Here is a 106,694-nt window from a genome sequence, read left to right as displayed (position 1 = left end):
GCCGCCGCCCTGGGACGACGACTACGATCCGGAAGGTCTGCCCAGCCCGGATGCCGGCGGCGCCGCGACACGAGCGGCAGCGCCATCCGCGCGCCCTGCGGCGGCAGTCGCGCCGGCCCCCGGCGACGCGCCTGCGGTTCCCGCTCCCGCCGTTCCACGGACCGCTGCTCTGGCGACGCCCGCGCCCGCTGCCGCACCGGCCCCGCTGCCGTCGGCCGCCTCCGCCATGCTGACCGAGGTGCCTGAGACGCCGTCGTCGCCCCTGGGCGACCGCTGGCATGCCCTGGTGCTGCAGATGATCGAGCGTGAGTTGGTCGCGGCGTTGGTGCGCGAGCTGGCGATGCAGAGCGAATGCCTGGCGAGCGAAGCGGCGGACGGCCTGTGGCGGCTGCGGGTGGAGCGCAACACGCTGGCGTCGGACGCCAACCGCGGCAAGCTCGAGGCGGCGCTGGCCGAAGTGCTGGGCCAGCCGGTGCGCCTCGCGCTCGAAGTGGCGCCCACCCAGGACACGCCCGCCCGCCGCGAGGCGGCCAAGCGGGCGCTGCGCCAGCGCCAGGCCGAAGAGGCGATCCAGAACGACCCGCTGGTCGTGACGCTGATGCAGCAGTTCAGCACGGCACGCATCGTGCCGGGCTCCATCCGACCCGTCTGAACCTGTGCCGCCCGGCGGGTCCGGGCGGCTTTTCCCCATACCGAAGACCGCGACCCCGAAAGGAAAGACATGCTCAAAGGACAGATCGCGGGCCTGATGAAACAGGCCCAGCAGATGCAGGACAACCTCAAGCGCGCCCAGGAAGAGCTGGCCCAGATCGAGGTCGAAGGCCAGTCGGGGGCCGGCCTCGTCAAAGTGCAGATGACCTGCAAGCATGACGTCAAGCGCATCACCATCGACCCCAGTCTGCTGGCCGACGACAAGGACATGCTCGAGGACCTGGTCGCCGCCGCCTTCAACGACGCGGTGCGCCGCGCCGAGGAAGTGAGCCAGGAGAAGATGGGCAAGCTGACGGCCGGCATGCCGCTGCCGCCGGGGATGAAGTTCCCGTTCTGATCCCCGAAGCCGGCGGGCGCTGCTGGCGGCGCCCGCCACCGGTCCTTGGACCGCCACGCCGTACTGCAGCACAACGATGTCGTCTTTCGATGCCCTGGTCCTGGCCTTGCGCCGCCTGCCCGGCGTGGGGCCGAAGTCGGCGACCCGCATGGCGTTTCACCTGCTGCAGCACGACCGCGAGGGCGCCGAGCTGATCGCCCGGGCGCTCGGCGCGGCGGTCCGCGACGTGCGCCATTGCGCGCGTTGCAACACCTTCACCGAGGCCGAGATCTGCCTGACCTGCCTGGATCCGGAACGCGATGCGGCGCAGCTCTGCGTCGTGGAAACGCCGGCCGACCAGGCGGCGGTCGAGCGCACCGGCAGCTACAAGGGCCTCTATTTCGTGCTGATGGGCCGGCTCAGCCCGCTCGACGGCATCGGCCCGAGCGACATCGGCCTGGAGCGCCTGTTCGACCGGGCCGGCGACGGCGAGGTGCGTGAGGTGATCGTCGCGACCAACTTCACGGCCGAGGGCGAGGCCACCGCGCACGTGCTGGCCGAGGGACTCAAGTCGCGAGGCCTGAAAGTGACGCGCCTGGCGCGCGGCGTCCCGGTGGGTAGCGAGTTGGAACATGTCGACCTGGGCACCATCGCGCATGCTCTGGTCGACCGTCGCTGAGGCGACCTTGCCGGAGACTGAAGCCATGAACATTGCCCTCTGGAGCGTGCTGGCGGCCGCGCTGCTGCCCATCGTCTGTGTTTTCCTCGCGAAGGCGGCTGGCATCGGTCGCCGACGCAGCGAAGGCGGCTACGACAACCACGACCCGCGCAGCTGGCTGGCCCGCCAGCAGGGCTGGCGCCAGCGCGCCAACGCGGCCCAGGCCAACAGCTTCGAGGCGCTGCCGTTTTTCATCGGTGCGGTGGCGATCGCCTTCGCCACCGGGGCGCCGGCCGAGCGCGTCGACCTGCTCGCAGCGGCCTTCGTCGGCTTGCGCATCGTCTACATCGGCCTCTACATCGCCGATTTGGCCACCCTGCGCAGCCTGGTCTGGACGCTCGCGCTGGCTGTCAACATCGCGCTGCTGTTTTCCGGGTCGCCAGCACGGGTGTGACCGCCAGTTTCGACTGCGCTGGGAGTTTCCCTGCCCGGATCGTTCCCGATAGGCCGGGCCCCGGGCGATCATTAAGCTGGGGGCCATGGTCAAAGAGCCTCGCCTCACCTCTGCTGCCGCCGCGGCGCCGGGTTCCTTCCGGCCGGGGCGGCGCGACTGCCTGTGGGTGGCCGGCGCAGCCGCAGTGCTGCTCGGGACCGGCCTGCCACGGCTACGGGCGCAGCCGGAGGTGGCGCGTCTGAGGGTCGTGATGGGCCGCGAGGAGTCGCTCTGCCACCTGCCGCTCACGGTGGCGCAGCAGCTCGGCTACTTCCGTGCCGAGGGCCTGGATGTCCGGCTGCTCGAAGTGGCCGAGCCCGCCAGTGCGGCTGCCGCCGTGCAGGCTGGCGAGGCCGAGCTGGGCTCGGGCGCCTACCTGGGCCTGGTGCAGCGCCAGTTGCAGGGGCAGACGCTGCAGACGGTGGTGCTGGAAGGCCGCACGCCCAAGGTCTCGCTGGGCGTGTGCACGCGGCTGATGGGCTCGTGGCGCGGCATGGCCGACCTGCGCGGCAAGCGCATCGGCGTCGCGACCTCGGGCAGCCTGTCGCAGACGCTGGCGCAGGTCTGTCTGGCCCGGGCCGGCCTCAAGCAGGCCGATGTGCAGTGGGTCAGCTTCGGCTCCATGGCTGAAGGTGTGCAGGCGCTGCGGTGGGGCGGCATCGACGCGCTGAGCCATCTCGATCCCGGCATGACGCAGCTGGAGCAGAAGGGCGAGGTGAGGGTGGTCGCCGACCCGCGCACACCCAAGGGCGCCCACGAGGTGTTCGGCGGCCCGATGCCGGGCACCTGCGTCTATGCGCAGCCGGCCTTCGTGAGCCGCCATCCCCAGACCTGCCAGGCGTTTGTCTATGCGGTCGCACGCAGCCTGCGCTGGCTGCAGACGGCACAGCCGCAGGACATCATCAAGACGGTGCCCGAGGCGCAGGTGATGGGCGACCGGGCCCTCTATCTGGCGTCCTTCTACAAGGTGCGCGAGTCCTATTCGCCGGACGGCGAGCTGGGCGAGGAGGCGCTGCAGATCGCCTGGAAGGTCGCCGGCGCGGCCGTCGGCGAAACGCGCCACCAGGACCTGCAGGCCTTGCTGGAGCGCAGCCACACCAACGAGTTCGTGCTGCGGGCGCGGGCCCGGCTCAAGGCCTGACCCGCGCCCGGCCTCAGCACGGGCCGGCGTTGCGCAGGCGGTCGTTATCCGAACAGCCATTGCAGAAAGGTCACCAGCGCCTGGATGGGGTTGACCGGACGACTGTAGTCCGAGACCTGGTCGGTCTCGACATGGCGCATCGGCGGGGTGTCGCGCACCAGCGTGTTCTCCACCACCGGCTTGACATCCGCGATGCCGCGTTCCTCGATGCCGGTGCCCGAAAAGTCCACGATCGTCAGGCAGTGGGCGTCGGCCAGCGCACGCCAGAAGGGGATGTGGTAGCCGACGTTGGCATGCGTGTCGAGCTGGGGCAGCCACTGCGAGATGTCCTGGCGCCAGCGCTGGTTGATCAGCGTGCGACGGGTGGCCTCGTCCGGCGCGTTCTGGATGTCGGGGTAGAACTTCGCATAGCTGAAGGCCGAGTAGACGCCGTCTTTCTGGAACAGACCATAGGAGAAGCGGTCCTCGGGATAGCTCAGTGCCAGGGCGCTCGTGACGCTGCCCAGGTTGTCCGGATCCAGCCCGGGCCGGCCGGCGTAGAGCGACAGCAGCGCGCCCGGCCGGTCCAGCCCCCAGGCCTCGCGGATGCGGTTGTGCAGCGGCAGCGAGGGCGCCTGTTCCGGCGTCGCGTTGCGCGGCGCCGGGAACAGCGGCCCCGAGTCGGCCAGCAGCGAGGAGCGTTGTGGCTGCAAGGTGTCGCGCAGCACCGGGTAGGTGCCCGTGCCACCGGCCCCACCGGCCGAGAACCCCGTGACCAGCAGCTCGGCCGGCCGGCCGATGTGCTCCCGCAGCCAGCGGGCCGCGCCGGTTGCGTTGGCCTGCCCGCGGTGGTACTGAACGCGCGGCTGTGCCGGGTCGCGGTCGCTGTAGACCTGCACCGCGTGGCCGGTGTGCACGTCGCCGGTGCAGTAGGGCAGGTAGACGATGTTCCAGTCCTGCGTGCTGATGCGGTCGAAGGGGTGCAGACGGGCCGTGAAGGGCGTGACGAGCCCGAACGCCGCCGTGTTGAGGCGCTGCAGGTAGTCGGCCGGCACGCCGTCGGGATTGGTGGCGGACAGCGGGCCTTCGCCGAGGCAGGAGGCCTGGTCCCAGCAGGCACCACCGCCCTCGAAGACGATCACGGTCTTGCTGGTAAAGGGGGTGCGGTTGACGAAAAAGCGGTAGGGCGTTCCGTTGCCGCAGGACGCGCCGCTGGCGGCCGGCAGCTCAACGGTGTCCCACTGGAAGTAGCCGGCGCTGGCCCAGGGGGCCAGCAGCGGCAAGCCGAGGGCGGCGAGCCACCGGGCCGCGCGACGCGCGCGGCGTGAGCGAGGGCGAAGCTTCATGTTGCGTTCCCTGTGAAGTTGGGGTGTCCGGCGCCGGTCGCGCCTCGATGCGAGGCGCGGCTAGCGCTCCTGCCCGAACACCGACTGGCGCAGCCTGTCGAGCTGCGCCTGCAGTTCCTGCGGGTCGCGCTGCGCCGGGGGCAAGGCCTGCCAGGCCAGCACCAGCGCGGTCTCCTGTCGACGGAAAGTCTCGGCACGCGGGTCGGCGGCGGCAGGCGGTGGCGCCTGCTGTTCGATCCAGAGCGCCAGTGCCGCCTCGCGCTGCTTCGCATCCGGTTGCAGCACTTGCAGCAGCGCGGCCTTGAGCAGCCGGGCCTCGCCCAGCGACAGTTCGCCGCGCGCCAGACGCTGGTCGAGGCCCGCATCCAGCCGCCGTGCCAGGGGCCTCAGCGCCCCGGCCGGGGCCGCTTCGCTGCGGGCGAGGCGGAAGCGCTCCATCGTGTGGACGTAGGCGAGGTAGTCGGTGAGCCGGGCGATCTCGCGCTCACGCTCCGGATGGTCGCGCAGGCGGTCCTGCAACTGCTGCCACTGCTCTGGGCTGACGCCCGGCGGCGCACTGTCGGGGGCGCCGTGCTGCGCCGTTTCCGCGGGGGGAGCCGGAGCCCTCTGGGAAGTCCCGCCCGCTGCCGCCGACGGGCCGCCGAAGGGTGACGCGCCCCAGGCCTGTTGTGCAGCAGGCGGCTGCGTCGCCGGGCCGTTCGCGGCGGGACCGGGTTGGCTGCGCAGCCACCACACCAGGCCCACGGCGGCCATCACGCCCGCGGCCGCGGCTCGTAGCCGCCGGCTCATCGTGCACCTCGCATCTTGTGTCTCCTCAGCCACCGGCACGGTGCGCGGGGACTGCGGTGCGCCTCGGGGTGGTGCGAAAAGTCTCTCAGCCGGGCGAGCGAGGAGGGCGGGAATTGGTCAGCAAATGGCCCGGTCCTTTGCCAGGTGTTGCAGGGCCCAAAAAAAGCCGCGCAGGGTGCGCGGCCGGGGTGACGCGGGCGACGGATCGCCTCAGTTTTTCGCCATTTTGACGCGGCTCTTGCCCTGCACGCGCACGGCGGTCTTGCCGCCCTTGGCGACACGGCTCGCCTTGCCGGCCGGCTTGCGCCCGGCCACCTCACGCTGGTCCTTCTTCGCGACGGCGCGCGCCGCGGTCTTGCGGGCGCCGGGCCGATCGGCCGCCGCGGCGCGCACGGCACGCTTGGCGGGCGTGTAGACGACCACCTGCTGGCCGCGCTTGAGACGCTGGGAGCTGCCGAACTTGTTCCAGCTCACCAGTTGTGCCGGGCTGACGCCATAACGGCGCGCCAGCGAGCCGACCGTGTCGCGCGCACCGGCACGCACCACCGTGCGGCGCAGCGGCGGCGTGTCGGGGGCCAGCGACATGATGGCGTTGTCGGCCACCTCGGCGGAGACGTCCTGGTGATGTTTCAGCGAGTGGCGCTCGACCAGCAGGGTGGAGCCGGCCTTGATCAGCATGCGCGGCGGGATCTTGTTGATCTCGCGCAGCTCGGCCTCGCTCATGCCGGCCTGCTTGGCGGCCTCGGCCGGGCGCATCGTGCGGGGCACCACCCAGGCGGTCCAGCTGGCCAGCGGGCCGCGGTGTTCCGTGAGGTTGCGCATGAACCGGCGGGCGTTGTCGTAGGGCAGCAGGATCTGCGACGTTCCGGCGGCCAGGATCACTGGCTGGTTCATCTGCGGGTTGAGGGCGCGGAACTCGTCGCGCTCCAGGCCGGCGAGCCGGATCGCGAGGGCCACGTCCATGTCGCGCTGGATCGCGACCGTCAGGAAATAGGGGTGGTTCTCGATCGGGGCCAGCGCAACGCCGAAGGACTCGGGCCGGTGGATGATGTTCTTGATCGCCTGCAGCTTGGGCACGTAGTAGCGCGTTTCGACCGGCATGCGGAGGCTCTGGTAGTCGGTCGGCAGGCCCGCCTTGCGGTTGCGCGCGATGGCCCGCTGCACGCTGCCTTCACCCCAGTTGTAGGCCGCCAGCGCCAGGTGCCAGTCGCCGAACATCGCGTGCAGCTTGCCGAGGTAGTCGAGCGCCGCGCGGGTGGAGGCGAGCACGTCGCGGCGCTCGTCCCGGAACAGGTTCTGCGTCAGCGAGAAGTCGCGCCCGGTGGAGGGAATGAACTGCCACATGCCCGAGGCCTTGGCGACCGACATGGCCTGCGGGTTGAAGGCGCTCTCGACAAAGGGCAGCAGCGCCAGCTCGGTGGGCATGCCGCGCGATTCGACCTCCTCGACGATGTGGAAGAGATAGCGGCTGGCGCGCTCGGTCATGCGCTGCATGTAGTCCGGCCGTGCCACGTAGTACTGCTCGCGGTCGCGCACCAGGTCGCCGTCCAGGTCGGGCATCGAAAAGCCCTGGCGGATGCGTACCCACAGGTCGGAGACGACGATGTCGGGCGAGGTGGGCGAGGGCTCCGAATGGGCCGTGGTGCCGGTCGGGTTGGCTTCCGGGTCGGGCACGATCACGGCCGCATCGCGGCCGTCCTCGCCGGCGGGAGGTGTCGGCTCCAAGGCCTTCAGGGCGGTTTCACTCGGCTTGGCCGTCAGGACCGGTGCCGGCTCGGCCACCGGCTGGGAGGCCGGTGCCGCGGGCGGGGCTGCCGCTTGGGTGCGCGGTGCGGGCGCGGTCGCGCAGCCCGAGGCCAGCGCGCCGCCCGCCAGGGCCAGCAGCCAGCCGGCGCGGGTCAGGAGAGGCTTCATCGAAATTCGTTTTTCCATTGTCTGAGTGCGGCCAGCACGCTCACCGGGTCGTCGCCGACCGCGCCACGGGCACGGGCCTGGTCCTTGACGGCCGGCTGGCCGCAGCGCAAGAAGGGATTGATCTTGAGCTCCTGCGCCAGCAAGCTGGGCAGGGTGGGCCGCCCTTCGGCCCGCAAAACCTCGCATTGTGCGGTGTAAGCGGCGATGTCCGGGTTGCCGGGCTCGACCGCGGCCGCAAAACGCAGGTTGCTCAGCGTGTATTCGTGCGCACAGCACACTCGCGTGTCGCCCGGCAGCGCCGCCAGCTGCGCCAGCGACGCCGACATCTGGGCCGGCGTGCCTTCGAAAAGCCGGCCGCAGCCGGCGGAAAACAACGTGTCGCCGCAGAACAGCAGCGGGCCGCCCTCGAAATCGGCGCTCCAGTAAGCAATGTGCCCGGCGGTATGGCCGGGCACGTCGAAAACCTGGAAGCGGTGGTCGCGCCACGACGCCTGGTCACCCTGTCGCAGCGGACGGCAGGGCAGCGGGATGGACTCGCCGGCCGGCCCGTAGACCGGGCCTTCCAGCCGGCTCGCCAGCTCACGCAGACCGCCGACGTGGTCGGCATGGTGATGCGTCACTAGAATGCCCGTCAGCCGGAGCCCGCGGGCCTGCAGTGCATCGACCACCGGCGTCGCTTGGCCTGGATCGACGACGAGGGCCTCGCGGCCTTCGGAGATCATCCAGATGTAGTTGTCGGCAAAGGCGGGTAAGGCAACCAGTTCCATGACGCAAAACGGTCGGATTATAAGTTTGGATGAGTGGTTGCTCACGCCGACGGGTCGGTATTTATTGGCGTGGGAGCAACAACAGTTGGATCGAACTGTAGGAGATCTTTTTGGTTTCCACGCGGTCCAGTTGGGCCTGCCCCAGTTGGAAGCCCTGGCGCAGAACCGCATGCCGCACCGCTGGGTGGCGCTGGACCGTGCTGCGGCGCCGCTGCCCGAGCCGCCCGGGGCTGCGCCCGACGCCCGCGTGCCGCGCGCGGTGCTGACGGATTTCGAAGCCTTGCCCTTCGAGACCCACAGCCTGGACCTGGTCGTGCTGCCCCACACGCTGGAGCTCTCGCGCGACCCGCACCAGACCCTGCGCGAGGTCGAGCGGGTGCTGGTGCCGGAGGGCAAGGTGGTGGTGCTGGGGCTCAACCCGGCCAGCCTGTGGGGGGTGCAGCAGCGCAGTGCCTCGCTGTGCTCGCGTCTGGGCCTGGGGACCGACGTGCTGCCGCCGGCGCGCGACATGATCGGCTACTGGCGCCTGCGCGACTGGCTGCGGCTGCTCAGCTTCGACATCGAGGGCGGGCGCTTCGGCTGCTGGCGTCCGGCGCTGCGCTCGGAATTGTGGTTGGAGCGTTTCGGCTGGATGGAGCGCTCCGGCGAACGCTGGTGGCCGGTGCTGGGCGCGGCCTACTTTCTGGTCGCCACCAAGCGGGTGCGCGGCATGCGGCTGATCAACCCGGCCTGGAAGGGCCGGCAGGCGACGCAACGGGCGCCGGCCGTGGCGGCCTCGCGGCGGCAGCCGCTGGGGCGCCGCGAGGGCGGCGGCTCCTGAACTTCTTTTTTCAACTTTTCAGTCTTGTTCATGAGCACAGGCATATCGCGACCCAAGGTGGTGATCTATACCGACGGCGCCTGCAAGGGCAACCCCGGCCGGGGCGGCTGGGGCGCCTGGCTGCAGTCCAATGGCCACGAGAAGGAGCTGTTCGGCGGCGAAGCCGTCACCACCAACAACCGCATGGAACTGACGGCGGTCATCGAAGCCCTCGCCAGTCTCAAGCGCACCTGCGATGTGGCGCTCTACACCGACAGCGAATACGTGCGCAAGGGCATCACCGAGTGGATCCACGGCTGGAAGCAGCGCGGCTGGAAAACCGCCGACAAGAAGCCGGTCAAGAACGCCGAGCTGTGGCAGCGCCTGGAGGCGCTGGCCTCGCTGCACCATGTGCAGTGGCACTGGGTGCGCGGCCATGCCGGCGACCCCGGCAACGAACGCGCCGACGCCCTCGCCAACCGAGGGGCGGCACTGGCGGGCTGAGGGCGCGAGCTGCCTCTTCGGCGGGCCCACCCGGTCGCACCGAGTGTGAAGAAGTGTGAACGGAGGCGCGCCACTTGCCATTACAGTGGCAGGGCCCCCAGTTCTCCCCCTCTCCCCACCCGATGAAGAAGTTGCACGTCACTGTTGCCGTGATCGGTCTCGTCCTGGCCAGCGCCGGTGCGTACTGGTATCAGCACCGCAGCCCGGCGACCGCCCTCGCGGCCGGTGAGGGCGCGCCGCGCAAGGGCGCAGCCGCGGCGGCACCCGCTGGCGGCGGCAATGGCCCGACGGGCGGCCCGGTCGCCGTCGAGGTGGCGCAAGCCCGCTCGGCCACGCTCAGCGAGGAGGCCCAGGCGGTCGGCACCTTGCGATCGCGCCAGGGGGTGGTGTTGCGGCCGGAGGTGGCGGGGCGTATCGCCGCGCTCGGTTTCAAGGACGGCGAGAGGGTGCGCCGCGGCCAGTTGCTGGTGCAGCTGGACGCCACCCTGGTGGCCGCGCAGGTGCGCCAGGCGGAGGCCCAGCTCAGCATTGCGCGTGCCAACGACAAGCGCAACCGCGAGCTGCTGGCCGAGAACTTCGTCAGCCAGGCCTCGGTGGACCAGACGGCCGCCAACCTGCAGGTGGCCGAGGCCCAGCTCGCCCTGGCGCGCGCGCAGCTGGCGCGCACCCGCATCCTCGCCCCCTTCGACGGCACCGTCGGCCTGCGCCTGGTCAACGTGGGCGACTACGTGAACGCGGGCGCCGACCTGGTCAATGTCGAGGACCTGCGCACCATCCATGTCGACTTCCGCCTGCCCGAGCGCTACCTGCCGCAGCTCCAACAGGGGCAGGCCGCGGCGGTGACGCTGGATGCGCTGCCGGGTCGCCGCTTCCAGGCCCGCATCGAGGCCCTCGATCCGCAGATCGACGCCGACGGGCGCTCGGTGCTGGCACGCGCCAGCATCGCCAACGCGGAAGGCGTCTTGCGCCCCGGCATGTTCGCGCGCGTGGACATCGAGCTCTCGACCCGCCAGGGGGTCGTGGTGGTGCCCGAGGAGGCGCTGCTGCCGCAGGGCGGCAAGCAGTACGTGATCAAGGCGGTCCAGGGCCGCACGACGCAGGGTCAGGCGGCCCGGGTCGCGCAGCGTGTCGAAGTGACCACCGGTGCGCGCCGCAAGGGGCAGGTCGAGATCGTGAGCGGCGTGGCCGCCGACGAGACCGTCGTGACTGCCGGCCACCAGCGCCTGCAGCGCGACGGTGCGCCGCTGCGCATCGTGCAGCTCGGCGCCGAGGCCCACCGCCCGCCGGCCTCCGGCGGCGAGCCCGCGCCGGCCTCGGGCAATGCCGGCGGCGCAGAGGGCGGGGCGGGGGCCGACGCCAGCACGCCGCGGGTCAGCCTTGCGCCCGCGCCGGTGGCGGCACGCTGAGTGCCGGTCCTTGTAGCCCTGATCCTGCTGGCCGATCCTCGCTACTGAGCCACCGAGCCCCTGAGAGCGACTCATGCAATTCGCCGAAGTCTCCGTCCGCCGCCCGGTTTTCGCGACCGTGCTGTCCCTGCTGCTGGTGCTCATCGGCCTGGTGTCCTTCACCCGCCTGCAGGTGCGCGAGTACCCGCGCATCGACGAGCCGGTGGTCACGGTGCGCACCCAGCTGACCGGCGCCTCCTCGGAGGTGATCGAGTCCACCGTCACCAAGCCGCTGGAAGACTCCATTGCCGGCATTGACGGGGTGGACATCATCACCTCGATCTCGCGCCAGGAAGAGAGCCAGATCTCGGTGCGCTTCAAGCTCGAGAAGGACCCCGACAACGCCGCCGCCGACGTGCGCGACCGCGTGTCGCGGGTGCGCGGGCGCCTGCCCGACGCGGTGGAGGAGCCGGTCATCTCCAAGGTCGAGGCCGACGCCTCGCCCACCATCTGGCTGGCCTTCACCACTGAAGCGCTGTCGCCGCTGCAGGTGACCGAGCTGGCCAACCGGGTCGTCAAGCCGCGCCTGCAGACCGTGCCTGGGGTGGCCGACGTGACCGTGCGCGGCGAGCGCACGCAATCCATGCGGGTCTGGCTGGACCCGGACAAGCTGGCCGCCTACGGCGCGACCGTGCAGGACGTCGAGGACGCGCTGCGCAAGCAGAACCTGGAAGTGCCGGCCGGCCGCATCGAAGGCCAGCAGCGCGAGTTCAGCGTGACGGCCCAGACCGATCTGCGCACGCCCGCGCAGTTCGGCGAGGTCTCGCTGCGCCAGGTCAACGGCTATACCGTGCGCTTGCGCGACGTCGCGCGCATCGAGCAGGGCGCCGCCAGCGAGCGCTCCAGCGTGCGGCTCAATGGTCGCGCGGCGGTCTCGCTCGGTGTGGTGCGCCAGGCCACCGCCAACCCGCTCGAAGTGGCGGCCGGGGTGCGCGAGCTGCTGCCGCGCCTCACCGACGACCTGCCCGAGGGCGTGGAGGTGCAGGTCGCCAACGACAATACCATCTTCATCGACCGCTCGGTCAAGGCCGTCTACAGCACCATCGCCGAGGCCGTCGTGCTGGTGGCGCTGGTGGTGTTCGTGTTCCTGCGCACCTTGCGTGCCTCCATCATCCCGCTGGTGACCATCCCGGTCAGCCTGATCGGCGCTTTCGCGTTGATGGCGCTGGCCGGCTTCTCGATCAACACACTGACCCTGCTGGCGCTGGTGCTCGCGATCGGCCTCGTGGTGGACGACGCCATCGTCGTGCTGGAGAACATCTTCCGCCACATCGAGGAGGGCATGGACCCCTTCGCGGCGGCCATCCGGGGCGGCCGGGAGATCGGCTTCGCGGTGATCGCGATGACCTTGACCCTGGCGGCGGTCTATGCGCCGCTGGCCTTCACGCCCGGGCGCACCGGGCGCTTGTTCGTCGAGTTCGCGCTGACCCTGGCCGGCGCGGTGGTGGTGTCGGGTTTCGTCGCGCTGACCTTGTCGCCGATGATGTGCTCCAAGCTGCTGCGCCACAACCCCTCGCCCTCGCGCTTCGACCGCTGGATGGAGCGTTGCCTGGACCGTGTCACCGACGGCTACGAGGCCGCGCTCGGCTGGACCCTGGCGCGCCGTTGGCTGGTGGTGCTGCTGATGGCGCTGTGCGCCGGCGCCAGCTGGTGGCTGTTCAAGACCACCCAGAGCGAGCTGGCGCCGATGGAAGACCGCGGCACGGTGCTGGTGAACGTCAATGCCCCCGACGGCTCGACCCTGGCCTACACCGAGAAGTACATGCGCGAGATCGAGCGCATCGGCAGCGCGCATCCCGAGTTCGACCGCATCTTCATCGTCTCGGGCAACCCCAGCGTGTCGCAGGGCGTGTCCTTCCTGCGCACGGTGGACTGGGAGGAGCGCGAGCGCTCGGCGATGGACCTGGCCCGCGAACTGCAGCCCCAGTTCTCGAGCCTGCCGGGCGTCAACGCCTTCCCGATCACGCCGCCTTCGCTGGGTCAAGGCTTCCGCGAGCGCGCCGTCAACTTCGTGATCGTCACCTCCGACAGCTACGACAACCTGAACCGGGTGGCGCAGGAGTTTCTCGCGGAGATGAACAAGAACCCCGGGCTGGTCCAGCCCGACAGCGACCTGCGTCTGAACAAGCCCGAGATCTTCATCGACGTGGACCGCGAGCGCGCCGCCGACGCCGGTGTCGCCGTGGACCAGATCGCCCGCACCATCGAGACCATGCTGGGCGGCCGCAACGTGACGCGCTACAAGGACGAGGCCGAGCAGTACGACGTGATCGTGCAGACCGAGGCGAGCGGCCGCACCCGGCCCGACGACATCGAGCGCCTGTTCGCGCGCGGCCGCGACGGCCACATGATCCCGCTGTCCTCGCTGGTGAAGGTGCAGGAGGCGGTGGCGCCGCGCGAGCTGAACCACTTCAACCAGCGCCGCTCGGTGGCCCTGACCGCCAACCTGGCGCCTGGCTACTCCCTCGGCGAGGCGCTCGCCTTCATGGACCAGACCGCGGCACATGTGCTGGAGCCTGGTTATGCGACCGAGCTCAACGGCGTCTCGCGCGAGTTCCGCTCGTCCAGCGGCGCCCTGGCGCTGGTGTTCGTGCTGGCCCTGCTGTTCATCTTCCTGGTGCTGGCGGCGCAGTTCGAGAGTTTCGTCGATCCCTTCGTGATCCTGCTGTCGGTGCCGCTGTCCATGGTGGGCGCCTTGCTGGCCCTGAAGCTGACCGGCGGCACGCTCAACGTCTATTCGCAGATCGGCCTGATCACGCTGGTGGGCCTGATCACCAAACACGGCATCCTGATCGTCGAGTTCGCCAACCAGCAGCGCCAGCTGGGCGAGGGCGTGCTGAAGGCGGTGCAGCACGCGGCCGCGATGCGGCTGCGGCCCATCCTGATGACCACCGGCGCGATGGTGCTGGGCGCCGTGCCGCTGGCACTGGCCAGCGGCGCCGGCGCCGAGAGCCGGCAGCAGATTGGCTGGGTCATCGTCGGCGGCATGTCGCTGGGCACGCTGCTGACCATCTTCGTGGTGCCGACGATGTACACCTTGTTCGCCCGCAAGAGCACGCCGGGGCCGATCCTGACGCCGGTGGCCGCCGAGTCGGCCGATGCGGCGCAGGCTGCCGGGCACTGAGGCGCCGGCCGGTTCAGAGCAGGCCGTCGAAAGGCAGCACCGGCACCCAGTCGCCGGCGGCCACCGGGCCACGCTCGTGCTCGAGCACGATCAGCACGTCGGCCTGCGACATCGAGCTGAGGATGCCCGAGCCCTGGGCGCCGGTGAGGTGCACCATCGGCTCGCCCCGGTCCAGGCCCAGGAGGCCGCGCGGGTACTCGGTGCGCCCGGCGCGCTTGGGGATGGGCTGCGCGGCGCGCGCCCGCAGCATCGTGCGCTGCGGGGCCGCCGCCCCGCTCATCACCAGCAGTGCATCCCGCACGAACACCAGGAAGGCCACCATGCTGGCGACCGGATTGCCGGGCAGGCCGAACAGCAGCACCTCGCGCCCGGCGCCGGCCAGCCGCCCGAAGGCCAGCGGCCGGCCGGGGCGCATCGCCAGGCTCAAGAAGTCGACCTGGCCGAGCCGGGCCATCAGCGCCCGTGTGTGATCGGCGTCACCGGCCGAGACGCCACCCGAGGTGAGGATCACGTCCGAGCGCGCCGCTGCCTCGAGGAAGGTGGCCTCCAGCGCGGCTGGCCGGTCGGGCACGATGCCGAGGTCCAGCACCTCCACCCCCAGGCGCTCCAGCAGGCCGAGCAGCGCATAACGGTTGCTGTCGTGGATGCAGCCCTCCTCCAGCGGTTCACCGGCGTCGCGCAACTCGTCGCCGGTGGAGAACAGTGCGACACGCAGGCGCCGCCACACCGCCACCTCGGCCTGGCCCAGCGAGGCCAGCAGCCCGAGGTCGGCCGGCTTCAGGCGTTGTCCGGCGGGCAGGGCGCACTGGCCACGCGCCAGGTCTTCGCCGTGCAGGCGGCAGTGATCGCGCGGGCGCACGCTGCCGGCAGCGATCTGCACGCGCTCGCCCGGCGTCCCTGCATCCAGGACCTGCACCTGCTCCAGCGGCACCACGGTGTCGAGGCCGGCCGGCATCGGCGCGCCGGTCATGATGCGCACCGCCGCACCGGCCGGCGGCATGCCGTCGAAGGGGCGGCCGGCCAAAGCCTGACCGGCCACCGGCAGGACCGCCTGGCCGGTGGCCGGCAGCTCGGCGCCGCGCAGCGCATAACCGTCCATCGCCGAGTTGTCGTGCGCCGGCACGTCGATCGGAGAGATGACATCGGCTGCCAGCACCCGGCCGAGTGCCTGCCGCAGCGCGACGCGCTCGGTCTCTTGCACGCGGGGCAGGGCGGCGGCGATACGCTCTCGCGCTTCGGCGACCGTCAGGCCGCCGGGAGCCGGGCGGGCTGCGGCGCTCACAGCTCGAGCAGCATGTAGGCCTTGTCGAAGTACTGCGTGCGCGTGCCGGTCTCGACCCGGATCGCGCGCGGCAGCAGCCCGTACATGCGAAAGCCGGCGCGCTCGTACATGCGCACGGTGCGCTCGCTGGCCGCGGTCACGGTGAGGGTGAGGATCTCCAGTCCCTCGGCCTGCCGCGCCAGCTCGATGCCGGCGGCCAGCAGCTGGCGGCCGATGCCGCGGCGGGTGTGCTTCTCGCGCACGTACATGCCGACGATGCTGGCGCGGTGGCGGACCTTGGGCATCAGCTCGCGTTCGCAGGCCACCGTGCCGGCCAGCTCATCGCCCAGCCAGGCGCCGAGCAGGAAGGTGCCGCCCATCGGTTCCGACCAGCCCAGCCGGCCGAGGTAACTCTCGGGCGAGCGCACCCTCTCGGTCCTCGGGTCGGAGGTAAAGGACTCCGGGTGACGCTCCAGGCCTTCGTCCCGCAAGGTCTTGTAGGCCGACAGATGCTCGGGCTGCAGGCGGCGGATCTGGACCGGGGCAGACTCAAACACAGGCTCTCTCGAGCTCTTGGAGTTCTTCCAGGGTGTTGGCATTGGAAAAGGCCGCTTTCTCGTCGAAGGGGACTTCAACACAACCGTGCTCGAAGCACCACTGTTCAATTCTGCGCCCGCCGCCCTCGAGGAAGCCCATCAGGCTGTCCAGCGTGCGGGTCTTCATCAGGCAGAACACCGGCTGGCGCCGCTCGCCGCAGGAGGCGATGGCGAGATCGGCGTCGCCGGGTTCCAGGGCCCGCGCCAGCCGGGCCACCAGGTCGGCGGGAAAGCCGGGACTGTCGCAAGGCACGGTGGCGAGATAGGGCGTGCGGCAGTGCCGCAGCCCGCTGAGGAAACCGGCGAGGGGTCCGGCATGGCCGGGCAGGCTGTCCTCGTGCACCGGGACCCCGAAGCCGCGGTAGCGCTCCAGGTGCCGGTTCGCGCTGATCATCAGGGCGCCGGTCTGCGGCGCCAGCCGGCGCAGCGCATGCCGCACCAGCGGCTCGCCGCGGAACGGCTGCAGACCCTTGTCGACCCCGCCCATGCGCCGGCCCTGGCCGCCGGCCAGCACCAGGCCGGTGACGTCCTCGCGCCGGATCACACCCTGGGCCGGCGGCGGCTCGTTGGTCCGCGGCAAGGGGGAAGACCGGCGCTCCTGCATCTCAGCCTCCGATGTAGTGCATCTCGACCCGCGGGCCCGGCGGCAGCTCGGCATCGGCCTGGGCGCCGCGCAGCTCGGAGTAGCGGTCGTCGCGGCCTTGCCAGATCTGGCCGATCGCGCCGGCGATCTGGGCATCGCTGCAGCCGCCGCGCAGCAGGGCGCGCAGGTCGTGTCCCTGGTGGGCGAACAGGCACAGGAACAGCTTGCCCTCGGTGGACAGCCGGGCCCGGTTGCAGTCGCTGCAGAAGGCCTGGGTGACGCTGGAGATGACACCGATCTCGCCGCTGCCGTCGCGCCAGCGCCAGCGCTGCGCGGTCTCGCCCGGGCGGGCGGCCTCCAGCGGCTCGAGGCCGAAGGCCTGGTCCAGGCGCCGGACCACCTCGGCTGACGGCAGCACCTCGTCCATGCGCCAGCCGTTGGAGGCGCCGACGTCCATGTACTCGATGAAACGCAGCACCACGCCGCTGCCCCGGAAATGGCGCGCCATCGGCAGGATCTCCTGCTCGTTGGTGCCCCGCTTGACGACCATGTTGACCTTGATCGGTCCCAGCCCGACACGCTGCGCTGCCTCGATGCCGCGCAGCACGTCGGCGACCGGGAAGTCGGCGTCGTTCATGCGCCGGAAGACCGTATCGTCCAGCGCGTCGAGGCTGACCGTGATGCGTTGCAGCCCCGCGTGCTTCAGCGCCTGCGCCTTGCGCTCCAGCAGCGAGCCGTTGGTGGTCAGGGTCAGGTCCAGCGCCTGGCCGTCCGGGGTGCGCAGCTCGGCCAGCATGCCGACCAGGCGCTCCAGGTCCTTCCGGAGCAACGGCTCACCGCCGGTGAGGCGGATTTTCTCGACGCCGTGCGCGACGAACAGGCGCGCCAGGCGCGTCAGCTCCTCGAAGCTGAGCAGGGAACTGTGCGGCAGGAAGCTGTAGTGCTTGTCGAAGATCTCCTTCGGCATGCAGTAGCTGCAGCGGAAGTTGCAGCGGTCGGTGACCGAGATGCGCAGGTCGCGCAGCGGGCGGCCGCGTCGGTCGGACAGCAGGCCCACCGGCGCCTCGGGCCGTGACGGCACCTGCGGCGCCGCGGCGCGGTAGCGGTGGTCGGCCAGCGGAATGACTTTTTCGCCCATGCGGGCATTGTGCCGTCAACCGCGACCGACGGGGTAAGTCCATCTGCACAAACCCTGAGCCCCGAGGCGCCTCGGCGCCCGCGACCGGCTTCAGGGCTGGCGCATTTCGGGGTAGGGCGCCATCGCGGCGCCGGTCGGCAGCGTGGCGCCGGCGGCCTGCGCGGCGCTCGGGTCGAGCGCGCTGGGGCGGCGTGCGCCGGTGAAGCGCTTGGTCCAGTAGGCGATGCGCATGTCCTCGATGCGCACCGTCGCGCCGCTGCGCGGCGAGTGGATGAACTTGCCTTCGCCGATGTAGATGCCGACGTGCGAGAAGGTGGCGCGCAGCGTGTTGAAAAACACCAGGTCGCCGGGTTTCAGGTCCTCGCGCGAGATCTTGATCAGGCCGGGCGCCCTGGCCTGGTCGTCGGCGCGGCGCGGCAGCACCAGGCCCAGGCTGCGTTCGAAGATGTGGCGCGTGAAGCCGCTGCAGTCGAAACCTTCCTCGGCCGACTCGCCACCCCGGCGGTAGGGCACGCCGAGGAAGTTCATCGCGGTCAGCACCATGCCGGACGCGGTGTCGCGCACCTGGGCCATCAGGCCCTTCTTGTCTTCGTCGGAGACGGGCGCGCCGGGCGCCCCAGCGTGGCTGGCCTGCACCAGGCCTTTTTCGTGGAGGAAGTGGCTGACCGGGTCGGCCGCCTCGGGGCTGGCCAGCACCGGCGCGCTGACGAGCGCGAGGACTGAAACGGCCCAGCGGGTGCGGCGGAGGCAGGTCAAAAACAGCATGGCCGCGACCTTAAGTCACAGAAAGTCGAGAGTCAACCAAAATGTTCCGCAAATACAAGGAGTTAGCACAGATATTTCAACAGCTTAAGAATTTGCCTGGGTCCATAGTCAGCGGAATCGGGGTTGTCCCGCATCCGAGGCACCTTCGTGCAGGGGACGCTCGAGAGGGTGGTGTTCAAAGGATCCTGTCATTGCTGAATGCGCGACGAGCGGCGCCCTTGCCGGGGTTCAGCGGTCGGCCGAGAGCGAACGAAGCGCTGGCCGGGCAGAGAGCTCGGCCGCATCGGCCCTCCCGACATCCGCCGTGCGGCGGCCTTGCCCGTCGGGCGGATCGGACCGAGCAGGCGGCGCCCGCGTAGACCCCGATTCCTGTCCTGCCCGCACGGCCGCGCCCTGCGGCATGTGGGGGATCAACAGCACCGCACGCGGCCAAAAGGCCCAATCGTCGCTGTCCGGCAGGGTGGCCGTGGCCGTGACCTCGCCGAGGTTGTTGATCGCATCGGCCGCCCGCAGCTGGATTCTCTGTCTCAGCGGGTCGGCCGGGTCAACCAGGTCGATGAGCTTTTGCAGGCCGCTGCTGCGTGACCACAAGACAGCCTCGTCGTTGACGCTTCCAGCCACCACACCCGCATTGTTGATGTCGTTGGCGGCGCTCATTGCGTCGCGGGGGCCACCCAGGCGCAGCAGTCCATCTTGTTCACTCCATACGAAGGCTTGGCTCCGTCCATCGCCTGAGTAGCTTGTCCCTACCACTTGACCCCGCTCGTTGATCGCGTTGGCATAACTGCTCATGTTCGGCGGCCCCAGCCGAGCGCCGAGATCCTGCATGCCGGTGGCCTCACTCCAGAAGAATGCGTGAGCCACCGTCCCCTCAGGAAGTGCCATCGCTTCTGCGAAGCCCACCACTTGCCTGGCGTTGTTGATGGCACTCGCCTGGCCCCAGCCCTGCGGGTAGGTCGGCAAGGAGCCCAGGTCACGCACGCCGCCCCTGTGGTCCAGAAGCGCTGCCCTGCCGCGGCTCGACCCGACCACATCGCCATGGTCGTTGATGGCATAAGCCTCCCCGAGACCCCGCAACACTTTGACGCCTCCGCCAACCGTCCAAAGGACGCAGCTGCGCCCTGTCGGGTACTCCTCGCGATTGGCGCGATACGTCTCGTCAAAGCCAACGATCTGGCCTCGCTGGTTGATGCCGAAGGCCCGTTGTTCCCAGCCGGGAAAGGGCAGATGTGGAAGCGCTTGCGCCCGACCGTCGCGACCCCATGAAACAGCAGTGGAGCCGTCGGGAACCTCCACGGTATAGCCCACAACCTGCCCGTGATCGTTGAGATCCACGGCGCGGACGATGTCGTCGAAAGGGGACGGCACAAGATCGAGCACAACGATGCGGTAGTTGGGCTCGGCTTGCGCGTTCAGTGCGAGGAGCGCCGCGACGACGGCAACGAGATATCGGCGCACAGCCTGCTGACGTGGTCTGGTCATGGCGGAATCCTTTGATGGGAGATGGCCCTCATCAAAGCTACTCATCCGACGCGCCGGTTTCTAACGCCGGATCTGCCTCCCGCCTGGCCGATCGGGCTCGATATCGCCCCGCGGGTCGCCAGGTCGACCAGCTCGGATCCCTCTGGCGAGGGACCGTGATGCCCCGTGTGACGGTAGAAGTTGGGGGGTGGACATCAATAACAAGGGGCAGGTTCTCATCGGTTCATTCGTGTGGAACCGCTACGAATGCGCGGAACAGTACCAGGCGGTGCTTTGGGAGAACGGCAGGTTGCGGGAGGTTTTTCGACCGCCTTCTCCTGCGCGGGACGGCTGAGCCGTTAGCTCGGCTTCCCTTTCCCCGATCCAGGAACTGGCTGCTGACCGGAATCAACGCGGCAGCTGCGGTCACCGGGAGTTTCTCGCTCTACGTGGGCCCCTCCGATCTCGGCGCGCGAGCTGTCCTGTGGCCGCCGACGCCGGCAGCCGCGCCGGCGCGGTGCTGCCCTACAAGCCGCTGCTCGACGAGGCCTTGAGACTGGCGCATCACCAGCCCGAGGGGTGCTGCTGGTGGACCGCGGCCTGGCGCCGATGGAGCGCGTGACCGGGCGCGACCTCGACCACGCACCGCTGCGCGAGCGGCACTCGCAGACCCGGGTGCCGTGCGAGTGGGTCGAGGCCACCCATCCGAGTTACACGCTCTACACCGGCGGCACCACCGGCAAGCCCAAGGGCGTGCAGCGGGACACCGGCGGCTACGCGGTCGCGCTGGCCGCCAGCATGCAGCACATCTTCTGCGGCCCTGCCGGCGAAACCTTTTTCTCGGCCAGCGATCCGCGCCTCGCTGGAGTCGGCTTAAGTTTTGGTTACAGCGGCCGAAACCCTGAGAGCCGGACCCCTTCGATGGTCGGCCCCCGGGAATAATGAAAGACAAGAAACCCTCGTTAGCACTGATAGACGTCCAGCAGCTCCAGGTCGGCATGCATGTGCATCTCGATGTGGGCTGGATGGCGCACCCCTTCGCACGCAGCAACTTCCGCATCGTGTCGGCCGAGCAGATCGAGCAGATCGCTGCGCTGGGGCTGAACCGGGTGCGCTGGAACCCCGAGCGCAGCGACCCGGGCGTGGCCGTGCCGGGCCGGGTGCTGCCCGGCTCTGCCGACCCCGCCGGCGTGGCGCCGCTGCCCGACCCGGCCGCCGAAGCCGACCTCGAGGCACGCCGCCAGCGCCGCGAACTGCTGAGCGCCCAGCAGGCCAGCCTGGCTGCCTGCGAGCGGGAGTTCGCGCAGGCCGGTCGGGCGCACCGCCAGGTGGTCGAGCAGGTGTTGAGCGACCCGGACGGGGCACGCCGCGCCTCCGAGCAGCTGATCGAGGGTTTCGTGGAACACGTGGGCGGCGCGCAGGACAGCTGCATCCGCCTGCTCGGCGAGAGCGCGGGCGACCGCGCGGCCTGCCATTCGATCAACGTCACGGTCATCTCCGTGCTGCTCGGCAAGGCCTGCGGCCTCCAGGCCGCGGAGCTGACCGAGCTGGGCTTGGGTGCGCTGCTGCACGATATCGGCAAGATCGAGCTGCCGGAGCGGGTGCGCACCCGGCATGAGCACCTGACCCTGGCCGAGCTGCAGTTCTACCAGGAGCACGTCGCCCACGGCGTCGATCTGGCCCGGCGCATGCAGCTCGGGCTGGGCGCCGCGCTGGTGATCGCGCAACATCACGAACACGCCGACGGCAGCGGTTTCCCGCAGCGCCTGAACGGAGCGCGCATCTCGCGCGCCGCATCCATCGTGGCGCTGGTCAACCGCTACGACAACCTCTGCAACCCGAGCAATGCCGCCAAGGCCTTGACGCCCCACGAAGCCCTGTCGCTGATGTTCTCGCAGATGAAGGCGCGCTTCGACGCCGGCATCCTCGGCAGTTTCATCAAGATGATGGGCGTGTACCCGCCCGGCTCGGTGGTGCAGCTCAACGATGACCGCTATGCCCTGGTGGCCTCGGTCAGCCCGGCCCGGCCGCTCAAGCCCTGCGTGATCGTGCACGAGCCGTCGATTCCCCGCGAGGAGGCCCTGGTGCTGAACCTGGAAGACCAGCCGGCGCTCGGCATCCGCCGCAGCCTCAAGCCCTCGCAACTGACCGCGGCCGCCTTCGACTACCTGGCGCCGCGCCAGCGGGTGAGCTACTTCTTCGAACGCAGCAGCCTGATCCGCGCGATCAACGGCGACGGGATGGCAGCATGAGACACGCTGTGCCGACTCCCCGGGCCGCCGCGCCGGGCCGCCCCAAGCAAGGCCCGACCCTCTCGGAGGGTCGCTGGCCGTACCCGGACAGCGGGGTGCAGACAGGCCCCCGGGCCGCCGCGCCGGGCCGCCCCAAGCAAGGCCCGACCCTCTCGGAGGGTCGCTGGCCGTACCCGGACAGCGGGGTGCGGTCATGACCCCCGGGCAGGTGCAACCGCTGATCGACGCGATGCTGGAAGCCGCGTGGCTGATCGACCCGATCCAGCTGCGTGTGGTCGCGGCCAACCCCGCGGCCGACCGCCTGCTCGGCGTGCCGGCTGGCTGGTTGCTGGGCCGCGCCGTCGTGGAACTCGCCACGACCCCCGAGGATCTGGCCTTCTGGGAGGACGTGGCGGCCGGCTTGTCCGACCGCATCCTCTCCGAGACCTTGCTGCTGCGTCCCGACGGTCGCAGCGTGCCGGTGGAGCGGCGCGTCAGCCGGGTGCGTTTTGCCGACGGCAGCTCGGTGTTCCTGCTGTGCCTGCGCGACCGCAGCGAACAGCAGCGCGCCGAGGCCGAGCTGGAGAAGCGTGTCGCGGAGCTGCGCGCCACGCTGGAGTCGACCGCCGACGGCGTGCTGGCGCTCAACCTGGACGGCTCGATCAGCGGCTACAACCGGCGCTTCGCGGAGCTGTGGAACCTGCCGGTGGGCCTGCTGTCGCGGCGCGACGACCAGGCGGTGCTGGCCTGGATGCTGCACCAGGCCGCCGACCCCGTTGCCTATGCCGAGCATCTCAGCCAGATCGAGCGCTCGCCGCTGCTGGAGGCCAGCGACACCCTCGTGCTGCGCTGCGGCAAGGTGGTCGAGCGGGTCACGCTGCCGCAGTACAGCCGCGGCCAGCCCATCGGGCGGGTCTACTCCTTCCGCGACATCACCCACCGCCTGGCGGCCGAATCGCGCCAGCAGCTCGCGGCCAAGGTCTTCGAGGCCAGCCTGGACGCCATCTTCGTCACCGACGCGAAGCACCAGGTCATTGCGGTCAATCCGAGCTGCGAGCGCCTCACCGGGCTGAGCCGCGAAGAACTGCTGGGCCGCGACACCTGCGAGCTGGTGCACCAGCCGGGCGACGGGGCCGAGATGGACCGGCTGCGCCTGCACCTGGACGGCGAGGGCTACTGGGAGGGTGAGCTCATCCACCGCCATCGCGACGGCGATGCGCACGGCGGGCCTTGCCAGGTCAGCCTGGTGCGCCTGCCCGATGAGCAGGGCCACACGCTGCACTACATCGGCTTCATCAAGGACCTGAGGGACAAGCTCGCGGCCAAGCGTCGCATCGAGGAGCTGGCCTACACCGACGTGCTCACCGGCCTGCCCAACCGGCTGGTGCTGACCGAGCGCGTGGAATTCGAGATCGCCCTGGCGCGGCGCGACCAGCATGCCTTCGCGGTGCTGTTCGTCGACCTGGACCGCTTCAAGCACATCAACGATTCGCTGGGCCACCTGTTCGGCGACCGCGTGCTGGTCGAGGTGGCCGAGCGCATCAAGGGCTGCGTGCGCGAGGTCGACACCCTGGCGCGGCTGGGCGGCGACGAGTTCGTGCTGCTGGTGCACCAGGCCGACGGCCGCGGTGCCGAGGCCGCGGCGCGGCGTGTGCTGGAAGCCTTGTCGCGGCCGCTGACCCTGGACGACCACAGCTTCACGGTGACGGCCAGCATTGGTATCGCCCTCTATCCCAACGACGGCGGCACGCTCAACGACCTGATCAAGAACGCCGACGCGGCGATGTTCCGCGTCAAGGAGCGCGGCCGCGCCAGCTTCCGCTTCTACCAGCCGCAGATGAACGTCGACCTGCTGTCGCGCATGAAGATCGACCATGCGATGCGGCAGGCGCTGGTGCGCGGCGACTTCCGGCTGCACTACCAGCCGCAGCTGGACCTGGGCGACGGCCGCATCGTGGGCGCCGAGGCCTTGATCCGCTGGCACGACGAGGAGCTCGGCACGGTCTCGCCGGCGCAGTTCATCCCGGTGGCCGAGGAGAGCGGTTTTATCGTCGTGCTGGGCGACTGGGTGCTCAACGAAGCGGTGCGCCAGGCTGCGGTCTGGCGGGCCGCGGGGCGCGAGCTGGTGGTCTCGGTCAATGTCTCGGCCTTGCAGTTCCAGCAGGCCGACTTCGTCGAGCGCGTCGCCGCGGCCATCGCGGCCCGGGGACTGCCGCCCCAGGCCCTGGAGCTGGAGCTGACCGAGTCCATCCTGATCCAGGATGCCGAGGAGGCGATGCTCAGGATGAGCGCCTTGTCCTCGCTCGGCGTGCGGTTGTCGATCGACGACTTCGGCACCGGCTATTCCAGCCTCGGTTACCTCAAGCGTTTCTCGATCGAGAAGCTCAAGATCGACCGCTCCTTCATCAAGGGCCTGCCCGGCGACGAGAGCGACGTGGGCATCGTCACGGCCATCGTCGAACTCGCCAAGGCCTTGCACCTGACGGTCATTGCCGAGGGGGTGGAGACGCCGGCCCAGCGTGACTTCCTGATCGCGGCGGGCTGCGACGAGTTCCAGGGTTTCCTGTTCTCGCCCGCGGTGCCCAGCGATGCCTTGGAGCGCCTGCTCGAGGCGCCCGGTGCGGCCGAGGCTGCCTGAGGCCGCGGCCCTGGCCAAAGGGGAGCGGCCCCGGGCTACGCGGGCCAACCGATTTGGCGCTATCGTTGCGGCCGTTCCAACCCCGGCCCTCGGGCCGTTCGACAGAGGTTTTATTTCGATGCCAGATCGCAGGCAGATCCTGCAAGGCGGCACCGGCACCCTGGTGCTGGGCCTGGCCGCTTCGGCCGGCTTGCTGCCGGCGCCCGCCCAGGCCGCCTGGAACCAGGCGGCCTTCAAGTCCCGCAGCCTGACCGACGTCGCCCGCGCCCTGGGCGGCGCGGCGCCCCAGCCCAGCACCGAGGTGCTGCTGAGTGTTCCGGAGATCGCCGAGAACGGCAGCCTGGTACGCGTCACCGCGGCCAGCCGTCTGCCGGGCACCACCCAGCTGGCCCTGCTGGTCGAGAAGAACCCCAACGCGCTGGCCGCGGTCTTCGAGCTGCCGGAAGGCACCGAGGCGAGCTTCGCGATCAACCTCAAGCTCAGCGAAACCTCGATGGTCTATGCGCTCGTGAAGGCCGGCGGCGGCTACCACTACGCCGGGCGCGAGGTCAAGGTGACGCTGGGCGGCTGCGGCAGCTGAGGCAGGAGGGCGACCATGAGCGAAGCGACCCGCATCCGCGCCCAGCTGCAGGGCGACAAGACCACCGTGCGCGTGCTGATGGCGCACGAGATGGAAAGCGGCCAGCGCAAGGACGCGGCCGGCAAGCCGGTGCCGGCCTGGTTCATCCAGGACGTCACCGTGCAGCACAGCGGCAGGACCGTGCTGGCGGCCCAGTGGGGCCCGGCGGTCTCGAAAAACCCGTATCTGCAGTTCAGCTTTCGCGGCGGCAAGGTGGGCGACAAGATCGCGGTCACCTGGGTCGACAACCGGGGCGAGCGGCGCAGCGACGAGGCGGCCATCGCCTGAGCGGCGCCGTCCGCCGCCTCAGCAATCGGGGCAGGGCTCGATCAGCGCTTCGCCGCTGTCCGCGTCATCGCCCTGATCCACCACGCCGTGGCCGCGGCAGGTCATGCAGTGCTCCGACGGCGCCTCCAGCAGGCCGCGCCAGGGCGCCTGCTGGCAGGGGCTGGAGGAGAGCTGGCGAGCCGCCGCATGCGGGGTGAGCGCGTCGTTGCGCCAGGCGGTTCCATCCCAGCAGCTGTACGGGCCGCCGGGATACTGGCGTTGATAGACCCCCGGGTGGTGCGGCAACTCGCCGCTCGGAAACCAGGGCGTGACGGCGGTGCCGTGAGACGTGGGCTGGCTGGAAGGCATGGGGCCGATTTTATTCACGACGCCTCCCCGAGGAAAACCAGCCGCAGCCCGGCGATGCTCGCGGTGTTGACCGGCCCTGCGCTGCCGCCGTTGCCCGCGTAGCTGGCGTTGCTCGCCAGATAACTCATGTTGAAGTAGTCGTGCAGCTCCAGCCGGTAGCGGCCGGCCGGCAGCTGCGCGGTCACCAGCGTCGAGGACACCAGCGGGTGTTCGCCCTGGTGCTCCTCGACATTCGGCATCTGCACACCCCCCGGGCGACTTCCCGGCCGTCGGCCGACAGCACCCGCAGCAGCTTCACGGCATTGGTGATGCCGGAGTTGATGGCGTGCTGGTGGTTGTTGTACTTCAGCTCCACGCCCCAGAGGCCGGCGCGCCCGATCTGCACATCGCGCACCGCCAGCGTGTCGCCCGGGTCGCCCCACTCGCGCAGGGTGGTTTCGGGCAGGCCGTCGGAGGGCGGCGTGAGCGGCCGGTTGCTCGACACCCGGGCATCGGTGACGGCGATGTTCAGCGCGGCGTCCTCGTCCCAGCAGACCGGCTCGCTGTGCTGGGAGCGGTGGCCGCTGCCTTCGAACCGGGCCTCCACCGCATAGCAGGTGCGGCGCCCGGGCACCAGCGGTGTCGGGTCGGTCCAGCTGCGGGCCGTCAAGCCGCTGGCGGCGAGCGAGCCGTCGCGCCAGATGTGGTAGCGCAGCGCCTGGCCGGCCCCTTCGTTGGCGCTGTCAGAGTAGCGCAGGGTCAGGTGGCCGCCGCCGGCGCCCAGGCTGTCGATCACCGGCGCCTCGGGCGAAAACACGCGCGGGTCGGTGCGGCTGTCGCTCGGCACCTCGGGCACGCGCGCGATGCGGGCGTCACCGGTCTTCAGCGGCGTGAAGTCGACCTCCACGGTGTTGGCCGACTCCGACAGCTGCGTGCGGGTAAGGGGGCCGAGGACCGGCTGGCCGTTGAGCCGCACCGAGGCCGCCTCGTGATAGCCGTTCTCGGCGACGGCCGCGGGCAGGTGCAGCAGGATCTTCAGCGGCCGCCCCTGGTAGCGCAGCCCGTCCAGCACCGCGGTCTCGCCCGCACCCATCGCGCGCCGCGCGGACGCGGTCAGGAACGGCCGGATGTGCAGACCTTCGGCATCCGCTTCATAGCCGAACATCACCTCGGTGACCATACCCAGGTAGCCCGCCACCGACCAGAGCTGGCGGCGCGAGTTGATGGCCGGCCCGTCGTCGTACCAGGGCTTGCCGGTCAGCCACTCGAGGTTTTCCATGTTCGAGAGGTTGAGCGCCGCCCCGCGCATCAGCGAGTCGACCGCATGCGCCGCCACCGCCGGGTTGCGCACCCGCGCCGCCGCGCGCAGCGCATAGGCCGTGACGAAGGGCCAGAGCGAGCGGTTGTGATAGACCGACACCCGGGGCTGCTGCGGCTCGTAGACCGGCGGGCCGAAGGGGGCGTGCGGGTAACGCGCCAGCGCCTCGCGCGCCTGTGCCTCGCTGGCGATGCCCGAGAGCACCGCCAGTGCGGTGCCCAGCATGTCGAACTTGTACACCGCCGCCGGATCGTCGCCGGTGCTCGTCAGGCTCGCGTAGCGCTTGACGTCGTCCAGCCAGAAGCTTGTGTTGATGGCCTGCTTCAGCGCCTCGGCCCAGCCGTCGTAGCGCGCCGCGACCGCGCTCTCGCCGCGCTCGGTCGCCAGCCGCGCCGCCAGCCGCAGGGCCTGGTAGTGGCCGATGTTGGTCGACAGCGCCTTGCTGCTGGACATGCGGGCCAGGTTGTTGACGATCCAGGGGGCATAGGTCTGGGTGCGCCAGTCCAGATAGGACTGCTCGCCGCCGTAGAGGCCCTGCCGGGTGTCGAAGGCCGCTTCGCGGTCGGCCTCCAAAGTGCCGCGCAGCGCCGCATAGGCCTGCTCGACGAAGGCGCTGCGTGCCGCGCCGGTGAGCTGGTGCAGCACACTGTCGGCCGCCCAGGCCCAGGTGACGCGGTCGGTGCTGACGGGCCAGCTGCCGCCCGAGCCGGTGTCCTGCACGATCTGCGTGCTGCCGCTCGGCAGCCCGGCCGGCGCCGCGACCCCTTCGCGCCAGGCGCTGGTCTTGAACAGCAGCGAGTTGACCACCCGCTGCGGGTCGAAGGCGGCGAGCCCCAGGTGGGCTGCATAGGCGAGGTCGCGGGTCCAGACATAGGCCCATTTCTCGCCGGTCTGGAAGCAGTCGCAGGCGACCGGGCTGCCGCCGTTGTAGCTGCTGTCCTGGATGGCCTGCACGCTGTTGAGCCGGGCCTCGTCGACCGCCATCGCGAACAGGCCGTCGAACAGCAGGCTGCCGGTACGCAGGGTGGGACCTGCCGCGTTTTCCTCGACCACCCGGAAGCCCGGGTTGTCGTCGCGTTGCGGCGCGGTGCTGCTGAGGGTGTAGCGGCGCAGGGCGGCCGAGCGGTCGGCCACCGAGACCCGCACCGTGGCACTCTCGCCGCCTGGCTCGGCGGCATAGGCCGGGTAGACCTGCTGCTCGGGTTCGCCGTCGGCGTCGAAGTGCGGCGCCGCTTCTCGGGCTTCGTCCTGGCTCAGCCGGCGCAGCGACAGCGAGACCGCCTCGCCCTCGCGCGCGTCCAGCTTCACCTCGTAGTAAAAGCCGTCGTCGGCGTTCAAGGTGGTGTGGCAGGCGCCGCTGCATTCGCTCAGCGCGGCGGCGGGCTGCCCGGCGCTGGCCTGGCCTTGCCAGCGCCGGCCGTGCAGGTCCTGGATCACGGCCTGGTTGGCGCCGGCCTCCAGCCGCAGCGTGCCGACGTAGCGGCCGTCGCCGCGGTAAGTGAGGGTGGCGGCCTTGCCGTCGCCGCCGCCGACGGCGACCGACAGGGTGGGGGTGAGGGTGGGCTGGTCTTTCACGATGGTGAGCCGGACATCGGGAGTGGCGCCGGGGCCCAGCACCTCGACCTCCAGGTCGAGCAGCACCTTGCCGGAGGGGTCGCCGGCGTCGCTGTCGAGCGGCAGGTAGAGGTTTTTGCTGTCGGCATGGTGCGAGAGTAACGTGACCGACCGGTCCCCTTCGAAACGCAGGGTGGACTGCGCCACCGAGGTGCCTGCGCCGTTGGGCCCCAGGCCGAACTGGTGGGTCCAGCCTGCGCTGCTGATCTTGATGCTGCGGCCGCCGTCGGCCAGGGCCGGGCCGGCACGCAGGTTGTCGAGCCGGTAGACCCCGCGCGCGGCATCGAAGCGGAAACGGTTGGCGTCGGTATGGGTCCAGCCGGTCGGCGTGCCGGGCAGGTAGATGTCGTAGGGCAATTGCAGCCCGGCGGGCGGGTCGGCGCTCGCGTTGTCACCGCCGCTGCCTCCGCCGCAGCCGGCCAGCAGCGCGGCCAAGCCGAGCGCGACGCTCGATGCAGCGGCGCTGCGGCCCCACGCCAGGGCGGGCCTGTCGAAGTTCGATGCCATCGGCTGTCTCCTCGTGGGCGGTGCACTGCAGTGCAGCGGGGCGGCGCCATCAGCGCCAAAGCGGCGGCCATGTAAACACCCCGTCCGGCGACCACAGGTATCCAGACGCAGCAAGGTGTAAAGAGCGTCGCTGCGCCGGTCGCCCCGCGCCCGCATGGCGCCGGTGCGCTGTCCGTGGCGTCGCGACGGCGCGCCGGCCCGGCCTGACGGACAGGCCACTACTTACACAACGCAGGTTCCGGGAATGGCGCCTGCTCAAAAGCTGATGCCGCGGCGACGCCGGCACAATGCCTCGGTCGCCACGACCGCTCCCGCATGACCGAATCCGACGCCCGCCTTCTGTTGTTGACCCGTGCCTTCGAGGATCCTCCCGCGGCGCCCTGGACCGAGGCCGACGCGGCCTCGGCCAGCGCCGAAACCTTGCGGCTCGAAGGCGAAAGCGCGCCCTGGCCGCGGCTGCTGCTGAGGCGCGCGGCGCTGGTGAGGACCGCGCTGGCCGAGCGGCGGGCCCTGCCCGAGGGCGACGAACGGGACGGCGCCTCAGCGGGGGCATGGGCCGCGGCGGCCGTGCTGCTCGCCTTCGTGCTCGGGCTGGCCGGCACCGCCGTGGGCCCGGGGCGGCATATCAACCTGCTCGCGCCGCCGCTGCTCGGCTTGCTGGCGTGGAACCTGGCGGTCTATCTCGGCCTGTTGCTGTCAGCCGCCTTGCCCTGCGGCCGCGGGGCCGGTCCGTTGCGTCGCTGGCTGGCCTCGCTCGCAGCCTGGGTCGGGCCGCTCGCGCGCCGATTGCGGCGCCCCGACAGCTCGCCCGCGCGGGAGCCCTTGCGGCGTTTCGCGACCGACTGGTTGCAGGCCGGCGCTGCGCTGCGCACGGCACGCCTGGGGGCGGGCTTGCACGCGGCGGCCGCCGCCCTGGCGTGCGGCGCCATCGCCTCGCTGTACCTGCGCGGGCTGGTGTTCGAGTACCGCGCGGCCTGGGAGAGCACCTTCCTGTCGGTCGATGCGGTCCACGCCCTGCTGAGCTGGGTGCTGGGCCCGGCCGCGCGCTTGAGCGGCATCGCGCTGCCCGACGTCGCCGAGCTGGCCGGGCTGCGCGCCTCGCTGGGGGGCGGCGAGAACGCAGCGCGCTGGATCCACCTGCAGGCCCTGACCCTGGTGCTCGCGGTGGTGTTGCCGCGCTGCCTGCTGGCGGCGGCTGCGGCCTGGCGTGCCGCGCGGCTCGTGCGGGACTTTCCGCTGTCGCTCGACAGCCCCTATTTCCAGCGGCTGCGCCAGGCGCTGTCGGGCGAGGTGAATCCGGTGCAGGTGCTGCCCTACAGCTACGAGTTGCCCGCAGCACTGCAGGCCGGGCTGCAGCGTTGCCTGGGCCCGGGAGCGGCGGTGCAGCTGCTGCCCGGCGTGCCTCTGGGCGGCGAGGACGACCTGCCGCGCCGGCTCGCCGCGGCGCCGGGCGCGTCCCCGACAGTGCGTCGGGTCGCGCTGTTCGCGCTGACGGCGACGCCCGAGCGCGAGAATCACGGCGCCTTCGTGCGCGCACTGATGCGCGCGCAGGCGAACGGTGGCGAGCTGCAGGTGCTGGTCGACGAATCGGGCTTCCGGCAGCGTTTCGGCGCCGACGAACGACGCCTTGCGCAACGCCGCACTGCGTGGCGCGAGATGCTGCAGGAGCAGGGGCAAAGCCCGCTCTTCGTGGACCTCTCGACGCCCGCGGCCGACGTCGGCGGAAGGAGCGCGGCATGACGGGTATCGCGGCGGATGCGGCCTCCACAACGCTCGCGCTCAGCCTGGTCTCGCACACCAACGTCGGCAAGACCACGCTGGCCCGCACGCTGCTCAGGCGCGACATCGGCGAGGTGCGCGACGCGGCGCACGTCACGCGCCGGGCCGAGCCCTACCTGCTGGCCGAATCGGCGGCCGGCGACCGGCTGCAGTTGTGGGACACACCGGGCTTCGGCGACAGCGTGCGGCTGGCACGCCGGCTGGCGCAGGCCGGCAATCCGGTGGGCTGGTTCCTCACCGAGGTCTGGGACCGCTTCCGCGACCGCGCCTTCTGGTCGGCCCAGCATGCCGTGCGCAATGTGCTGGAGCAGGCGGACGTCGTGCTCTACCTGGTGAATGCGTCCGAGGCCCCTGGGGACGCCGGCTACCTGGACGCGGAGCTGCAGGTGCTGACGCTGGTCGGCAAGCCGGTGCTGGTGCTGCTCAATCAGCTGGGCCGGCCACAGCCGGCGGCCGGCGAGGCGGCCGAGATCGAGCGCTGGCGCGAACGCTGCGCCGGGTCGCCCTGCGTGCGCGAGGTGCTGGCGCTGGATGCCTTCGCCCGCTGCTGGGTGCAGGAAGACGCGCTGCTGGAGGCGGTCGGCCGGCTGCTGCCTGAGGCCAAGCAGGCGGCATCGGCGCGCCTGCGCCAGGCTTGGCAGGCGCGCGGCCGGGCGACCTGGCAGGCGGCGATGCTGCTGCTGGCCGAGCGCCTGGCGCGCGCCGCGGTCGACCGCGAAGTGCTGCCGCCGGCGGGCCTGGGCGGCCGCCTGCGGGAGGTCGGGGCGGCCCTCGGGCTGCGCCACGAAGGCATCGCGACGCCACGGGAGCAGGCCATGCAGGCGCTGGCCGAGCGGCTCGATGCCGAGCTCCGCGCCGGCACCGACCGCCTGATCGCCCTGCACGGGCTGGAAGGCCGTGCGGCCGCTGCCGTGCTGGCGCGCCTGGCGGAGCACTACACGGTGCAGGAGCCGCTGAATGAAGGCAAGGCCGCGGTCTGGGGCGGCGCGCTCACCGGCGCGCTGGCCGGGCTGAAGGCGGACCTGCTCAGCGGTGGGCTGACGCTGGGCGGCGGCCTGCTGGCCGGCGGCGTGCTGGGTGCGCTCGGCGCGGCCGGCCTCGCGCGCGGCTACAACCTGGTGCGCGGCGTCGAGGCGCCGTCGCTGGCATGGTCCCGCGAGGTGCTCGACGAGCTGGTGCACTCCGCCCTGCTCGAATACCTCGCGGTGGCCCATTACGGGCGCGGGCGCGGCGACTGGGCCGAGGCCGAGCACCCGGCGCACTGGCAGGACAGCGTGAAGGCGGTGGTGGCCGAGCGGCAGGCCGGCCTGCAGGAGATCTGGCAGAGCGCGGCGGCGCCCTTGCCGGCCGGCGGGCCGGCCTTGGCGGCGCGGCTGGTGCCGCCTTTGCAGACCTGGCTGGAGGACGCCAGCCGGGACCTGCTGCGGCGCCTTTATCCGCAGACGCCGGAGCGTCTCTTCGAGGGCGACGGCGTGGGATGCGTCACGTAGTGCGTCATTCGCCGAGCAGGTGCAGCGCGACCTCGCGGCGGTGCGCGCGCAGCCGGTGCTCCCAGAGGTAGATCCCCTGCCAGGTGCCGAGCGCGAGCCGGCCCTCCATCAGCGGCACGTTGAGCTGGACCTGGGTGAGCGCGCTGCGCACGTGGGCCGGCATGTCGTCCGGGCCCTCCTCGGTGTGGCGGAACCGCGCGTCGCCGTCGGGGACGAGGCGCGCGAAGAAGCGCTCCAGGTCGGCCTGCACCTGTGGATCGGCGTTTTCCTGCACCAGCAGGCTGGCCGAGGTGTGGCGCACGAACAGCGTCAGCAGGCCGTCGCGCAGGCCGCGCCCGGCGACCCAGGCGCGCACCGGCTCGGTGATCTCGTGCAGCCCGCGGCCGCGGGTGCGGAATTCCAGCGTGGTGAGATGTTGCGACAGCATGGTGAGGGGGGGCGAATCCGGCGGGGCTGCGGCGATTGCTGCAGTGCAGCGAGCGGGCCCGTGCCTTGCCTGTGTTCAGCTCAGAACCAACCAGCTCGGAGCTTATACACATGTCTACGCTGTTCTCCCATCCTGCCAGCGTCGCGAAGGTCGTCGCGGCAGCGGCAGTCGCTGCTGCAGGCACACGCAGGGGGCGTATCGCCATCGCCGCGCTCGCCGGGCTCGTGACCAGCGCCCTCGTGGTGCGCCGGCTGTCCCGGGCCGCCGAGCGCCGCCATCCGCCGTCCGGGTCCTTCATCGAGGTCGACGGCGTGCGATTGCATTACCGCGAACAGGGGCAGGGTGAGCCGCTGGTGCTGCTGCACGGCAATGGCAGCCTGGCCGAGGATTTCGAGATCAGCGGGCTGGTGCAGCGGGCCGCGGCCCGCTACCGCGTGATCGTCTTCGACCGGCCCGGCTACGGCTACAGCGAGCGGCCGGCTGGCCGCCTGTGGGGACCGCAGGCCCAGGCGGAGTTGCTGCTGCAGGCCTTGGCCGCGCTGGACGTGCAGCGTCCCATCGTGCTGGGCCACTCCTGGGGCAGCCAGGTGGCGCTGCAGATGGGCCTGCTGCAGCCGGAGGCGCTGCGCAGCCTGGTGCTGATGTCGGGCTACTACTTCCCGACCCCGCGCCTGGACGTGCCCGTCCTGGCGACGCCGGCGATCCCGCTGCTGGGCACGCTGCTGCGCCACACCGTCTCGCCGCTGCTGTCGCGCCTGCTGTGGCCGGCGATGACACGACGCATGTTCGCGCCCGGGTCGGTGACGCCGGCCTTCCGCGCGCGTTTCCCGAGAGGCCTGGCGCTGCGCCCCGGGGCGCTGCAGGCCAGCGCGGCGGAGAGCGCGATGATGATCCCGGCCGCCGCGCTCTCGCGCGGCCGGCACCGTGAGCTGCAGGTGCCCAGCGTGCTCGTCGCCGGCCTGGACGACCGGCACGTCAACTCGCGCTGCCAGTCGGCGCGGCTGCACGAGGAGCTGCCGCTCAGCCGGCTGCACCTGGCGCCCGGCGCGGGGCATATGGTGCACCACGTCGCGACCGACGAGGTGCTGGCGGCGATCGACGAGGCTGCAGCGCTGGCGGCGCGGCCCGCTTCTCAGCGGGAAGGGAGCGCCCCGAGGGGCCTGCAGGCTGCTAGCGCTTCCTGAGGTCCGCACGCGGGGGCGAGCCCGCATGTTTCAAGGACGTCGAGACGCTTCTCCGGCAACGAGGGGCGGGGAGCGCCGTGCTCGGAAGGCGCCGTCACGTCTGTACCGGCCTTCGGTAGGGCGCGAATGACGGCGGCACAGGCCGCCGACACAGGCAGCGGCTTACGCGAACGGTACTTCCACACGGGGGTCGGCGCTTTGCAGCGCCGAGGGCGCAAGCGGATGTTACTGCTGTCGCAAAGCCGGGTATCCCCAACCCGAGATGTCCATGAAACCGATCGCCTCGCTCGCGCTCCTCGTCCTGCCCGCCCTGGTCCTGACGGCCTGCGGCGGTGGGGGCGGCGGCGGCGCGGATGCTTCCCCGTCCCCCGCACAAAGCGTCACGGCCCCGGTCACCGGGCAGCCGGTTGCCACCACCTCCAGCCCTTCGCTGCAGCTGACCGCGATGCCGGCGTCGACCACGCCGCTGCCGACGGCGCTCGCGCCGCTCGCGGGACTGACCGAGCTGCAGGTCGCCGCCGCCGCGCCGGCGGTCGTCGCGCCGCTCGTGGTAGCCCGCTCCACCTTCGAGGAGGCTTTCTCTTCGCGGGCCCCAGGCTGGACCGTCAACGCCTACAACGGCGCGACCTGGAGCGCCGCCAAGAGCAACGATGCCGCGACCGGCACCGGCGCCCAGTCCTTCACGCTGCTGGGCAAGGGCACCGGCGACGCCACCCTGTACCGGCCCTATCTGCTGAAGCAGGGCCGCGTCTATGAGGTGCGCGTGAAGTACAAGCTGCCGGCCGGCGTGAAAGCCACGCTGATGCTGCGCCACGACGTCCAACCCTGGGATTCGCTGGCGCAGCAGACCGTGGTCGGCACTGGCGCGTGGCAGCCGCTGACGCTCAAGGCGGCCTTCCCCTACGCCGACCAGAGCGGCAGCTTCCGTGTCGCGCACCACGAGCTGAACACGCCCATCCTGATCGACGATTTCGAGATGATCGAGTCGCGTCCCCACCTGCTGGCGCAGGCCAAGGGCCAGCCGGTCTCGCCGCTGTTCAGTGGCATGCACGTCAACAAGCTGGGCCAGCACAACAGCTGGCCCGCGCTGGGCGTGGAGGTGCTGCGCCTGCACGACACCGGCACCACCTGGCGCCTGCTGCAGCCCGAGGATGCACCCATCGACTGGGTCAACAACGGCAGCGCGCGGCGGCTGGACTACTACGTCTTCAACTCGGCGCGTTTCGGCTCCGAGCTGGTCTACACCTTCTCCGGCACCCCGACCTGGGCCGCCAGCGACCCCACCCTCAGCGGCGTGGCCGGTCCCGACGGCGCCGTCTCGGGCCTGAAGGACGTCGAGGCCTTCCGCCGCTTCGTGCGCGAGCTCGGCCAACGCTACAAGGGCCGCATCCGCTACTGGGAGGTGTGGAACGAAGCCAACTACAACGGCTTCTGGCGCGGCGGCACCCGGCAGCTCGCCGAGATGACCGCCATCGCGGCCGAGGAGCTGAAGGCCATCGACCCGGCCAACAAGATCATCGCGGCCAACATCAGCTGGATCGGTCAGCACTGGCTGGAGAACTACCTTGACGACGGCGCGGCCCAGCACGTCGACATCCTGTCCTACCACTACTACGGCAGCGCGGACGCCGAGGTCGCGGCCTCCTTCCAGTACAACATGCGCTCGCTGGCCGAACGCCACGGCCTGGGCCACCTGCCGATCTGGAACACCGAGGGCGATTCGACCTGCACAGCGGGTGCCGTCGTGTGCCCGGGCCTGGACCCGCAAGTGGAGCACGCCCGCCTCAACGCCCGTGCGCTGCTGACGATGGCCGCGGCCGGTGTCGGCAACTACAACTACTACACCATGGAAGGCCGGCTGCCCGAAAAGGCGCTGCTGTCGAACGAGGACTGGGTCACGATGACGCCGGTGGGCCTGGCCTATGCCGAGGTGAGCCGCTGGCTGCGCGGCGCGACGCTGCAGGACGGCTGGTGCGAAGCGGCTTACTGCGCGGTCCTCCTGCAGGGTCGCGGCTGGGCGGTGTGGCCTTTGCGCGACAACGTGAACGCCACCTTGCCCTTCGTTCCGGCGGCTGCGCGCCTGCTGGACGGGCAGCGTGTGACGCTGTCCGGCAGCAACCGCTTCCTGCTGCAAGGACCGGTGCTGTTCGAGCTGCCCGGCGCTGCAGCCTTCTGAGAGTAGGCCGGGGCGCATGGCGCGCCCCGGCAACGCAGCCGCCCCGAAGGGCGGCCCGAGTCCCCGTTGTTGCAGTGTGAGCCGAGCTGCTTGACGGCCGTGTGAAGGCCGAGCGTCTTGGCGGTGATTTCCGAGCTGTCATGTCCGCTTTGCGGTCCACCGGCCCAATGCCGCCGTCGGCGCCAAGGCCGCCCGTCGTGGCGGCGCTGGCGCATGGACATCTCCGGTATCACACACCAAGCATCACCGAGGACTCATGAAAAACACCATCCTGCTGACCACGCTCGCCGTCTTGTCCGCTGCCCCCGCGCTGGCGCAAACCCAGTCCAATGTCACGCTCTACGGGCGTGTCGACCTCGGCCTGGCACGCAACATCGGCGACGACACGTGGAAGATGCAGCAGGGCTCGGGCAGCCGCCTGGGCCTGCGCGGCAGCGAGGACCTGGGTGGCGGCCTGAAGGCCATCTTCAACATCGAGCACCGCTTCTCGGCGGACGACGGTACGGTCTCTTCGTCCAACCCCTTCTGGCATGGCCGCTCGGTGCTTGGCCTGCAGGGTGGTTTCGGCACCGTGACGCTCGGTCGCGAATACACGCCCGTGCGCAACGTCTCGAACCCGCTCGACCCATGGGGCGGCGACACCGTGGCAGCACACGAGGGCAACCTGCTGGGCACGGTCGCGCCGCAGCGCAAGAACAACGCCATCACCTACTCGACGCCCGAGCTGGGCGGCTTCAAGGCCCAGGCCCAGGTCAGTGCCGATGAAGTGGCCGGCAACGACACCAAGGCCACCTATGGCCTGAACCTCGCTTATGCCGCCGGCCCCCTGTCGGTGAGCTATGGCTTCGACAAGTCGGCCAAGGAAGACGCGACCTGGCACCTGGTGGGCGGCTCCTACGACTTGGGGCCGGCCAAGCTGCTCGGCGCCTTCGGCTCGGGCAAGAACACCGACGGCGACAAGCGCCGCTCCTTCCTGGTCGGTGCCACCGCCCCGCTGGGCGGCGGCGAGCTGCGCGTCGGCTACAGCAAGCTCGAAGCCAAGGACCCGGACGAGGACCTGTCGTCCAAGTTCGGCATCGGCTACCACTACCCGCTGTCCAAGCGCACCGTCGTCTATGTCGACGTGGCCAACGACAGCGAGGCCGACAGCGACAAGACCGGCGTGGACTTCGGCCTCAAGCACAACTTCTGAGCGATTTCGGCCTTCACGAAGAGAGAGAGTTCAAGCCGCCCCCCGGGGCGGCTTTTTTTCGCCGGGCTGCCGCCGCTTGCCCCCGCCTGCGGTCGCGTGCGCCAGGCTGCACGCGCCTCAGGCCGGCGGGTGCGCTGCGGCAGCTGCAGCGACCAGCCGCTGCACGAGCGGATGCTGGATGCGCCGCTCGGCGGTGATCAGGTGGAAGTGCTCGGCCACGCCCGTGCACGGTCCGAGCCATTGCAGGCCATGCACCCGCGTCAGCTCGTCGTGTGACCATTGGGGCGCCGGGAAGGCCCCCGCGCCGGTGCGCCCGAAAGCGGCCAGCAGCGCGCTGTCCTCGAACTCGCCGACCACGCGCGGCCGCACGCCGACGCGCTCGAACCAATGGTCCAGCCGCGCGCGCAGCGCCGCATGGGTGGTGGGCAGCAGCACCGGCAACTGCGCCAGACAGCCCGGGAAGTCGCGCGGCACGCCTTCCAGCAGGTCCTGCGGCGCATACCAGGCGACCGGCGTGTCGCCCAGCGCATGGCTGTAGAGCTTGAGGTTGGGGTTGGCCGGGGCAGGGCGGTCCGACAGCACCACGTCGAGCCGGTGCAGCGCCAGGTCGGCCAGCAGGTCGTCGATCTCGTCCTCGTGGCACAGCAGCCGCACGTCGCGGCTCTCCATCGCCGGCCGCAGCAGGTGCGGCACGGCCAGCTTGGGCAGGCCGTCCGAGATGCCCACCGCCAGCCGCACGCTGCGTTCGGTGGCCGCCTCGTGCACCAGCGCCGGCAACTGCTCACCGAGCTGGAAGATCTGCTCGGCCTGCGCCATCGCGGCAGCCCCTGCCTCGGTCAGCGCCACGCCCCGGCCGGCCGGCTTCAGCAGGGTGTGGCCGAGCGAACGCTCCAGCTCGCGCACCTGCGCGCTGACGGTCTGCACCGCCATGTCCAGCCGCTCGGCCGCGCGGGCGATGCCGCCTTCCTTGGCGACCACCCAGAAATAGTAGAGGTGGCGGTAGTTCAGCGGAGTGGCCATGATCAGTTTTTTCCGAAGCTACTATCTTGCAAATGCCATATTTTTACAGAGGAAAGTATCGTGTATCTTCTGCATCCGCTTCCGCCGTGCACGACCCGCGCTTTCGCGCGCCGGTGCGCGGCGGCTGGAACCGGAAGGAGATCCTGTGAAGACCTTGAAGACTTTTCTCGTCGCGCTGTCGATGGCTGTTGCCGGCCTGAGCCTGGCCGGCGCCCCGCTGGACGCCGAGGCCAAGCGCATCGGTGGCGGCAAGAGCGTCGGCATGCAGCGCCAGGCCAGCCCGCAGCCCACACAGAGCCCGCAGACCCCGCCGACCCAGGCGCAGCCCGCCGCCGCGGCGGCTCCGGCCGCAGCCGGCGCGGCAGCCGCAGCAGGCAAGCGCTCCTGGTTGGGCCCGATCGCCGGCATCGCCGCCGGCCTGGGCCTGGCTGCGCTGATGAGCCATCTCGGCTTGGGCGAAGGCATGGCCAACATCCTGACCTTGATGCTGCTGGCCGGCGCCGCCTTTTTCCTGATCCGCTTCCTGATGCGCCGCTTCGCCGGCGGCGCCTCGCGCGGCGCTCCGTCCGGTTTGCAGTTCGCCGGGGCGGGAGCGGCGAGCGGTTCGGCGGCCGGCTTCGGCGCCGCCCCCGCACAGCCGCTGCAGCGCAGCGGCCTGGATGCGGCGGCACCCGTCGGTGGCATCCAGCTCGGCAAGTCGGGTTCCGCGGCCAGCTTCGACAGCGCTGACTTCGATGCTGCGGGCTTCGAGCGGGTCGCCAAGACCTTGTTCATCCGCCTGCAGGCCGCCAACGACGCGGGCGAGGTCGAGGACCTGCGCAAGTTCACCACGCCGGAGCTGTTCGCCTCGCTGCGCCTGGACCTGCAGGACCGCAAGGGCGCCAGCCAGCAGACCGACGTGCTGCAACTCGATGCCCAGGTGCTGGATCGCGCCCGCGATGACGGCCAGTGGGTGGTCAGCGTGCGCTTCCACGGCCTGATCCGGGAGCAGGCCGATGCGGCGGCCGAGCGTTTCGATGAGGTCTGGCACTTCGTGCGCCCGCTCGATGAGAGCCGCGACTGGGCCATTGCGGGCATCACCCAGGTCTCCTGAGACCCCGGCCTGTCCCGACTGCAGCCGCCCGGCTGCAGGTGTTCCGGCCGGATGCCCCCGCCCCAGCGGGAGTGTCCGGCAGCACTGACGGCGTCGGGGTTGCCCGGCGCTCGCGCATGACTTCCGGCGGGATCACCCCTAAGATCCCCTGTCATGCAACGCAAGCCTTTGATTCTCCTCGTGTCCACGCTCGCGCTGAGCGCTTGCAGCTCGGTCGGCGTCGGTCTGTCGGTGCCGGTGGGCTTCGGCAACGTCGGCGTCTCGATCGGCTCGGGGGGCCGCATCGGCGGCAGCGTCGGGGTGGGGCGCGGCGGCGTGGGTGTCGGCATCGGCGGGTCGACCCGCCTGCCGGCCAGCGGCGACGGGGCCGCCCCGGCCTCGCAGTTCGAGCCTTTGGAGGGCGCCGCCTCGGCTCCGGTGTCTCCCTGATGCCACACCGATCGCCCGTTCCGGGCCGCCTGTGCTTCGAGAGATGCTTCACATCGCAGCGAACTGCTGCATTAGCGGCAGAATTGCAACGGTGTTAGAGTGCGCCGTCTGACAAATAAGTCCTTCCCGTCCCCTTTGCTGGTTTCTGTATTGATTCCAGAGTAAAGGCGGGTCGCAATCCGCCAACCGGTCAAGCCGTGTCGCGGAAGGTTGTCCAACCAGCCAACAACCCTGGAAACCGGGGTGAAAGGTGAGCGAAATGATGCAGCAATACAGGTCGAATTCGTACCTGTTCGGGGGCAACGCGCCCTACGTGGAAGAGTTGTACGAGCAGTACCTCGACAACCCCGGCTCGGTGCCGGACAACTGGCGTGCCTACTTCGACGCCCTCCAGAACGTGCCTGCCGCCGACGGCTCCGAGTCGCGCGACGTGCCGCACGCCCCGGTGATCGAGTCCTTCGCGCAGCGCGCCAAGTCCAACGCCTTCGCCGTCAAGGCCAGCAGCACCGACCTCGCCGTTGCCCGCAAGCAGGTCCACGTCCAGTCCCTGATCGCTGCCTATCGTTTCCTCGGTTCCCGCTGGGCCGACCTCGACCCGCTCAAGCGCCAGGAGCGTCCCAAGATCCCCGAACTCGAGCCGGCGTTCTACGACCTGACCGAGTCCGACATGGACATCACGTTCAGCGCGACGAACACCTATTTCACCAAGGCCGAGCAGATGACCCTGCGCGAGATCGTGCAGGCCTTGCGCGAGACCTACTGCGGCACCATCGGCGCCGAGTTCATGCACATCACGGAGCCGGGTGAAAAGCGCTGGTGGCAGCAGCACCTCGAACCCATCCGCTCCAAGCCGGCCTTCACGCCGGAAAAGAAGAAGTCCATCCTCGAGCGCCTGACCGCGGCCGAGGGCCTGGAGCGCTACCTGCACACCAAGTACGTCGGCCAGAAGCGCTTCTCGCTCGAAGGCGGCGAGAGCTTCATCGCCTCGATGGACGAACTGATCAAGCGCGGCGGCGAGAAGGGCGTTCAGGAGATCGTCATCGGCATGGCGCACCGCGGCCGCCTCAACGTGCTCGTGAACACCCTGGGCAAGACGCCGAAGGACCTGTTCTCGGAGTTCGAACACACCGCGCCCGAAGACCTGCCGGCCGGCGACGTGAAATACCACCAGGGCTTTTCGAGCGACGTCTCGACCCCCGGCGGCCCGGTCCACCTGAGCCTGGCCTTCAACCCCTCGCACCTGGAGATCGTCAACCCGGTGGTCGAGGGCTCGGTCAAGGCCCGCATGGACCGCCGCGGCGACCAGGACGGCGACCAGGTGCTGCCGGTGCTGGTGCACGGCGACGCGGCCTTCGCGGGCCAGGGTGTGGTGATGGAGACGCTGGCGCTGGCCCAGACCCGGGGCTACTACACCGGCGGCACGGTGCACATCGTCATCAACAACCAGATCGGCTTCACCACCTCCGACCCGCGCGACAGCCGCTCGACGCTGTACTGCACCGACGTGGTCAAGATGATCGAAGCGCCGGTGCTGCACGTCAACGGCGACGACCCCGAGGCCGTCGTGCTGGCCACCCAGTTGGCGCTGGACTACCGCCAGGAGTTCAACAAGGACGTGGTGGTCGACATCGTCTGCTTCCGCAAGCTGGGCCACAACGAGCAGGACACACCCTCGCTGACCCAGCCGCTGATGTACAAGAAGATCGCGGCCCACCCCGGCACCCGAAAGCTCTACGCCGACAAGCTGGCGGCGCAAGGCACCATCACGCCGGAAGACGCCGACGAGATGGCCAAGGCCTACCGCGCCGCGATGGATGCCGGCAAGCACACGGTCGACCCCGTGCTGACCGACTACAAGAGCAAGTACGCGGTCGACTGGTCGCCCTTCCTCGGCAAGAAGTGGACCGATGCCGCCGATACGGCGCTGCCGCTGGCCGAGGTCAAGCGCCTGGCCGAGCGCATCACCACCATCCCGAGCACGCTGAAGATCCATCCGCTGGTCGAGAAAGTCATCGCCGACCGCGCCGCGATGGGCCGCGGCGAAATCAACGTCGACTGGGGCATGGGCGAACACCTGGCTTTCGCCTCCCTGGTGGCCAGTGGTTACCCGGTGCGCCTGTCGGGTGAGGACTGCGGCCGCGGCACCTTCGTGCACCGTCACGCCGTGCTGCACGACCAGAAGCGCGAGAAGTGGGACGAGGGCAGCTACATCCCGCTGCAGAACGTGGCCGACAACCAGGCCCCCTTCGTCGTCATCGACTCCATCCTCTCCGAGGAAGCAGTGCTGGGCTTCGAGTACGGCTATGCCAGCGCCGACCCGAACACCCTGGTGATCTGGGAAGCGCAGTTCGGCGACTTCGCCAACGGCGCGCAGGTCGTGATCGACCAGTTCATCGCCTCCGGCGAAGTGAAGTGGGGCCGCGCCAACGGCCTGACCCTGATGCTGCCGCACGGCTACGAAGGCCAGGGCCCCGAGCACTCCTCGGCGCGCCTGGAGCGTTTCATGCAGCTGGCCGCGGACAACAACATCCAGGTCGTGCAGCCCACCACGGCGAGTCAGATCTTCCACGTGCTGCGCCGCCAGCAGGTGCGCATGTTCCGCAAGCCGCTGGTCATCATGACGCCCAAGTCGCTGCTGCGGAACAAGGATGCCACCTCGCCGCTGACCGAGTTCACCAAGGGCGAGTTCCGCACCGTGATCGGCGAGCTGAACGCGCAGGTCGATGCGGCCAAGGTCAAGCGCGTGATCGCCTGCTCGGGCAAGGTCTACTACGACCTGATCAAGAAGCGCGAGGAGAAAAAGGCGGGCGACGTCGCGATCATCCGCGTCGAACAGCTCTATCCCTTCCCGCACAAGGCCTTCTCGGCGGAGCTGAAGAAGTACCCCAACCTCGCCGATGTCGTGTGGTGCCAGGACGAGCCGCAGAACCAGGGCGCCTGGTTTTTCGTGCAGCACTACATCCACGAGAACATGAGCGAAGGGCAGAAGCTGGGTTACGCCGGTCGTCCTGCCTCGGCCTCGCCGGCAGTGGGTTACGCCCACCTGCACCAGGAGCAGCAGAAGGCGCTGCTCGACCAGGCCTTCGCCAAGCTCAAGGGTTTTGTCCTCACCAAATAAACACGCGCAGGCCGGGCGCCACGTCGCCCGGCCCTGAGCGCGCGTCCGGCCGCATGCCCGCCCCGCGGCCCCGCCGGACGCCCCCACAGACATCGAAAGACACGTTATGGCAATCGTAGAAGTCAAGGTTCCGCAGCTCTCCGAATCGGTGGCCGAAGCCACCCTGCTGCAGTGGAAGAAGAAGCCCGGCGAGGCCGTGGCCCAGGACGAGATCCTGATCGAGATCGAGACCGACAAGGTGGTGCTGGAAGTGCCGGCGCCCTCGGCCGGCGTGCTGGGCGAGATCGTTGTCGCCGACGGCGGCACGGTGACCTCCGACCAGGTGATCGCGAAGATCGACACCGAGGGCAAGGCCGGCGCCGCCGCGCCTGCCGCTGCTCCGGCGGCGGCCGCCGCGCCGGCGCCCGCTGCTGCCGCCGCTCCCGCGGGCGGCAGCAAGTCCGGCGTCGCGATGCCGGCGGCCGCCAAGCTGATGGCGGACAACCAGCTCGCCGCCGGTTCGGTGCCGGGCACCGGCAAGGACGGCCGCGTCACCAAGGGCGACGTGCTGGGCGTGCTGGAAGGGGGCGCCAAGTCCGCGCCGGTGGCCGCACCGGTGCAGGTGCCCGCCGCGCCCGCCGTGGCCAAGCCGCTGCCGGCGGTCTCCGCGCCGGTTGCCAACCTGGGTGATCGTCCGGAGCAGCGGGTGCCGATGAGCCGTCTGCGCGCCCGTGTCGCCGAGCGACTGCTGCAGTCGCAGGCCACCAATGCCATCCTGACCACGTTCAACGAAGTGAACATGGCGCCCGTGATGGAGATGCGCAAGAAGTTCCAGGAGAAGTTCGAGAAGGAGCACGGCGTCAAGCTCGGCTTCATGAGCTTTTTCGTCAAGGCCGCGGTCCATGCGCTGAAGAAGTACCCCATCCTCAACGCCTCGGTGGACGGCAACGACATCGTCTACCACGGCTACTTCGACATCGGCATCGCGGTCGGTTCGCCGCGCGGTCTGGTGGTGCCCATCCTGCGCAACGTCGACCAGATGACCTTCGCCGAGATCGAGAAGAAGATCTCCGAGTTCGGCCAGAAAGCCAAGGACGGCAAGCTGGGCCTGGAAGACCTCTCCGGCGGCACCTTCTCGATCTCCAACGGCGGCGTGTTCGGCTCCATGCTGTCCACCCCCATCATCAACCCGCCGCAGTCGGCCATCCTGGGCGTGCACGCCACCAAGGACCGCGCGGTGGTGGAGAACGGCCAGATCGTGATCCGCCCGATCAACTACCTCGCGATGTCCTACGACCACCGCATCATCGACGGCCGAGAAGCCGTGCTCGGCCTGGTCGCGATGAAGGAAGCGCTGGAAGACCCGGCCCGCCTGCTGTTCGACATCTGAGGACCGAGTGATGAGCAAACAATTCGACGTCGTCGTCATCGGCGGCGGCCCCGGCGGCTATATCGCGGCGATCCGTGCGGCCCAGCTGGGCTTCAACACGGCCTGCATCGACGAGTGGAAAAACAGCAAGGGCGGCCCGGCCCCGGGCGGCACCTGCACCAATGTCGGCTGCATCCCGTCCAAGGCGCTGCTGCAGTCGTCCGAGCACTTCGAGCACGCCGGCCACGGCTTCGCCGAGCACGGCATCTCGCTGTCCAACCTGGCCATGGACGTGGCGAAGATGCTGGGTCGCAAGGACACCGTCGTGAAGCAGAACAACGACGGCATCCTGTACCTCTTCAAGAAAAACAAGGTCAGCTTCTTCCATGGCCGCGGCTCCTTCGTGAAGGCGGCCGAGGGCGGCTACGAGATCAAGGTCAGCGGCGCGACCGAGGAGACCCTGGTCGGCAAGCATGTGATCCTCGCCACCGGTTCGAACCCGCGGGCCCTGCCCGGCGCGGCCTTCGACGAGGACAAGATCCTCTCGAACGACGGCGCCCTGCGCATCCCCGCGGTGCCGAAGAAGCTGGGCGTGATCGGCTCGGGTGTCATCGGCCTCGAGATGGGCTCGGTGTGGCGCCGCCTGGGTGCCGAGGTGACCGTGCTCGAAGCGCTGCCGGCTTTCCTCGGCGCCGTGGATGAGCAGATCGCCAAGGAGGCCCACAAGATCTTCACCAAGCAGGGCCTGAAGATCGAGCTGGGCGTCAAGATCGCCGAGGTCAAGACCGACGATGACGGCGTCGCGGTCAGCTATGTGGACGCCAAGGGCGGCTCGCAGATCCTCTCGGTCGACAAGCTGATCGTCTCGATCGGGCGCGTGCCCAACACCATCGGCCTGAACGCCGAGGCGGTGGGCCTGAAGCTCGACGAGCGCGGCGCCATCGTCGTGGACGACGACTGCAAGACCAACCTCCCGAACGTCTGGGCGGTGGGCGACGTGGTGCGCGGCCCGATGCTGGCGCACAAGGCCGAGGAAGAGGGCGTGGCGGTGGCGGAGCGCATCGCCGGCCAGCACGGCCATGTCAACTTCAACACCATCCCCTGGGTCATCTACACCCACCCCGAGATCGCCTGGGTGGGCCAGACCGAGCAGCAGCTCAAGGCCGCGGGCCGTGCCTACAAGGCCGGCAGCTTCCCCTTCATGGCCAACGGCCGTGCGCGGGCGCTGGGCGACACGACGGGCATGGTGAAGTTCCTGGCCGACGCCAAGACCGACGAGATCCTGGGCGTGCACATCATCGGGCCCTACGCGTCCGAGCTGATCGCCGAGAGTGTCGTCGCGATGGAGTTCAAGGCCAGCGCCGAGGACATCGCGCGCATCTGCCACGCGCATCCCTCGCTGAGCGAAGCCACCAAGGAAGCCGCGCTGGCGGTGGACAAACGCACGCTCAACTTCTGACGCGTCCGACCAGGATGCGCGGCAGAAGAGGGCGACTCGCGGGTCGCCCTTTTTCTTGAGCGGCAAGACAAGTACGGGTTGTATGGTCACGGTTACCGAGCTGTATGAACAGACGCTGGCGGAGCGCGGCTACCGCAGCGACCCCGCGCAGCTGCGCGCCATCGAGGCGCTGCAGCGCTGCTATGACGAGTGGGTCGACTACAAGGCGCGGCGCTCCAATGCGCTGACCAAGCTGCTGCGGCGCCCGCCGCTGCCGCGCGGGGTCTACATGTTCGGCGGGGTGGGGCGGGGCAAGAGCTTCCTGATGGACTGCTTTTTCAACGCCGTGCCGGTGCTGCGCAAGACCCGGCTGCATTTCCACGAGTTCATGCGCGAGGTGCACCGCGAGCTGGCCGACCTGAAGGGCATGTCCGACCCCTTGGACGAGCTGGGACGGCGCATTGCAAGGCGTCACCGGCTGATCTGCTTCGATGAGTTCCACGTTTCGGACGTCACCGATGCGATGATCCTGCACCGGCTGCTGCAGGCCCTGTTCGACAACCGCGTCAGCATCATCACGACCTCGAACTTCCACCCGGACGAGCTCTACCCCAACGGCCTGCATCGCGACCGCATCCTGCCCGCGATCGAGCTGTTGAAAGAAAAGCTGGAAGTCATCAACGTCGACAACGGCACCGATTACCGTCGCCGCACCTTGGAACAGGTGCAGCTGTACCACACGCCGCTCGGCGGCGAGGCCGACGCCGCGATGCTGCAGGCTTTCGAGCGCCTGGCCGAGGCGCGCGACGAGAACCCGCTGCTGCACATCGAACACCGCGAGATCCGCGCCCGCCGGCGTGCCGGGGGGGTGGTCTGGTTCGACTTCCAGAACCTGTGCGGCGGTCCGCGTTCGCAGAACGACTACCTGGAGCTGGCAACGCAGTTCCACACCCTGCTGCTGTCCAACGTGCCGCGCATGTCGCCGCGCCTGGCCTCGGAGGCGCGTCGTTTCACCTGGCTGGTGGACGTGCTCTACGACCGCCGTGTCAAGCTGATGCTGTCGGCCGAGGTGCCGCCCGAGCAGCTCTACACCGACGGCCCGCTGGCGCACGAGTTCCCGCGCACGGTCTCGCGCCTGCACGAGATGCAGTCCACCGAGTTCCTGTCGCTCGCGCACCGCAACGTCGATACCAGCCTGACCTGAACGATCTCAGCCGGGAACCGCGGGGCGGCGTATGGTGCTCAAGGTCGCCTGCAGCGCGGCGATGTCGATCGGCTTGGTGAGGTGGTGGTCGAAGCCGGCCGCCTGGGTCATCTGCTTGTGCTGCTCGTGGCCCCAGCCGGTCAGTGCGATCAGCAGGGCATCCCGGCCGCATGCGAGCTCGCGCAGGCGGCGCGCCAGTTCGAAGCCGTCCATCACCGGCATGCCGAGGTCGATCACCACCGCGTCGGGCGAGAAACCGTCCTCGATGGTGCGCAGCGCCGACGCGCCGTCGTAGCAGACCCTCACCTCGGCGCCGATGAGCCGCAGCAGCGCGCCCACCGGGTCGGCGGCGGCGCGGTTGTCGTCCACCAGCAGCACCCGCGCGGTGACGCAGAACACCCGGGCCTCCGACGACGAGACGCGCGGCAGCCCCTGCAGGGCCAGCGGCAGGCGCACCAGAAACTCGCTGCCTCGGCCCGGGCCCTCGCTGCGCGCCTGGACGCTGCCGCCGTGCAGCTGCACCAGGTGCTGCACCAGGGCCAGGCCCACGCCCAGGCCGGCGCTGCTCTCGCTGCCCGGGCTGGCGGCCTGCGCATACAGGTCGAACACATGGGGCAGCATGGCCGCGGGGATGCCGCAGCCGCTGTCGCGCACCGAGATCGTGGCGCTGCCGCCTTCGCGCTGCACCGTCAGCCAGACGTCGCCGCCGGCATCGGTGTGGCGCGCCGCGTTGTTCAGCAGGTTGGTCAAGACCTGGGTCAGCCGCACCCGGTCGCCCAGCACCCGCAGCGGCGCGGCCAGCAGCGAGAGGTGCAGGCGCTGGTGGGCCTCGACGATGTGCGGCATGCTGGCCTCCACCGCGGTATTGACCACCAGCAGCAGGTCGACCGCTTCCTTGCGCACGGTCACCTTGCCATGGCTGATGCGCTGCACGTCGAGCAGGTCGTCGACCAAGTGCACCAGGTGGTCCACCTGGCGTTCCAGCATCTCGTGCAGCGGGGCCGGGTCGAGCGAGCCAGGCTCGCTCAGGCGCAGCAGCTCCAGCGTGCTGCGCAGCGGCGCGAGCGGGTTGCGCAGCTCGTGCGAGAGCATCGCGAGGAACTCGTCCTTCTGGCGGTCGCGTTCCTGCAGCGCCCGGTGGGCGAGCTCGAGTTCGGCCCGTCGCTGCCGCAGGCTCTGCAACTCCAGCGACTCGGCGTGCAGGCGCTGCGGCTGGGCGCCGCGTTCGCCGCCGCGGCCGCGCAGCAGGGTGTCGAGCTCGGGCTGCTGCCGCAGCAGGGCGATCACGTCGTCCTCCAGCGGCAGCTCGGGATGCAGAAGGCTCCAGAAGTGCGCGTGGCGGACGAAGGCGAGGAAGGTCAGCAGCCATTGCAGACGCTGCGTACCCAGGGCCTGCAGCAAGGCCAGGCGCGCGCCCTGCGCGCGGGCCGGGTCGGTGAACACCGCCGCAGCGAGGTCGAGCAGCGCCAGTTCCTCGGGCTCGCCGGGAAGCGGCCACTGGTCCAGCAGCCCGGACTGCGCGGACAGGCAGGCGGCGGCCTGCTGCAGGTCCTCGGCGCTGCAGGGCGCGCGAGCCAGCAGCGCGCGTACATCCTCGGGGCTTTGCGGCAGGGTGGTCGTGTCGCCGGCCGGGTGGCCCTGCCCCAGCAGGAAGGCGGCATGCCGGGCGGCACAGTAGCGCGATTCGCAGAAGCGCGAGAGATGCAGGAACAGCCGTTCCTTGAGCAGTGCGGGCAGCGGGTTGTCGAGATAGGCCATGCGGGCGTGCTGCCACAGCGGGGGCGGCTGCCGCGGCGACACGATGAGGCTGCGGTAGAGGCCGGGCAGCAGGCCGAAGCGCTGCCTCGCTTCCTGTTCCCAGGCCGGGGGATCGCCGGGGGCGGCGGCTGTCGAGGACATGGCGGCTCCTTGAGGGGCGGCGGAGCCGGGGGCGCCGGGCAGGCGCGGAAGCTGCGGCTCCTGCCGCCCGGGGGGCGCCGGAGCGGCAGTGCGGTCCAATCTAGGCTCTCACCGGGGCCTTTTCAACGCCGGTTCTGACAGTGGCGGGTCAAGGTGCCGGCCGCGCCGCCTCATCGCGAGGTCGCAGCGGCTTCAGCTCAGCGGCTCGACCCGGACCACCGCCAGCGAGAGGTTGTCGCCGCCCCCGCGGGCGCGCTGGCGCGCCTTCGAGACCAGCATCTCGCTGGCCTCGCGCGGCGGCAGCGTGTTGACGATCGCGCCCAGTTCACGCGGGCTGAAGTAGTGCCACAGGCCGTCGCTGCAGGCCAGCAGGCTGTCGCCCACCTCCAGGCGGCCGAAGTGGTGCAGCGTGACCGGCGGGTCCTGGAAGGTGCCGAGGCAGCCGGTCAGCAGATTGGACTGCGGGTGCACGTTGGCCTCTTCCTCGCTGATCTGGCCGTCGTCGACCAGGCGCTGCACATAGGAATGGTCCTTGGTGCGACTGAGCATCTCGGCGCCGCGGAAGTGGTAGACGCGCGAGTCGCCCGCGTGGATCACCGCGCCTTCGCGGTTGGGGTTGACGAGGAAGGCCGCCACCGTGCTGTGTGGCTCCTCCTCGGCGGTGATCGCGGTGAGCTTGATCATCAGGTGTGATTCGAGCACCAGCTGCTTGAGGGTCTCGCCGGCATCGTCACTGGAGGGCGCATAACGCTCGAACAGCTGCCGCGCGGTCAGGATGACCTGGTCGGAGGCCTTGCGCCCACCGCTTTTGCCGCCCATGCCGTCGGCCACGATGCCCAGCAGGCAGCCGCTCACGCGCGGGTGGGCAAGCACTTCCACCTGGTCCTGCTGGTAGGCGCGGTCGCCTCGGTGGATGCCGGTGGCGGCAGTCAGGCGGTAACCCTTGGGTGGAGAGCTCATGGTGGGGCCGTGTTGCAACAGCGAAAACTATAATCGACCCGACCGGAATCCCTGCCGAGTACTGACACCGATGGCCTCCATGGACGAAAACCTGCACTCGCCTCAGCGACGGCTGATCGAGCTGCGCATGGAGCACGCCGATCTCGACAACCTCATCGACCAGACCGAAGGCCAGCGACCGCTGGACGAGCTGTCGCTGCGACGCCTCAAGAAGCGCCGCCTGCTACTGCGCGACCAGATCGTGCGGCTGGAAACGCAGCTGAGTCCTCAAGAACCTGCCTGAGCGCGCGCGGATGAACGACACCGACTCCGGGCTGCCGGAAGACGACTTCCTGGCCCAGCTGGAGCGCGCCGAGTCGGGCCGCGACGACAGCGAGGCCGAGGCGCGCCCGGCCCCTGCCGACGGTGAGCTGGTGCGGGCCGTGCTGGACGCCTTCGCACCCGGTGGCGCCCTGTCGCAGGCCGATCCCGACTACCTGGAGCGCCCGCCGCAGACCGAGTTGGCGATGGAGATCGCGCGCGCCATCGAGGCACGCCGGCCCATCGTGGCGGAGGCCGGCACCGGCGTCGGCAAGACCTTCGCCTACCTGGTGCCGGCGCTGCTGGGCGAGGGGCGGGTGCTGGTCAGCACCGCGACCAAGAGCCTGCAGGACCAGTTGTTCCTGCGTGACCTGCCGCATGTGCGGGATGCCTTGCAGGTGCCGGTGCAGCTGGCCTTGCTGAAGGGCCGCGGCAGCTATCTCTGCCTGCACCGCCTGGAGCAGGCGCGCCACGCCAGTGCCTTGCCCGACCGCTGGGCGGTGCGCACGCTGGCCAAGATCGAGCAGTGGTCGCAGGCGACCCGCAGCGGCGACCTGGCCGAGCTCGAAGGCCTGGACGACCGCTCGCCGGTGATCCCGCTGGTGACCTCCACGCGCGACAACTGCCTGGGCTCGGAGTGCCCCAGCTACCGCAGCTGCCATGTGATGAAGGCGCGCCGCGAAGCGCTCGCGGCCGATGTCGTGGTGGTCAACCACCACTTGTTTTTTTGCCGATCTCGCACTGCGCGAGACCGGCATCGCCGAGTTGCTGCCGAGTGCCGATGCGGTGATCTTCGACGAGGCGCACCAGCTGGCCGAGGCCGGCGTGCAGTTCCTCGGCGCGACGCTCGCGACCGGGCAGGTGATCGACTTCTCGCGCGACCTGCTGGCCGCCGGGCTGCAGCATGCGCGCGGCCTGGCGCCGTGGTCGGAGCTCGCCGGCGCCTGCGACCGCGCCGCACGCGATCTGCGGCTGGCCGCTGCCGGGCCGCTGCGCGAGGTGCGCGGCATCGTCAAGCTGCGCTGGCAGGAACGCGGCGAGCGGCCCGAGTTCGTCGCGGCGCTGCAGGCCCTGGGCGAGCGCTCGCGCGAAGCCTGTGAGGCGCTGGCCACGGTCAGCGAGATCGCGCCCGACTTTCCCAAGCTGCAGGAACGGGCTCGCCAGCTCTCGGCCCGCGCTGCGACCTTCGCGGTCGAGTCCGCGCCGGGCAAGGTGCGCTGGATCGACATCGGCCCGCAACAGGCCCGCCTGGTGGAGTCGCCGCTGGACATCCGCGAGGCGATGCGCGAGCAGCTGGAGAGCCACCCCAAGGCCTGGATCTTCACCTCCGCGACGCTGGGGGCCGACGAGAAGCTGCGCTGGTTCACCGAGCCGACCGGGCTCGACGACGCGGTGACGCTGCGTGTGGGCAGCCCCTTCGACTATCCCGAACATGCTCGCGTGTACGTGCCGCGTGTGTTCCCGCGGCCCAACGAGCCCGGCCATCCGGTCTCGGTGGCGCGACTGGCGGCGCGGCTGGCGCAGTCGCTGGACGGCCGCACTTTCGTGCTGACCACCACCTTGCGGGCCTTGCAGCAGATCGGCCAGGAGCTGCAGGCCGAGTTCGAGCACAGCGGGGCCGGCATCGCGGTGCTGGTGCAGGGCACGGCGCCCAAGCGTCAGCTGATGCAGCAGTTCCTGGCGCAGCCGCGCTCGGTGCTGGTCGGGTCGCAGAGTTTCTGGGAGGGCATCGACGTCCCCGGCGAGGCGCTGCAGTGCGTGGTGATCGACAAGCTGCCCTTCCCGCCGCCCAACGACCCGCTGGTCGAGGCGCGCGTCAAGCGCCTGGAGGCCGAAGGCCGCAACGCCTTCAACGAGTACTTCGTGCCCGAGGCGGCCGTGGCGCTGAAGCAGGGCGCCGGGCGCCTGATCCGCACCGAAAACGATCGTGGGCTGCTGGTGGTGTGCGACCCCCGGCTGGTCAGCATGGGCTACGGCCGGCGCCTGCTGGCCGCCTTGCCGCCGATGACACGGCTCAATACGGAGGCCGAGGCGGTCGGGTGGCTCGCCGAGCTCCGCGCGCTGTCGCAGCCGTCCGCCTGAGCGGCGCCCGGTGCTTCACCAGAGCTGCCACCAGGGCTTGTCCTCGCCCCGGGTGCCGCCCTTGAGGTAGGCGCTGTCGGGGAAGCTGGTGCGCAGCACGCGCTCGGCATCGTCACGCAACTGGGTCAGGCCCAGCCGATCGTAGCTGCGCGCCATCAGGTAGAGCGCTTCCTCCAGCGAGGGCGACTGCTGGTGGTCCTGCACCGTCTGCTGGGCCCGATTGGCGGCCGCGAGGTAGGCGCCACGCCGGTAGTAGTAGCGTGCCACGTGGACCTCGTAGGCCGCCAGCGCGTTGACGATGTAGTTCATGCGCACGCGCGCATCGGGTGTGTAGGTCGAGTTCGGAAACTGCTCGACCAGCTGCTTGAAGGCCTGGAAGGCGTCCTTGGAGGCCTGCTGGTCGCGCTCCGAGAGGTCCTGGCGCGACAGCTTGCCGAACAGCCCCAGGTTGTCGTTGAAGTTCACGACGCCGCGCAGGTAGAGCGCGTAGTCCATCGCCGGGCTGCTGGGGTGCAGCTTGACGAAACGATCGATGGTCGCCAGCGCCTGCGCCTTCTCGTTGGTGCGGTAGTAGAGGTAGGCGAGCTCGAGCTGCGCCTGTTGTGACAGCAGGGTGCCGGCGGCGCGGCCCTCCAGCCGCTCGTAGAACTTGATGGCGCGCTCGTAGTTGCCGGCGGCTGCCTCGTCCTTGGCCTCTGCATACAATTTGTCGGTCGACATGCCGGCCGTCTCGTCTTTCGGCGTCGACGAGCAGCCGGCCAGTGCGGCGGCCAGCACCAGCGCGCCGGCGGCCAGGGCCCCGGTGCCTGCTCGGGGCCGGGCGGTGGTCGGGCTTTCCGACACAGGCTTCACATCACGCATACCAGCAGCGGGCGGTGCTTGCCGTCCGCAGTCAAACGAAGGATCGCGAATTTTATATGCTTCCCCCCTCACGCTCTGAGCCGAGTCCTTCGGAACTGGTCGACCCGGAGGACGAGGCCCCGGAGGCCGCCGAGGCGGAGCGGCGTGAAACCGTCGTCGATGCGGCCCGGCACGGCCTGCGCCTGGACAAGCTGCTGGTCGAGTTGGCCGGCGAGTTTTCGCGCAGTCACCTGCAGAGCTTGATCGAGCAGGGCTGCGTGCTGCTGGACGGGCGCCTCGCCGACACCGCCAGCCGCAAGGTCCACGTCGGCCAGCGGGTGCAGGTCGAGTTGCGGCCCACGCCGCAGAGCCAGGCCTTCCGTCCGGAGCCCCTGGGGCTGGACATCGTGTTCGAGGACGCCCACCTGATGGTGGTTCGCAAGCCCGCCGGGCTGGTGGTGCACCCGGCCGCCGGCCACTGGTCGGGCACCCTGCTCAACGGCCTGCTGGCCCACCACCCGGGCGCAGCCGCGCTGCCGCGGGCCGGCATTGTGCACCGCCTCGACAAGGACACCAGCGGCCTGATGGTCGTGGGCAAGACGCTGGAGTCCGTCACCGCGCTGGTGCGGGCCATCGCGGCCCGCGAGGTGCGGCGCGAGTACGCCGCGCTGGTGCACGGTGAGATCCTGCAGCCGGCCCGGCTGGCGAGCATCGAGGCGCCGATCGGGCGCGATCCGCAGTCGCGCGTGCGCATGGCGGTGCTGGGCAGCGGCAAGCCGGCGCGCACCGAGGTGGCGCTGGTGGCCACCGCGCTGGCCTGCTCGGCGGTGCGCTGCCGCCTGCACACCGGCCGCACCCACCAGATCCGGGTCCACCTGGCTTCGCGCGGCTTCCCGCTGGTCGGCGACACGCTCTACGGCGGGCGCCCGGCGCTGGGCCTTCAGCGCCAGGCCCTGCACGCGGCCCGCCTGGGCCTGCAGCACCCGGTCAGCGGTGAGCCGCTGAGTTTCGAGGCGGCGCCGCCGGAGGACTTCGCGGCGGCCTGGCGCGAGGTCGCCGGCAGCGTCGATCTGATGTGTTGAACCGACATCGGCGGCCCTCGATGTGCGAGGGGCGCCGGCTTGGATACAATGCGCCCCAGGTAAGCACCACCGCTTCAGTCCGCGGCTTGCGGCCGGCACCGGCCAGCGCCAGCGGGGCAACCCGAGCGCCAAGGCCTTTGGCGCCGTCGCAGCGGTCCCCGCAACCGATCTCGAAGACACCCGAACCCGGCGTGCGGCGCACAGGCCTGCGGGCAGGCCTGGCCCAGGCGCAAGACGACGCTTGGATCCGCTTGAGGACGACAAACGACAACTCATGAACACACAGGATGCGAAGCGCGTCCTTGAGACAGCGCTGATCTGCGCGCAGCAGCCCTTGCCGCTGCGCGACCTGCGGACGCTGTTCAACGACGAGCTGGGCGCCGACACCCTTCGCATGCTGCTCGACGAGCTGACGCGCGAGTGGGAGGACCGGGGCGTCGAGCTGGTTGCCGTGTCGACCGGCTGGCGCTTCCAGAGCCGGCCGGAGATGCGCGAATACCTCGACCGGCTCAACCCGGAAAAGCCGCCCAAGTACTCGCGCGCCACGATGGAGACCCTGGCCATCATCGCCTACCGGCAACCTGTCACGCGCGGCGACATCGAGGACATCCGCGGCGTCACGGTCAGCAGCCACATCATCAAGCAGCTCGAGGACCGCGGCTGGATCGATGCGATCGGCTACCGCGAGGCGCCCGGCCGCCCGGCGCTCTACGCCACCACCCGGCAGTTCCTCGACGACCTGGGTCTGGCCTCGCTCGACCAGCTGCCCGCACTGCAGAACACCGGTGCCGACCCCCAGATGCTCGTCGCCGGGCTGGGCGACTCGCTGGCGCTGCCCGAGGGCGAGGCGGTCGATGAGACGTCCGCCGCGCCAGCCGAGGAGGGCGCAGCGCCGACCGAGGGGCCGGCCGGGGTCCCGGAGGCGGCTGCCGAGACCGAGGTGGATGCCGAAGCCGGCAGCCTCGGCGCTGCGCAGCCGCCCACGGCTTCCGAGCTCCCCTCGGAGTCGCCGGCGCCTGAGGCGCCGGCGCTCCCCGAAGCGCCTGCCGGCGACGCCCCCGAAGCGCACGCCGGAGCGCCCGCTGCTCCCGCCGAGGTCGGCGACGAGCCCGAGCGGCCCGTCGCCGACGCCCTGGCGCCGGCCGACGACCCGTCCCCCTTACTCCCTACCGCTTCACCGTCCGCCAGCGACGACGCTGGCCCGGACACCCCGGACTCCACTGCATTCCCCCCCATCCGCCATGAACTCTGAACCGCAAGACCTGCCGCCCTCGTCGCCCGAGACGGATGCGCCCGCCGTACCCACGGCGCAAACCGAGGGGCAGGCCGCGCCCGCCGACAAGCCCAAGCGCCGCAGTCCGCGCAAGGCCAAACCGGCCGAGGCGGTGGCGGGCGAGCTGGTGACGGCTGTCGCCGAGGGGGCTGAAACGGCCTCCGCGGAGGTGCCGGCCGCAGCGAAGAAGGCGCCGCGCCGGCGCAAGGCGGCCGCCGCCGAGGAGGTGCCGCCGGCCGAGGCTGCCGCTCCCCAGGCTGCCGCTCCCGAGGCGGCAGCAGCGCCGCAGGCGACCGAGGCGCAAGCGCCGGCCGAGCCGGCACGGCCCCGGCGTGGCCGTGCCAAGGCCGCGGCGTCGGTCGAGGTGATCCCGTCCGGCGCCCCGGCGGCCGAGGCCGCACTGCCCGCCGCGAATGCCGAGGCGGCAGCGCCCGCCAGCGAGCTGCCGGCGGCCCCGCGGCCTGTGGAGGCACGCTCCTCTGACGCCGAGGAGGGCGCTCGCGCGCACGCTGCCGTCGGAACCGGCGCGGAAGGCGAGACCGCTGCGCCGCCGGCCGCCGAGGGCGGGGAAGAGGGCCAGGGCCCGGGCCGTCGCCGGCGCGACCGACGTGAGCGTCGCGAGCGCCGCGGCGAGAGCCAGGCCGAAGCCCGCGCGCCATCCGACGCAGGCGAGGGCGGTGAGGCCGCCGAGGCCGGTGCCGTGGAAGGCACCGAAGCGCCGGCCCAGCGTGAACGACGCGAGGGCCGCAAGGGCGAGCGTGGCGGCAGGGGCGAACGCGAGGGCGGCGCCCAGCAGGGCAAGCGGGGCCCGCGCGGCCCCGGCGGCCCAGGCAGCGAGGACGCCCGCCAGCGTTTCGCCGACGTGCTCTCGGGCGAGTTCGATGTCGACGACGAGGCGGTCGAGGAGTCCGAGGCCGCGTCCCAGAAGCGTGTGCTGCAGCCCGACGCCGATGCACCGAAGCTGCACAAGGTGCTCGCGCAGGCCGGCATCGGCTCGCGCCGCGATATGGAGCAGCTGATCCTGGAAGGCCGCATCTCGGTGAACGGCGAGCCCGCGCACATCGGCCAGCGCATCTCCTTCGGTGATCAGGTGCGCGTCAACGGCAAGCCCATCAAGGTGCATATCGCGCCGCCGCCGCCGCGGGTGCTGGCCTATCACAAGCCGGTCGGCGAGGTGGTCAGCCACGACGACCCGCAGAACCGCCCGACGGTGTTCCGCCGCCTGCCCAAGCTGCCGCAGGGCAAGTGGCAGTCGGTCGGCCGCCTCGACATCAACACCGAAGGCCTGCTGCTGTTCACGAGTTCGGGCGAACTGGCGAACCAGATGATGCACCCGCGCTTCGGCGTCGAGCGCGAGTACGCGGTGCGCGTGCTCGGTACGCTGGAGACCGAGGCCCGCAAGCGCCTCCTCGACGGGGTCAAGATCGACGGCCAGCCGGCCAGCTTCAAGTCCATCGAGGACGGCGGCGGCGAAGGCGTCAACCACTGGTACCGTGTCGTGATCACCGAAGGCCGCAACCGGGAAGTGCGCAAGCTCTTCGACGCGGTAGGCCTGACCGTGAGCCGGCTGATCCGCATCCGCTACGGCACCGTGGTGCTCCCGCGGGGCCTCAAGCGGGGTGTCTGGGTCGAGCTGGAGGACAGCGACGTGCGCTCGATGAAACGCCTGGCGCAGGGCGAGACCGGCCGCGGCGAGGGGCAACGCGAAGGCCGCGGCGGCCGCCAGGGGCAGGGCGGCAAGCCCGGCCAGGGCAACAAGGCCGGGCCCGCCGGCAAGCGTCAGGGCGGTCCGCGCGATGCCCGGGGCGGCAACCGAGGGCCGGCCCAGCCGCGCCTGAGCGGCCCCGACCCGCTGGAGCAGACCTACGACAAGCGCTTCGCCCAGTCCACCAAGCTCAAGCAGGGCCAGCCGCGCCAGCCCGACCCGATGCAGACCAGCGTCGGCTACATCGGCGCCGATGCCTTCCTGCGCAAGAGCCATGGGAACAAGGGCGGCGGACGCGGCGGCAGCAGCGGTGGCAACCGCGGCTTCGGCGGCGGCGGGCAGGGCGGCAACCGCGGCTTCGGCGGGGGGCCGAAACGCGGCGGCGGTGGCGGAGGCCGCGGCCGCTAAGGCGGCACAGGGCCCGAAGTAGTCCATATCCGTGGGCGGAAAAAGCCCGTGGCACCGGGGGAAACCCAGGGCTCGGGCGCTACAATACAAAGCTTTGCCAAGTACTTGACTCAGGAGAATATTCATGGCGATCGAGCGCACCCTGTCCATCATCAAGCCCGATGCAGTGGCGAAGAACGTCATCGGCCAGATCTACTCGCGTTTTGAAGGCGCGGGTCTGAAGATCATCGCGGCCCGGATGGCCCACCTCTCGCGCGCCGAAGCCGAGCAGTTCTACGCCGTGCACAAGGCACGCCCCTTCTTCAACGACCTGGTCAACTTCATGATCTCGGGCCCGGTGATGATCCAGGTCCTCGAAGGTGAAGGCGCCATCGCCAAGAACCGCGACCTGATGGGCGCCACCGACCCGAAGAAGGCAGAGAAGGGCACCATCCGCGCGGACTTCGCCGACAGCATCGACGCCAACGCGGTGCACGGCTCCGACGCGCCCGAGACCGCTGCCGTGGAAGTGGCCTTCTTTTTCCCCGGCATGAACGTCTACAGCCGCTGAGGCGGCGCACGCTGTAAAACGCAGCGCCTCGCCTGGAGGCCTGCGAACGAGGAGAGCACATGGCGGCCAACCTGCTTGATCACGATCTCGACGGACTGGCCGCCTTTTGCGAGCAGCTGGGAGAAAAGCGTTTCCGCGCCACCCAGCTGTTCCGCTGGATCCACCAGAAAGGCGCTTCGGACTTCGACCAGATGTCCGACCTCGCCAAGTCGCTGCGCGAGAAACTCGCCCGCACGGCCGAAGTCCGGCCCCTGCCTGTGCTCACCGAGCAGGCCTCCACCGACGGCACCATCAAGTGGCTGTTCGACGTCGGCGCCGGCAACGCCGTCGAGGCGGTGTTTATCCCCGAAGACGACCGTGGCACGCTCTGCGTGTCCTCGCAGGCCGGCTGTGCGGTGGGCTGCCGCTTCTGCTCCACCGGCCACCAGGGTTTCAGTCGCAACCTGTCCACCGGCGAGATCCTGGCCCAGCTCTGGTATGCCGAACACCACCTGCGCACGCGCCTGAAGCTCGCCCCTGGCGAGCGCGCCATCACCAACGTGGTGATGATGGGCATGGGCGAGCCGCTGCAGAACTACGCGGCCCTGGTGCCGGCGCTGCGGGTGATGCTGGACGACCATGGCTACGGCCTGTCGCGTCGCCGCGTGACGGTCTCGACCTCGGGCGTCGTGCCCTTCATGGAGCGCCTGCGCGAGGACTGCCCGGTCGCGCTGGCGGTCTCGCTGCACGCGCCCACCGATCCGCTGCGCGACGAGCTGGTGCCGCTCAACCGCAAGTACCCGATCGCCGAGCTGCTCGACAGCTGCAAGCGCTACCTGGAAGCCGCCCCGCGCGACTTCATCACCTTCGAGTACTGCATGCTCGACGGCGTCAACGACAGCGAGGACCAGGCCCGCGAGCTGGTCGCGCTGCTGCGCGGGCGGGTGTCCTGCAAGCTCAACCTGATTCCCTTCAACCCCTTCCCGGCCTCCGGCCTCAAGTGCTCACCGCGGGCCCGGGTGCAGGCTTTCGCCAAGGTGCTGATGGACGCTGGTATCGTCACCACCGTCCGCAAGACGCGCGGCGACGACATCGACGCCGCTTGCGGCCAGCTGGCCGGCGAGGTGCAGGATCGCACCAATGTCCAGCAGCGCTTGACTCGCCAGCCGATACGCATACACGCCACGACCGGCGGCAGCCGGCAGGAGACGAGATGAGCATGTTGGCGCAAGGCGGGGTGGTGCGCGCAGGGCGCGTTGCACTGCTGGTGATGATGGCGGTATCGGGCTTGGCCGCCTGCGGCAACCTGCCCCCGCCGGGCAGCTCGCGCGAGATCGTCACCACCTTCGACGAGACCGAGAACCAGAAGCGCGCGCGCATCCGCCTCGAACTCGCTTCGGCCTATTTCGGCCAGGGGCAGACCACCACCGCGCTCGACGAGCTGAAGCAGGCCCTGCAGGCCGACCCCAACATGCCCCAGGCCTACAACCTGCGTGGACTGGTCTATGCCAGCCTCAACGAAGACCAGCTGGCCGAGGAGAGCTTTCGCCGGGCGCTGCAGCTCAACGGCCGCGACGGCGACGTGATGCAGAACTACGGCTGGTTCCTGTGCCAGCGGGGCCGCTACAACGACGCCTACGAGCAGTTCGACCGGGCGATCGCGCTGCCGCAGTACCGCGAGGCGGCCAAGACGCAGCTCGCCAAGGGTGTCTGCCAGGCTCGCGCCGGCAGCCTGCCTGCGGCCGAGCAGACGCTGACGCGGTCCTATGAACTCGATCCTGGCAACCCCGCCACTTCCGTGAACCTCGCCGACGTGCTCTACCGCCGCGGTGAATTTGAGCGCGCCCGCTTTTACATCCGGCGCGTCAACAACGTCCCCCAGCTGGCCAATGCCGAGACGCTCTGGCTGGCCGCTCGCATCGAGCACAAGCTGGGCAACACGATGGGAGCAATGGACTACGGCAATCAACTGAAACAGCGCTACCCACAATCCCGCCAGGCGGCGGCTTTCGAGGGGAGGCGCTTCGATGAGTGAGGCGGATCGCAAACAGTCCTCGACGGCCCAGCCGTCCTCGGGCGGCACGCAGACCGCAGGCGAAATGCTGAAGGCCGCCCGCGTGGCCAACGGCATCCACATCGCCGCGCTGGCCGCCTCGATCAAGGTCACGGTCCAGAAGCTCGAAGCCCTGGAGGCCGACCGGCACGAGGAGCTGCCGGACCCGACCTTTGCCCGTGCGCTCGCGCAGGCGGTCTGCCGCTTCCTCAAGATCGACCCGCTGCCGGTGCTGGCGCGGCTGCCTGAACTGGGCACGCCTTCGCGGCTGGAGCACGTGGCCATCGGTCTGAACCAGCCCTTTCGGGACGGCACCGGACGCCGCCGCGAAGGCTTCAGGCTGTCCTCGCTGCTGCGCCCGGCGCTGCTGTTGCCTCTGCTGCTGGTGATCGCGGCCATCGTGCTGTGGATGCTGCCGCCCGGCATGCTGCGCCTGCCCACGAACACCAGCACCAGCGAGACGGCGGGCTCCGAGGGCGCTCCGGGCACCGCGACCACCACGATCACGGTGCCGGTGATGCCGCCGGGCGAGGCCAGCGGCAGCGAGACCGTGCATGCGGCTCCGCTGGTGGTCGACCCCCCGGCCTCTGCGGCGCCGGCGGCGGAAGCGGCTTCGCAGGCTGCGACGCCCAGCCAGGCGGCGCTGTCCGGCGCCCCCGTCGTGGTGCGCGCGAAGGCCGACAGCTGGCTGAACGTGCGCGAGAGCGGCGGGCGCACCCTGGTATCGCGCCTGGTGCGCGCCGGCGAGGTCGTCGAAGTCGACGGCCGCTTCCCGCTGCGGCTGCAGATCGGCAATGCCGCCGGCACCGACGTGACGCTGCGCGGGCAGCCGCTGGACCTGGCGCCCTACGCACGTGACAACGTCGCCCGTTTCGAGATCAAATAGCCGACAGCCGCCGTTCAGCGCGGTGCCCACCGAATGGAAGATCTTCTGATGTCCACCCCCACCTACATCCCTCCGGCGCGGCCGGCGCCGCGCCGTTCGCGCCAGGCGCAGGTGCGCTGGGGCGAGCACGTGGTGACGGTGGGCGGCGACGCGCCGGTGCGGGTGCAGTCGATGACCAACACCGACACGGCCGATGTCATCGCCACCGCCATCCAGGTGAAGGAGCTGGCCCAGGCCGGCTCCGAGCTGGTGCGCATCACGGTCAACACGCCCGAGGCCGCCGAGGCCGTGCCGGCCATCCGTGAGCAGCTCGACCGCATGGGCATCGCGGTGCCGCTGATCGGCGATTTCCACTACAACGGCCACAAGCTGCTGAGCGAACACCCAGCCTGCGCCGAGGCGCTCTCCAAGTACCGCATCAACCCCGGCAACGTCGGCAAAGGTGACAAGCGCGACCGCCAGTTCGCCCAGATGATCGAGGTGGCGCTGCGCCATGACAAACCGGTGCGCATCGGTGTCAACTGGGGCAGCCTGGACCAGGAACTGCTCGCCTCGATGATGGACGAGAACTCGCGCCGCGCAACGCCCTGGGACGCCAAGCAGGTGATGTACCAGGCGCTGGTGACCTCGGCGATCGAGTCGGCCCGCCGCGCCGAGGCACTGGGCATGCGCGGCGAGCAGGTGCTGCTGTCCTGCAAGGTCAGCGGCGTGCAGGACCTGGTCTCGGTCTACCGCGCGCTGGCGGCGCGCTGCGACTACCCGCTGCACCTGGGCCTGACCGAGGCCGGCATGGGCACCAAGGGCACGGTGGCCTCGGCCACCGCGCTGTCCTTGCTGCTGCAGGAAGGCATCGGTGACACCATCCGGGTCTCGCTGACGCCCCAGCCCGGCGAGGCACGCACCCAGGAGGTGGTGGTCGCGATGGAGATCCTGCAGTCGCTCGGCCTGCGGGTGTTCGTGCCCAGCGTGACGGCCTGCCCGGGATGTGGCCGCACCACCAGCACCACCTTTCAGGAACTGGCCAAGCAGATCGACGACTACCTGCGCTCGCAGATGCCGGTGTGGAAACAGCGCTACCCCGGGGTCGAGGGCATGAAGGTCGCAGTGATGGGTTGTATCGTCAACGGCCCGGGCGAGAGCAAACATGCCGACATCGGCATCAGCCTGCCCGGCACCGGCGAGGCGCCCGCCGCGCCCGTGTTCATCGACGGCGAGAAGGCCCTGACGCTGCGCGGCGAGGGCATCGCCACCGAGTTCCAGCGCATCGTCGAGGACTACATCGAGCGCCGCTGGGGGACCGCGGCCGCCGTCGCCTGAGACCGCGCGGCGCCGAGGGGCGCCGCCATTGCCGGCCCGGCCCAGCCGGGCCCAGCCACCACATCACGACACCATGGCAGAACAGATCAAGGCCGAGCTCAAGGCCGTCAAGGGCATGAACGACATCCTGCCGCCGGACTCGGCGCGCTGGGAGTGGTTCGAGGACAAGGTGCGCGCCTTGATGCAGCGCTACGGCTATGCCAACCTGCGCACCCCCATCGTCGAGCCCACCGCGCTGTTCGTGCGCGGCCTGGGCGAGGTCACCGACATCGTCGAGAAGGAGATGTACTCCTTCGAGGACTCGATGAACGGGGACAAGTTGACCTTGCGCCCCGAGAACACCGCGGGCGTGGTGCGCGCGGTGGCCGAGCACTCGCTGCTCTACGACGGCGGCAAACGCATTTACTACATGGGCCCGATGTTCCGCCACGAACGGCCGCAGCGCGGCCGCTACCGGCAGTTCCACCAGGTCGGTGCCGAGGCGCTGGGTTTCGGCGGCCCGGACGTGGATGCCGAGCTGATCCTGATGTGCCGCTCGCTGTGGCGCGACATCGGCCTCACCGATGTGCGCCTGGAGCTCAACAGCCTGGGCCAGCCCGACGAACGCCGCGCCCACCGCGCTGCGCTGATCGCCTACTTCGAGCAGCACCGCGACCAGCTCGATGCTGAGGCGCAGCGCCGCCTGCACAGCAACCCGCTGCGCATCCTCGACACCAAAAACCCGGCGATGCAGGCCCTCGTCGAGGCAGCGCCCCGCCTGATGGACTTCCTCGGCGAGGCCTCGCTGGCGCATTTCAACGCGGTGCGCGCGGTGCTCGACGCGAACGGCCTGGAATACCGCATCAACCCGCGCCTGGTTCGCGGCATGGACTACTACAACCTGACCGTGTTCGAGTGGGTCACCGACCGGCTCGGCTCGCAGGGCACCGTCTGCGGCGGCGGCCGCTACGACTACCTGATCGAGCAGGTCGGCGGCAAGCCCGCCCCGGCGGTCGGCTGGGCACTGGGCATGGAGCGTGTGCTGGAACTGCTCAGGGAGCTCGGCGGCGAAGCGCCGGCCCGCCCGCCGCACGCCTACGCCGTGGTGCCCGACAGCGGCTCGCTGGGCACGGTGATGTCCACCCTCGAGACGCTGCGGGCGGCCGGTGTCTCGGTGCTCATGCATGCCGGCGGCAAGGACGGGCAGGGCAGCATGAAAAGCCAGTTCAAGAAGGCCGACGCCAGCGGCGCCCGCTACGCACTGGTGTTCGGCGCCGACGAGCTGGCGCAGGGCATGGTGGCGCTCAAGCCGCTGCGCGAGGCCAGCGCCTCGCAGCGCCTGCTGCCGATCGCCGAGGCCGCCGCGTGGGCGGCCGAGCTGCTCAACGCATAATCGCCCTTTTGCCCGCCGGCGCCCGCCGGCAGGCGCCCCCATTTCTTCCCGGAACGCCCGCATGGCCACCCATCTCGACCTCGAAGAACAAGAACAGCTTGAGCAAGTCAAGCACTTCTGGAAGCAGTACGGCAATCTCGTCACCTGGACCCTGATCCTGGTGCTCGGCAGCTTTGCCGCGTGGCAGGGCTGGAACTGGTGGCAGCGCGACCAGGCCATCAAGGCCTCGGCCCTGTACGACCAGCTCGACCTGGCCGCCCGCGCCGGCGACGCCGACAAGGTCCAGCGCGCTTTCGACGACATCAGGGAACGCCATCCCCGCACCGTGTATGCCCAGCAGGCCGGGCTGCTGGCTGCCAAGGTTCTGCAGCAGAAGAACAAGGCCGACGCGGCCGCTGTCGCGCTGAGGTGGGTGGCCGACAACGCCGACGACGAGTACCGGGCGATTGCCCGCCTGCGCCTGGCCGCATTGCTGCTGGAGCAGAAGAAATACGACGAGGCGATGAAGTCGCTGGACGGCGGCCTGCCCAAGGAGTTCGACGGCCTGGCCGCCGATCGCCGGGGCGACATCCTGTTTGCCCAGGGCAAGCCGGCCGAGGCCCAGGCCGAGTATGAAAAGGCCTACAAGGCCCTGGCGCCGACGCTGGACTACCGCCGCCTCGTGGAAGCCAAGCTGACCCGGCTGGGCGCTGCCCCGGCCCCCGAAACTGCCGCCTCCGCCGCCGCGGCCGCACAGTGATGAACAAGCTCCTGCCACCGCCCGTGCGCGCCGTGCGCCTGCTTTCCGCCGCTGTGTTGGCGGCCCTGCTGGCCGCCTGCTCCAGCGGGCCTCAGAAGCCCAAACCGACGCCGCTGGAGTCGCCGGCGCCGGCCAGCCTGCGGGTGCAGTCGCTGTGGAACCAGCGCATCGGCTCCTTGCAGCAGTTGCCGATGCGGCCGGCCATCCACGGCGACACACTCGTCGCGGCCACCGCCGACGGTACCGTCGTCGCGCTGCAGGCCGACAGCGGCAAGGAACTGTGGCGCGCCAGCGTCGGCAGCGAGCTGAGCGCAGGTGTCGGCAGCGACGGCCGCTTCACTGCCGTGGTGACGCGCGCCAACCAGCTGGTGGTGCTGCAGGGCGGGCAGGTGGCCTGGCGCCAGGCGCTCAAGTCGCGTGTCGTCACGCCGCCCCTGGTGGCCGGCGAACGGGTTTTCATTTATGCCGCCGACCGCTCGGTGCATGCCTACGACGCCGCCAGCGGCGCCAAGCTGTGGTCGCAACAGCGCCCCGGCGATCCGCTGATGCTGGCGCAGCCGGGCGTGTTGCTGCCGGTGCGTGACACGCTGGTGGTGGGACAGGGTCCGCGCCTGGCCGGACTGGACCCGCTGCGCGGTTCGGTGCGCTGGGAAGTGCCGCTGGCCGCGCCGCGTGGCACCAACGAGGTGGAGCGGCTGGCGGACCTGGTCGGCCCGCCCGCCCGCAACGGCGACGTGGTCTGCGCACGCGCCTTCCAGTCGGCGCTCGGCTGCGTCGATGCCCAGGGTGGCGTCCTGCAGTGGAGCAAGAACTCGGCTGGGGCCACCGGCCTGGCCGGTGACGGCGAGCGGGTTTATGGCGTGGATGCCACCGACCGCCTCAGCGCCTACCGGCAGTCCAACGGCGAGGTGCTGTGGACGTCCGAGCGCTTCCGCTTCCGCGGCCTGAGCGCGCCGCTGGCCCTGCCGGGCAGCGTGGTGGTGGGTGACGCCGAAGGCTATGTGCACCTGCTGTCGGCCACGGACGGCGTGCCGCGTGCACGGCTGCAGACCGACGGTTCGGCGGTGGTCGGCGCGCCGGTGCTGGTCGGCTCCACGATGGTGGTGCTGACCCGGGCCGGCGGCGTGTTCGCCTTCCGTGCCCAGTAAGCACCCTGAATCGAGAGAAGCGCCTGCTGTCGAGGTCCGTCGGATGAAACCTGTAATTGCCCTGGTCGGGCGGCCCAACGTCGGCAAGTCGACGCTCTTCAACCGCATGACGAAGACGCGCGACGCCATCGTCGCCGACTTTTCCGGCCTCACGCGCGACCGCCACTATGGCGACGGGCGTCTGGGCGACCGCGAGTTCATCGTGATCGACACCGGCGGCTTCGAGCCCGATTCCTCCACCGGCATCGTCAAGGAGATGGCCAAGCAGACCCGCCAGGCCGTCGCCGAAGCGGACGCGGTGGTCTTCGTGCTCGACGTCCGCAACGGACTCTCGGGGCAGGACCACGACATCGCGCGCTACCTGCGCTCGGTCGACAAGCGGGTGATCCTGGCGGTCAACAAGGCCGAAGGCATGGCCGACTCGCCGCTGCTGGCCGAGTTCCACGAGCTGGGCATGGGCGAGCCGCTGCCCATCTCTGCCGCGCACGGGCAGGGCATCCGCAGCCTGATCGAGATTGCGCTGGAGCCGTTTTTCTTCGAAGGCGAAGAGGACGAGACGCCGGCCGAGGACGCCGGGCTGACCGTGAAGCTCGCGGTGGCCGGCCGCCCCAACGTCGGCAAGTCGACCTTGATCAACACCTGGCTGGGCGAGGAGCGCCTGATCGCCTTCGACATGCCGGGCACCACCCGCGACGCGATCAGCGTGCCCTTCGAGCGGCACGGTCAGCGCTTCGAGCTGATCGATACCGCCGGCCTGCGCCGCAAGGGCAAGGTGTTCGAGGCGATCGAGAAGTTCTCGGTGGTCAAGACCCTGCAGGCGATCTCGGAGGCCAACGTCGTGGTCCAACTGCTGGACGCCACCCAGGGCGTGACCGAGCAGGATGCCCACATCGCCGGCTATATCCTCGACAGTGGCCGGGCCGTGGTGCTGGCGATCAACAAGTGGGATGCGGTCGACGAGTACCAGCGCAAGATGCTGGAGCGCTCGATCGAGCAGCGCCTGGCCTTCCTCAAATTTGCGCCGCTGCTGCATATTTCGGCGCTCAAGCGGCAGGGGCTGGGACCCTTGTGGAAGGCGATCACCGACGCCCATGCTTCGGCCTTCCGCAAGATGCCGACGCCGGTGCTCACCCGGCTGGTGCACGAGGCGGTCGAGCACCAGGCGCCCAAGCGTTCCGGCATGTTCCGGCCCAAGCTGCGCTATGCGCATCAGGGCGGGATGAACCCGCCGCTGATCGTGGTGCACGGCAATTCGCTGGAGCACGTGACCGACGTCTACAAGCGCTACCTGGAAGCGCGCTTCCGCGAGCATTTCAAGTTGGTGGGCACCCCCTTGCGGATCGAATTGAAATCGTCCCGCAACCCCTTCACAGATAAGGATTCGTAAGGATTTACCGGGAGGGGTGGGGCCCTGTGTTAACGTCCGGGTTCCAAAACTTTCAACACGGAGCATATCGTGAGCAATAAAGGGCAACTTCTACAAGACCCCTTTCTGAACCTGCTGCGCAAAGAACACGTGCCGGTCTCGATCTACCTCGTGAACGGCATCAAACTGCAGGGCCACATCGAGTCTTTTGATCAGTATGTGGTGCTCTTGCGCAATACCGTGACCCAGATGGTCTACAAGCACGCCATCTCCACGGTTGTTCCCGGTCGGGCAGTGAACTTCCACGCTGGCGAATCGGCAGAGTCCAACTGAAGTGCATGCGGGCCCGGCAACGGGCCCCATGTGAGCCTTCGGCAACGGCACCTACTTTGACACCCTCCCCAACGGCGACTCCGACTCCAACCCGCACGGTGCTCGTGGGCGTGGACCTCGGCTCCGGCTCGCCTTTCGATCCCACCCTCGACGAACTCGCCCTGCTGGCCGAATCCGCCGGCGAAGAGCCCGTCGCACGACTCACCTGCAAACGCAAGGCGCCTGACGCGGCGCTGTTCGTCGGCGAAGGCAAGGCCGACGAAATCAAGCTGCTGGTCACTGCCCACCAGGCGGCCTCGGTGCTGTTCGACCAGGCCCTGTCGCCGGCGCAGCAACGCAACCTGGAGCGCCATCTCGGCGTGCCGGTGGCCGACCGCACCATGCTGATCCTGGAGATCTTCGGGCGGCGCGCGCAGAGCCACGAAGGCAAGCTCCAAGTCGAGCTGGCCCGGCTGCAATACCTCTCGACCCGCCTGGTGCGCCGCTGGAGCCACCTGGAACGCCAGCGCGGCGGGGTGGGGCACCGCGGCGGCCCCGGCGAAGCGCAGATCGAGCTCGACCGCCGCATGATCGGCGACCGCATCAAGGCGCTGAAATTCCAGCTCGAGAAGGTCAAGCGCCAGCGCAACATGCAGCGCCGTTCGCGCGAGCGCAGCGGTACCTTCCGGGTCTCGCTGGTCGGCTACACCAACGCCGGCAAATCGACGCTCTTCAACGCGCTGGTGAAGGCCCGCACCTACGCGGCCAACCAGCTGTTCGCGACCCTCGACACCACCACCCGGCAGCTCTACCTGGCTGAAGCCCAGCGTTCGATCTCGCTCTCGGACACCGTGGGTTTCATCCGCGACCTGCCGCACACCCTGGTCGAAGCCTTCCAGGCCACCCTGCAGGAGGCCAACGACGCGGACCTGCTGCTGCACGTGGTGGACGCCGCCAGCCCGGTCTGGCGCGAGCAGATCGACGAGGTGCAGCGTGTGCTGCGCGAGATCGGCGCGGACGGCCTGCCCCAGTTGATCGTGTTCAACAAGCTCGACGCGCTCGAAGGGACGCAGCGGCCGCGAAGCCTCGTCGACGTCTACGAAGTCGAGCCGCACCGCAGCGTGCCGCGGGTGTTCGTCAGTGCGATCACCGGGGAGGGGTTGGACCAACTCCGACCTATCATTGCGCAGGCCGCCATGGGCACGCTGCCTGCGCCCGGTACGCCGGCGCAGGAGGGCAGCGGGTCCGGGCACACCACAGAACAGAGCGGGGGCGGTTCCGACGACGAGCCGCCCGCGCAGAATTCCGCTTCAATTGCACGAGCATGAACACAAGCACCTCATACGCCTCCCGCACCTCGGAGCCCCGCCGATCCGCCTCGCGCCCGCTGGCGGTCCTGACCGCGCTGGCGGCGGCCGTGGCGGCCACGGCCGGCTGGGGCGTGCGCCGGCTGTTCAACCTGAATGACCCGCGCTGGGGCCGCAGTCTGGACCCGCAGAGCAACGAGCCCACCCGCAATCAGGGTTCGGGCGGCGGCGGGCGCAACGACGGCCCGCCGGACCTCGATGAGATCTGGCGCGATTTCAACCGGCGCCTGAGCGGCATGTTCGGCGGCAAGGCGGGCGGCCCGGGGCCCAACGGCTCCGGCAACGGCGGCGGCTCCTTCCCGCCCGGCTTCCGCGGTGCGGGGCTGAGTGCGATGCTGGTCGGCGGTGTGGTGCTGCTGATCTGGCTCTTCAGCGGCTTTTTCATCGTCCAGGAAGGCCACCAGGCGGTGGTGATGTCCTTCGGCCGCTACAGCCACACCACCGAGGCCGGCTTCAAGTGGCGCATGCCCTATCCCTTCCAGTCGCACGAGATCGTGCCGGTAACGCAACTGCGCTCGGTGGAGGTCGGTAACACCTCGGTGATGCAGCAGACCGGCCTGCGCGACTCCTCGATGCTGACGCAGGACGAGAACATCGTCGACATCCGCTTCACCGTGCAATACCGCATCAAGGACGTAAAGCAATACGTGTTCGAGAACCGCCGCCCCGACGACGCGGTGGTGCAGGCTGCCGAATCGGCCGTGCGCGAGATCGTCGGCCGCAGCAACATGGACTCGGTGCTCTACGAGCAGCGCGACGCCATCGCGGCCGACCTCGTCAAGTCGGTGCAGGCCCAGCTCGACCGGCTCAACGCCGGCATCCAGGTCGCCAACGTCAACGTGCAGAGCGTGCAGCCGCCGGAGCAGGTGCAATCGGCTTTCGAGGATGCCTTCCGCGCCGGCGCCGATCGCGAACGGGCCAAGAACGAAGCGCAGGCTTATGCCAACGAGGTCATCCCCAAAGCTCAGGGCACGGCCTCGCGGCTGCGCCAGGAGGCCGAGGGCTACCGCTCCCGCGTGGTCTCCCAGGCGGAAGGCGATGCCGACCGCTTCAGAAGTGTGCTGACCGAGTACGCCAAGGCGCCGGCGGTCACGCGCGACCGGCTTTACCTGGACACGATGACACAGATTTACGCCAACGCCACCAAGGTGCTGATCGACACTCGCAGCAACGGCAATCTGCTCTACCTGCCGCTCGACAAGCTGCTGCAGCAGTCATCCCAGACAGCGCCGGCGAGTGCCCCGGCAGCTGCGCCGGCGCTGCCGGCGACCAGCGATCCGGTGCCGCTGCCCTCGCAGGCCGACACCCGTTCGCGGGACAACCAGCGCAGCCGTGAACGCGAAAGCCGCTGAGACAAACAACAAGAGGCGAAAAGAGGCGAAGAGGCGTTGATATGAACCGCATCGGATTGATTGTTTCGACCCTGCTGCTGCTCGTGGTGGTTGCCGGGTCCACCCTGTTTCTGGTCGACCAGCGGCAGTTTGCCGTGGTCTACGCGCTGGGCGAGATCAAGGAAGTCATCACGGAGCCGGGCCTGAAAGTGAAGATGCCGCCCCCGTTCCAGAACGTGGTGTTCCTGGACCGGCGCATCCAGACCCTGGACAGCCCCGAAACCCGGCCCATCTTCACGGCCGAGAAAAAGAGCCTGGTGATCGACTGGCTGGTCAAGTGGCGCATCGTGGACTCGCGCCAGTTCATCCGCAACAACGGTGTTGATGTGCGCAATGCCGAAACCCGGCTGGCGCCCATCGTGCAGGCCGCCTTCAACGAGGAGGTCACCAAACGCACCGTGCGCGAGATGCTGGCGACCGACCGCGAGAAGGTCATGCAGGCGGTGCGCTCGCGGCTGACCGACGATGCCAAGAGCTTCGGCATCGAGATCGTCGACGTGCGGACCAAGCGGGTCGATTTCTCCGCCAATGTCACCGATTCGGTCTACCGCCGCATGGAGTCCGAGCGCAAGCGTGTGGCGTCCGAACTGCGCTCCACCGGCGCCGCTGAAGGCGAGCAGATCAAGGCCGACGCCGACAAGCAGCGCGAGATCATCATCGCCGAGGCCTACCGCGACGCGCAGAAGGTCAAGGGCGAGGGCGATGCCAAGGCCGCCGCGATCTACAGCAGCGCCTTCGGCCAGGACCCCCAGTTCGCGCAGTTCTACCGCAGCCTTGACGCCTACCAGAAGAGCTTCCGCGGCCGCTCCGACGTGCTGGTGCTCGATCCGTCGAGCAACGAATTCTTCCGTACCATGCGCGGCGGCTTGCCTGCCGCGGGGGCGCCTCGAAAGTAACAACACGACGATGACGAACGCCTTGTGGGTGGCGCTGGCGCTGGTACTGGTCTTCGAAGGCCTGCTACCCTTGTTCAGCCCGGTCACGTGGCGTCGCGTTTTCGAACAGGCCTTGCAACTCAGCAACGGCCAGATCCGTTTTCTCGGGCTGGCGAGCCTGGTGGCAGGGCTGATCCTGCTTTGGCTCCTCAGCTGATCGGCAGCCCGGCGTGAAGCCGGGCAGTCCCGAACGCCCCCGGGGTGCTTACGCCCCGGTACAATCGCGTTTTTAATCCCCCGGTGGTTTTTATGTCGTCTGCTTGGCTGCTGCCCGAGCACATCGCCGATGTCTTGCCCTCGGAGGCCAGGCGTATCGAAGAACTGCGCCGCGCCTTGCTCGACGTGGCCCGCGGCTACGGCTACGAGCTGGTGATGCCGCCGCTGCTCGAATACCTGGAGTCGCTGCTGTCCGGCACAGGTCGCGAGCTCGACCTGCGCACCTTCAAGCTGGTCGACCAGCTCAGCGGCCGCACGATGGGCGTGCGTGCCGACGCGACCCCCCAGGTCGCGCGCATCGACGCCCACCTGCTCAACCGCAAGGGCGTGACCCGGCTGTGCTACTGCGGCCCGGTCCTGCACACCCAGCCTTCGGGCCTGCACGCGACACGCGAGCCGCTGCAGTTCGGCGCCGAAATCTACGGCCATGCGGGCCTCGAAGCCGACCTCGAAGCCCAGGAGCTGGCTCTGGAAGGCCTGCAGCGTCTGGGCATCGAGCAGCTATTCCTCGACCTGGCCGATACCCGCATCGTGCGTGCGCTGCTGGCCGGCGTGGCGGCCGAGCCCGCGTTGCTCGACGAGGTGTATGCCAGCCTGGCCGCCAAGGACACTGCTCGCCTGGCCGAGTTGACCGCCGGCTTTCCGGAAGCAAGCCGAGAGGGGCTGCTGGTCTTGACGCGCCTGTATGGCGGCCTGGAGGTGCTCGCCGAGGCCGAGCGGGTGCTGCCGGCGCTGCCGGGCATCGGCGCCGCGGTGTCCGATCTGCGCTGGCTGGTGGAGCGGGTCAGCCACACCCACCCCCAGGTGCGCATCGGCTTCGACCTCGCCGACTTGAGCGGCTACGCCTACTACAGCGGCACCCGCTTCGCAATCTACGCGGCGGGCAGCCCGGACGCGCTGGTGCGCGGCGGCCGCTACGACGAGGTGGGTGCGGTGTTCGGCCGCAACCGCCCGGCGGTGGGTTTCAGCACCGACCTCAAGGAGCTCGCGGGTCCGGCGCGTGTCGCCGGCATCCGTGCGGCCGTCCGCGCGCCCTGGGGCGAGGACAAGACCTTGCGCGACGCCATCCGCCAGCTCCGGGAGCAAGGCGAGATCGTCGTCTGCGTGCTGCCCGGACACGAGCACGAGGTGCAGGAGTTCGAGTGCGACCGGGAGCTGGTCGCGGTGGCAGGGCGGTGGGTCGTGCAGGCCCTCTGAACGACGGCGGGCAGCAGCCCTCCACACACACATTTTTTGATTCAGGATTTATTCCATGACGCAGCAAGACCGTGGGCGCAACGTCGTCGTGATCGGGACCCAGTGGGGTGACGAAGGCAAGGGCAAGGTGGTGGACTGGCTGACCGACCATGCCAGCGGCGTGGTGCGCTTCCAGGGCGGCCACAATGCCGGCCACACGCTGGTCATCAAGGGCAAGAAGACGGCTCTGCAGCTGATTCCCTCGGGCATCATGCGCGACGGCGTGGCCTGCTACATCGGCAACGGCGTGGTGGTCGACCCGGCCCACCTGCTGCTGGAGATCGAGCGCCTGGAGGCGGCCGGTCTGGAGGTGCGCTCGCGCCTGTTCATCAGCGAGTCCTGCCCGCTGATCCTGCCTTTCCACGTCGAAATCGATCGCGCCCGCGAGCTGCTGCGCGAGTCCAGCGGGGCCGGCAAGATCGGCACCACCGGCAAGGGTATCGGCCCGGCCTACGAGGACAAGGTAGCGCGCCGCGCGCTGCGGGTGCAGGACCTGAAACACCCGGAGCGCTTCGCCAAGAAACTGCACGAGCTGCTGGAACTGCACAACTTCGTGCTCAAGGGCTATCTGAAGGCCGAGGCGCTCGAGTTCCAGCCCATCTTCGACCACGCGATGCGGGTCGCCGAGCACCTCAAGCCCATGCTGGCCGACGTCGGCGTGCGCATCGCGGCGATCAACGCGCAAGGCGGCAACGTGTTGTTCGAGGGGGCCCAGGGGACACTGCTGGACATCGATCACGGCACCTATCCGTACGTGACCTCGAGCAACTGCGTCGCCGGCAATGCCGCGGCCGGTTCCGGCGTCGGCCCGGACAAGCTGCACTACATCCTCGGCATCACCAAGGCCTATACCACCCGGGTCGGCAGCGGTCCTTTCCCGACCGAACTGCCGATCGACCAGGAAGGCACCATCGGGCACCACCTCTCGACGGTGGGGCAGGAGCGCGGCACCGTGACCGGCCGGGCGCGCCGCTGCGGCTGGCTGGACGTCGCCGCGCTCAAGCGCTCCATCCTGATCAACGGCGTCTCGGGCCTGTGCATCACCAAGCTCGACGTGCTCGACGGCCTGCAGGAGATCCAGGCCTGCGTCGGCTACGAGCTGAACGGCGAGCGCATCGACATCCTGCCCCTGGATGCCGACGACATCGTCGCCTGCCGGCCTGTTTACGAGAGCTTCCCGGGCTGGAGCGAAAGCACCGCCGGCGTGACACGCTGGGAGGAATTGCCGGCCAAGGCGCGCAGCTATCTCGAGAGGGTTCAGGAACTCGTCGGCGCGCCGATAGACATGGTGTCGACCGGCCCGGACCGCGAGCACACCATCCTGCTGCGGCACCCCTACAAGGCCTGATGAGGGTGCCCGGGCCGCAATTCTGAACCATCACGGCTTCCCGCCGAGCTTTAGGAAACCGCATGCTGACCGACGACGGCAAACACCTCTACGTCTCCTGGGACGAGTACCACATGCACATCGAGCGCCTGGCGCTCAAGGTTTACAACTCGGGCTGGGAGTTCGACCAGATTCTCTGCCTGGCCCGTGGTGGCATGCGTCCGGGTGACGTGCTGTCGCGCGTGTTCGACAAGCCGCTGGCCATCATGTCGACCAGTTCCTATCGCGCCGAGGCCGGCACCATCCAGGGTCGGCTGGATATGGCCAAGTACATCACGATGCCCAAGGGCGAGCTGGCAGGGCGCGTGCTGCTGGTCGACGACTTGGCCGACTCCGGCGTCACGCTGAAGGCGGTGGTCGAGCGCCTGCGTGGCATGCCGGCGATTCGCGAGGTGCGCTCCGCGGTGATCTGGGTCAAGGGGGTGTCAAGCTACACGCCGGATTATTTCGACGAAAACCTGCCCACCAGCCCCTGGATTCACCAGCCCTTCGAAGAATACGACTCGCTACGGCCCGAAGGCCTGGCGAAAAAATACGAAGTCTGAACACGCTGCTCGGCGCGGTGCGCCGGGCCCGAGACCGGGACTCGCGAGGGCCAGGCCGCTGCGGCGCCTGGCCCTTTTGCCATCCACACGGCGACTGCGCGCCGTGGAGTGGGAAGGCCTCGGCGTGGTTCCGAAAACAGAAAAGCCCCGCATCGTGCGATGCGAGGCTTTTGTGTCTGGTGCCCAGGAGAGGACTCGAACCTCCACGGAGTTACCCGCTAGTACCTGAAACTAGTGCGTCTACCAATTCCGCCACCTGGGCGCTGGCTTCACATGCCATGGGCTGTGAACCGAACAGACAAATATTCTAGCAGGGTCTTTTATCTTTTTTGAAGTCCCCCGGCGGATTTTCTTCACGATCCGAGAGAGATGTTCGTGTTGCGGTATTCACGCCTCGAGATCCGCAGCCTTCGGCAAGGTCCTTGCAAAGAAGCGCCGGTCTGCGGCACCATGTTTGCCGGCAGGGGAGGGAGTGGTCCGCTCCAGCGCGACACCGCCCGCCTCATCACCACCGTCCCATGAGCCGTAAAACCGCATCACCGTACTCACCTCACGAAGCAGTGGCGCACGAAGCGACACACGACATGCCGCGGAAACAGAAAAGCCCCGCATCGTGCGATGCGAGGCTTTTGTGTCTGGTGCCCAGGAGAGGACTCGAACCTCCACGGAGTTACCCGCTAGTACCTGAAACTAGTGCGTCTACCAATTCCGCCACCTGGGCCTATCAGAAGCCTTTTGATCGGCTTCTGAGTTCGCAACTTGTTTGTTAAGCTGTGAACCGAACAGAAGGAGATTCTATCATTAAAAATTCCAACGTTGCAACTCCCCCCGCCGCTGCGGCGCTCATGAGTGAACTCGAGGGCACGGTGCAAGGCCACCGCGACGGCCATGGCTTCGTGCAGCGCGACGACCGCGAGGCCGATGTCTATCTCTCGCCGCAGGAGATGCGGGCGGTGCTGCACCGTGACCGGGTGCGCGTGCGCATCATCCGCTACGACCGCAAGGGCCGCCCCGAAGGCCGCGTGCTGGAGATCATCGAGCGCCGCAAGACCCCCATCATCGGTCGGCTGCTGCACGAGAGCGGCGCCTGGATCGTCGCTCCCGAGGACAAGCGCTACGGGCAGGACATCCTGATCCCCAAAAACGCCACCGCTGAAGCCCAGCCCGGGCAGGTGGTGGCGGTCGAGCTGACCGAGCCACCCTCGCTGTATTCGCAGCCGGTCGGCCGGGTCACCGAGGTGCTGGGCGAGATCGACGATCCCGGCATGGAGATCGAGATCGCCGTGCGCAAGTACGAGGTGCCGCACCAGTTCTCGCCGGAGACCCTCGCGCAGGCCGCCAAGCTGCCCGACAGCGTCCGCCCGGCCGACTACAAGCACCGCATCGACCTGCGCGACGTGCCGCTGGTGACCATCGACGGCGAGGATGCCCGCGACTTCGACGACGCGGTCTACTGCGAGCCGGCCAAGGTCGGACGCAGCAGGGGCTGGCGCCTGGTGGTCGCGATCGCCGACGTGAGCCACTACGTGAAGCCGGGCGAGCCGCTGGACATCGACGCCTACGAGCGCGCCACCTCGGTCTACTTTCCGCGCCGGGTGATCCCGATGCTGCCCGAGAAGCTGTCCAACGGCCTGTGTTCGCTCAACCCCGAGGAAGACCGGCTGGCGATGGTCTGCGACATGCTGATCACCGCCAACGGCGAACTGCACGCCTACCAGTTTTTCCCGGCGGTGATCAACTCGCATGCGCGCTTCACCTACACCGAGGTGGCGGCCATCCTCGGCAACACCCGCGGTCCCGAGGCGGCCCGCCGTCACGCCCTGGTGCCGCACCTGCTGCACCTGCACGAGGTCTACCGGGCCCTGCTGCGTGAGCGCGGTCAGCGCGGGGCGGTCGACTTCGAGACCACCGAGACCCAGATCGTCTGCGATGACAACGGCCGCATCGAGAAGATCGTGCCGCGCGTGCGCAACGAGGCGCACCGTCTCATCGAGGAGGCGATGCTGGCGGCCAACGTCTGCTCGGCCGACTTCATCGCCCGGGCCGAGCACCCTTCGCTGTACCGGGTGCACGAAGGCCCCACGCCCGAGAAGAAGGTGATTCTGCAGAACTACCTCAAGGCCCTCGGAATCGGCATGGGCATCAGCGACGATCCCAAGCCGGCCGAGTTCCAGACCATCGCGCAGGCCACCAAGGAGCGGCCCGACGCGCAGCAGATCCACTCGATGCTGCTGCGCTCGATGCAGCAGGCCATCTACACGCCGGCCAACAGCGGCCACTTCGGCCTGGCCTATGAGGCCTACACCCACTTCACGAGCCCGATCCGGCGTTATCCGGACCTGCTGGTGCATCGTGTGATCAAGGCCTTGCTGCTGGGCAAACGCTACCAGCTCGGCGCCGGTGCCGGCGAGGAGCCGCCCAAGCGCGGCGCGCGCAAGACCCCCGCGCACGAGGCGGCCCAGTGGGAGGCCGCGGGCGTGCATTGCAGCGCCTGCGAGCGCCGTGCCGACGAGGCCTCGCGCGACGTCGAGGCCTGGCTCAAGTGCCGCTTCATGCGCGAGCACCTGGGCGAGGAGTTCAGCGGCACGGTCAGCGCCGTCACCACCTTCGGGCTCTTCGTGCAGCTGGACGCCTTGTATGTCGAGGGCCTGGTGCACATCACCGAGCTGGGCGGCGAGTACTACAAGTTCGACGAGGTGCGCCAGGAGCTGCGCGGCGAGCGCACCGGCGTGCGTTATGCCGTGGGGGCACGCGTCCGAGTGCAGGTCAGCCGGGTCGACCTGGACGGTCGCAAGATCGACTTCCGCATGGTGCGCGAGAGTGCCGACGAGCGCCTGCTGTCGCGGGCGATGCGCGAGAAGGCCGGCGGCAAGCAGGCCGAGCTCAAGGGCGTGCAGGAGGCCGATCGCGAGGTCAAGGCGCGCAGCCGCGCCGCCAAGGGCACGGCCCGCCACGCCGCGCAGAAGACCCATCCGGTCAAGGCCGCGAAGAGCGCGGCCAAGAAGACGCGCACCCGGCGCAGCTGAGCGCCGCGAGGAGCCCCGGACCGGGCGGCTTGCCTGCCTGTTTTTCGCCGATGCAGGCCGCCAGGTGCGGCCTGCATCTTTTTCATGGGCCGGGCGACCTCGATCCGGCAGCGAGTTCGCGGATCAGCTGGCTGGCGGGCAGCGGGCCTGTCGTGCCGACCCGGGACAGCCATCGATCCGCCGCCGTGCCGTGCTCGAACACGGCCAACAAGGCGGCATCGCGCACCTCCAGTCCCTGCGACCACAGCCCGCCCAACCAGCCGGCCAGCACGTCCCCGGTGCCGGCGGTCGCGAGTGCGGCATTGCCGCTCGCGTTGACGGCGGTCGGCGCACCGGGTGCGGCCACGATGCTGCCCGAGCCCTTGAGCACCACCACGCAGCCGTGGCGCCGAGCCAGCTCCGCGGCGGCCTCCAGACGTTGCGCCTGGACCTCGGCAGCGCTGCATTGCAGCAGCCGCCCGGCTTCAAGGGGGTGGGGCGTCAGCACCGTCGGCAGGCCGCGCGCCGAGCGCGCCTGCAGAAGCCGCTGCAGCGAGGGGTCGGCCGCGAGCGCGTTGAGCGCGTCGGCATCGAGCACCAGCCGGCCGCCGCGGCTCAAAGCCTGGGGCAAGACCGCGCGCACCGCCTCGCCGCCGCCGCATCCGCAGACCAGGGTCAGTGCCTGCCAGTCCATGCGCCGGGCCGCCTCGACGCGGCGGAACATCAGCTCCGGCATCCCCGCGTCGAGGGGGGGCAACGCCTCGTCCAGCGGGCAGGCATAGACCCGTCCCGCCCCGGCGGCGAGCGCTGCACGTGCGGCCAGCAGCGCGGCTCCGCTCATGCCGGGCGCGCCGCCCAGCACCAGCACGTCGCCGAAGCTGCCCTTGTGTTGTGCGTGAGTGCGCCGCGGATGCAGGCCGGTGCTGCCGCTGCGCAGTTCAGCTGTCGCGCCGTCGCCGGGTGCCACGCCGAGGTCGTCGAACCAGACACGGCCGGCGAGGTCGCGCCCGTGGCCGGTGAACAGTCCCGGCTTGAGCGTCAGCAGCGCCAAGGTGTGGTCGGCGCGCACGCAGGCCTCGATGTCGCCGCCGAGCGCTTGCCCGCTGCCGGCGTCGAGCCCGGTCGGCAGGTCCACGGCCAGCACCGGTCCGCGCCACCGGCGCAACTGCGCCACCCCCTGCGCCAGCAGGCCGGCAGGGGCGCGCGAGCTGCCCAGCCCGAGCAGGGCGTCCACGGCCAGGGCGGCGCCGGTTTCAGCGTCGATCCCGGCCGGCCGCTCGACGCCTCCCGGCTCGATCCGCACCCCCGCCGCCTGGCAGCGCTCCAGCGCGGTCCGGGCATCGGCCGGCAGCCGCGCCGCCTCGCCGTACAGGCTGACCGCCACCGCCTTGCCGGCGATCTGCAGTTGCAAGGCGGCCTCCAGTCCGTCGCCGCCGTTGTTGCCCGGACCGGCAGCGACCCAGAGCCGTGGCGCATGCGGCGCGACCGCCATCGCCAGGCGGGCCACCGCGGCTCCGGCGCGCTGCATCAGCGTGTAGGGAGGCAGCGTCTCGGTGGCGGCGGCCTCCAGGGCCCGGCTGGCCGCGAGATCGTGCAGCGGCCAGCTCGCAGCTCTTGCCGAGCCGGCCGGCAGCACCGGGCGCAGGCGCTGCGACACCTTAGCGCTCCTGCAGCCGCGCCGGCTCGAACGGCCCGAGCGCGAGGTCCGGGCTGCGACCCGAGATCCGGTCCGCCAGCAGGCGGGCGGCGCCGCAGGCCAGGGCCCAGCCCTGGGTGCCGTGGCCCAGGTTGAGCCAGATGCCGGGGACCACGCTGGCGCCCAGCACCGGCAAGCCGTCGGGCAAGGTGGGGCTGGCGCCTTTCCAGGCCTGCGCGTGGTTGCGGTGCGTGTGGGCAGCCCCCGGGAACCAGCGGTCCAGCGCCTCGTAGAGCGGGCGCAGCAGGGCTTCGTGGTGCTGGTGCGGCGCGGTGCCGATCTCGATGCCGCCGCTCACCCGCACACGATGGCCCAGGCGCGCGATGCCGATGCCGGCTTGCGCGTCGGTGACGGCCGAGCGCGGGCCGCGGTCATAGTCGCGCAGGGTCGCGGTGATGGTGTAGCCGTAGATGGGCAGCAGCGGCAGCCGCAGCCCCAGCTGGCGCAGCAGGGGGGCGGCCTGTGCGCCGGCGCACAGCATCACGGCGTCGAAGTGTTCCTCCATGCCGCTGTTGCCGCTGTCGGCTGCCAGCTCCTGGCGGCTTTGCAGGAAGGCGGTCGTCTCGGCCAGCTCGATGCTGCGCAAGGCGGGGGAGGGGCCGGACGTGATCCCGGTGACCTCGGTGCAGAAACGGAACTCCACGCCGGCGCGCTCGCCCGCTTCCTTGAGCAGGTGGGCGAACTGGCGGCAGTTGCCGACCTCGTCCTGCGGGAAGTGCAGGCCACCGGCCAGGGCCGTGCCGCCCTGCAGGCCCGGCTCCAGCGCGCGGCAGGCGGCGGCGTCGAGCAGGCGGGCCTCGACGCCGCGGGCCTTCAGGTCGACGAGGCCCTGCCGGGCCTCGTCCAGCTGTTTGGCGCTGCACAGCAGCACCAGGTGGCCGTCGGCGCGCTCGTACTCCAGGCGGTGCGCTGCGACCAGCTTGAGCAGTTGCAGCCGGCCGTAGCGGGCCAGCTCGCCCAGGCTTTTCTGTGCGGTGGCGCGGCGTGGCGCGGCGGCCTGGCGCGCCTGCCACAGCCAGCGCCAGGCCGCGGCGTCCCAGCCGGGACGCAGGTGGGCCTGGGGATGCAGGCCCCAGCGGCCGCGTTCCGCGAGTGGCGGCGTGGCGTCGAAGCTGCCGGGCCCGGCGCCGCTCGGCGCGATCAGCCCGAGGTGGGCGAAGCTGGCCTCGGCGGCGACGCTGCCGCGGCGCTCGAAGACGGTGACCCGGTGGCCCTGGGCAGCCAGCGCATGGGCGGCAGTGACGCCGGCGATGCCCGCCCCGATGATGGCGATGTGCATGTCCTCAGCGCCCCCGCAGCGTCAGTTGCGCTTCGATGGCCAGCGAGACGTCGAGCACGCGGTCGTCGGCCAGCGGCCCGGCCCAGACCATCAGGCCGACCGGCAGCTGCCCGGGGTCGTGGCAGGGCAAGGACAGCGCGCAGCCGTCCAGCATGTTGACGACCGAGGTGTTGCGCAGCAGCAGGGCGTTGACACGGAAAAACTCGGCGTCGTCCTGCGCGATCGAGGCAATGGCCGGCGCCGTGATGGGCACGGTGGGCGAGAGCACCGCGTCGAAGCCGGCCAGGGCCGACTCCATGCGGGCGATCCAGGCCGCACGGGCCTGCTGCAACTCGATGTACTCGGCCGCTGTCATGGCCGCGCCGCGGCGGATGCGCTGTGCGACGCGCGGATCGTAGCGCTCACCGTCGCGCTCCAGCAGGCGGCGGTGCCAGGCCCAGCTCTCGGCGGCGGAGAAACCCCCGGTGGCCTGGATCCGGCTCAGCTCGCCGATCTCGGCGAGTTCGATCTCCTCGATGCGGGCGCCGCCGCGTCGCAGCGTCGCGAGTGCCGTCTCGAAGGCCGCGGCGACCGTCTGGTCCAACTCGTCCTGCATCGTCTGCCGTACCACCGCGAGCCGCCAGGCGCCCAAGGGGCGGCGGCTCAGCGCCACCTCGCGCGCGGCCAGCACCTCGTGCAGCAGGACCGCGTCGCGCACCGAGCGGGTGAGGGCGCAGGCGGTGTCCAGCGTCGTGGACAGCGGCACTGCGCCGGTCAGCGGCGTCAGTCGGGCGGTGTTCTTGAAGCCGACCAGGCCCTGCAGGGCGGCCGGGATACGGATCGATCCCCCGGTGTCCGAGCCGAGTGCCGCCCAGGCCGCGCCGGCCGCGACCGAGACTGCCGCGCCGGAACTCGATCCGCCGGGAATGCGCGCGCCCTCGGGATCGACGCGCCGGGTGCCGGCGTTGGCCGGCGTGCCGTGGTGCGGATTCCAGCCGACCCCCGAGAAGGCAAACTCGGTCATGTTGGTGTGGCCCACCAGGGCCGCGCCCGCTCGACGCAGGCGTGCCACGGCGAGGGCATCGGCGCGGGCCGGCGGCGTGCCGGCCAGCACCACCGAGCCCGCCGTCGTCGGCTGGCCGGCGACATCGAACAAGTCCTTGATGCTGACGGCCAGGCCCGCCAGCGGCGGCAGCGGGGCGCCCGCTGCCAGCGCGCGGTCGGCTGCCTCGGCGGCCGCCGAGGCTTGCGCGTCGAAGCGGCGCAGGAAAACATGGCGGCAGGCCTCGGAACCCGCGGCAGCGCGGGCCGCGGCCAGCAGGTCGGCGGCGCGCTCGCGGCGCTCGTTCACGGCGCTGCGTGCCGAAATCAGGTCGATGTACATGGAGCTGTTATACTCTTCGGGTTTACCTGGGCGGGCCCCTTCGACGCCCCGCCGTTCAGAGCCACCAGGGCCTTGATGCCGGATGCTTTTGCAACACTGTTGCAGTCGTCAAGCGGGATCGAGGCTGCAGCTTCCCGGAAGCTGCCCGGCTGATGGAACCTGACTCGATTGGATCCGATAGAACGGAGCCCAGGCAGACAAATCGCAAACCCGGCGGTTTGAAGGTGTTGCAACCGGTTAGTGATGGTTGCAATGTGCGCCGGATTTTAGACCCAACCTTTGGAGCAAGACATGCCCGTGACCATGCGCGAAATGCTGGAAGCCGGTGTCCACTTCGGACACCAGACCCGCTTCTGGAACCCCAAGATGGCCCCCTACATCTTCGGCCATCGCAACAAGATCCACATCATCAACCTCGAGAAGACCCTGCCTCTTTTCGAGGAAGCGATGAAGTTCGTGCGTCAGCTCTCCGCCAAGCGCGGCACCATCCTGATGGTGGGCACCAAGCGCCAGGCGCGCGAGTTCGTCGCCACCGAGGCGCAGCGCGCCGGCATGCCCTATGTCGACCAGCGTTGGCTGGGCGGCATGCTGACCAACTTCAAGACGGTCAAGACCTCGCTGAAGAAGCTGAAGGACATGCAAGCCCAGGTCGAGACCGGCCTGGAGTCGATGAACAAGAAGGAAGGCCTGCTGTTCCAGCGCGAGATCGCCAAGCTGGAAAAGGACATCGGCGGCATCCAGGACATGAACGCGCTGCCTGACGCGCTGTTCGTCATCGACGTCGGCTACCACAAGATCGCCGTCGCCGAAGCCAAGAAGCTGGGCATCCCGGTGATCGGCGTGGTCGACAGCAACCACTCCCCGGCCGAGATCGACTACGTCATCCCCGGCAACGACGATTCCTCCAAGGCCGTGGCGCTCTACGCCCGTGCGGTCGCCGATGCGGTGTTGGAAGGCAAGGCCAACGCCGTGAACGAGGTCGTGCAGGCCGCCGGTGCCGGTGGTGACGACGAGTTCGTGGAAGTCAACGAAGCCGCCTGACGCACTCCCCGCAGTGCTGAAAACGGGGCTGCTACAGCCCCTTTTTTTCAGCAGCGTCTGATTCTGATGCCGGGCCCGCGGGCCCGGAGCATGCAAGAGAACTGGAGATAGGAAATGCCCGCAATTACCGCAAGCATGGTCGCCGAACTGCGCGCCAAGACCGACGCGCCGATGATGGAGTGCAAGAAGGCCCTGACCGAAGCCGACGGCGACCTGAATCGCGCCGAGGAGATCCTGCGTGTCAAGCTCGGCAACAAGGCCAGCAAGGCCGCCTCGCGTGTGACCGCCGAGGGCATCGTGGCCGCCTACATCGAAGGCAACACCGGCGCCCTGCTGGAGCTGAACTGCGAGACCGATTTCGTCACCAAGAACGACGACTTCCTGGCCTTCGGCAAGACCCTCGCGGAAGTCATCGCCAAACAAGGCCCGGCCGATGTGGCGGCCCTGTCGGCGCTGGACGTCGGCGGCCAGACCGTCGAGCAGATCCGCTCCGGCCTGATCGGCAAGATCGGCGAGAACATGACGATCCGCCGCTTCAAGCGTTTCAGCGGCGACAGCAAGCTGGTCAGCTACCTGCATGGCACCCGCATCGGCGTGGTGGTCGAGTACACCGGGGACGACGTGGCCGCCAAGGACGTCGCGATGCACATCGCCGCGATGAAGCCGGTGTCGCTGTCGGCCGACCAGGTGCCCGCCGAGCTGATCGCCAAGGAGCGTTCGGTGGCCGAGCAGAAGGCGGCCGAGAGCGGCAAGCCGGCCGACATCGTTGCCAAGATGGTCGAGGGCTCGGTGCAGAAGTACCTGAAGGAAGTGTCACTGCTGAACCAGCCCTTCGTGAAGAACGACAAGCAGACCGTCGAGCAGATGCTCAAGGCCGCCAACACCACCGTCAAGGGCTTCACCCTCTACGTGGTCGGCGAAGGCATCGAGAAGAAACAGGACGACTTCGCTGCCGAAGTGGCAGCCCAGGTCGCCGCTGCCAAGGGCCAGTAAGAAGAACCGCCCCGCCATCCCCTACACTTCGCACCCGAGACCTGCCGTACTCCAGGAGGAACTGAATGCCGGCCTACAAGCGCATCCTGCTCAAGCTTTCCGGTGAGGCCCTGATGGGCGACGATGCCTACGGCATCAACCGGGCCACCATCGTCCGCATGGTGCGCGAGATCCAGGAGGTGACGGCCTTGGGTTGTGAAGTGGCGGTCGTGATCGGCGGTGGCAACATCTTCCGCGGCGTCGCCGGCGGCTCGGTCGGGATGGACCGAGCCACGGCCGACTACATGGGCATGCTGGCGACCGTGATGAACGCGCTGGCGCTGGCCGACACGATGCGCCAGGAAGGCATGGTCGCCCGCGTGATGTCCGCCATCGGCATCGAGCAGGTGGTCGAGCCCTATGTGCGTCCGAAGGCGCTGCAATACCTGGAAGAGGGCAAGGTCGTGATCTTCGCGGCCGGCACCGGCAACCCCTTCTTCACCACCGACACCGCGGCGGCGCTGCGCGGTGCCGAGATCGGCGCGGCCATCATGCTCAAGGCCACCAAGGTCGACGGTGTCTACTCCGCCGACCCGAAAAAGGATCCGAGCGCCACCCGCTACACGAAGATCAGCTTCGACGAGGCCATCATCAAGAACCTGCAGGTCCTCGATGCGACCGCGTTCGCGTTGTGCCGCGACCAGAAGCTGCCGATCAAGGTGTTCAGCATCTTCAAGCCGGGCGCCCTCAAGCAGGTCGTGCTCGGCGAAGACGAGGGCACCCTCGTCCACGTGTGAGGAGTACGAACTCATGAGCATTGCAGACATCAAGAAAACGACCGAGCAGAAGATGCAGAAATCGGTCGAAGCCTACAAGCACGAGCTGACCAAGATCCGCACCGGCCGTGCCCACCCCGGCCTGCTCGACCAGGTCCAGGTCGAGTACTACGGCTCCATGGTCGCGATCAGCCAGGTGGCCAACGTCACGCTGCTCGATGCTCGCACCATCAGCGTGCAGCCCTGGGAAAAGGGCATGGGCGCCAAGATCGAGAAGGCCATCCGCGAGTCGGACCTGGGCCTGAACCCCGCCTCGCAAGGCGACCTGATCCGCGTGCCGATGCCGCCGCTGACCGAGGAGCGCCGCCGCGACCTGACCAAGGTCGTCAAGCACGCCGGCGAGGATGCCAAGGTGGCGGTACGCAACCTGCGCCGCGATGCCAACGAGCAGGCCAAGAAGCTGCTCAAGGACAAGCTGATCACCGAGGACGACGAGCGTCGCTCCCAGGACGAGATCCAGAAGCTCACCGACCGCACCATCGCCGAGATCGACAAGCTGATCGCCGGCAAGGAAGCCGAGATCCTTGCGGTCTGAGGCCGACAGGCGTCAAGGACGGGGCCCCCAGATGGCGTTGCCAGACCAGACCGCCGTGCCCCGCCACGTCGCCATCGTGATGGATGGCAACGGGCGCTGGGCCAACAAGCGTTTCATGCCGCGCGCTTTCGGGCATGAGCAGGGCGTCGATGCGCTGGTGCGCACGGTCAAGGCCTGCGTGCTGCGCGGTGTCGAATATCTCACCGTGTTCGCGTTCTCGTCGGAGAACTGGCGGCGCCCGGCCGACGAGGTCTCCGGCCTGATGAGCCTGGTGCTGGTGGCCGTCGCCAAGCACGTCGAGCGGCTGGCGGAGGAGGGTGTGCGCATCCGCATCGTCGGCGACCGCAGTGCGGTGTCCGAGAAGGTGCGAGCCTCCTGGGATCGCGCCGAGGCTGCCACGCGGCACAACAACCGCCTGGTCCTGTCGGTGGCCTTCAACTACGGCGGCCGCTGGGACATCGTGCAGGCCTGCCAGCGCGCCGTCGCCGATGGTCTGACCGGCGCCGAGCTCACCGAGGCGGCGCTGTCGCGCTACATGGCGTTGAGCTACGCACCCGACCCCGACCTGTTCATCCGCACCGGCGGCGAACTGCGCATCAGCAACTTCCTGCTGTGGCAGACGGCATACTCGGAGCTTTATTTCACCGACTGCTTGTGGCCCGAGTTCGGTGAAGCCGAACTCGACGCCGCGATGGCCGCCTTCGCCCGGCGCGAGCGCCGTTTCGGCGGCGTCCAGGCGGCGGCCCCGGCACTCGACCCTCAAGGAGTCTGAGTCCATGCTGAGGCAACGTGTCATCACGGCGCTGCTGTTGCTGGCGGTGCTGCTGCCGGCCCTGCTGGTGCCCAAGGTCTGGCCTTTTGCGCTGCTCAGCATCGGTGTGGTGGCCGCGGCCGGCTGGGAATGGGGCCGGCTCAACGGCGCCGGCGAGGCCGGCTCGGTGCTGCTGGGCACCGTGGTGGGCGGGCTGTGCGCCGCCACCTGGGGGCTGGAGCTGTCGCTGCTGGAACAGCCCTGGCTGTGGTGGGCCGCCACCGCGGCCTGGGTGCTGGGCGGGGCGCTGGTGCTCAGGCGCGGTCCGCCCTGGTGGCCGGCGGTGCCCGTCGCGCTGCGCCTGGGGCTGGGTGTGGTGATGCTGTGGCTGACCTGGGTCGCGCTGACGCGCGCCAAGGCCTCCGGCGTCGCCTACCTCCTGTCCGTGTTCTGCCTGGTGTGGGCGGCCGACATCGCCGCCTATTTCGGCGGCCGTGCCTTCGGGCGCCGCAAGCTGGCTCCGGCGATCAGCCCCGGCAAGAGCTGGGAAGGTGTCTGGAGCGGCATGGTCGGCGTGCTGGTGCTGGCGGTGGCCTGGGTGCTGGTCGACCGCGCCGGCACGCTCGGCTCGCCCAGCATCTACACCGGGCTGCAGGCTCGTTTCGGGTGGGTCGGCCTGCTGGTGGTCTGCGTTTTCCTCGCCGCGATGAGTGTCGTCGGCGACCTGTTCGAGTCGCTCGTCAAGCGCAGCGTCGGCGCCAAGGACAGCAGCCAGCTGCTGCCCGGCCACGGTGGCGTGCTCGACCGCATCGACGCGCTGCTGCCGGTTTTCCCCATCGCCCTCACGCTGAGCCTGCTGTGATGCCTCCTGCCACATCGTCGATGCAGCAGGTGTGCATCCTGGGCTCGACCGGCTCGGTCGGCACCAGCACCCTGGACGTCATCGCCCGCCATCCCGACCGCTACCGGGTGTTCGCGCTGACGGCCCACCAGCGTGTCGACGAGTTGCTGGCCCAATGTCTGCAGTGGCGCCCCGCCTACGCCGTGATGTCGGATGCGGCTGCCGCCGGCCGGCTGCGCGAGCGCCTGCGCGCCGAGGACTGCACCACCGAGGTGCTGGCCGGACCGAGCGGGCTGGTCGAGATCGCCGCGCATCCCGAGGTGGACTGCGTGATGGCCGCCATCGTCGGCGCCGCGGGCCTGGCGCCCTGTCTGGCCGCCGCACGCGCCGGCAAGCGCCTGCTGCTGGCCAACAAGGAAGCCCTGGTGGTCGGCGGAGCCCTGTTCATGCAGGCCGTGCAGCAGGGTGGGGCGCAGCTGCTGCCGATCGACAGCGAGCACTCGGCCATCTTCCAGTGCCTGCCGCTCGACCGCGCAAGCTGGCCCGCCCACATCGCCCGCATCGTGCTGACCGCGTCCGGCGGCCCCTTCCGCCAGCGCGACCCGGCCACCTTGCGCGACGTGACGCCGGCGCAGGCCTGCGCCCATCCCAACTGGGTGATGGGCCGCAAGATCTCGGTCGATTCGGCGACCATGATGAACAAGGCCCTCGAGGTGATCGAGGCGCGCTGGCTGTTCCAGCTCGCTCCCGAGCAGATCGAGGTCGTGGTCCACCCGCAGAGCATCATCCACTCGATGGTGGTGTGTCGCGACACCTCGGTGCTGGCCCAGCTCGGCACGCCGGACATGCGGGTGCCGATCGCCTGCGGCCTGTCCTGGCCCGAGCGCATCGAGTCCGGCGCGGCGCCGCTGGACTTTCTCAAGCTGTCCGCATTGACCTTCGAGGCGCCCGACGCCACCCGTTTCCCCGGGCTGCAGCTCGCCTGGGAGACCTTGAAGGCCGCGCCGGGCAGCACCGCGGTGCTCAATGCGGCCAACGAGGAGGCGGTGGCCGCCTTCCTGGCCGGAACCATCCGCTTCGACCAGATTCACACGGTCAACGCGGGCACGCTCGAGGACTTCGTGCCGCCCGCCGGGGCCACCGGCTCGCTCGACGGGCTGCTGGAGCTGGACGCCGCCGCCCGCCGGCGTGCGCAGAACTGGGTGAAAAGGTTGAGGGCATGATCACGCTGCTTGCTTTCCTCGTCACGCTGGCGATCCTGATCGTCGTGCACGAGTGGGGCCACTACCGCATGGCGAAGGCCTGCGGCGTCAAGGTGCTGCGCTTCTCCGTGGGCTTCGGCAAGGTGCTGTGGCGTCGCCAGCGCAGCCCGGACAGCACCGAGTTTGTCGTCTCGGCCCTGCCGTTCGGCGGTTACGTGCGCATGCTCGACGAACGTGAAGGCCCGGTCGCGCCCGGCGAGGTGCAGCGCGCCTTCAACCGCCAGCCGCTGCGCTCGCGCGCGCTGATCGTCGCCGCGGGCCCGGCCGCGAACCTGATCCTCGCCATCGTGCTGTATGCCGCCGCCGGCTGGGTTGGCACCGACGAGCCCAAGGCGCTGCTGGGGGCGCCCCAGCGGGGCAGCATGGCCGAGCAGGCCGGCCTGCGCGCCGGTGACTGGATCCAGTCGGTGCGGCAGGACGGCGACGACACCCAAGCCGTGCGCTCCTTCAACGACCTGCGCTGGGTGCTGATCGATGCGATGGTCGACCGGCGCGACCTGACGCTCGAAGTGACCGATGCGCGCGGCAGCCATGCCCGCTGGGTGGAGCTGCCCCTGAGCCGGCTGGGTTCCGAGGACGTCGATGCAGAGCTGCTGCAGAAGGTCGGCATCGGCGCGCCCTACAGCGAACCGGTGATGGGCGAGATTGTCCCGACCGGCCCGGCCGCGCAGGCGGGCCTGCGCCCCGGCGACCGCGTGCTCAAGGTCGACGGTGAGGTCATCGAGGAGGGCGCGCGGCTGCGCGAACGCATCCGCGCGGCGCTGCGCGACGGCAGGCCACAGCCCATGCTCTGGCAGATCGAGCGCGACGGGCAGCGGCTGGAGCTCCAGGTGACGCCGAAGATCGACAGCGTCGAAGGCCGCAGCGTCGCACGCATCGAGGCCTATGTCGGGCGCCCGCCCGAGATGGTGAAGGTGTCCTACGGCGTGCTCGACGGCCTGGCCTACGGCTGGCAGCGCACCTGGGAGGTTTCGGCGCTGAGCTTGAAGATGATGGGCAAGATGCTGATCGGCGAGGCCTCGCTGAAAAATCTCAGCGGCCCGCTGACCATCGCCGACTATGCCGGCCAGTCGGCCCGCCTCGGGCTGGCCTACTATCTCGGTTTCCTCGCGCTGGTGAGCGTGAGCCTGGGTGTCCTGAACCTGCTGCCGCTGCCGGTCCTCGATGGCGGGCACCTGATGTATTATCTTTTCGAAGGGGTGACAGGGCGGCCGATCTCCGACGCGTGGCTGGATCGGCTACAGCGCGCAGGCGTGGCCATCATGCTCTTGATGACCTCACTCGCCCTCTACAACGACGTGGCCCGGCTCCTGGGTCTGCACTGACCTCATGCTGCTTTCCTCCCGCTCGCGCTCACGCGTGCCTTCCTGCTTTCGCAACCCCTCGTTGATGGCGGCCGCCGTCGTCGCGGCGCTCCATTCCGGTTGGGCCTGGGCCGTCGAGCCCTTCACGCTCAGCGACATCCGGGTCGAGGGCCTGCAGCGCACCGAGGCCGGCACCGTGTTCGGCTCGCTGCCCTTCCGCATCGGCGACACCTACAACGACGAGAAGGGCGCTGCTGCGCTGCGCTCGCTGTTCTCCACCGGCCTGTTCTCCGACGTCCGCATCGAGGTCGAGGGCAAGGTGGTGGTGGTGGTCGTGCAGGAGCGGCCCATCATCTCCAATGTCGAGTTCGTCGGCACCAAGGAGTTCGACAACGAGGTGTTGACCAAGGCGCTGCGCGACGTCGGCATCGCCGACGGCCGGCCCTTCGACAAGGCGCTGATCGACCGTGCCGAGCAGGAGCTCAAGCGCCAGTACCTGGCCAAGAGCCTTTATGGCGCCGAGGTCATCACTACCATCACGCCGCAGGAGCGCAACCGCGTCAACGTGACCTTCACGGTCACCGAGGGCGGCGTCGCGAAGATCCGCGAGATCCGCATCACCGGCAACAAGGCCTTCTCGGAGGGCGAGCTCAAGGACTTGTTCTCGCTCACCAGCGGCGGCTGGCTGACCTGGTACACCAAGAGCGACCGCTATTCGCGTGCCAAGCTCAACGCCGACCTGGAGCAGCTGCGCTCCTTCTACCTGAACCGCGGCTATCTCGAGTTCGCCGTCGAGTCGACCCAGGTCGCGATCTCGCCCGACAAGCAGGACATCACGATCACGATCAACGTGCGTGAGGGCCAGCCCTATGTCGTGACCGGCGTGAAGCTGGAAGGCGAGTACTTCGGCAAGGAAGACGAGTTCAAGTCCCTGGTCACCATCGAGCCCGGCAAGGCCTACCGCGCCGAAGACGTGGCCGAGACGGTGCGCGCCTTCACCGAGCGTTTCGGTGCCTTCGGCTATGCCTTCGCGCGGGTCGAACCGCGCACCGACATCGACCGTGCCAACGGCCGCGTCGCCGTGGCACTCCAGGCGGAGCCGCAGCGCCGCGTCTACGTGCGCCACATCAACGTGGCCGGCAACACCCGCACCCGCGACGAGGTGGTGCGGCGCGAGTTCCGCCAGTTCGAGTCGTCCTGGTACGACGGCGAGAAGATCCGCCTGTCGCGCGACCGGGTCGACCGCCTGGGCTACTTCAACGAGGTCAACGTCGAGACCAACGAAGTGCCGGCCACCACCGACCAGGTCGACCTGACCCTCAACGTGGTCGAGAAGCCGACCGGCAACCTGCTGCTCGGTGCGGGCTTCTCCAGCGCCGAGAAGCTGACGCTGACCGCCTCGATCAAGCAGGACAACATCTTCGGCTCGGGCAACTACCTGGGCGTCGAGTTCAACACCAGCCGCTACAACCGCACCCTGGTGGTCAGCACGGTCGATCCGTATTTCACGATCGACGGCGTCTCGCGCTCGCTGGACTTCTACTACCGCACCACCCAGCCGCTGTCCAGCCAGGGCAGCGACTACAAGCTGGTGACCCCGGGCGCCTCGGTGCGCTTCGGCGTGCCCTTCAGCGAGTACGACACGGTCTACTTCGGCATCGGCGCGGAGAGCACCGAGATCCGCGGCGATTCGGGCTCCATGCCGATCAGCTATTCCGAGTACCGTCGCCAGTTCGGCGCCAAGAGCGTCGGCGTGCCCCTGACCCTGGGCTGGACGCGCGACGACCGCGACAGCGCTTTGGTGCCGACGCGAGGGCGCTACCAGCGGGTCAATGCCGAGATGAGCCTGGTGGGCGACTCGCGCTATCTGCGCACCAACTACCAGTTCCAGCAGTACCTCCCGGTGGCGCGCGGCTTCACGCTCGCCTTCAACGCCGAACTGGGCTGGGGCAAGGGCTTGTCGGGTCGACCCTACCCGATCTTCAAGAATTTCTACAGCGGCGGCCTGGGCACGGTGCGCGGCTTCGAGCAGGGCTCGCTGGGCCCGGTGGACGCGACCGGCGCCTACCTGGGCGGCCCCAAGCGCGTGAACTTGAATACCGAGTTCTACGTGCCTTTCCCTGGTTCGGGCAGCGACCGCACCTTGCGCCTGTTCACCTATGTTGACGTTGGCAACGTCTTCGGCGAGGACGACAAGATCCGCGCCGGCGACCTGCGCGCCTCGGCCGGCCTGGGCTTCAGCTGGGTCTCGCCGGTGGGGCCGCTCAAGCTGGCCTACGGCGTGCCGCTGCGCAAACAGCCAGGGGATAGAATCGAGCGACTGCAATTTCAGATTGGGACTGCGTTCTGATGAAGAAGAATTTTTTGACGGCCCTGCTTTCCGCGGGCCTGATGGCGTTGGCGGTGCAGGGAGCGCAGGCGCAGGATCTCAAGATCGGCTACGTCAACAGCGACCGCGTGCTGCGCGACGCGACGCCGGCCAAGGCCGCCCAGGCGCGTCTGGAGCAGGAGTTCTCGCGCCGCGAGAAGGAGCTGGCCGACATGGCCGCCAAGCTCAAGGCCGCCGGCGACAAGCTGGAAAAAGAGGCGCCGACGCTGGCCGAGTCCGAACGTTCGCGCCGCCAGCGCGAGCTGGTCGAGCAGGAACGCGACTTCCAGCGCCGCCGCCGCGAGTTCCAGGAAGACCTGAACCAGCGCAAGAACGAGGAGCTGTCCTCGGTGGTCGACCGCGCCAACCGCGTCATCAAGCAGATCTTCGAGCAGGAGAAGTACGACCTGATCCTGCAGGAAGCGGTGTTCGCCGGCCCCAAGGTGGATATCACCGACAAGGTCATCAAGGCGCTCAACGCCAACGGTGGCAAGTGACCGCAACGCCGTGACCGATGTTGCACGCCCAGACGCCGCCCGCCCCGCACCGGCCCAGCCGGTGCGCCTCGGCGAGATCGCGGCGCAGCTCGGCGGCGAGCTGATCGGGCCGGTCGAGCTGCTGGTCTCGCGCATCGGTCCGCTCGAGGGCGCGACGCCTTCGACCCTCAGTTTTCTTTCGCATCCCAAGTACCAGTCGCAGCTCGCCACCACGGCGGCCGGCTGCGTGATCGTCGCGCCGGCCATGCGCGAGGCCGCGGTCGCCCGTGGTGCTGCCATCGTCACGGCCGACCCCTATCTCTACTTCGCGCACCTGACGCAGTGGTGGGCGCGCCGGGTGCGGCCCGCGGCCGAGCCGGGCATCCACCCCTCGGCCTGCGTCGCGCCCGGCGCCCAGATCGGCGAGGGCGTGCGCATCGAGGCCTTTGTCGTGGTCGAGGAGGGGGCCGTCATCGGCGACGGCGCGGTGATCGGCTCGCACAGCGTGGTGGGGCAGGGCGCCCGCATCGGCGCCGGCACGCGGCTCGCGCCGCGTGTGAGCCTGCTGCACGGCTGCAGCATCGGCGCGCGTGGCATCCTGCACTCCGGCGTCGTGATCGGTGCCGACGGCTTCGGCTTCGCGCCCCACCAGGGCGAGTGGGTCAAGATCGAGCAGCTGGGCGTGGTGCGCATCGGCGACGACGTCGAGATCGGCGCCAACAGCTGCATCGACCGCGGCGCCCTGGATGACACCGTGATCGAGGACGGCGTCAAGCTCGACAACCTGGTGCAGATCGCGCACAACGTGCACATCGGCGCGCACACCGCGATGGCCGGCTGCGTCGGCGTGGCGGGCAGCGCGCGCATTGGCGCCCACTGCACGGTGGGTGGCGGGGCCGGCATCCTCGGCCACCTGACCCTGGCCGACCACGTGCACATCTCGTCAATGTCGCTGGTGACCCGCTCCATCCTGCAGCCCGGGCTGTACAGCGGCGTCTTCCCCATCGACGACAATAAGTCCTGGGAGAAAAACGCGGCGACCCTGCGTCAGCTGCACGGCCTGCGCGAGCGCCTGCGCACGCTGGAAAAGAAATTTGCGCCATGACCATGGATATTCACCAGATTCTCAAGAAGCTCCCGCACCGCTATCCCATCCTGCTCGTGGACCGGGTGCTGGAGGTCGAACCCGGCAAACGGGTCAAGGCGCTCAAGAACGTCACGATCAACGAGCCGTTTTTCATGGGGCACTTCCCGAGTCGCCCGGTGATGCCGGGCGTGCTGATGCTCGAAGCGCTGGCGCAGACCTCGGCGCTGCTGTCCTTCGCCGGCGACGGCGGCGACCTCGACCCGCGGGCCGTCTACTACTTCGTTGGTATCGACGGCGCGCGCTTCAAGCGCGTGGTGGAGCCGGGCGACCAGCTGATCCTGGACGTCGAGCTCGACCGTGCCCGCGGCGGCATCTACAAGTTCAAGGCACGGGCCAGCGTGGACGGTGAGCTGGCCGTGGAAGCCGAGCTGATGTGCACGATGCGCATCATCGAGGACTGAGGGAGCGTCCATGGCCACCATCCATCCGACCGCGATCGTCGATCCCAAAGCCGAGCTGGCCGCTTCCGTCAGCATCGGCCCCTATGCCGTGATCGGGCCTCATGTCCGCATCGACGAGGGCACGACGGTGGGGCCGCATGCGGTGATCGAGGGCCACACCACGATCGGTCGCGACAACCGCATCTTCCAGTTCGCCTCCCTCGGCGCAGTGCCCCAGGACAAGAAGTACGCGGGCGAGCCGACCGAGCTGCGCATCGGCGACCGCAACACCATCCGCGAGTGCTGCACGCTGAACCTCGGCACGGTGCAAGACGGCGGGTTGACCGGTGTCGGCAACGACAACTGGATCATGGCCTACGTGCACATCGCGCACGACTGCCACGTCGGCAACCACGTGACCATCGCCAACGGCACCCAGCTGGGCGGCCACGTGGTGCTGGGCGACTGGGTGACCCTGGGCGGCATGACGGGTGTGCACCAGTTCGTCCGCATCGGGGCGCATGCGATGACCGCGGTCGGCAGCGTGCTGGTGCAGGATCTGCCGCCCTTCGTGATGGCCGACGGGGACACTGCCCAGGCGGCCGGCCTCAATACCGAGGGCCTGCGCCGCCGCGGCTTCACGCCGCAGCGCCTGGCCGCCGTGAAGCAGATGTACCGCCTGCTCTACCGCCAGAGCCTCACGCTGGAAGACGCGAAGCAGCGCATCGCCGCGGTGGGCGCCGAGTTTCCCGAGGCCGAGGCCGACATCGCGCTGATGTCGGCCTTCCTGGAAGCTTCCACGCGCGGCATTGTCCGCTGATCGCCCGGTGGCGGCTGCCCTCGATCCCCGCCTGGCCATGGTGGCCGGCGAAACCTCCGGCGACCTGCTCGCGGGCCTGCTGATGGGCGGCCTGCGGGCGCGTTGGCCGGGGCTCGTCGCGCAGGGCATCGGCGGCCCCCGCATGGCCGGCCATGGCTTCGAGGCCTGGTGGCCGCACGAGAAGCTGGCGGTGCGCGGATACGCCGAGGTGCTGCGCCACTACCGTGAGATTGCCGGCATCCGCCGCCAACTTGGCGACCGCCTGCTGCGAGAGCGTCCGGACGCCTTCATCGGTGTCGACGCGCCGGACTTCAACCTCGGGCTGGAAGAGCGCCTGCGCGCCGCCGGCATCCCGACCGTGCACTTCGTCTGCCCCTCGATCTGGGCCTGGCGTGGCAAGCGGGTCGAGAAGATCCGCCGCGCGGCCGATCACGTGCTGTGCGTTTTCCCCTTCGAGCCAGCCCTGCTGGAGGGCCACGGCATCGCCGCGAGCTATGTCGGCCACCCGCTGGCCGATGCCATCCCCTTGGAGGTGCCGCGCTCGGAGGCGCGCGCCGCGCTCGGCTTGCAGCCGTCCGACACTGTCGTGGCGCTGCTGCCCGGCAGTCGCCGCAGCGAGGTCCACTACATCGCGCCGGGCATGATCGCCGCCGCCGCCGAGCTGCAGCGGCGCCGCGCCGGGCTGCGCTTCGTGCTGCCGGTCGTGCCCGGGCTGCGCCCGCTGGTCGAGCCGAGCGTCGCGCAGTATGCTTCGCAGGTCGAGGTCACCCTGGTGGAGGGCCGCTCGCACGAGGTGCTGGCGGCCTGCGATGTCACCCTGGTGGCCAGCGGCACCGCCACGCTGGAGGCGGCGCTGTTCAAGCGGCCGATGGTCATCACCTACAACATGCACTGGCTGAGCTGGCAGATGATGAAGCGCATGGGCTACCTGCCGTGGGTGGGCCTGCCCAACATCCTCTGCGAAGACACGGTCGTGCCGGAGCTGCTGCAGCACCATGCGAGGCCTGCCGCGCTGGCCGATGCCGTGCTGGGCTGGCTCGACGACCCGGCGCGCTGCCGTGCCGTCGAGCAGCGTTTCCTCGAACTGCACCACCGTCTGCGCCGCAACACGGCGCAGGCCGCCACCGATGCGATCGCGAAAGTCCTCCACCGTTGAACAGCTGCCGCTGAGCTGGGACATCCAGGGCCTGCTGGCCGGCGTCGACGAAGCCGGCCGCGGCCCGCTGGCCGGCCCGGTGGTCGCGGCCGCGGTGATTCTGGACGAGACGCAGCCCATCGAGGGCCTGGCCGATTCCAAGCAGCTCACCGAGCGCACCCGCGAGCGCCTGTTCGACGAGATCCGCGCCAAGGCGCTGTGCTGTTCCATCGCCGAGGCCAGCGTCGAGGAAATCGACAGCCTCAACATCCTGCATGCGACGATGCTGGCGATGCGCCGCGCGGTGGAAGGCCTGCGCCTGAAGCCCGCCAAGGTGCTGGTGGACGGCAACCGCCTGCCGGTGCTGAAGGTGGCGGCCGAAGCCATCGTGCAGGGCGACGCCAAGGTGCCCGCCATCTCGGCCGCCTCCATCCTCGCCAAGGTGCACCGCGACCGGCTCTGCCTGCAGCTGCACGAGCTGCACCCGCAGTACGGCTTCGCGGTCCACAAGGGCTATCCGACCCCCGAGCACCTGGCGGCGCTGCGCACCCATGGCGCCTGCGTCGTGCACCGGCGCAGCTTCGCCCCGGTGCGCGCGGCGCTGGACGCCGCCTGATGCAGCCGCGGCTGATCAGCTCACGCGACAACCCGCTGCTGGTGCGCCTGCGCAAGCTCGCGCAGGACCCCGGCGCCTACCGCAAGCTGGGCGAGATCTGGGTCGAGGGCGACCACCTCTGCGGCGCCTGCGTGGTGCGCGGCGTGCCGGTGGCGCAGGCGGTCTTGTCTGAAACCGCCTGGCAGCAGCCGGCGCTGCGCCGCCTGGCCCAGCACGCTCCGGCCGTCAGTGTCGTGCCGGACGCCTTGTTCAAGGGGGTCAGCGGCCTGGAATCGCCCACCGGCTGCGGCTTCTTGCTGCCGTGGTCCGGGCCGGTGCCCGTCAGGCCCGGCGTCGCGAGCGTGGTGCTCGACCGCCTGCAGGATGCCGGCAATGTGGGCTCGGTGCTGCGCAGTGCCGCCGCGCTCGGGGTCGAGCAGGTGATCGCGCTGCGCGGCACTGCCGGCCTGTGGTCGCCCAAGGTGCTCAGGGCCGGCATGGGGGCGCATTTCGCGCTGCACATCGTCGAGACCGCCGAGCCGGCCCAGCTCGACACGCTGGCGCTGCCGCTGCTGGGCACCAGCTCGCACACCGAGGCCGAGCTGCACGCCACGCCGCTGCCCTGGCCCTGCGCCTGGGTGCTGGGGCACGAAGGGCAGGGCGTCGATGCGGCGCTGCTCTCGCGCTGCGCCCAGGTGCTGCGCATCCCCCAGCCGGGCGGCGAGGAATCGCTCAACGTGGCGGCTGCTGCCGCGGTCTGCCTCTACGAGTCGCTGCGCCAGCGGCTGGCCGGGGGCGCTCAGTAGATCAGCCGGTCCGGCCGGATGTCGCGCAGGATGGTGGTCGCGATCTCCTCGATGGACTTGTGCGTCGAGGACAGCCAGGAGATGCCCTCGCGGCGCATCAGGGACTCCGCAGCGGCAACTTCATAACGGCAGTTCTCCAGGCTCGCGTACTTGCTGCCGGGGCGCCGCTCGTTGCGGATCTCGGCGAGCCGGTCCGGCGCGATCGTCAGCCCGAAACACTTGCCCTTGTGCGGCGCCAGCGAGGAGGGCAGGCAGTCGCGCTCGAAGTCCTCCGGGATCAGCGGGTAGTTGGCGGCCTTCACGCCGTGCTGCATCGCGAGATACAGCGAGGTCGGTGTCTTGCCGCTGCGGCTCACGCCGACGAGGATGACGTCCGCCTGCTCCAGGTTCTTGGCCGACTGGCCGTCGTCGTGCGCCAGCGAGAAATTGATCGCCTCGATGCGGTTGTGGTACTCCTGGCTCTTGGCGATGTCCGAGAAGCGCCCGACGCGGTGGTTGGACTTCATGCCGAACTCGAGCTCCAGCGGCTCGACGAAGGTCATGAACATGTCCAGCACCAGCCCCTGGCAGCCGGCCTTGACGACCGACAGCACCTCCTCGTCGACCAGGGTGGTGAACACGATGGGCTTGCGGCCTTCGGCTTCGGCGGTGCGGTTGATCTTGTCGACCGCCTGCTCGGCCTTTTCGGTCGAGTCGATGAAAGGCATCCGTACATGCCGCGGCTGGATCGCGAACTGCTTGAGGATGGAGTTTCCGAAGGTCTCGGCCGTGATGCCGGTGCCGTCGGAGACGAAAAATACGGTTCTGGTAGGCATGCTTCAGATTGTTTAGCCTCGGTTCACAAGCGAAGAGTAATCCCCCTTAGAATCCTCTGGAATACCCTTTGTCCTTCCTCATGCGCGCCTTACCACACCAAGCAGAATCCAGAAAGTGGGCTGGCTTGCGCGCGTCCGCCGGAGAGATCGCGCCTTGCGCGGACTCCGGCGCGCCACGCGGGGACTCGGGAGCACCGGTTTCTCAACATCACGGAGCTTTCCCATGTCATCCACCTCTCTGGCGACCGCCCTGGTCGTACCGTTTGAAAACCTGAGGATGACCGACGTCGAGTCGGTCGGCGGCAAAAACGCTTCCCTCGGCGAGATGATCAGCCAGTTGGCGGCCTCCGGCGTGAGGGTGCCGGGCGGCTTCGCCACGACCGCCCATGCCTTCCGCGAGTTCATCGCGCATGACGGCCTGGCGGCGAAGATCAATGCCACCCTGTCCAAGCTGGATACCGAGGACGTGCGTGCGCTCGCCGAAGCGGGCGCCCGCATCCGCCAGTGGGTCGTCGACACGCCGTTTCCGCGCGCGCTGGAGGATGCCATCCGTACCCAGTTCGAGCAGCTGACACGCGACAACCCGGGCGCCTCCTTCGCGGTGCGCTCCTCGGCCACCGCCGAAGACCTGCCCGACGCCTCCTTCGCCGGTCAGCAGGAGACCTTCCTGAACGTCGTCGGCATCGAGGACGTGCTGCACAAGATCAAGGAAGTGTTCGCCTCGCTGTACAACGACCGCGCCATCAGCTACCGCGTGCACAAGGGCTTCGCGCACAGCGACGTCGCGCTGTCGGCCGGCATCCAGCGCATGGTGCGCTCCGACCTGGGCGCCGCCGGCGTGATGTTCACGATCGACACCGAGTCCGGCTTCAAGGACGTGGTGTTCATCACCTCCAGCTACGGCCTGGGCGAAACCGTGGTGCAGGGCGCCGTCAACCCCGACGAGTTCTACGTGCACAAGCCGGCGCTGAAAAACGGCAAGCTGCCCATCATCCGGCGCAACCTGGGCTCCAAGCTGATCAAGATGGAATTCGCCACGCCCGAGGAGCGCGCCTCCGCCGGCAAGCTGGTGAAGACCGTCAACACCGCGCCCGAGCAGCGCAACCGCTATTCCTTGAGCGACACCGACGTGGTCGAGCTGGCCAAGTACGCGCTGATCATCGAGCAGCACTACGACCGTCCGATGGACATCGAGTGGGGCAAGGACGGCGAGGACGGCAAGCTCTACATCCTGCAAGCCCGCCCCGAGACCGTGAAGAGCCAATCGGCCGGCAAGGCCGAGCAGCGCTACAAGCTCAAGGGCCAGGGCACCGTGCTGGCCGAGGGCCGTGCGATCGGCCAGAAGATCGGCACCGGCCCGGTGCGCCTGGTCCACTCGATCACCGAGATGGACCGCGTGCAGCCCGGCGACGTGCTGGTCACCGACATGACCGACCCCAACTGGGAGCCGGTGATGAAGCGCGCCAGCGCCATCGTGACCAACCGCGGCGGCCGCACCTGCCACGCGGCCATCATCGCGCGCGAGCTGGGCATCCCGGCAGTGGTCGGCTGCGGCGACGCGACCGAGGTGCTGAAGGACGGCGCGCTGGTGACGGTGGCCTGCTCCGAGGGCGACACCGGCTACATCTACGACGGCCTGCTGGAGACCGAGGTCACCGAGGTGCAGCGCGGCGAGATGCCGTACTGCCCGGTCAAGATCATGATGAATGTCGGCAACCCCCAGCTGGCCTTCGACTTCGCGCAGATGCCCAACGCCGGCGTCGGCCTGGCTCGCCTCGAGTTCATCATCAACAACAACATCGGCGTGCACCCCAAGGCCATCCTCGACTACCCGAACGTCGACGCCGACCTCAAGAAGGCGGTCGAGTCGGTGGCGCGCGGCCATGCCTCGCCGCGCGCCTTCTACGTCGACAAGCTGGCCGAAGGCGTTGCCACCATTGCCGCGGCCTTCTGGCCCAAGCCGGTGATCGTGCGCCTGTCGGACTTCAAATCCAACGAGTACCGCAAGCTGATCGGCGGTTCGCGCTACGAGCCCGAGGAAGAGAACCCGATGCTGGGCTTCCGCGGCGCTTCGCGCTACGTGAGCGCCGAGTTCGCCGAGGCCTTCGCGATGGAGTGCGAGGCGATCAAGCGCGTGCGCAACGAGATGGGGCTGGACAACGTCGAGATCATGGTGCCCTTCGTGCGCACCCTGACCCAGGCACAGAAGGTCACCCAGATGCTGGCCGACCACGGGCTGCCGCGCGGCAAGGACGGCCTGCGCATCATCATGATGTGCGAGGTGCCGAGCAACGCCATCCTGGCCGAGCAGTTCCTCGAGTACTTCGACGGCATGTCGATCGGCTCCAACGACCTGACCCAGCTGACCCTGGGCCTGGATCGCGACTCGGGCCTGGAACTGCTGGCGCAGGACTTCGACGAGCGCGATCCGGCGGTGCGTGCGATGATCTCGCGCGCCATCGCGGCCTGCCGCGCGGTCGGCAAGTACATCGGCATCTGCGGCCAGGGTCCCAGCGACCACCCCGACTTCGCCGAGTGGCTGGCCGACGAGGGCATCGTCTCGCTGTCGCTGAACCCGGACACGGTGGTCACGACCTGGCAGCGGCTGGCGCAGCGCTGACGCGCCGGCTCTCGCTGTTGCAAGCGAGCAGCGGCTCCCGTGGGGAGCCGCTTTTGTTTCCGCCTCCCCGCGCGCCGAGGGGAAGTCCTGATGGGACCGGCGCCGGGGGATTCCAGAATGGGCCGGCCCATCCGGGGAGGACGATCGTGCAAGCGACACCGAAACAAAAGGACCACTGGCGCCGCAACCTGCGTATCACCGGCGCGCTGCTGGCGCTGTGGTTCGGCGTCAGCTTCGGGATCGGCTGGTTCGCGCGTGACCTGGATTTCAGCTTTTTCGGCTGGCCCTTTAGCTTCTGGGTCGGTGCCCAGGGCGCGCTGATCCTGAACGTCGCCATCATCGGCTTCTATGCCCGCACCATGAACCGCCTCGACCGCGAGCACGGCGTGGCCGAGGAGGAGTGAGGATGGGCAAGCTGACCTCCACCTTCCGTGGCGCCTCGCCGCAGGGCCAGGCGCCCGCCAGCTTCAAGAAGCAGCTCAACAAGGTCTACGGCTGGTACACCTGCGGCTTCATCGCCTTCGTGCTGGTGCTCGCGGCGCTGGAGCAGTTGGGAATGTCGCGCAACTGGATCGGCTTCATCTTCCTGCTGGCGACCGTGGCGCTGTATGCCGGCATCGGCATCATGAGCCGCACCACCGACCCGGTGGAGTACTACGTGGCCGGGCGCCGCGTGCCGGCCATGTACAACGGCATGGCGACCGGCGCCGACTGGATGTCGGCGGCCTCCTTCATCGGCATGGCGGGGACACTCTACCTGGGCGGCTACAGCGGGCTGGCCTTCGTGATGGGTTGGACCGGAGGCTACGTGCTGGTGGCGCTGTGCCTCGCGCCCTATCTGCGCCGCTTCGGCCAGTTCACGATTCCCGACTTCCTCGGCGAGCGCTACGGCGGCAACCTGGCGCGCTTCATCGGCATCTGCGCCGCCATCCTGTGTTCCTTCACCTACGTGGTGGCGCAGATCTACGGGGTCGGTCTGATCACCTCGCGCCTGTCGGGGCTGGCGTTCGAGCTGGGCGTTTTTGTCGGGCTGGGCGGCATCCTGGTGTGCTCCTTCCTGGGCGGCATGCGGGCCGTCACCTGGACCCAGGTGGCGCAGTACATCGTGCTGATCATCGCCTACCTGGTGCCGGTGGTCTGGCTGTCGGTCAAGCAGACCGACGTGCCGCTGCCGCAGCTCGTCTACGGCGTCCAGCTGGAGAAGGTCAGCGCCAAGGAGCGGCAGCTGCAGCAGGACCCCAGGGAGCTCGAAGTCATCGAGGTCTACCGCCAGCGCGCCGCTGAGGCGGCGGCCAAGCTGGCCGACGTGCCCGCTGCGATGGCCGCCGACCGGGCCGCGGCCGAGCAGCGCGCCGCCGACCTGCGCGCCCGCAACGCGTCGCCGGCCGAGATCCAGGCGGCCGACCGCGCCCGCGCGGCACTGCCGCATACCGAGGCGCAGGCGCGCGCCGCCTACGCGAGCGAACACGCCGCGGCCGAGGCCCGCGCCAGGCCACTGGCCGGCATGCCGCCGCACGGCCAGGTTCATCCGGGCGATCCAAAGGGCAGTGCCGCCGAGCGCCAGGCCTTCGACGAGTCGCGCCGCAACTTCCTGGCGCTGATGTTCTGCCTGATGGTCGGCACCGCCGCGCTGCCGCACATCCTGATGCGCTACTACACCACCCCCTCGGTGCGCCAGGCGCGCGAATCGGTCACCTGGTCGCTGTTTTTCATCGTGCTGCTCTACCTGACCGCGCCGGCGCTGGCGGTGCTGGTCAAGTTCGAGGTGTTCAGCATGGTGGTCGGCACCCCCTTCGACCAGCTGCCGACCTGGGTGTCGCAATGGGCCAAGGTGGATCCGACCCTGGTGTCGGTGAGCGACGTCAACCACGACGGCATCCTGCAGCTGGGCGAGCTGCGCATCGGCGGCGACATCGTGGTGCTGGCGACGCCCGAGATCGGCGGGCTGCCGTATGTGATCTCCGGCATGGTGGCGGCCGGCGGGCTGGCCGCGGCGCTCTCGACTGCCGACGGCCTGCTGCTGACCATCGCCAACGCGCTGTCGCACGACTTCTACTACAAGATGATCGACCCGAACGCGCCCACCTCGCGCCGCGTGATGATCTCCAAGGTCCTGCTGCTGGTGGTGGCGCTGTGCGCCGCCTACATGGCGGTCAAGAAGCCGGCCGACATCCTCTTTCTGGTGTCGGCGGCCTTCTCCTTCGCCGCCGCTGGGCTGTTTCCGGCACTGGTGCTCGGCATTTTCTGGAAACGCGCGACCTCCGCCGGCGCTGTGCTGGGCATGGTGGTCGGGCTGGGCGTCACCCTGTACTACATGGTGCGCAACCAGACCTGGCTGCGCGACGTGTTCGGCATCGCCGCGCCGCCGCAGCTCTGGTTCGGCATCGACCCGATCTCCGCCGGCGTGTTCGGCGTGCCGGCCGGTTTTGCGGTGATCGTCGTGGTCAGCCTGCTGACCCCGCCGCCCAGCCGGGCGGTACAGGAACTGGTCGAGCGCCTGCGGTCGCCGGAGGCGCTCGAAACTTGAGTTTTTCTTTACATCTGCGCTATACTCACCGGCTTTCCTTGCCGCACCCGGCATTGGAGCGCATCGCTTTTTGCAAGATCGCTTGCGATTGCTTGTGATTGCCTGCAGACAGCGACGCGGGCTCTCCAATACGACGCCCCGGGGCGGCTTCCTTGCCGGTCGCGATTCCAGCGGCCGGAGAACCCAAAAGGAGTGTCATGCGTCACTACGAAATCATTCTGCTGATCCATCCGGATCAAAGCGAGCAGGTCAACGCGATGGTCGAGCGCTACAAGGGCACCGTGACCGCCGCCGGTGGCAAGGTCCACCGTTTCGAGGACTGGGGCCGCCGCCAGATGGCCTACATGATCCAGAAGCTCGCGAAAGCCCATTACATCTGCATCAACATCGAGTGCAGCAAGGAAACGCTGGAAGAGCTGGAGACCGGCTTCCGCTTCAATGATGCCGTTCTGCGCCACCTGACCGTGCAGAAGAGCAAGGCCGAGACCTCTCCGTCCGTGATGATGAAGATGGTCGAGAAGGAAGAGGCCAAGAAGTCCCAGCAGGAAGCCACGGCCTGAGTTTTTCAGCCGTCCGTCGCGCGCCTGATCGCATCGCATGAACCGGGTGGTTCTCAATGCGGTGGTGATCGAGCGAGGAGCGATGCGCTACACGCCCGCCGGGCTGCCGGCCCTCGATCTGCGCCTGGCGCACGAGTCGACGGTCACGGAAGCCGGCCATCCCCGCAAGCTGAGCCTGGAGCTCAAGGCGGTGGTGATCGGGCCGCTGGCGCAGCGCGTCGGTCAGGTGGAGTTGGGCAGTGCCCATGACTTCGCCGGCTTCCTGGCTTCGATGCGCAACGGCCGAGGTGTTGTGCTGCACATCACCGAGCTGCTCTAGCCCTCTGGTTTGATTCATCCACGTTTTTGCAAGTTATAGAAGGAGGTCATCATGCCCCCACCCCGCGGTAAGTTTTCCAAGGACCGTAAAGGCAAGCGCAACCAGCAGTCGCTGCTGTTCAAGCGCAAGCGTTTCTGCCGTTTCACGGTCGCCGGCGTCGAAGAGATCGACTACAAGGATGTTGACATCCTGCGTGACTTCATCGGCGAGAACGGCAAGATCATCCCGGCCCGCCTGACCGGCACCCGCGCGATCTACCAGCGTCAGCTGTCCACCGCCATCAAGCGCGCGCGCTTCCTGGCGATGCTGCCCTACAGCGACCAGCACAAGGTCTGAGGAGCCGAGACATGCAAGTGATCCTGCTCGAAAAAGTGGCCAACCTCGGCAACCTGGGCGACATCGTCAAGGTCAAGGACGGTTATGCCCGCAACTTCCTGATCCCGACCCGCGCCGCACGCCGTGCGACCGAGGCCGCGATCAAGGAGTTCGAAGCCAAGCGCGCCGAACTGGAAAAGGTCGCCGGCGAGAAGCTGTCGGCGGCGCAAGCCCAAGCCGAGAAGCTGGCCGGCAAGACCGTCCAGGTGTCGCAGAAGGCCGGCGTCGACGGCCGCCTGTTCGGCTCCGTGACGAACGCCGACATCGCCGAGAGCCTGAAGCAGCAAGGTTTTGAGGTCGCCAAGGCGCAGGTCCGCCTGCCCAATGGCCCGCTGAAGATCGTCGGCGAGCACGCCGTCTCGGTCGCGCTGCACACCGACGTGGTGGTCGACATCACCGTCGCCGTGGTGGCTGCCCAGGACTGAGTTTTCGGTCCACGACGCAGCCTCGCCGCTGCGTGAAGAAGGCCGGTCGCAAGACCGGCCTTTTCCATTTCCGGGGCGACTTATCCCCGGAGATCCACCCTCGGTCCACCGCTTATCCACAGACTTGTTGTCTGGTCCGTGCCAGGGCCCGGTCCTATCATTGCCGCTTATGTCCGCGATCCTGTCAGGTTCTGATTTCGCCAACGCGCCGCGCCGCGCCGAGGACGACGAAGTCGCCCGTTTGCGCATTCCGCCGCATTCCATCGAGGCCGAGCAGAGCGTGCTGGGCGGCCTCCTGATCGACAACAGCGCCTGGGACCGCGCCGGCGACCTGCTCAGCGAGGCCGACTTCTACCGCTTCGAGCACCGCCTCATCTACACCGCCATCGCGGGCCTGATGACGGCCAGCAAACCAGCCGACGTGATCACCGTCTACGAGCAGCTGCAGAGCCTCGGCAAGGCCGAGGAATGCGGCGGGCTGACCTATCTGAACGCGCTGGCGCAGAGCGTGCCGAGCGCCGCCAACCTGGCCCGCTACGCCGAGATCGTGCGCGAGCGCTCGGTGCTCCGCAAGCTGGTCTCGGCCAGCGACGAGATCGCCACCGCGGCCTTCAATCCGCAGGGCCGGCCGGTCTCGGCCATCCTCGACGAGGCCGAGGGCAAGATCTTCAAGATCGGCGAGGAGGGCTCGCGCTCCAAGCAGGGTTTCCACTCGATGGACCAACTGGTCGTCGACCTGCTGGACCGCGTGCAGGAGCTGGCCGAGAACGGCGCCGAGGACGTCACGGGCGTGCGCACCGGCTTTGTCGACCTGGACCGCATGACCGCCGGCCTGCAGCCCGGCGACCTCATCATCCTGGCCGCGCGCCCCTCGATGGGCAAGACCGCCTTCGCGCTCAACATCGGCGAGCACGTCGCGGTGGCCGAGGGCCTGCCGGTGGTGGTGTTCTCGATGGAAATGGGCGCGGCCCAGCTCGCGCTGCGGGTGGTGGGCTCGCTGGGCCGCATCGACCAGTCGCACCTGCGCACCGGCTCGCTGCGCGACGACGAATGGTCGCGTCTGTCGGAGGCGGTCGAGAAGCTGCGCAACGCCAACATCTTCATCGACGAGACGCCGGGCCTGAGCCCGACCGAACTGCGTGCGCGGGCCCGCCGCCAGGCGCGCCAGTGCGGCCAGCTGGGCCTGATCATCATCGACTACCTGCAGCTGATGAGCGGCAACGGCGGCGGCAGCGAGGAGAACCGCGCCACCGTGATCGGCGAGATCTCACGGGGCCTGAAGGCGCTGGCCAAGGAGCTGCGCTGCCCGGTGATCGCGCTGTCGCAGCTGAACCGAAGCGTCGAGACCCGGACCGACAAGCGCCCGATGATGAGCGACCTGCGCGAATCGGGCGCCATCGAGCAGGATGCGGACGTGATCATGTTCATCTACCGCGACGAGTACTACACCAAGGAAGCCTGCAAGGAGCCGGGCGTCTCCGAGATCATCATCGGCAAGCAGCGTAACGGGCCGGTGGGGACCGTGAAGCTGGCCTTCCTGAAGCCGTTGACGAAGTTCGAGAATCTGGCGCCGGGGTATACGGGGCCGGACGAGTATTGAGCGGGGGCGGGTTCGGGAGGGGAGGGGTGTGGCAAGCGGGCTGTGGCTCTTCGATGTCAGGTCTGTAGCTTGTGGCTTGTGGGCGGTCGTTGCGGCTAAGCCCGCTGGCGCGGGCGCGCCCCTTCGGGGCGATGCCGGGATGTGCGCCCGGCAGCGCACCTACTTTCTTTGCTTCGCCAAAGAAAGTAGGCAAAGAAAGGCGACCCCGAGTGGGGCGCCCCCTCGCTTCGCGAAGGGGTGCTCTGCGGTGCTCGCGACTGGAA

At 69.5% G+C, this 106,694-nt stretch carries 93 protein-coding genes, 2 tRNA genes and 2 pseudogenes; 72 read left to right on the top strand and 25 right to left on the bottom strand.

Translation table 11 applies throughout. The features are described 5' to 3' along the window. The 5 genes from OOT46_RS21380 to OOT46_RS21360 all read left to right on the top strand — a co-directional run. Positions 1-652, top strand: a 652-nt coding sequence (locus OOT46_RS21380) for a DNA polymerase III subunit gamma/tau C-terminal domain-containing protein (protein ID WP_322114276.1), incomplete at its 5' end; no start/stop codon positions are given. A gap of 69 nt (positions 653-721) precedes the next feature. After that, positions 722-1,048 carry a YbaB/EbfC family nucleoid-associated protein gene (locus tag OOT46_RS21375; protein WP_265405655.1) on the top strand — a complete coding sequence of 109 codons (327 nt, stop codon included), beginning with the start codon at positions 722-724 and terminating at the stop codon, positions 1,046-1,048. A gap of 76 nt (positions 1,049-1,124) precedes the next feature. Next, entirely contained in the window at positions 1,125-1,706 is a 582-nt protein-coding gene (gene recR / locus OOT46_RS21370) for a recombination mediator RecR (protein ID WP_265405654.1), read from the top strand. Positions 1,707-1,731: 25 nt separating this feature from the next. Further along, the gene (locus OOT46_RS21365; RefSeq protein WP_265405653.1) at positions 1,732-2,139 is read left to right on the top strand and encodes an MAPEG family protein; all 408 of its coding nucleotides are present in this window, start codon (positions 1,732-1,734) and stop codon (positions 2,137-2,139) included. Positions 2,140-2,224: 85 nt separating this feature from the next. Then, positions 2,225-3,319 carry an ABC transporter substrate-binding protein gene (locus OOT46_RS21360; RefSeq protein ID WP_265405652.1) on the top strand — a complete coding sequence of 365 codons (1,095 nt, stop codon included), beginning with the start codon at positions 2,225-2,227 and terminating at the stop codon, positions 3,317-3,319. Positions 3,320-3,363: 44 nt separating this feature from the next. Here OOT46_RS21360 and OOT46_RS21355 read toward each other — a convergent pair whose 3' ends face one another. From OOT46_RS21355 to gloB, 4 genes are all read right to left on the bottom strand, one after another. Next, positions 3,364-4,644, bottom strand: coding sequence for a pectin acetylesterase-family hydrolase (locus OOT46_RS21355; RefSeq protein ID WP_265405651.1), 1,281 nt, complete (start codon positions 4,642-4,644; stop codon positions 3,364-3,366). Positions 4,645-4,704: 60 nt separating this feature from the next. Further along, entirely contained in the window at positions 4,705-5,433 is a 729-nt protein-coding gene (locus tag OOT46_RS21350) for a hypothetical protein (RefSeq protein WP_265405650.1), read from the bottom strand. Positions 5,434-5,643: 210 nt separating this feature from the next. Beyond that, on the bottom strand, positions 5,644-7,347 hold the full coding sequence (locus tag OOT46_RS21345; protein WP_265405649.1) for a transglycosylase SLT domain-containing protein: 1,704 nt from the start codon (positions 7,345-7,347) through the stop codon (positions 5,644-5,646). Continuing rightward, on the bottom strand, positions 7,344-8,114 hold the full coding sequence (gene gloB, locus OOT46_RS21340; protein WP_265405648.1) for a hydroxyacylglutathione hydrolase: 771 nt from the start codon (positions 8,112-8,114) through the stop codon (positions 7,344-7,346). Before gloB ends, OOT46_RS21345 begins: the two co-directional genes overlap by 4 nt. Between gloB and OOT46_RS21335 the strand changes: the two genes are divergently transcribed. From OOT46_RS21335 to OOT46_RS21320, 4 genes are all read left to right on the top strand, one after another. After that, entirely contained in the window at positions 8,113-8,934 is an 822-nt protein-coding gene (locus OOT46_RS21335) for a class I SAM-dependent methyltransferase (protein WP_265405647.1), read from the top strand. The two genes, gloB and OOT46_RS21335, sit on opposite strands and share 2 nt — an antisense overlap. 30 nt (positions 8,935-8,964) lie before the next feature. Then, complete coding sequence (rnhA, locus tag OOT46_RS21330; RefSeq protein WP_265405646.1) at positions 8,965-9,417, top strand: ribonuclease HI; 453 nt, start codon at positions 8,965-8,967, stop codon at positions 9,415-9,417. 122 nt (positions 9,418-9,539) lie between these two features. Further along, positions 9,540-10,823 carry an efflux RND transporter periplasmic adaptor subunit gene (locus OOT46_RS21325; RefSeq protein ID WP_265405645.1) on the top strand — a complete coding sequence of 428 codons (1,284 nt, stop codon included), beginning with the start codon at positions 9,540-9,542 and terminating at the stop codon, positions 10,821-10,823. A gap of 73 nt (positions 10,824-10,896) precedes the next feature. Beyond that, entirely contained in the window at positions 10,897-13,986 is a 3,090-nt protein-coding gene (locus OOT46_RS21320) for an efflux RND transporter permease subunit (protein ID WP_265405644.1), read from the top strand. A 13-nt stretch (positions 13,987-13,999) separates the two neighbouring features. On the opposite strand, the gene glp is transcribed toward OOT46_RS21320, so the two are convergent. The 6 genes from glp to OOT46_RS21290 all read right to left on the bottom strand — a co-directional run bounded on the left by glp (position 14,000) and on the right by OOT46_RS21290 (position 19,811). Beyond that, positions 14,000-15,268, bottom strand: a complete 1,269-nt coding sequence (gene glp / locus OOT46_RS21315) for a gephyrin-like molybdotransferase Glp (RefSeq protein ID WP_265405643.1) — start codon at positions 15,266-15,268, stop codon at positions 14,000-14,002. Further along, complete coding sequence (locus OOT46_RS21310) at positions 15,265-15,804, bottom strand: GNAT family N-acetyltransferase (protein WP_265405642.1); 540 nt, start codon at positions 15,802-15,804, stop codon at positions 15,265-15,267. Before OOT46_RS21310 ends, glp begins: the two co-directional genes overlap by 4 nt. Further along, positions 15,797-16,387 (bottom strand): molybdenum cofactor guanylyltransferase MobA, encoded by a 591-nt coding sequence (gene mobA / locus OOT46_RS21305; protein ID WP_265405660.1) that lies wholly within the window; start codon positions 16,385-16,387, stop codon positions 15,797-15,799. Before mobA ends, OOT46_RS21310 begins: the two co-directional genes overlap by 8 nt. A 61-nt stretch (positions 16,388-16,448) precedes the next feature. After that, a complete protein-coding gene (gene moaA, locus OOT46_RS21300) occupies positions 16,449-17,564 on the bottom strand; it encodes a GTP 3',8-cyclase MoaA (protein ID WP_265405641.1) in 1,116 nt (371 codons plus the stop codon). 90 nt (positions 17,565-17,654) lie between these two features. Continuing rightward, on the bottom strand, positions 17,655-18,329 hold the full coding sequence (locus OOT46_RS21295; protein WP_265405640.1) for a C40 family peptidase: 675 nt from the start codon (positions 18,327-18,329) through the stop codon (positions 17,655-17,657). A gap of 228 nt (positions 18,330-18,557) precedes the next feature. Next, positions 18,558-19,811, bottom strand: coding sequence for a hypothetical protein (locus OOT46_RS21290; RefSeq protein WP_265405639.1), 1,254 nt, complete (start codon positions 19,809-19,811; stop codon positions 18,558-18,560). A gap of 463 nt (positions 19,812-20,274) precedes the next feature. Here OOT46_RS21290 and OOT46_RS21285 point away from each other — a divergent pair. The 5 genes and pseudogenes from OOT46_RS21285 to soxZ all read left to right on the top strand — a co-directional run. Further along, positions 20,275-20,642 (top strand): annotated as a pseudogene (locus OOT46_RS21285) (AMP-binding protein); the annotation flags it as partial. An 89-nt stretch (positions 20,643-20,731) separates the two neighbouring features. Then, positions 20,732-22,042, top strand: coding sequence for an HD-GYP domain-containing protein (locus tag OOT46_RS21280; RefSeq protein WP_265405638.1), 1,311 nt, complete (start codon positions 20,732-20,734; stop codon positions 22,040-22,042). Positions 22,043-22,235: 193 nt separating this feature from the next. Continuing rightward, complete coding sequence (locus OOT46_RS21275; protein WP_265405637.1) at positions 22,236-24,659, top strand: EAL and GGDEF domain-containing protein; 2,424 nt, start codon at positions 22,236-22,238, stop codon at positions 24,657-24,659. A 118-nt stretch (positions 24,660-24,777) separates the two neighbouring features. After that, positions 24,778-25,239 carry a thiosulfate oxidation carrier protein SoxY gene (gene soxY / locus OOT46_RS21270; protein ID WP_265405636.1) on the top strand — a complete coding sequence of 154 codons (462 nt, stop codon included), beginning with the start codon at positions 24,778-24,780 and terminating at the stop codon, positions 25,237-25,239. Positions 25,240-25,254: 15 nt separating this feature from the next. Further along, positions 25,255-25,566 carry a thiosulfate oxidation carrier complex protein SoxZ gene (gene soxZ / locus OOT46_RS21265; protein ID WP_265405635.1) on the top strand — a complete coding sequence of 104 codons (312 nt, stop codon included), beginning with the start codon at positions 25,255-25,257 and terminating at the stop codon, positions 25,564-25,566. A gap of 18 nt (positions 25,567-25,584) precedes the next feature. Here the strand turns inward: soxZ and OOT46_RS21260 are convergent, their stop codons facing one another. From OOT46_RS21260 to OOT46_RS21250, 3 genes are read right to left on the bottom strand one after another with little or no spacing between them, the layout of a single operon-like run. Next, positions 25,585-25,914 carry a hypothetical protein gene (locus tag OOT46_RS21260; protein WP_265405634.1) on the bottom strand — a complete coding sequence of 110 codons (330 nt, stop codon included), beginning with the start codon at positions 25,912-25,914 and terminating at the stop codon, positions 25,585-25,587. Positions 25,915-25,928: 14 nt separating this feature from the next. Continuing rightward, a complete protein-coding gene (locus tag OOT46_RS21255) occupies positions 25,929-26,153 on the bottom strand; it encodes a hypothetical protein (RefSeq protein ID WP_265405633.1) in 225 nt (74 codons plus the stop codon). Next, complete coding sequence (locus OOT46_RS21250; RefSeq protein WP_265405632.1) at positions 26,096-29,332, bottom strand: MGH1-like glycoside hydrolase domain-containing protein; 3,237 nt, start codon at positions 29,330-29,332, stop codon at positions 26,096-26,098. The genes OOT46_RS21255 and OOT46_RS21250 overlap by 58 nt, the downstream gene beginning before the upstream one ends. Before the next feature lie 315 nt (positions 29,333-29,647). Here OOT46_RS21250 and OOT46_RS21245 point away from each other — a divergent pair, with 315 nt between their 5' ends. Next, positions 29,648-31,072 (top strand): DUF2868 domain-containing protein, encoded by a 1,425-nt coding sequence (locus OOT46_RS21245; protein ID WP_265405631.1) that lies wholly within the window; start codon positions 29,648-29,650, stop codon positions 31,070-31,072. Next, a complete protein-coding gene (locus OOT46_RS21240; protein WP_265405630.1) occupies positions 31,069-32,601 on the top strand; it encodes a DUF3482 domain-containing protein in 1,533 nt (510 codons plus the stop codon). Before OOT46_RS21245 ends, OOT46_RS21240 begins: the two co-directional genes overlap by 4 nt. A 4-nt stretch (positions 32,602-32,605) precedes the next feature. On the opposite strand, the gene OOT46_RS21235 is transcribed toward OOT46_RS21240, so the two are convergent. After that, positions 32,606-33,028: a secondary thiamine-phosphate synthase enzyme YjbQ gene (locus OOT46_RS21235; RefSeq protein ID WP_265405629.1), complete on the bottom strand. Its 423-nt coding sequence runs from the start codon at positions 33,026-33,028 to the stop codon at positions 32,606-32,608. A 110-nt stretch (positions 33,029-33,138) separates the two neighbouring features. Here OOT46_RS21235 and OOT46_RS21230 point away from each other — a divergent pair, with 110 nt between their 5' ends. The 3 genes from OOT46_RS21230 (at position 33,139) to OOT46_RS21220 (ending at position 37,580) form a co-directional block, all read left to right on the top strand. After that, positions 33,139-34,212: an alpha/beta fold hydrolase gene (locus OOT46_RS21230; protein WP_265405628.1), complete on the top strand. Its 1,074-nt coding sequence runs from the start codon at positions 33,139-33,141 to the stop codon at positions 34,210-34,212. 268 nt (positions 34,213-34,480) lie between these two features. After that, positions 34,481-36,388 (top strand): glycosyl hydrolase, encoded by a 1,908-nt coding sequence (locus OOT46_RS21225; protein WP_265405627.1) that lies wholly within the window; start codon positions 34,481-34,483, stop codon positions 36,386-36,388. Positions 36,389-36,644: 256 nt separating this feature from the next. Continuing rightward, positions 36,645-37,580, top strand: a complete 936-nt coding sequence (locus OOT46_RS21220) for a porin (RefSeq protein WP_265405626.1) — start codon at positions 36,645-36,647, stop codon at positions 37,578-37,580. A gap of 117 nt (positions 37,581-37,697) precedes the next feature. Here the strand turns inward: OOT46_RS21220 and OOT46_RS21215 are convergent, their stop codons facing one another. After that, the gene (locus tag OOT46_RS21215; protein ID WP_265405625.1) at positions 37,698-38,600 is read right to left on the bottom strand and encodes a LysR family transcriptional regulator; all 903 of its coding nucleotides are present in this window, start codon (positions 38,598-38,600) and stop codon (positions 37,698-37,700) included. A 145-nt stretch (positions 38,601-38,745) separates the two neighbouring features. On the opposite strand from OOT46_RS21215, the gene OOT46_RS21210 reads away from it, so the two are divergent. The 6 genes from OOT46_RS21210 (at position 38,746) to zapE (ending at position 47,230) form a co-directional block, all read left to right on the top strand. Then, positions 38,746-39,693 (top strand): Tim44-like domain-containing protein, encoded by a 948-nt coding sequence (locus OOT46_RS21210; protein WP_322114275.1) that lies wholly within the window; start codon positions 38,746-38,748, stop codon positions 39,691-39,693. A gap of 153 nt (positions 39,694-39,846) precedes the next feature. Beyond that, complete coding sequence (locus OOT46_RS21205; protein ID WP_265405624.1) at positions 39,847-40,122, top strand: hypothetical protein; 276 nt, start codon at positions 39,847-39,849, stop codon at positions 40,120-40,122. Between the two features lie 259 nt (positions 40,123-40,381). Next, a complete protein-coding gene (locus tag OOT46_RS21200) occupies positions 40,382-43,240 on the top strand; it encodes a 2-oxoglutarate dehydrogenase E1 component (RefSeq protein ID WP_416136236.1) in 2,859 nt (952 codons plus the stop codon). Positions 43,241-43,346: 106 nt separating this feature from the next. Then, the gene (gene odhB / locus OOT46_RS21195; protein WP_265405622.1) at positions 43,347-44,609 is read left to right on the top strand and encodes a 2-oxoglutarate dehydrogenase complex dihydrolipoyllysine-residue succinyltransferase; all 1,263 of its coding nucleotides are present in this window, start codon (positions 43,347-43,349) and stop codon (positions 44,607-44,609) included. Positions 44,610-44,619: 10 nt separating this feature from the next. Further along, the gene (lpdA, locus tag OOT46_RS21190; protein ID WP_265405621.1) at positions 44,620-46,047 is read left to right on the top strand and encodes a dihydrolipoyl dehydrogenase; all 1,428 of its coding nucleotides are present in this window, start codon (positions 44,620-44,622) and stop codon (positions 46,045-46,047) included. An 82-nt stretch (positions 46,048-46,129) separates the two neighbouring features. Further along, positions 46,130-47,230 carry a cell division protein ZapE gene (zapE, locus tag OOT46_RS21185; RefSeq protein WP_265405620.1) on the top strand — a complete coding sequence of 367 codons (1,101 nt, stop codon included), beginning with the start codon at positions 46,130-46,132 and terminating at the stop codon, positions 47,228-47,230. A gap of 6 nt (positions 47,231-47,236) precedes the next feature. Here the strand turns inward: zapE and OOT46_RS21180 are convergent, their stop codons facing one another. Continuing rightward, positions 47,237-49,129 (bottom strand): ATP-binding protein, encoded by a 1,893-nt coding sequence (locus tag OOT46_RS21180; RefSeq protein ID WP_265405619.1) that lies wholly within the window; start codon positions 49,127-49,129, stop codon positions 47,237-47,239. A 192-nt stretch (positions 49,130-49,321) separates the two neighbouring features. Beyond that, a complete protein-coding gene (locus tag OOT46_RS21175; protein ID WP_265405618.1) occupies positions 49,322-50,089 on the bottom strand; it encodes a PP2C family protein-serine/threonine phosphatase in 768 nt (255 codons plus the stop codon). 79 nt (positions 50,090-50,168) lie between these two features. Between OOT46_RS21175 and OOT46_RS21170 the strand changes: the two genes are divergently transcribed. After that, the gene (locus OOT46_RS21170; RefSeq protein WP_265405617.1) at positions 50,169-50,372 is read left to right on the top strand and encodes a DUF465 domain-containing protein; all 204 of its coding nucleotides are present in this window, start codon (positions 50,169-50,171) and stop codon (positions 50,370-50,372) included. Between the two features lie 127 nt (positions 50,373-50,499). After that, positions 50,500-52,471, top strand: a pseudogene (locus tag OOT46_RS21165) (ATP-dependent DNA helicase). Positions 52,472-52,486: 15 nt separating this feature from the next. Here the strand turns inward: OOT46_RS21165 and OOT46_RS21160 are convergent. Continuing rightward, a complete protein-coding gene (locus OOT46_RS21160; RefSeq protein WP_322114277.1) occupies positions 52,487-53,314 on the bottom strand; it encodes an outer membrane protein assembly factor BamD in 828 nt (275 codons plus the stop codon). A 74-nt stretch (positions 53,315-53,388) separates the two neighbouring features. Here OOT46_RS21160 and OOT46_RS21155 point away from each other — a divergent pair, with 74 nt between their 5' ends. From OOT46_RS21155 to OOT46_RS21060, 20 genes are all read left to right on the top strand, one after another. Beyond that, the gene (locus tag OOT46_RS21155) at positions 53,389-54,393 is read left to right on the top strand and encodes an RluA family pseudouridine synthase (RefSeq protein WP_265405616.1); all 1,005 of its coding nucleotides are present in this window, start codon (positions 53,389-53,391) and stop codon (positions 54,391-54,393) included. A 274-nt stretch (positions 54,394-54,667) separates the two neighbouring features. Next, positions 54,668-55,645: an SMC-Scp complex subunit ScpB gene (gene scpB / locus OOT46_RS21150; RefSeq protein ID WP_265405615.1), complete on the top strand. Its 978-nt coding sequence runs from the start codon at positions 54,668-54,670 to the stop codon at positions 55,643-55,645. Then, positions 55,635-57,779 (top strand): pseudouridine synthase, encoded by a 2,145-nt coding sequence (locus OOT46_RS21145; RefSeq protein WP_265405614.1) that lies wholly within the window; start codon positions 55,635-55,637, stop codon positions 57,777-57,779. The genes scpB and OOT46_RS21145 overlap by 11 nt, the downstream gene beginning before the upstream one ends. 124 nt (positions 57,780-57,903) lie before the next feature. Beyond that, positions 57,904-58,329 (top strand): nucleoside-diphosphate kinase, encoded by a 426-nt coding sequence (gene ndk, locus OOT46_RS21140; RefSeq protein ID WP_265405613.1) that lies wholly within the window; start codon positions 57,904-57,906, stop codon positions 58,327-58,329. Positions 58,330-58,388: 59 nt separating this feature from the next. Further along, a complete protein-coding gene (gene rlmN, locus OOT46_RS21135; RefSeq protein WP_265405612.1) occupies positions 58,389-59,525 on the top strand; it encodes a 23S rRNA (adenine(2503)-C(2))-methyltransferase RlmN in 1,137 nt (378 codons plus the stop codon). Then, a complete protein-coding gene (gene pilW, locus OOT46_RS21130) occupies positions 59,522-60,343 on the top strand; it encodes a type IV pilus biogenesis/stability protein PilW (RefSeq protein ID WP_265405611.1) in 822 nt (273 codons plus the stop codon). The genes rlmN and pilW overlap by 4 nt, the downstream gene beginning before the upstream one ends. Next, positions 60,336-61,247 carry a helix-turn-helix domain-containing protein gene (locus tag OOT46_RS21125; protein ID WP_265405610.1) on the top strand — a complete coding sequence of 304 codons (912 nt, stop codon included), beginning with the start codon at positions 60,336-60,338 and terminating at the stop codon, positions 61,245-61,247. Before pilW ends, OOT46_RS21125 begins: the two co-directional genes overlap by 8 nt. 48 nt (positions 61,248-61,295) lie before the next feature. Then, positions 61,296-62,564 (top strand): flavodoxin-dependent (E)-4-hydroxy-3-methylbut-2-enyl-diphosphate synthase, encoded by a 1,269-nt coding sequence (ispG, locus tag OOT46_RS21120; RefSeq protein ID WP_265405609.1) that lies wholly within the window; start codon positions 61,296-61,298, stop codon positions 62,562-62,564. 73 nt (positions 62,565-62,637) lie between these two features. Beyond that, positions 62,638-63,936, top strand: a complete 1,299-nt coding sequence (gene hisS / locus OOT46_RS21115; protein WP_265405608.1) for a histidine--tRNA ligase — start codon at positions 62,638-62,640, stop codon at positions 63,934-63,936. Between the two features lie 61 nt (positions 63,937-63,997). After that, positions 63,998-64,675 (top strand): YfgM family protein, encoded by a 678-nt coding sequence (locus tag OOT46_RS21110; RefSeq protein WP_265405607.1) that lies wholly within the window; start codon positions 63,998-64,000, stop codon positions 64,673-64,675. After that, on the top strand, positions 64,675-65,823 hold the full coding sequence (gene bamB, locus OOT46_RS21105; RefSeq protein ID WP_265405606.1) for an outer membrane protein assembly factor BamB: 1,149 nt from the start codon (positions 64,675-64,677) through the stop codon (positions 65,821-65,823). Before OOT46_RS21110 ends, bamB begins: the two co-directional genes overlap by 1 nt. 43 nt (positions 65,824-65,866) lie before the next feature. Continuing rightward, a complete protein-coding gene (der, locus tag OOT46_RS21100) occupies positions 65,867-67,210 on the top strand; it encodes a ribosome biogenesis GTPase Der (RefSeq protein ID WP_265405605.1) in 1,344 nt (447 codons plus the stop codon). Positions 67,211-67,279: 69 nt separating this feature from the next. Then, on the top strand, positions 67,280-67,522 hold the full coding sequence (gene hfq / locus OOT46_RS21095) for an RNA chaperone Hfq (protein WP_047194726.1): 243 nt from the start codon (positions 67,280-67,282) through the stop codon (positions 67,520-67,522). 5 nt (positions 67,523-67,527) lie between these two features. Then, positions 67,528-68,829: a GTPase HflX gene (hflX, locus tag OOT46_RS21090; protein ID WP_416136235.1), complete on the top strand. Its 1,302-nt coding sequence runs from the start codon at positions 67,528-67,530 to the stop codon at positions 68,827-68,829. Next, complete coding sequence (gene hflK, locus OOT46_RS21085) at positions 68,826-70,220, top strand: FtsH protease activity modulator HflK (RefSeq protein WP_265405603.1); 1,395 nt, start codon at positions 68,826-68,828, stop codon at positions 70,218-70,220. Before hflX ends, hflK begins: the two co-directional genes overlap by 4 nt. A gap of 41 nt (positions 70,221-70,261) precedes the next feature. After that, positions 70,262-71,155, top strand: a complete 894-nt coding sequence (gene hflC / locus OOT46_RS21080; RefSeq protein ID WP_265405602.1) for a protease modulator HflC — start codon at positions 70,262-70,264, stop codon at positions 71,153-71,155. Between the two features lie 10 nt (positions 71,156-71,165). Beyond that, positions 71,166-71,351 carry a DUF2065 domain-containing protein gene (locus tag OOT46_RS21075; protein WP_265405601.1) on the top strand — a complete coding sequence of 62 codons (186 nt, stop codon included), beginning with the start codon at positions 71,166-71,168 and terminating at the stop codon, positions 71,349-71,351. A gap of 92 nt (positions 71,352-71,443) precedes the next feature. Next, on the top strand, positions 71,444-72,607 hold the full coding sequence (locus OOT46_RS21070; RefSeq protein ID WP_265405600.1) for an ATP phosphoribosyltransferase regulatory subunit: 1,164 nt from the start codon (positions 71,444-71,446) through the stop codon (positions 72,605-72,607). A gap of 55 nt (positions 72,608-72,662) precedes the next feature. Beyond that, a complete protein-coding gene (locus OOT46_RS21065) occupies positions 72,663-73,994 on the top strand; it encodes an adenylosuccinate synthase (protein ID WP_265405599.1) in 1,332 nt (443 codons plus the stop codon). Positions 73,995-74,056: 62 nt separating this feature from the next. Next, complete coding sequence (locus OOT46_RS21060; RefSeq protein WP_265405598.1) at positions 74,057-74,578, top strand: phosphoribosyltransferase; 522 nt, start codon at positions 74,057-74,059, stop codon at positions 74,576-74,578. 177 nt (positions 74,579-74,755) lie between these two features. Here OOT46_RS21060 and OOT46_RS21055 read toward each other — a convergent pair. Then, positions 74,756-74,840 (bottom strand) — tRNA-Leu (locus tag OOT46_RS21055). Positions 74,841-75,214: 374 nt separating this feature from the next. Next, positions 75,215-75,299: transfer RNA gene (locus tag OOT46_RS21050), tRNA-Leu, on the bottom strand. A gap of 124 nt (positions 75,300-75,423) precedes the next feature. Between OOT46_RS21050 and rnr the strand changes: the two genes are divergently transcribed. Continuing rightward, on the top strand, positions 75,424-77,604 hold the full coding sequence (rnr, locus tag OOT46_RS21045; RefSeq protein WP_265405597.1) for a ribonuclease R: 2,181 nt from the start codon (positions 75,424-75,426) through the stop codon (positions 77,602-77,604). Between the two features lie 82 nt (positions 77,605-77,686). On the opposite strand, the gene OOT46_RS21040 is transcribed toward rnr, so the two are convergent. Genes OOT46_RS21040 through OOT46_RS21030 form a run of 3 tightly spaced genes read right to left on the bottom strand, consistent with a single transcriptional unit; the run spans position 77,687 to position 81,921 of the window. Then, positions 77,687-79,240 carry an NAD(P)H-hydrate dehydratase gene (locus OOT46_RS21040; RefSeq protein WP_265405596.1) on the bottom strand — a complete coding sequence of 518 codons (1,554 nt, stop codon included), beginning with the start codon at positions 79,238-79,240 and terminating at the stop codon, positions 77,687-77,689. A gap of 1 nt (position 79,241) precedes the next feature. After that, positions 79,242-80,558 (bottom strand): FAD-dependent oxidoreductase, encoded by a 1,317-nt coding sequence (locus OOT46_RS21035; protein ID WP_265405595.1) that lies wholly within the window; start codon positions 80,556-80,558, stop codon positions 79,242-79,244. 4 nt (positions 80,559-80,562) lie between these two features. Next, positions 80,563-81,921, bottom strand: coding sequence for an amidase (locus OOT46_RS21030; protein ID WP_265405594.1), 1,359 nt, complete (start codon positions 81,919-81,921; stop codon positions 80,563-80,565). 291 nt (positions 81,922-82,212) lie between these two features. Between OOT46_RS21030 and rpsB the strand changes: the two genes are divergently transcribed. From rpsB to OOT46_RS20950, 16 genes are all read left to right on the top strand, one after another. Beyond that, the gene (gene rpsB, locus OOT46_RS21025) at positions 82,213-82,962 is read left to right on the top strand and encodes a 30S ribosomal protein S2 (protein ID WP_265405593.1); all 750 of its coding nucleotides are present in this window, start codon (positions 82,213-82,215) and stop codon (positions 82,960-82,962) included. 114 nt (positions 82,963-83,076) lie between these two features. Continuing rightward, complete coding sequence (gene tsf, locus OOT46_RS21020; RefSeq protein ID WP_265405592.1) at positions 83,077-83,955, top strand: translation elongation factor Ts; 879 nt, start codon at positions 83,077-83,079, stop codon at positions 83,953-83,955. 65 nt (positions 83,956-84,020) lie between these two features. Further along, on the top strand, positions 84,021-84,731 hold the full coding sequence (gene pyrH / locus OOT46_RS21015; protein ID WP_265405591.1) for a UMP kinase: 711 nt from the start codon (positions 84,021-84,023) through the stop codon (positions 84,729-84,731). Between the two features lie 13 nt (positions 84,732-84,744). After that, positions 84,745-85,305, top strand: coding sequence for a ribosome recycling factor (frr, locus tag OOT46_RS21010; RefSeq protein WP_265405590.1), 561 nt, complete (start codon positions 84,745-84,747; stop codon positions 85,303-85,305). A gap of 31 nt (positions 85,306-85,336) precedes the next feature. Next, the gene (gene uppS, locus OOT46_RS21005) at positions 85,337-86,077 is read left to right on the top strand and encodes a polyprenyl diphosphate synthase (RefSeq protein ID WP_265405589.1); all 741 of its coding nucleotides are present in this window, start codon (positions 85,337-85,339) and stop codon (positions 86,075-86,077) included. A 4-nt stretch (positions 86,078-86,081) separates the two neighbouring features. After that, entirely contained in the window at positions 86,082-86,918 is an 837-nt protein-coding gene (locus OOT46_RS21000) for a phosphatidate cytidylyltransferase (RefSeq protein ID WP_265405588.1), read from the top strand. Further along, positions 86,918-88,120, top strand: a complete 1,203-nt coding sequence (ispC, locus tag OOT46_RS20995; protein ID WP_265405587.1) for a 1-deoxy-D-xylulose-5-phosphate reductoisomerase — start codon at positions 86,918-86,920, stop codon at positions 88,118-88,120. Before OOT46_RS21000 ends, ispC begins: the two co-directional genes overlap by 1 nt. After that, positions 88,117-89,484 carry an RIP metalloprotease RseP gene (gene rseP, locus OOT46_RS20990; RefSeq protein ID WP_265405586.1) on the top strand — a complete coding sequence of 456 codons (1,368 nt, stop codon included), beginning with the start codon at positions 88,117-88,119 and terminating at the stop codon, positions 89,482-89,484. The genes ispC and rseP overlap by 4 nt, the downstream gene beginning before the upstream one ends. Positions 89,485-89,548: 64 nt before the next feature. Next, the gene (gene bamA, locus OOT46_RS20985; RefSeq protein ID WP_265405657.1) at positions 89,549-91,813 is read left to right on the top strand and encodes an outer membrane protein assembly factor BamA; all 2,265 of its coding nucleotides are present in this window, start codon (positions 89,549-89,551) and stop codon (positions 91,811-91,813) included. Next, on the top strand, positions 91,813-92,328 hold the full coding sequence (locus tag OOT46_RS20980) for an OmpH family outer membrane protein (RefSeq protein WP_265405585.1): 516 nt from the start codon (positions 91,813-91,815) through the stop codon (positions 92,326-92,328). The genes bamA and OOT46_RS20980 overlap by 1 nt, the downstream gene beginning before the upstream one ends. 10 nt (positions 92,329-92,338) lie before the next feature. Next, a complete protein-coding gene (lpxD, locus tag OOT46_RS20975; protein ID WP_265405584.1) occupies positions 92,339-93,412 on the top strand; it encodes a UDP-3-O-(3-hydroxymyristoyl)glucosamine N-acyltransferase in 1,074 nt (357 codons plus the stop codon). 2 nt (positions 93,413-93,414) lie between these two features. Further along, entirely contained in the window at positions 93,415-93,855 is a 441-nt protein-coding gene (fabZ, locus tag OOT46_RS20970; protein ID WP_416136237.1) for a 3-hydroxyacyl-ACP dehydratase FabZ, read from the top strand. Positions 93,856-93,865: 10 nt separating this feature from the next. Then, entirely contained in the window at positions 93,866-94,654 is a 789-nt protein-coding gene (gene lpxA / locus OOT46_RS20965; RefSeq protein ID WP_265405582.1) for an acyl-ACP--UDP-N-acetylglucosamine O-acyltransferase, read from the top strand. Positions 94,655-94,691: 37 nt separating this feature from the next. Then, a complete protein-coding gene (lpxB, locus tag OOT46_RS20960; RefSeq protein WP_265405656.1) occupies positions 94,692-95,810 on the top strand; it encodes a lipid-A-disaccharide synthase in 1,119 nt (372 codons plus the stop codon). Beyond that, positions 95,782-96,405, top strand: coding sequence for a ribonuclease HII (gene rnhB / locus OOT46_RS20955; protein WP_265405581.1), 624 nt, complete (start codon positions 95,782-95,784; stop codon positions 96,403-96,405). Before lpxB ends, rnhB begins: the two co-directional genes overlap by 29 nt. After that, the gene (locus tag OOT46_RS20950; protein WP_265405580.1) at positions 96,405-97,190 is read left to right on the top strand and encodes a TrmH family RNA methyltransferase; all 786 of its coding nucleotides are present in this window, start codon (positions 96,405-96,407) and stop codon (positions 97,188-97,190) included. The genes rnhB and OOT46_RS20950 overlap by 1 nt, the downstream gene beginning before the upstream one ends. Here OOT46_RS20950 and OOT46_RS20945 read toward each other — a convergent pair. Then, positions 97,184-98,005 carry a pyruvate, water dikinase regulatory protein gene (locus OOT46_RS20945; protein ID WP_265405579.1) on the bottom strand — a complete coding sequence of 274 codons (822 nt, stop codon included), beginning with the start codon at positions 98,003-98,005 and terminating at the stop codon, positions 97,184-97,186. The two genes, OOT46_RS20950 and OOT46_RS20945, sit on opposite strands and share 7 nt — an antisense overlap. A gap of 223 nt (positions 98,006-98,228) precedes the next feature. Here OOT46_RS20945 and ppsA point away from each other — a divergent pair, with 223 nt between their 5' ends. The 3 genes from ppsA (at position 98,229) to OOT46_RS20930 (ending at position 103,152) form a co-directional block, all read left to right on the top strand. Beyond that, positions 98,229-100,625: a phosphoenolpyruvate synthase gene (gene ppsA / locus OOT46_RS20940; RefSeq protein WP_265405578.1), complete on the top strand. Its 2,397-nt coding sequence runs from the start codon at positions 98,229-98,231 to the stop codon at positions 100,623-100,625. A gap of 146 nt (positions 100,626-100,771) precedes the next feature. Continuing rightward, the gene (locus OOT46_RS20935) at positions 100,772-101,029 is read left to right on the top strand and encodes a DUF4212 domain-containing protein (protein ID WP_265405577.1); all 258 of its coding nucleotides are present in this window, start codon (positions 100,772-100,774) and stop codon (positions 101,027-101,029) included. A 2-nt stretch (positions 101,030-101,031) separates the two neighbouring features. After that, positions 101,032-103,152, top strand: coding sequence for a sodium:solute symporter family protein (locus OOT46_RS20930; protein WP_265405576.1), 2,121 nt, complete (start codon positions 101,032-101,034; stop codon positions 103,150-103,152). Between the two features lie 25 nt (positions 103,153-103,177). On the opposite strand, the gene OOT46_RS20925 is transcribed toward OOT46_RS20930, so the two are convergent. Then, on the bottom strand, positions 103,178-103,351 hold the full coding sequence (locus OOT46_RS20925) for a hypothetical protein (RefSeq protein ID WP_265405575.1): 174 nt from the start codon (positions 103,349-103,351) through the stop codon (positions 103,178-103,180). Here OOT46_RS20925 and rpsF point away from each other — a divergent pair. From rpsF to dnaB, 5 genes are all read left to right on the top strand, one after another. Further along, positions 103,350-103,712 carry a 30S ribosomal protein S6 gene (gene rpsF, locus OOT46_RS20920; protein WP_265405574.1) on the top strand — a complete coding sequence of 121 codons (363 nt, stop codon included), beginning with the start codon at positions 103,350-103,352 and terminating at the stop codon, positions 103,710-103,712. The genes OOT46_RS20925 and rpsF overlap by 2 nt on opposite strands. Positions 103,713-103,749: 37 nt before the next feature. After that, positions 103,750-104,031 (top strand): primosomal replication protein N, encoded by a 282-nt coding sequence (priB, locus tag OOT46_RS20915; RefSeq protein ID WP_265405573.1) that lies wholly within the window; start codon positions 103,750-103,752, stop codon positions 104,029-104,031. A 51-nt stretch (positions 104,032-104,082) separates the two neighbouring features. Continuing rightward, positions 104,083-104,367 (top strand): 30S ribosomal protein S18, encoded by a 285-nt coding sequence (rpsR, locus tag OOT46_RS20910; protein ID WP_047194759.1) that lies wholly within the window; start codon positions 104,083-104,085, stop codon positions 104,365-104,367. Between the two features lie 11 nt (positions 104,368-104,378). Then, on the top strand, positions 104,379-104,831 hold the full coding sequence (rplI, locus tag OOT46_RS20905) for a 50S ribosomal protein L9 (RefSeq protein ID WP_265405572.1): 453 nt from the start codon (positions 104,379-104,381) through the stop codon (positions 104,829-104,831). Positions 104,832-105,000: 169 nt separating this feature from the next. Continuing rightward, complete coding sequence (gene dnaB, locus OOT46_RS20900) at positions 105,001-106,431, top strand: replicative DNA helicase (RefSeq protein ID WP_265405571.1); 1,431 nt, start codon at positions 105,001-105,003, stop codon at positions 106,429-106,431. The last annotated feature ends 263 nt before the right edge of the window (positions 106,432-106,694 follow it).

It is taken from the genome of Aquabacterium sp. A7-Y (assembly GCF_026153205.1).
GTDB lineage: Bacteria > Pseudomonadota > Gammaproteobacteria > Burkholderiales > Burkholderiaceae_C > Caldimonas.
The sequence above is the reverse complement of the archived record's forward strand: the minus strand, read 5'-3'. Positions and strand labels throughout refer to the sequence as shown.

Excerpts from the sequence above, each read along its gene's own strand:
- OOT46_RS21375 (WP_265405655.1), top strand. The coding sequence starts at position 722 with ATGCTCAAAGGACAGATCGCGGGCCTGATGAAACAGGCCCAGCAGATG.
- recR (WP_265405654.1), top strand. The coding sequence starts at position 1,125 with ATGTCGTCTTTCGATGCCCTGGTCCTGGCCTTGCGCCGCCTGCCCGGC.
- OOT46_RS21365 (WP_265405653.1), top strand. The coding sequence starts at position 1,732 with ATGAACATTGCCCTCTGGAGCGTGCTGGCGGCCGCGCTGCTGCCCATC.
- OOT46_RS21360 (WP_265405652.1), top strand. The coding sequence starts at position 2,225 with ATGGTCAAAGAGCCTCGCCTCACCTCTGCTGCCGCCGCGGCGCCGGGT.
- OOT46_RS21355 (WP_265405651.1), bottom strand. The coding sequence starts at position 4,644 with ATGAAGCTTCGCCCTCGCTCACGCCGCGCGCGTCGCGCGGCCCGGTGG.
- OOT46_RS21350 (WP_265405650.1), bottom strand. The coding sequence starts at position 5,433 with ATGAGCCGGCGGCTACGAGCCGCGGCCGCGGGCGTGATGGCCGCCGTG.
- OOT46_RS21345 (WP_265405649.1), bottom strand. The coding sequence starts at position 7,347 with ATGAAGCCTCTCCTGACCCGCGCCGGCTGGCTGCTGGCCCTGGCGGGC.
- OOT46_RS21335 (WP_265405647.1), top strand. The coding sequence starts at position 8,113 with ATGACGCAAAACGGTCGGATTATAAGTTTGGATGAGTGGTTGCTCACG.
- gloB (WP_265405648.1), bottom strand. The coding sequence starts at position 8,114 with ATGGAACTGGTTGCCTTACCCGCCTTTGCCGACAACTACATCTGGATG.
- rnhA (WP_265405646.1), top strand. The coding sequence starts at position 8,965 with ATGAGCACAGGCATATCGCGACCCAAGGTGGTGATCTATACCGACGGC.
- OOT46_RS21325 (WP_265405645.1), top strand. The coding sequence starts at position 9,540 with ATGAAGAAGTTGCACGTCACTGTTGCCGTGATCGGTCTCGTCCTGGCC.
- OOT46_RS21320 (WP_265405644.1), top strand. The coding sequence starts at position 10,897 with ATGCAATTCGCCGAAGTCTCCGTCCGCCGCCCGGTTTTCGCGACCGTG.
- moaA (WP_265405641.1), bottom strand. The coding sequence starts at position 17,564 with ATGGGCGAAAAAGTCATTCCGCTGGCCGACCACCGCTACCGCGCCGCG.
- OOT46_RS21295 (WP_265405640.1), bottom strand. The coding sequence starts at position 18,329 with ATGCTGTTTTTGACCTGCCTCCGCCGCACCCGCTGGGCCGTTTCAGTC.
- OOT46_RS21290 (WP_265405639.1), bottom strand. The coding sequence starts at position 19,811 with ATGACCAGACCACGTCAGCAGGCTGTGCGCCGATATCTCGTTGCCGTC.
- OOT46_RS21280 (WP_265405638.1), top strand. The coding sequence starts at position 20,732 with ATGAAAGACAAGAAACCCTCGTTAGCACTGATAGACGTCCAGCAGCTC.
- OOT46_RS21275 (WP_265405637.1), top strand. The coding sequence starts at position 22,236 with ATGACCCCCGGGCAGGTGCAACCGCTGATCGACGCGATGCTGGAAGCC.
- soxY (WP_265405636.1), top strand. The coding sequence starts at position 24,778 with ATGCCAGATCGCAGGCAGATCCTGCAAGGCGGCACCGGCACCCTGGTG.
- soxZ (WP_265405635.1), top strand. The coding sequence starts at position 25,255 with ATGAGCGAAGCGACCCGCATCCGCGCCCAGCTGCAGGGCGACAAGACC.
- OOT46_RS21260 (WP_265405634.1), bottom strand. The coding sequence starts at position 25,914 with ATGCCTTCCAGCCAGCCCACGTCTCACGGCACCGCCGTCACGCCCTGG.
- OOT46_RS21255 (WP_265405633.1), bottom strand. The coding sequence starts at position 26,153 with ATGCCGAATGTCGAGGAGCACCAGGGCGAACACCCGCTGGTGTCCTCG.
- OOT46_RS21250 (WP_265405632.1), bottom strand. The coding sequence starts at position 29,332 with ATGGCATCGAACTTCGACAGGCCCGCCCTGGCGTGGGGCCGCAGCGCC.
- OOT46_RS21245 (WP_265405631.1), top strand. The coding sequence starts at position 29,648 with ATGACCGAATCCGACGCCCGCCTTCTGTTGTTGACCCGTGCCTTCGAG.
- OOT46_RS21240 (WP_265405630.1), top strand. The coding sequence starts at position 31,069 with ATGACGGGTATCGCGGCGGATGCGGCCTCCACAACGCTCGCGCTCAGC.
- OOT46_RS21235 (WP_265405629.1), bottom strand. The coding sequence starts at position 33,028 with ATGCTGTCGCAACATCTCACCACGCTGGAATTCCGCACCCGCGGCCGC.
- OOT46_RS21230 (WP_265405628.1), top strand. The coding sequence starts at position 33,139 with ATGTCTACGCTGTTCTCCCATCCTGCCAGCGTCGCGAAGGTCGTCGCG.
- OOT46_RS21225 (WP_265405627.1), top strand. The coding sequence starts at position 34,481 with ATGAAACCGATCGCCTCGCTCGCGCTCCTCGTCCTGCCCGCCCTGGTC.
- OOT46_RS21220 (WP_265405626.1), top strand. The coding sequence starts at position 36,645 with ATGAAAAACACCATCCTGCTGACCACGCTCGCCGTCTTGTCCGCTGCC.
- OOT46_RS21215 (WP_265405625.1), bottom strand. The coding sequence starts at position 38,600 with ATGGCCACTCCGCTGAACTACCGCCACCTCTACTATTTCTGGGTGGTC.
- OOT46_RS21205 (WP_265405624.1), top strand. The coding sequence starts at position 39,847 with ATGCAACGCAAGCCTTTGATTCTCCTCGTGTCCACGCTCGCGCTGAGC.
- OOT46_RS21200 (WP_416136236.1), top strand. The coding sequence starts at position 40,382 with ATGATGCAGCAATACAGGTCGAATTCGTACCTGTTCGGGGGCAACGCG.
- odhB (WP_265405622.1), top strand. The coding sequence starts at position 43,347 with ATGGCAATCGTAGAAGTCAAGGTTCCGCAGCTCTCCGAATCGGTGGCC.
- lpdA (WP_265405621.1), top strand. The coding sequence starts at position 44,620 with ATGAGCAAACAATTCGACGTCGTCGTCATCGGCGGCGGCCCCGGCGGC.
- zapE (WP_265405620.1), top strand. The coding sequence starts at position 46,130 with ATGGTCACGGTTACCGAGCTGTATGAACAGACGCTGGCGGAGCGCGGC.
- OOT46_RS21180 (WP_265405619.1), bottom strand. The coding sequence starts at position 49,129 with ATGTCCTCGACAGCCGCCGCCCCCGGCGATCCCCCGGCCTGGGAACAG.
- OOT46_RS21175 (WP_265405618.1), bottom strand. The coding sequence starts at position 50,089 with ATGAGCTCTCCACCCAAGGGTTACCGCCTGACTGCCGCCACCGGCATC.
- OOT46_RS21170 (WP_265405617.1), top strand. The coding sequence starts at position 50,169 with ATGGACGAAAACCTGCACTCGCCTCAGCGACGGCTGATCGAGCTGCGC.
- OOT46_RS21155 (WP_265405616.1), top strand. The coding sequence starts at position 53,389 with ATGCTTCCCCCCTCACGCTCTGAGCCGAGTCCTTCGGAACTGGTCGAC.
- scpB (WP_265405615.1), top strand. The coding sequence starts at position 54,668 with ATGAACACACAGGATGCGAAGCGCGTCCTTGAGACAGCGCTGATCTGC.
- OOT46_RS21145 (WP_265405614.1), top strand. The coding sequence starts at position 55,635 with ATGAACTCTGAACCGCAAGACCTGCCGCCCTCGTCGCCCGAGACGGAT.
- ndk (WP_265405613.1), top strand. The coding sequence starts at position 57,904 with ATGGCGATCGAGCGCACCCTGTCCATCATCAAGCCCGATGCAGTGGCG.
- rlmN (WP_265405612.1), top strand. The coding sequence starts at position 58,389 with ATGGCGGCCAACCTGCTTGATCACGATCTCGACGGACTGGCCGCCTTT.
- pilW (WP_265405611.1), top strand. The coding sequence starts at position 59,522 with ATGAGCATGTTGGCGCAAGGCGGGGTGGTGCGCGCAGGGCGCGTTGCA.
- OOT46_RS21125 (WP_265405610.1), top strand. The coding sequence starts at position 60,336 with ATGAGTGAGGCGGATCGCAAACAGTCCTCGACGGCCCAGCCGTCCTCG.
- ispG (WP_265405609.1), top strand. The coding sequence starts at position 61,296 with ATGTCCACCCCCACCTACATCCCTCCGGCGCGGCCGGCGCCGCGCCGT.
- hisS (WP_265405608.1), top strand. The coding sequence starts at position 62,638 with ATGGCAGAACAGATCAAGGCCGAGCTCAAGGCCGTCAAGGGCATGAAC.
- OOT46_RS21110 (WP_265405607.1), top strand. The coding sequence starts at position 63,998 with ATGGCCACCCATCTCGACCTCGAAGAACAAGAACAGCTTGAGCAAGTC.
- bamB (WP_265405606.1), top strand. The coding sequence starts at position 64,675 with ATGAACAAGCTCCTGCCACCGCCCGTGCGCGCCGTGCGCCTGCTTTCC.
- der (WP_265405605.1), top strand. The coding sequence starts at position 65,867 with ATGAAACCTGTAATTGCCCTGGTCGGGCGGCCCAACGTCGGCAAGTCG.
- hflX (WP_416136235.1), top strand. The coding sequence starts at position 67,528 with ATGCGGGCCCGGCAACGGGCCCCATGTGAGCCTTCGGCAACGGCACCT.
- hflK (WP_265405603.1), top strand. The coding sequence starts at position 68,826 with ATGAACACAAGCACCTCATACGCCTCCCGCACCTCGGAGCCCCGCCGA.
- hflC (WP_265405602.1), top strand. The coding sequence starts at position 70,262 with ATGAACCGCATCGGATTGATTGTTTCGACCCTGCTGCTGCTCGTGGTG.
- OOT46_RS21075 (WP_265405601.1), top strand. The coding sequence starts at position 71,166 with ATGACGAACGCCTTGTGGGTGGCGCTGGCGCTGGTACTGGTCTTCGAA.
- OOT46_RS21070 (WP_265405600.1), top strand. The coding sequence starts at position 71,444 with ATGTCGTCTGCTTGGCTGCTGCCCGAGCACATCGCCGATGTCTTGCCC.
- OOT46_RS21065 (WP_265405599.1), top strand. The coding sequence starts at position 72,663 with ATGACGCAGCAAGACCGTGGGCGCAACGTCGTCGTGATCGGGACCCAG.
- OOT46_RS21060 (WP_265405598.1), top strand. The coding sequence starts at position 74,057 with ATGCTGACCGACGACGGCAAACACCTCTACGTCTCCTGGGACGAGTAC.
- rnr (WP_265405597.1), top strand. The coding sequence starts at position 75,424 with ATGAGTGAACTCGAGGGCACGGTGCAAGGCCACCGCGACGGCCATGGC.
- OOT46_RS21035 (WP_265405595.1), bottom strand. The coding sequence starts at position 80,558 with ATGCACATCGCCATCATCGGGGCGGGCATCGCCGGCGTCACTGCCGCC.
- OOT46_RS21030 (WP_265405594.1), bottom strand. The coding sequence starts at position 81,921 with ATGTACATCGACCTGATTTCGGCACGCAGCGCCGTGAACGAGCGCCGC.
- rpsB (WP_265405593.1), top strand. The coding sequence starts at position 82,213 with ATGCCCGTGACCATGCGCGAAATGCTGGAAGCCGGTGTCCACTTCGGA.
- tsf (WP_265405592.1), top strand. The coding sequence starts at position 83,077 with ATGCCCGCAATTACCGCAAGCATGGTCGCCGAACTGCGCGCCAAGACC.
- pyrH (WP_265405591.1), top strand. The coding sequence starts at position 84,021 with ATGCCGGCCTACAAGCGCATCCTGCTCAAGCTTTCCGGTGAGGCCCTG.
- frr (WP_265405590.1), top strand. The coding sequence starts at position 84,745 with ATGAGCATTGCAGACATCAAGAAAACGACCGAGCAGAAGATGCAGAAA.
- uppS (WP_265405589.1), top strand. The coding sequence starts at position 85,337 with ATGGCGTTGCCAGACCAGACCGCCGTGCCCCGCCACGTCGCCATCGTG.
- OOT46_RS21000 (WP_265405588.1), top strand. The coding sequence starts at position 86,082 with ATGCTGAGGCAACGTGTCATCACGGCGCTGCTGTTGCTGGCGGTGCTG.
- ispC (WP_265405587.1), top strand. The coding sequence starts at position 86,918 with ATGCCTCCTGCCACATCGTCGATGCAGCAGGTGTGCATCCTGGGCTCG.
- rseP (WP_265405586.1), top strand. The coding sequence starts at position 88,117 with ATGATCACGCTGCTTGCTTTCCTCGTCACGCTGGCGATCCTGATCGTC.
- bamA (WP_265405657.1), top strand. The coding sequence starts at position 89,549 with ATGGCGGCCGCCGTCGTCGCGGCGCTCCATTCCGGTTGGGCCTGGGCC.
- OOT46_RS20980 (WP_265405585.1), top strand. The coding sequence starts at position 91,813 with ATGAAGAAGAATTTTTTGACGGCCCTGCTTTCCGCGGGCCTGATGGCG.
- fabZ (WP_416136237.1), top strand. The coding sequence starts at position 93,415 with ATGGATATTCACCAGATTCTCAAGAAGCTCCCGCACCGCTATCCCATC.
- lpxA (WP_265405582.1), top strand. The coding sequence starts at position 93,866 with ATGGCCACCATCCATCCGACCGCGATCGTCGATCCCAAAGCCGAGCTG.
- lpxB (WP_265405656.1), top strand. The coding sequence starts at position 94,692 with ATGGTGGCCGGCGAAACCTCCGGCGACCTGCTCGCGGGCCTGCTGATG.
- rnhB (WP_265405581.1), top strand. The coding sequence starts at position 95,782 with ATGCGATCGCGAAAGTCCTCCACCGTTGAACAGCTGCCGCTGAGCTGG.
- OOT46_RS20950 (WP_265405580.1), top strand. The coding sequence starts at position 96,405 with ATGCAGCCGCGGCTGATCAGCTCACGCGACAACCCGCTGCTGGTGCGC.
- OOT46_RS20945 (WP_265405579.1), bottom strand. The coding sequence starts at position 98,005 with ATGCCTACCAGAACCGTATTTTTCGTCTCCGACGGCACCGGCATCACG.
- ppsA (WP_265405578.1), top strand. The coding sequence starts at position 98,229 with ATGTCATCCACCTCTCTGGCGACCGCCCTGGTCGTACCGTTTGAAAAC.
- OOT46_RS20930 (WP_265405576.1), top strand. The coding sequence starts at position 101,032 with ATGGGCAAGCTGACCTCCACCTTCCGTGGCGCCTCGCCGCAGGGCCAG.
- rpsF (WP_265405574.1), top strand. The coding sequence starts at position 103,350 with ATGCGTCACTACGAAATCATTCTGCTGATCCATCCGGATCAAAGCGAG.
- OOT46_RS20925 (WP_265405575.1), bottom strand. The coding sequence starts at position 103,351 with ATGACACTCCTTTTGGGTTCTCCGGCCGCTGGAATCGCGACCGGCAAG.
- priB (WP_265405573.1), top strand. The coding sequence starts at position 103,750 with ATGAACCGGGTGGTTCTCAATGCGGTGGTGATCGAGCGAGGAGCGATG.
- rpsR (WP_047194759.1), top strand. The coding sequence starts at position 104,083 with ATGCCCCCACCCCGCGGTAAGTTTTCCAAGGACCGTAAAGGCAAGCGC.
- rplI (WP_265405572.1), top strand. The coding sequence starts at position 104,379 with ATGCAAGTGATCCTGCTCGAAAAAGTGGCCAACCTCGGCAACCTGGGC.
- dnaB (WP_265405571.1), top strand. The coding sequence starts at position 105,001 with ATGTCCGCGATCCTGTCAGGTTCTGATTTCGCCAACGCGCCGCGCCGC.